89 protein-coding genes and 4 pseudogenes are annotated in these 115,343 nt (G+C 58.9%); 44 read left to right on the forward strand and 49 right to left on the reverse strand.

Going from position 1 to position 115,343, the window contains the following annotated elements:
- Nucleotides 1-1,507: 1,507 nt before the first annotated feature.
- Complete coding sequence (locus tag CI41S_RS15410; protein WP_139481514.1) at nucleotides 1,508-1,726, reverse strand: hypothetical protein; 219 nt, start codon at nucleotides 1,724-1,726, stop codon at nucleotides 1,508-1,510.
- Between the two features lie 395 nt (nucleotides 1,727-2,121).
- Here CI41S_RS15410 and CI41S_RS15415 point away from each other — a divergent pair, with 395 nt between their 5' ends.
- The 10 genes and pseudogenes from CI41S_RS15415 to CI41S_RS44370 all read left to right on the forward strand — a co-directional run bounded on the left by CI41S_RS15415 (nucleotide 2,122) and on the right by CI41S_RS44370 (nucleotide 10,332).
- Nucleotides 2,122-2,421 (forward strand): hypothetical protein, encoded by a 300-nt coding sequence (locus CI41S_RS15415; protein ID WP_244626531.1) that lies wholly within the window; start codon nucleotides 2,122-2,124, stop codon nucleotides 2,419-2,421.
- A 158-nt stretch (nucleotides 2,422-2,579) separates the two neighbouring features.
- Nucleotides 2,580-4,049 carry an acetyl-CoA carboxylase biotin carboxylase subunit gene (locus CI41S_RS15420; protein ID WP_139481515.1) on the forward strand — a complete coding sequence of 490 codons (1,470 nt, stop codon included), beginning with the start codon at nucleotides 2,580-2,582 and terminating at the stop codon, nucleotides 4,047-4,049.
- Nucleotide 4,050: 1 nt separating this feature from the next.
- On the forward strand, nucleotides 4,051-4,554 hold the full coding sequence (locus tag CI41S_RS43500) for an acyl-CoA carboxylase biotin carboxyl carrier protein subunit (protein WP_172626760.1): 504 nt from the start codon (nucleotides 4,051-4,053) through the stop codon (nucleotides 4,552-4,554).
- A 1-nt stretch (nucleotide 4,555) separates the two neighbouring features.
- A complete protein-coding gene (locus tag CI41S_RS15430; RefSeq protein ID WP_172626761.1) occupies nucleotides 4,556-6,163 on the forward strand; it encodes an acyl-CoA carboxylase subunit beta in 1,608 nt (535 codons plus the stop codon).
- 488 nt (nucleotides 6,164-6,651) lie between these two features.
- The gene (gene trpD, locus CI41S_RS15435; RefSeq protein ID WP_139481517.1) at nucleotides 6,652-7,659 is read left to right on the forward strand and encodes an anthranilate phosphoribosyltransferase; all 1,008 of its coding nucleotides are present in this window, start codon (nucleotides 6,652-6,654) and stop codon (nucleotides 7,657-7,659) included.
- Nucleotides 7,660-7,917: 258 nt separating this feature from the next.
- Nucleotides 7,918-8,100 carry a hypothetical protein gene (locus tag CI41S_RS15440; protein WP_139481518.1) on the forward strand — a complete coding sequence of 61 codons (183 nt, stop codon included), beginning with the start codon at nucleotides 7,918-7,920 and terminating at the stop codon, nucleotides 8,098-8,100.
- Between the two features lie 279 nt (nucleotides 8,101-8,379).
- A complete protein-coding gene (locus CI41S_RS15445) occupies nucleotides 8,380-8,904 on the forward strand; it encodes a flavin reductase family protein (RefSeq protein ID WP_244622205.1) in 525 nt (174 codons plus the stop codon).
- A 7-nt stretch (nucleotides 8,905-8,911) separates the two neighbouring features.
- Nucleotides 8,912-9,025: pseudogene (locus CI41S_RS44365) on the forward strand (site-specific integrase); the annotation flags it as partial.
- A gap of 373 nt (nucleotides 9,026-9,398) precedes the next feature.
- A pseudogene (locus CI41S_RS15455) lies at nucleotides 9,399-9,882 on the forward strand (GSU2403 family nucleotidyltransferase fold protein); the annotation flags it as partial.
- A 90-nt stretch (nucleotides 9,883-9,972) separates the two neighbouring features.
- Nucleotides 9,973-10,332: a DUF1488 family protein gene (locus CI41S_RS44370; RefSeq protein WP_244626554.1), complete on the forward strand. Its 360-nt coding sequence runs from the start codon at nucleotides 9,973-9,975 to the stop codon at nucleotides 10,330-10,332.
- Here the strand turns inward: CI41S_RS44370 and CI41S_RS15465 are convergent.
- Complete coding sequence (locus CI41S_RS15465; protein ID WP_139860147.1) at nucleotides 10,280-10,630, reverse strand: DUF3363 domain-containing protein; 351 nt, start codon at nucleotides 10,628-10,630, stop codon at nucleotides 10,280-10,282. The genes CI41S_RS44370 and CI41S_RS15465 overlap by 53 nt on opposite strands.
- Nucleotides 10,631-10,990: 360 nt before the next feature.
- Between CI41S_RS15465 and CI41S_RS15470 the strand changes: the two genes are divergently transcribed.
- From CI41S_RS15470 to CI41S_RS15485, 4 genes are all read left to right on the forward strand, one after another.
- A complete protein-coding gene (locus CI41S_RS15470; RefSeq protein ID WP_244626532.1) occupies nucleotides 10,991-12,145 on the forward strand; it encodes a M20 family metallopeptidase in 1,155 nt (384 codons plus the stop codon).
- A 530-nt stretch (nucleotides 12,146-12,675) separates the two neighbouring features.
- Complete coding sequence (locus CI41S_RS43505) at nucleotides 12,676-13,116, forward strand: hypothetical protein (protein WP_172628060.1); 441 nt, start codon at nucleotides 12,676-12,678, stop codon at nucleotides 13,114-13,116.
- Nucleotides 13,117-13,540: 424 nt separating this feature from the next.
- A complete protein-coding gene (locus CI41S_RS15480) occupies nucleotides 13,541-15,076 on the forward strand; it encodes a class I adenylate-forming enzyme family protein (RefSeq protein ID WP_172628061.1) in 1,536 nt (511 codons plus the stop codon).
- A gap of 185 nt (nucleotides 15,077-15,261) precedes the next feature.
- Entirely contained in the window at nucleotides 15,262-16,563 is a 1,302-nt protein-coding gene (locus CI41S_RS15485) for a preATP grasp domain-containing protein (RefSeq protein ID WP_244626533.1), read from the forward strand.
- A gap of 239 nt (nucleotides 16,564-16,802) precedes the next feature.
- Here the strand turns inward: CI41S_RS15485 and CI41S_RS15490 are convergent, their stop codons facing one another.
- Together CI41S_RS15490 and CI41S_RS15495 are read right to left on the reverse strand one after the other, a co-directional pair.
- Nucleotides 16,803-17,480, reverse strand: coding sequence for a 2OG-Fe(II) oxygenase (locus tag CI41S_RS15490; RefSeq protein WP_139860153.1), 678 nt, complete (start codon nucleotides 17,478-17,480; stop codon nucleotides 16,803-16,805).
- Nucleotides 17,481-17,503: 23 nt separating this feature from the next.
- Nucleotides 17,504-18,631, reverse strand: a complete 1,128-nt coding sequence (locus tag CI41S_RS15495) for a GFA family protein (RefSeq protein ID WP_244626534.1) — start codon at nucleotides 18,629-18,631, stop codon at nucleotides 17,504-17,506.
- Between the two features lie 1,135 nt (nucleotides 18,632-19,766).
- Between CI41S_RS15495 and tcuC the strand changes: the two genes are divergently transcribed.
- On the forward strand, nucleotides 19,767-21,119 hold the full coding sequence (tcuC, locus tag CI41S_RS15500; RefSeq protein ID WP_139860466.1) for an MFS transporter: 1,353 nt from the start codon (nucleotides 19,767-19,769) through the stop codon (nucleotides 21,117-21,119).
- Nucleotides 21,120-21,132: 13 nt separating this feature from the next.
- Here tcuC and CI41S_RS15505 read toward each other — a convergent pair.
- Nucleotides 21,133-21,884, reverse strand: a protein-coding gene (locus CI41S_RS15505; RefSeq protein ID WP_139860155.1) for an IS5 family transposase whose coding sequence is annotated in 2 segments (ribosomal slippage) — nucleotides 21,133-21,554 and nucleotides 21,554-21,884 — 753 coding nt in all. Because the reading frame shifts where the segments join, the coding sequence is not laid out codon by codon here.
- Between the two features lie 1,253 nt (nucleotides 21,885-23,137).
- Between CI41S_RS15505 and CI41S_RS15510 the strand changes: the two genes are divergently transcribed.
- A complete protein-coding gene (locus CI41S_RS15510; protein ID WP_139860157.1) occupies nucleotides 23,138-24,418 on the forward strand; it encodes a DUF3422 domain-containing protein in 1,281 nt (426 codons plus the stop codon).
- Nucleotides 24,419-24,665: 247 nt separating this feature from the next.
- On the opposite strand, the gene CI41S_RS15515 is transcribed toward CI41S_RS15510, so the two are convergent.
- Both CI41S_RS15515 and CI41S_RS15520 read right to left on the reverse strand, forming a co-directional pair.
- Nucleotides 24,666-25,508 (reverse strand): electron transfer flavoprotein subunit beta/FixA family protein, encoded by an 843-nt coding sequence (locus CI41S_RS15515; RefSeq protein WP_139481527.1) that lies wholly within the window; start codon nucleotides 25,506-25,508, stop codon nucleotides 24,666-24,668.
- Between the two features lie 332 nt (nucleotides 25,509-25,840).
- The gene (locus CI41S_RS15520; protein WP_139481528.1) at nucleotides 25,841-26,035 is read right to left on the reverse strand and encodes a hypothetical protein; all 195 of its coding nucleotides are present in this window, start codon (nucleotides 26,033-26,035) and stop codon (nucleotides 25,841-25,843) included.
- A gap of 182 nt (nucleotides 26,036-26,217) precedes the next feature.
- On the opposite strand from CI41S_RS15520, the gene CI41S_RS15525 reads away from it, so the two are divergent.
- Together CI41S_RS15525 and CI41S_RS15530 are read left to right on the forward strand one after the other, a co-directional pair.
- The gene (locus CI41S_RS15525; RefSeq protein WP_139860160.1) at nucleotides 26,218-27,621 is read left to right on the forward strand and encodes a TAXI family TRAP transporter solute-binding subunit; all 1,404 of its coding nucleotides are present in this window, start codon (nucleotides 26,218-26,220) and stop codon (nucleotides 27,619-27,621) included.
- 103 nt (nucleotides 27,622-27,724) lie between these two features.
- Complete coding sequence (locus CI41S_RS15530) at nucleotides 27,725-28,126, forward strand: hypothetical protein (protein WP_172628053.1); 402 nt, start codon at nucleotides 27,725-27,727, stop codon at nucleotides 28,124-28,126.
- 332 nt (nucleotides 28,127-28,458) lie between these two features.
- On the opposite strand, the gene CI41S_RS15535 is transcribed toward CI41S_RS15530, so the two are convergent.
- The 3 genes from CI41S_RS15535 to CI41S_RS15545 all read right to left on the reverse strand — a co-directional run bounded on the left by CI41S_RS15535 (nucleotide 28,459) and on the right by CI41S_RS15545 (nucleotide 31,381).
- Nucleotides 28,459-29,064 carry an SDH family Clp fold serine proteinase gene (locus tag CI41S_RS15535; protein ID WP_210242658.1) on the reverse strand — a complete coding sequence of 202 codons (606 nt, stop codon included), beginning with the start codon at nucleotides 29,062-29,064 and terminating at the stop codon, nucleotides 28,459-28,461.
- A gap of 86 nt (nucleotides 29,065-29,150) precedes the next feature.
- A complete protein-coding gene (locus CI41S_RS15540) occupies nucleotides 29,151-29,486 on the reverse strand; it encodes a ubiquitination-like system serine protease family protein (protein ID WP_139860165.1) in 336 nt (111 codons plus the stop codon).
- Entirely contained in the window at nucleotides 29,483-31,381 is a 1,899-nt protein-coding gene (locus CI41S_RS15545; RefSeq protein WP_347339253.1) for a ThiF family adenylyltransferase, read from the reverse strand. Before CI41S_RS15545 ends, CI41S_RS15540 begins: the two co-directional genes overlap by 4 nt.
- On the opposite strand from CI41S_RS15545, the pseudogene CI41S_RS15550 reads away from it, so the two are divergent.
- Nucleotides 31,329-31,553: pseudogene (locus CI41S_RS15550) on the forward strand (transposase domain-containing protein); the annotation flags it as partial. The gene CI41S_RS15545 and the pseudogene CI41S_RS15550 sit on opposite strands and share 53 nt — an antisense overlap.
- A gap of 531 nt (nucleotides 31,554-32,084) precedes the next feature.
- Here CI41S_RS15550 and CI41S_RS15555 read toward each other — a convergent pair.
- Nucleotides 32,085-34,907: a UvrD-helicase domain-containing protein gene (locus CI41S_RS15555; RefSeq protein ID WP_139860169.1), complete on the reverse strand. Its 2,823-nt coding sequence runs from the start codon at nucleotides 34,905-34,907 to the stop codon at nucleotides 32,085-32,087.
- On the opposite strand from CI41S_RS15555, the gene CI41S_RS15560 reads away from it, so the two are divergent.
- Entirely contained in the window at nucleotides 34,860-35,909 is a 1,050-nt protein-coding gene (locus CI41S_RS15560; RefSeq protein ID WP_244626535.1) for a DUF2130 domain-containing protein, read from the forward strand. The genes CI41S_RS15555 and CI41S_RS15560 overlap by 48 nt on opposite strands.
- A gap of 381 nt (nucleotides 35,910-36,290) precedes the next feature.
- Entirely contained in the window at nucleotides 36,291-37,496 is a 1,206-nt protein-coding gene (locus tag CI41S_RS15565; RefSeq protein ID WP_139860174.1) for a Swt1 family HEPN domain-containing protein, read from the forward strand.
- 207 nt (nucleotides 37,497-37,703) lie between these two features.
- On the opposite strand, the gene CI41S_RS15570 is transcribed toward CI41S_RS15565, so the two are convergent.
- The 3 genes from CI41S_RS15570 to CI41S_RS15580 form a co-directional block, all read right to left on the reverse strand.
- Nucleotides 37,704-37,904: a hypothetical protein gene (locus CI41S_RS15570; RefSeq protein ID WP_139860176.1), complete on the reverse strand. Its 201-nt coding sequence runs from the start codon at nucleotides 37,902-37,904 to the stop codon at nucleotides 37,704-37,706.
- 660 nt (nucleotides 37,905-38,564) lie between these two features.
- Entirely contained in the window at nucleotides 38,565-38,990 is a 426-nt protein-coding gene (locus CI41S_RS15575; RefSeq protein ID WP_139860178.1) for a hypothetical protein, read from the reverse strand.
- Nucleotides 38,991-39,267: 277 nt separating this feature from the next.
- Nucleotides 39,268-41,652 carry an AAA family ATPase gene (locus CI41S_RS15580; protein ID WP_139860180.1) on the reverse strand — a complete coding sequence of 795 codons (2,385 nt, stop codon included), beginning with the start codon at nucleotides 41,650-41,652 and terminating at the stop codon, nucleotides 39,268-39,270.
- 395 nt (nucleotides 41,653-42,047) lie between these two features.
- On the opposite strand from CI41S_RS15580, the gene CI41S_RS15585 reads away from it, so the two are divergent.
- From CI41S_RS15585 to CI41S_RS15595, 3 genes are all read left to right on the forward strand, one after another.
- On the forward strand, nucleotides 42,048-42,623 hold the full coding sequence (locus CI41S_RS15585) for a tyrosine-type recombinase/integrase (RefSeq protein ID WP_139860182.1): 576 nt from the start codon (nucleotides 42,048-42,050) through the stop codon (nucleotides 42,621-42,623).
- Between the two features lie 602 nt (nucleotides 42,624-43,225).
- Nucleotides 43,226-43,591 carry a hypothetical protein gene (locus CI41S_RS15590; protein ID WP_139860185.1) on the forward strand — a complete coding sequence of 122 codons (366 nt, stop codon included), beginning with the start codon at nucleotides 43,226-43,228 and terminating at the stop codon, nucleotides 43,589-43,591.
- Nucleotides 43,592-43,840: 249 nt separating this feature from the next.
- On the forward strand, nucleotides 43,841-44,200 hold the full coding sequence (locus CI41S_RS15595; protein ID WP_139860187.1) for a hypothetical protein: 360 nt from the start codon (nucleotides 43,841-43,843) through the stop codon (nucleotides 44,198-44,200).
- Between the two features lie 52 nt (nucleotides 44,201-44,252).
- Here CI41S_RS15595 and CI41S_RS15600 read toward each other — a convergent pair whose 3' ends face one another.
- From CI41S_RS15600 to CI41S_RS15625, 5 genes are all read right to left on the reverse strand, one after another.
- Nucleotides 44,253-45,452 (reverse strand): Wadjet anti-phage system protein JetD domain-containing protein, encoded by a 1,200-nt coding sequence (locus tag CI41S_RS15600; RefSeq protein WP_139860189.1) that lies wholly within the window; start codon nucleotides 45,450-45,452, stop codon nucleotides 44,253-44,255.
- Complete coding sequence (locus CI41S_RS15605; RefSeq protein ID WP_139860191.1) at nucleotides 45,449-48,949, reverse strand: SbcC/MukB-like Walker B domain-containing protein; 3,501 nt, start codon at nucleotides 48,947-48,949, stop codon at nucleotides 45,449-45,451. Before CI41S_RS15605 ends, CI41S_RS15600 begins: the two co-directional genes overlap by 4 nt.
- The gene (locus CI41S_RS15610; protein WP_139486077.1) at nucleotides 48,946-49,587 is read right to left on the reverse strand and encodes a DUF4194 domain-containing protein; all 642 of its coding nucleotides are present in this window, start codon (nucleotides 49,585-49,587) and stop codon (nucleotides 48,946-48,948) included. The genes CI41S_RS15605 and CI41S_RS15610 overlap by 4 nt, the downstream gene beginning before the upstream one ends.
- Complete coding sequence (locus CI41S_RS43510) at nucleotides 49,577-50,992, reverse strand: Wadjet anti-phage system protein JetA family protein (protein WP_172627101.1); 1,416 nt, start codon at nucleotides 50,990-50,992, stop codon at nucleotides 49,577-49,579. The genes CI41S_RS15610 and CI41S_RS43510 overlap by 11 nt, the downstream gene beginning before the upstream one ends.
- Nucleotides 50,993-51,060: 68 nt before the next feature.
- Entirely contained in the window at nucleotides 51,061-51,252 is a 192-nt protein-coding gene (locus CI41S_RS15625; RefSeq protein WP_139860194.1) for a hypothetical protein, read from the reverse strand.
- Nucleotides 51,253-51,380: 128 nt separating this feature from the next.
- On the opposite strand from CI41S_RS15625, the gene CI41S_RS44375 reads away from it, so the two are divergent.
- On the forward strand, nucleotides 51,381-52,040 hold the full coding sequence (locus CI41S_RS44375; RefSeq protein WP_244626536.1) for a hypothetical protein: 660 nt from the start codon (nucleotides 51,381-51,383) through the stop codon (nucleotides 52,038-52,040).
- A gap of 121 nt (nucleotides 52,041-52,161) precedes the next feature.
- Here CI41S_RS44375 and CI41S_RS15635 read toward each other — a convergent pair whose 3' ends face one another.
- The 5 genes from CI41S_RS15635 to CI41S_RS15655 all read right to left on the reverse strand — a co-directional run bounded on the left by CI41S_RS15635 (nucleotide 52,162) and on the right by CI41S_RS15655 (nucleotide 57,876).
- Nucleotides 52,162-54,015 carry a TRAP transporter large permease gene (locus tag CI41S_RS15635; protein ID WP_244626556.1) on the reverse strand — a complete coding sequence of 618 codons (1,854 nt, stop codon included), beginning with the start codon at nucleotides 54,013-54,015 and terminating at the stop codon, nucleotides 52,162-52,164.
- A 35-nt stretch (nucleotides 54,016-54,050) separates the two neighbouring features.
- Complete coding sequence (locus CI41S_RS15640; RefSeq protein WP_139486080.1) at nucleotides 54,051-55,076, reverse strand: TRAP transporter substrate-binding protein; 1,026 nt, start codon at nucleotides 55,074-55,076, stop codon at nucleotides 54,051-54,053.
- A gap of 179 nt (nucleotides 55,077-55,255) precedes the next feature.
- On the reverse strand, nucleotides 55,256-56,266 hold the full coding sequence (locus tag CI41S_RS15645) for a transketolase family protein (protein WP_172628064.1): 1,011 nt from the start codon (nucleotides 56,264-56,266) through the stop codon (nucleotides 55,256-55,258).
- Complete coding sequence (locus CI41S_RS15650) at nucleotides 56,263-57,102, reverse strand: transketolase (protein ID WP_139486082.1); 840 nt, start codon at nucleotides 57,100-57,102, stop codon at nucleotides 56,263-56,265. The genes CI41S_RS15645 and CI41S_RS15650 overlap by 4 nt, the downstream gene beginning before the upstream one ends.
- A 24-nt stretch (nucleotides 57,103-57,126) precedes the next feature.
- Nucleotides 57,127-57,876 (reverse strand): SDR family NAD(P)-dependent oxidoreductase, encoded by a 750-nt coding sequence (locus CI41S_RS15655; RefSeq protein ID WP_139860468.1) that lies wholly within the window; start codon nucleotides 57,874-57,876, stop codon nucleotides 57,127-57,129.
- Nucleotides 57,877-57,986: 110 nt separating this feature from the next.
- Here CI41S_RS15655 and CI41S_RS15660 point away from each other — a divergent pair, with 110 nt between their 5' ends.
- On the forward strand, nucleotides 57,987-58,883 hold the full coding sequence (locus CI41S_RS15660; RefSeq protein ID WP_139860200.1) for a LysR substrate-binding domain-containing protein: 897 nt from the start codon (nucleotides 57,987-57,989) through the stop codon (nucleotides 58,881-58,883).
- Between the two features lie 1,003 nt (nucleotides 58,884-59,886).
- Here CI41S_RS15660 and CI41S_RS15675 read toward each other — a convergent pair.
- From CI41S_RS15675 to CI41S_RS15695, 6 genes are all read right to left on the reverse strand, one after another.
- On the reverse strand, nucleotides 59,887-60,384 hold the full coding sequence (locus tag CI41S_RS15675; RefSeq protein WP_139486086.1) for a hypothetical protein: 498 nt from the start codon (nucleotides 60,382-60,384) through the stop codon (nucleotides 59,887-59,889).
- A 205-nt stretch (nucleotides 60,385-60,589) separates the two neighbouring features.
- Nucleotides 60,590-61,219, reverse strand: coding sequence for a DUF5677 domain-containing protein (locus CI41S_RS15680; RefSeq protein WP_139860204.1), 630 nt, complete (start codon nucleotides 61,217-61,219; stop codon nucleotides 60,590-60,592).
- 84 nt (nucleotides 61,220-61,303) lie between these two features.
- Complete coding sequence (locus tag CI41S_RS43515; protein WP_172627103.1) at nucleotides 61,304-61,447, reverse strand: hypothetical protein; 144 nt, start codon at nucleotides 61,445-61,447, stop codon at nucleotides 61,304-61,306.
- Between the two features lie 4 nt (nucleotides 61,448-61,451).
- Nucleotides 61,452-62,336: a nucleotidyl transferase AbiEii/AbiGii toxin family protein gene (locus CI41S_RS15685; RefSeq protein WP_139860206.1), complete on the reverse strand. Its 885-nt coding sequence runs from the start codon at nucleotides 62,334-62,336 to the stop codon at nucleotides 61,452-61,454.
- Nucleotides 62,329-62,973, reverse strand: coding sequence for a type IV toxin-antitoxin system AbiEi family antitoxin domain-containing protein (locus tag CI41S_RS15690; protein WP_139486089.1), 645 nt, complete (start codon nucleotides 62,971-62,973; stop codon nucleotides 62,329-62,331). Before CI41S_RS15690 ends, CI41S_RS15685 begins: the two co-directional genes overlap by 8 nt.
- A gap of 193 nt (nucleotides 62,974-63,166) precedes the next feature.
- Nucleotides 63,167-63,835 carry a hypothetical protein gene (locus CI41S_RS15695; RefSeq protein ID WP_139860208.1) on the reverse strand — a complete coding sequence of 223 codons (669 nt, stop codon included), beginning with the start codon at nucleotides 63,833-63,835 and terminating at the stop codon, nucleotides 63,167-63,169.
- Between the two features lie 468 nt (nucleotides 63,836-64,303).
- Between CI41S_RS15695 and CI41S_RS15700 the strand changes: the two genes are divergently transcribed.
- Nucleotides 64,304-65,476 (forward strand): hypothetical protein, encoded by a 1,173-nt coding sequence (locus CI41S_RS15700; protein ID WP_139860210.1) that lies wholly within the window; start codon nucleotides 64,304-64,306, stop codon nucleotides 65,474-65,476.
- Nucleotides 65,477-65,906: 430 nt separating this feature from the next.
- Here the strand turns inward: CI41S_RS15700 and CI41S_RS15705 are convergent, their stop codons facing one another.
- The gene (locus CI41S_RS15705; RefSeq protein WP_139860212.1) at nucleotides 65,907-66,254 is read right to left on the reverse strand and encodes a hypothetical protein; all 348 of its coding nucleotides are present in this window, start codon (nucleotides 66,252-66,254) and stop codon (nucleotides 65,907-65,909) included.
- 175 nt (nucleotides 66,255-66,429) lie between these two features.
- Nucleotides 66,430-67,254: a pPIWI-associating nuclease domain-containing protein gene (locus tag CI41S_RS15710; protein WP_139860215.1), complete on the reverse strand. Its 825-nt coding sequence runs from the start codon at nucleotides 67,252-67,254 to the stop codon at nucleotides 66,430-66,432.
- A 244-nt stretch (nucleotides 67,255-67,498) separates the two neighbouring features.
- Between CI41S_RS15710 and CI41S_RS45340 the strand changes: the two genes are divergently transcribed.
- The gene (locus tag CI41S_RS45340; RefSeq protein ID WP_488230469.1) at nucleotides 67,499-67,615 is read left to right on the forward strand and encodes a hypothetical protein; all 117 of its coding nucleotides are present in this window, start codon (nucleotides 67,499-67,501) and stop codon (nucleotides 67,613-67,615) included.
- A 545-nt stretch (nucleotides 67,616-68,160) separates the two neighbouring features.
- On the opposite strand, the gene nifA is transcribed toward CI41S_RS45340, so the two are convergent.
- From nifA to CI41S_RS15770, 11 genes are all read right to left on the reverse strand, one after another.
- On the reverse strand, nucleotides 68,161-69,984 hold the full coding sequence (gene nifA, locus CI41S_RS15720; protein ID WP_139860217.1) for a nif-specific transcriptional activator NifA: 1,824 nt from the start codon (nucleotides 69,982-69,984) through the stop codon (nucleotides 68,161-68,163).
- A gap of 185 nt (nucleotides 69,985-70,169) precedes the next feature.
- On the reverse strand, nucleotides 70,170-71,006 hold the full coding sequence (locus CI41S_RS15725) for an SDR family NAD(P)-dependent oxidoreductase (RefSeq protein ID WP_139860219.1): 837 nt from the start codon (nucleotides 71,004-71,006) through the stop codon (nucleotides 70,170-70,172).
- 483 nt (nucleotides 71,007-71,489) lie between these two features.
- Nucleotides 71,490-72,602 (reverse strand): nodulation protein NodZ, encoded by a 1,113-nt coding sequence (locus tag CI41S_RS15730; RefSeq protein WP_139860221.1) that lies wholly within the window; start codon nucleotides 72,600-72,602, stop codon nucleotides 71,490-71,492.
- A 160-nt stretch (nucleotides 72,603-72,762) separates the two neighbouring features.
- Nucleotides 72,763-74,790, reverse strand: coding sequence for a carbamoyltransferase family protein (locus CI41S_RS15735; RefSeq protein WP_139486097.1), 2,028 nt, complete (start codon nucleotides 74,788-74,790; stop codon nucleotides 72,763-72,765).
- A gap of 286 nt (nucleotides 74,791-75,076) precedes the next feature.
- The gene (locus CI41S_RS15740; RefSeq protein WP_139860224.1) at nucleotides 75,077-75,868 is read right to left on the reverse strand and encodes an ABC transporter permease; all 792 of its coding nucleotides are present in this window, start codon (nucleotides 75,866-75,868) and stop codon (nucleotides 75,077-75,079) included.
- Nucleotides 75,869-75,871: 3 nt separating this feature from the next.
- Nucleotides 75,872-76,792: a nodulation factor ABC transporter ATP-binding protein NodI gene (nodI, locus tag CI41S_RS15745; RefSeq protein ID WP_139860226.1), complete on the reverse strand. Its 921-nt coding sequence runs from the start codon at nucleotides 76,790-76,792 to the stop codon at nucleotides 75,872-75,874.
- Between the two features lies 1 nt (nucleotide 76,793).
- Nucleotides 76,794-78,503, reverse strand: a complete 1,710-nt coding sequence (gene nodU, locus CI41S_RS15750) for a nodulation protein NodU (RefSeq protein ID WP_139860228.1) — start codon at nucleotides 78,501-78,503, stop codon at nucleotides 76,794-76,796.
- Between the two features lie 13 nt (nucleotides 78,504-78,516).
- Entirely contained in the window at nucleotides 78,517-79,146 is a 630-nt protein-coding gene (nodS, locus tag CI41S_RS15755; protein WP_139860230.1) for a nodulation methyltransferase NodS, read from the reverse strand.
- A 30-nt stretch (nucleotides 79,147-79,176) separates the two neighbouring features.
- Nucleotides 79,177-80,532 (reverse strand): chitooligosaccharide synthase NodC, encoded by a 1,356-nt coding sequence (nodC, locus tag CI41S_RS15760; RefSeq protein ID WP_139860232.1) that lies wholly within the window; start codon nucleotides 80,530-80,532, stop codon nucleotides 79,177-79,179.
- Nucleotides 80,533-80,548: 16 nt separating this feature from the next.
- Complete coding sequence (gene nodB / locus CI41S_RS15765) at nucleotides 80,549-81,208, reverse strand: chitooligosaccharide deacetylase NodB (protein ID WP_172627106.1); 660 nt, start codon at nucleotides 81,206-81,208, stop codon at nucleotides 80,549-80,551.
- On the reverse strand, nucleotides 81,205-81,837 hold the full coding sequence (locus CI41S_RS15770) for a NodA family N-acyltransferase (RefSeq protein WP_139486103.1): 633 nt from the start codon (nucleotides 81,835-81,837) through the stop codon (nucleotides 81,205-81,207). The genes nodB and CI41S_RS15770 overlap by 4 nt, the downstream gene beginning before the upstream one ends.
- Before the next feature lie 793 nt (nucleotides 81,838-82,630).
- Here CI41S_RS15770 and nodD1 point away from each other — a divergent pair.
- From nodD1 to CI41S_RS15825, 10 genes and pseudogenes are all read left to right on the forward strand, one after another.
- A complete protein-coding gene (nodD1, locus tag CI41S_RS15775) occupies nucleotides 82,631-83,575 on the forward strand; it encodes a transcriptional regulator NodD1 (protein WP_139486104.1) in 945 nt (314 codons plus the stop codon).
- Between the two features lie 638 nt (nucleotides 83,576-84,213).
- Nucleotides 84,214-85,209, forward strand: a complete 996-nt coding sequence (gene nodD2, locus CI41S_RS15780; RefSeq protein WP_139486105.1) for a transcriptional regulator NodD2 — start codon at nucleotides 84,214-84,216, stop codon at nucleotides 85,207-85,209.
- Between the two features lie 599 nt (nucleotides 85,210-85,808).
- Nucleotides 85,809-86,018, forward strand: a complete 210-nt coding sequence (locus CI41S_RS15785) for a hypothetical protein (RefSeq protein ID WP_139486106.1) — start codon at nucleotides 85,809-85,811, stop codon at nucleotides 86,016-86,018.
- A gap of 122 nt (nucleotides 86,019-86,140) precedes the next feature.
- On the forward strand, nucleotides 86,141-86,854 hold the full coding sequence (locus CI41S_RS15790) for a MerR family transcriptional regulator (protein ID WP_172627121.1): 714 nt from the start codon (nucleotides 86,141-86,143) through the stop codon (nucleotides 86,852-86,854).
- A 345-nt stretch (nucleotides 86,855-87,199) separates the two neighbouring features.
- Nucleotides 87,200-88,207, forward strand: coding sequence for a branched-chain amino acid ABC transporter substrate-binding protein (locus CI41S_RS15795; protein WP_347339250.1), 1,008 nt, complete (start codon nucleotides 87,200-87,202; stop codon nucleotides 88,205-88,207).
- Nucleotides 88,208-88,608: 401 nt separating this feature from the next.
- Nucleotides 88,609-88,871: pseudogene (locus CI41S_RS15800) on the forward strand (transposase); the annotation flags it as partial.
- A 169-nt stretch (nucleotides 88,872-89,040) separates the two neighbouring features.
- Entirely contained in the window at nucleotides 89,041-90,069 is a 1,029-nt protein-coding gene (locus CI41S_RS15805) for an LLM class flavin-dependent oxidoreductase (protein WP_139486109.1), read from the forward strand.
- 1,136 nt (nucleotides 90,070-91,205) lie between these two features.
- On the forward strand, nucleotides 91,206-91,580 hold the full coding sequence (locus tag CI41S_RS15815; protein ID WP_139486111.1) for a NolY: 375 nt from the start codon (nucleotides 91,206-91,208) through the stop codon (nucleotides 91,578-91,580).
- A gap of 1,051 nt (nucleotides 91,581-92,631) precedes the next feature.
- Nucleotides 92,632-92,889, forward strand: a complete 258-nt coding sequence (locus tag CI41S_RS15820; protein WP_139486112.1) for a hypothetical protein — start codon at nucleotides 92,632-92,634, stop codon at nucleotides 92,887-92,889.
- 636 nt (nucleotides 92,890-93,525) lie between these two features.
- On the forward strand, nucleotides 93,526-94,251 hold the full coding sequence (locus CI41S_RS15825) for an outer membrane protein (RefSeq protein WP_139860238.1): 726 nt from the start codon (nucleotides 93,526-93,528) through the stop codon (nucleotides 94,249-94,251).
- A 328-nt stretch (nucleotides 94,252-94,579) separates the two neighbouring features.
- Here the strand turns inward: CI41S_RS15825 and CI41S_RS15830 are convergent, their stop codons facing one another.
- Entirely contained in the window at nucleotides 94,580-95,305 is a 726-nt protein-coding gene (locus tag CI41S_RS15830) for a helix-turn-helix transcriptional regulator (RefSeq protein ID WP_139486276.1), read from the reverse strand.
- Between the two features lie 1,613 nt (nucleotides 95,306-96,918).
- Here CI41S_RS15830 and CI41S_RS15840 point away from each other — a divergent pair.
- Nucleotides 96,919-97,635, forward strand: a complete 717-nt coding sequence (locus tag CI41S_RS15840; RefSeq protein ID WP_139860240.1) for a sulfite exporter TauE/SafE family protein — start codon at nucleotides 96,919-96,921, stop codon at nucleotides 97,633-97,635.
- A 988-nt stretch (nucleotides 97,636-98,623) separates the two neighbouring features.
- Nucleotides 98,624-99,958 (forward strand): oxygen-independent coproporphyrinogen III oxidase, encoded by a 1,335-nt coding sequence (gene hemN, locus CI41S_RS15845; protein ID WP_139860243.1) that lies wholly within the window; start codon nucleotides 98,624-98,626, stop codon nucleotides 99,956-99,958.
- Nucleotides 99,959-100,200: 242 nt separating this feature from the next.
- Here the strand turns inward: hemN and CI41S_RS15850 are convergent, their stop codons facing one another.
- Nucleotides 100,201-100,737, reverse strand: coding sequence for a hypothetical protein (locus tag CI41S_RS15850; RefSeq protein WP_244622469.1), 537 nt, complete (start codon nucleotides 100,735-100,737; stop codon nucleotides 100,201-100,203).
- A 1,090-nt stretch (nucleotides 100,738-101,827) separates the two neighbouring features.
- Between CI41S_RS15850 and CI41S_RS15855 the strand changes: the two genes are divergently transcribed.
- Nucleotides 101,828-103,501: a carbohydrate porin gene (locus CI41S_RS15855; protein ID WP_244626537.1), complete on the forward strand. Its 1,674-nt coding sequence runs from the start codon at nucleotides 101,828-101,830 to the stop codon at nucleotides 103,499-103,501.
- A gap of 123 nt (nucleotides 103,502-103,624) precedes the next feature.
- On the opposite strand, the gene nolL is transcribed toward CI41S_RS15855, so the two are convergent.
- From nolL to CI41S_RS15875, 4 genes are all read right to left on the reverse strand, one after another.
- A complete protein-coding gene (gene nolL, locus CI41S_RS15860) occupies nucleotides 103,625-104,743 on the reverse strand; it encodes a nodulation factor fucose acetyltransferase NolL (protein WP_172628066.1) in 1,119 nt (372 codons plus the stop codon).
- A 1,075-nt stretch (nucleotides 104,744-105,818) separates the two neighbouring features.
- A complete protein-coding gene (locus CI41S_RS15865; protein ID WP_139860245.1) occupies nucleotides 105,819-108,098 on the reverse strand; it encodes a hypothetical protein in 2,280 nt (759 codons plus the stop codon).
- Between the two features lie 325 nt (nucleotides 108,099-108,423).
- Complete coding sequence (locus CI41S_RS15870) at nucleotides 108,424-109,410, reverse strand: pectinesterase family protein (RefSeq protein ID WP_139860247.1); 987 nt, start codon at nucleotides 109,408-109,410, stop codon at nucleotides 108,424-108,426.
- Between the two features lie 250 nt (nucleotides 109,411-109,660).
- Entirely contained in the window at nucleotides 109,661-110,959 is a 1,299-nt protein-coding gene (locus CI41S_RS15875; protein WP_139860250.1) for a glycoside hydrolase family 28 protein, read from the reverse strand.
- A gap of 723 nt (nucleotides 110,960-111,682) precedes the next feature.
- Here CI41S_RS15875 and CI41S_RS45345 point away from each other — a divergent pair.
- The 3 genes from CI41S_RS45345 to CI41S_RS15890 all read left to right on the forward strand — a co-directional run bounded on the left by CI41S_RS45345 (nucleotide 111,683) and on the right by CI41S_RS15890 (nucleotide 115,029).
- On the forward strand, nucleotides 111,683-111,943 hold the full coding sequence (locus CI41S_RS45345) for a DUF1488 family protein (protein WP_430650026.1): 261 nt from the start codon (nucleotides 111,683-111,685) through the stop codon (nucleotides 111,941-111,943).
- Nucleotides 111,944-112,945: 1,002 nt separating this feature from the next.
- The gene (locus CI41S_RS15885) at nucleotides 112,946-113,710 is read left to right on the forward strand and encodes an amidohydrolase family protein (RefSeq protein WP_139860255.1); all 765 of its coding nucleotides are present in this window, start codon (nucleotides 112,946-112,948) and stop codon (nucleotides 113,708-113,710) included.
- A 443-nt stretch (nucleotides 113,711-114,153) separates the two neighbouring features.
- Nucleotides 114,154-115,029 (forward strand): NAD(P)-binding domain-containing protein, encoded by an 876-nt coding sequence (locus tag CI41S_RS15890; RefSeq protein WP_139860258.1) that lies wholly within the window; start codon nucleotides 114,154-114,156, stop codon nucleotides 115,027-115,029.
- Nucleotides 115,030-115,343 lie beyond the last annotated feature (314 nt).

Raw genomic sequence — 115,343 nt, forward strand, 5'->3', positions numbered from 1 at the left:
GCCGCCACTATGATTCGAAAGGGACGGCGCCTCGGTCCGTGCTGCCATGCGGGCACTCGATAGGTCGCAGCACTCGCTTCTCGTGGTTTGAAACAGTGCCAATGCGTCATCTATGTGACCATGGTCAGGCTGTAAGAGCGCAAACTCGAACCAGCTCGCATCGGAGCTGCAGACGGCTCAGCCGAACATGTCATTGAGTGAGCTGCCAACATCTCACCCTTCTTCCATCTCAGCGGCTCTTCGTCAGCTAGCGGTCAGGGAAGGAGACTAGCCTGGCTTATTGCCTCAGACTCAACTGCGATCAACAGCGATCTTTCAGAGCGCATTGTCGCCGTATGTGGCTGGCGACGCACCTACTGGCGTTGGCTTTCAGACATCGGTGTCGCGAGTTCGACCATGGGCAGCTAGTCCATGGCGCTGAACGCGACAAATACCATCTTTCTTTTGTCAAAGCGGCGCCGGTTAGTTCTCCGTTCGTGGCATGCTGATTGCTGTGGTGAAGAAAACGAAGCGAACAAGACGCGCCACATGCGATCGTCAATTCACGACGGGCTATTTGTGCGGTCCGGAGCGCTGCAACGCTAAGTAGGGCCGCGATTCGCAAGGTGTTCCGTCTGAGCGACGATACGAACAGAATTCTGACACTCGAGCCTTGAAGGAAGACTGGGAAACTCATGAGTGATACGAGACATCCAAACACGAGCCTATTTCCGTGGGCCAGCGCGTCGTGTGATGAGTGATGCACTGGCGTACACCAAAGCACCCCATGATCACGCACTATGGCGCTGATTGCGGATCTTGGCCGGCGCAAACGAAATGGAACCTGTGGCTACTGGCCGCCTTGCTCCTAAACGCGCTGCTCTGGGCCGGTATTTGGTGGATCATCGCAGCGCTCCTGTGAGCGAAATAGGCTTGACGGCGGTGCTCTCGACAATGGTGCGGCACACGAGGGCTTCGCGACCCCTCGTATGCCGCGACTGTTCCGATCCAATCGTGCGGAGGATGGAGCAGGCGCACCTCCAGTTTGGCAGTGGAGACCTCTTTCCTTGACTTGTTTCAAGTCCACACTTGGCTCGACTACCTCGACACGACATGCGGCCCTCTCGCGACGCAAACGAAATAGGCGAGATAAGAGGACGGCGCCTCGAATCGGCGGACTGATATGACCCGCCAGGATATCGGCTGACGTCGGCTATTACCCGCGCCCAGATGCGCAACTAAAGCCGGAAACGTACTTTGCGAAGCCCGCGCAAGAATGGCGACAGGGGATCGCATCGCCGGCCTCGCCAGCGTCGCGATCCCATCGCGACAGGAGCAAGCTGTCATATCGACATATTGCACGCGCCCCCCTCCCCCGTGATCCGACGCCCCGCCATACGGCTCGGCTCACCCCGCGTACAGAATGCAACAGACTTGGCCGCGCCAAGCGCGAAGCGACCTTTGCTCCACCAATGAAATTGCGAGCCAATATATGCGCTTGACGCGGCTGCCCGAGCGCAGCGAGCCCTTACAACTCATAGTCGGACAACGTATCGTTCTCGTTTTTGCCGGCCTGCCAGTCTTGGGCACGCCGCGCTAGCTTATCGTATTCCATGGCAATCTTCAGAAGCCGATCTCTGGATTTGCCGTAAGCGAGTGCTTCGGCCTTTTTTCGTGTTGCTTGCGCACGGCTTCGCCAGTGATCTGGCTCGTAGAGCTTACTTTTCGGATTCATGGTGGTGAGCATGCAATTCTCAGATCAAAGAAATGCGACAACGGCGCTACGTACAATTACGTAACAGCGATGCTTATCTCGTTGGTTACACTGCCGCGCGCCATACATGGCCGCTTGTAGCAATACTATGTGGGCTCTTCCACCCGAGGCGGCTAGCGCACGCGTTCGTGTCAGAGAAAACATGCACATTCCAAACATCTTCGGACGATTGAGCCCACGAAGGGGCTTGAATCGCTCGTTGCGTCAGATTGTACGATCCTGGACAAGTAGGGACCACCTTCGACAATCTAGACGCCTCCTGACAAATAACGAGAACCGCGCACCCGGGCCCAATTTCCGGTCGTCAGGTCATCTTGCGTTTGGCGCAGGGAGCAACAACCGCTGTCCCACCGGCTTGAAAGGATATCATGACCCAAAACCCACGGCTCCGTTCGGCTTCGCTTCTCAATGCCAACTACCGCGCGATCGCTCTTGCTATCGCAATGTTCGCCGTAATCCCCGAACAGGTGAATGCGCGCGACCAAGCGCCGACCGCGGAAGAGAAAGAGGCTTGCATGGAGGACGTGTTCCGACTGTGCAGCAGCCACATACCTGATCGTGTCGCCATTACCTCTTGTCTCCGATCAAAGCAAGCGAGCCTCAGCCAGCAGTGTCGCTACGTGATCTCCGTTCGAGATACTGGCAAGAAGAACGGCGACTCAAAGTGAGGGACCGCCAGCCGTGAGCGTGCCGATCAGCTCACACTCAGAAATGGATCCAGCCTGATTCTTCCACCGAGGCAAGCGATCAAGCGCGGGCCGTCGAGAGTGGCACCAATTGCACAACTGACAGAAGCTCTGGCCACAGCGCTTGTCCGGGTAGGCGAATGCACACATTACCCTTCGATACGGTTCTAATCGCCAATAGGGGCGAGATAGCTGCACGAATCATCAAAACGTTACGGAAGCTTGGACTTCGTTCTGCAATTGCCTACCACGAGGTAGACGCCCTGACCCCGGCCGTCTCCATGGCCGACTTGGCGATTCCGATCAGCGGCCGCACGCCGGTGGCGAGCTATCTGGACATTGCACAGATCATCGCTGCCGCTCGCGAGGCGAACGCTGGGGCTCTGCATCCGGGTTATGGATTGCTTTCCGAGAGTGCGGAGTTCGCCAGAGCTGTGATCGAGGCTGGCATTACCTTCATCGGGCCTGCTCCGGTAGCCATTGAACTCATGGGGGACAAGATCCGGGCCCGCAACTTCGTTCAGCGCAACGGCTTTCCAGTCCTTCCCTGCGCCATCGAAGAAGATGATCCGACGACATTTGTTGCGAGAGCGCATGCTGTTGGATTTCCTTTGCTCGTGAAGCCGACACTGGGCGGTGGGGGCAAGGGCATGCGGATTGTCCGCGACCCAAATTCATTGGAAGCAGCCATCGAGCAGGCGCGCAGTGAAGTGCGTCGCTACTTTGGAGATGGCCGACTTTATGTCGAACGATATCTCGAAATCCCGCGACACATCGAAGTGCAGGTGTTGGGCGACGCCTTCGGTAACTTGGTCCATCTCTTCGAGCGCGAATGTTCGGTGCAGCGCCGTTTCCAGAAGATCATAGAGGAGACACCCTCGCCCGCGTTATCACCAGAATTGCGGACACGGATTTGCGAAGCCGCGGTCGGCATCGCCCGTGCAGCGCAATATCAAAATGCTGGAACGGTTGAGTTCATTCTCAGCGAAGGCGACTTCTACTTTCTCGAAATGAATACCCGCCTTCAGGTCGAGCATCCAGTGACCGAGATGGTCACTGACGTCGACCTGATCGCCGAACAGATTTATGCCGCAGCGGGCTGCAAACTTGCTTTTTCGCAATCCGATATTGCCTCGAACGGGCATGCGATCGAGCTCAGGCTGTACGCAGAGGCTCCCGAACGCGGATACGTCCCAACCACTGGCAAAGTGCTTCTTCTCGAGTATCCGGACGGCGTACGGATCGACAGCGGCATCATGCGAGGCCAGGACATCACGCCGGCGTTCGATCCGATGCTTGCAAAGATTATCGCGCATGCACCAAGCCGCATAGAGGCTGCTCTGCAGGCCCATCGCGCGGTTCGAGAACTTGTTCTACTTGGGTGTGAGACCAATGCAAGCCTACTCGCCCGGGTCCTAGCTGACGAGGCATTTCTCAGCGGTCAGTTCCACACGGGATACCTTGAAGAAAACCCGCATCTGGCAGCGGACAATTTTGCTACCGGATTGTCTGCGTTCCTGGCATCGGCCGCTCTGCTGACGAGACCGGTGCGTGCTTCCGCTGACGCCGTGCCTGAGCTTCACGCAGCACTCGGCAGCTGGAGGAATTGACGTGTATCACTCATTCGAGGTCGACCGCGTAGAGCATAGGCTATGGCTTTCGACCAGCCAGCAGGGCTATCGGCTCCATTTGCGCGACCAAGTGATTGCCCCCGTCGCGTTCACACATCACAGTGAGAGCAGCGGCATCCTGACCATTGCGGGGGAGAGCGAACCGGTCAGGTTCGCCATCGATGGCGACCTGATTCACCTGCATATACGCGGCAGAACCCGCATTGTGCGCTACAATGACCCGTTGCGAGCGCTCACTTCCTCGAATGACGAAACACGCCCTCTAATCGCCCGTGCGCCGATGCCTGGCACAGTTGTTGCGACTACCGTTTCGCCTGGCCAATCAGTCTCGGCGGGAATGGCGCTGATGATGATTGAGAGCATGAAGCTGGAAACGATCATACGCTCACCACAGGACGGCATCGTCGATCGGATTCACGTCAAGGAAGGCGAAAGCTTCGAGCGTGACGCTGTGCTGGTCACGCTCTCCGAGGAAGGGCGCTGAAATGCAGCGGATCGGTTCCGTAGCGGACGTTAACTCGCAAGCGTTTCGCCGCAACGATTTCCACAACAGACAGCTAGCGGCCGAATTGAAGGAACGGCAACGCGCTGCCCGCTTCCACCGGCCTGAACGGGACTTCGAGCGACTGCGTCGACAGAACAAACTGTTTGTTCGCGAGCGACTCGCAGCCTTGCTCGATCCGGAAACTCCGTTCCTAGAGCTTTCCACGCTGGCCGCTAACAAGGCATATGATGGCGAGGTGCCCGGCGCCGCGCAGGTCGTCGGCATCGGCATTGTGGCGGGCCGGGAGGTGATTGTTCATGCCGACGATGCCAGCGTGAAAAGCGGCGCATGGTATCCGCTCTCGGTCAAGAAGATTGTGCGGGCCCTGGATATCGCCATGGAAAACCGTCTGCCGGTGGTTCATCTGTGCGACTGCGCCGGGGGGTTCCTGCCTTTGCAGGCGGAGTTCTTTGCGGATCGCTACCACGCCGGTCGAATACTCCGCAATCAATCCATTCTCTCGAAGATGGGAGTGCCGCAGGTCGCCATCGTCATGGGCCACTGCACCGCGGCAGGGGCCTACGTCCCCGCGCTTAGTGAATACAACATTATGGTCGAGGGTACGGGAGCGATTTTTCTCGGTGGCCCCCCGGTCGTAAAGGCTGCCACCGGCGAACACGTGTCCGCCGAAGATCTGGGCGGCGCCCTCATGCATACCAACGTGTCGGGCACCAGTGATTACGTCGCAAGCTCCGAGATGCATGCAATTGCGATTGCCCGCGACGTCGTCGCTCGGCTCGGCCAACCGGCGAACACCTGGATCGATCGAGTGGCTTCTGAGCCGCCCGCTTACGATGCTTCCGAGCTCTACGGTATCATTCCAAAGGACACGCGAGCGCAGTTCGACATGCGAGAGATCATTGCTCGTCTGGTCGATGGCAGCCGATTTCATGAGTACCAGCCGCGTTATGGGACATCCCTCGTCTGTGGCTTTGCGCGGCTTCATGGATATCAGATCGGGATCCTTGCCAATAATGGCGTGCTGTTCAGCGATAGCTCGCTGAAGGGCGCTCATTTCATCCAATTATGCGACAAGAATCGGACGCCCCTGCTCTTCCTCCAGAACGTCACGGGCTTCATGGTTGGCCGCGAATATGAGCGGCGTGGGATCACCAAGGACGGCGCTAAGCTGATCATGGCTGTGTCCGGAGCGTCCGTGCCAAAGTTTACGATCGTTTGCAATAGCTCGCACGGAGCGGGCGCCTACGCTATGTCGGGACGCGCGTTCGATCCTCGATTTGTGTTCAGCTGGCCTAACTCTCAGATATCTGCAATGGGCGCCGAGCAGGCCGCAGGCGTCCTCACCCACGTCAAGGCGCGACAGTTGGCTCGCGCGGGCGGACGCCTCTCCGCGCAGGAACTGGCAGCCATTCGAGAGCCAATTCTTGAAGAATATCACGAACGATCGAGCGCCTATTATGCAACCTCCGAAATTTGGGACGACGGCATCCTGGATCCTGTCGACACCAGAACCGCCCTCGCAATTGCATTGAGCGCCTCGCTCAATGCGCCGATCGAGGCGCCGCAGTACGGCGTGTTCCGGCTGTAAAGCAGGACCGCACGCGGGATGCAGCTTGAGATATCCCACCTTCCGCAATCGTCAGCAGGAAGAGTTCGATGATGGCCGATCCGTGAAAAGCCGTAGAGCACAGTGTTCGTGACGTTCTATGCACCTTCACCTGCAATCTGGCCGGCTACTTTCTGGTAGCCATGAGGTCGGGCCTCGACCCGAAGCAGGTAATGGAAGCTCGCTTCAACGCTCGACGACGCGGCGCCCGCAGGCCGCAGGCTTCCGAGGACCAGATCGGATGAGCTGTCCTGACAGCATCATAAAATGGAGAGCTTGACCCTCACGTAGCGTCAGGTTGTAGCCTCAACCTAGGGCCCCGCGCCCCACCAACCGATACGCAAGGTCAATAAAGTATCAGCCGCCCGGGATGGGGCCGGCAGCTGCTTCGATGCACCAATGCCATGTCTCTTCAACGCCCCCGTTGAACGGACGAGCCTCAGCTTTGGACAGGGATCGTGGAAAGTTCGATGGAAGCGCTTAAATCAATCATCGGCAAAGTTGCCAGCGGCGCCACTCTGACGCGTGAGGAAACCGCGTTAGCCTTCGACAGCATGATGTCGGGACGCGCGACCCCTTCGCAGATCGGCGGCTTGTTGATGGGAATGCGGGTCCGCGGCGAAACGGTCGAAGAAGTTACCGGTGCAGCCTCGGCGATTCGAGATAGAATGCCCCGGGTCAAGGCGGCATGCGATCCCATTGATATCACGGGCACGAGCGACGGCCCCATGTGGTCGGTCAACGTGTCGACATGCGCCTCCTTTATCGTCGCCGGGGCCGGCGTTCCTGTTGCTAAGCATGCGAACCGCACTGCGTCCTCAGGTTCGGGCGCCGCAGAGGTGTTGGCTCGCCTCGGCGTGAAGATCGACCTTGAGCCTGAGGCAGTTGCGCGTTGCGTGCACGAAGCTGGCATCGGCTTCATGTTTGCGGCGCCCCATTATCCGGCGATGCAGCGCGTTGGCCAGATTCGGAGCGCACTTGGGACCCACACGATTTTCAATCTAATCGGACCTTTGTCCAACCCGACCAGGGTCAAGCGGCAGATCGTCGGGGTATTTTCTCGCGAATGGGTCCAGCCTCTGGCGTATGTGCTGAAGAACCTTGGTGCGGAATCGGCATGGGTGGTTCATGGCTCCGACGGACTCGACCAAATAACCCTTACCGGCCAGACCTTTGTCGCAGCGCTTGAGGCGGGTACAGTCCGCACGTTCGAAGTGACGCCGGAAGAAGCCGGTTTCCGCCGCTGCCGCAAGGAGGCGCTGGAAGGCGGCGATGCCGACGCCGCCGCGCTCCAAAGCATGCTCTATGGTGCGCCAAGTCGATTTCGCGACGCCGCGCTTTTGAATGCAGCGGCGGCTTTGATTATAGCCGGTCGGGCCTCGACGCTGCAGGAGGGCGTTGCACTTGGGAAAGATTCACTTGATCGCGGCGCCGCGGCCGCTCGACTGAAGCGCCTGATCACGGTTTCCAACGCGTGACAGCCGAGTTGGCCAACGTTCTGACCACGACCAACGCTCATGAGGGCGAAGGGATCGCGGCCTGCGAACACGCGCTGCTTCTGCGAGCTTTCGAACACGATGTTGCCGCCCGTCCGCGCCTTGATCAAACAATTCGCCTTAAGCAGGCGGCACGAGAGCCACCCTTCTTTAGCGACAAGAGCCTGTTGCGGCACACCGTTGAAGTCAGAGCCCGCGACGAAGTGGTCGTGCGCCGCGCTCCAAGGGAGACAATCTGGAATGTCCTCACAGGATATGGAAACACTCGGATCCATTGCAACGATAGAACACATCATTCGAAAGTTTCGGGAATTGATCGACACGGACGGCTCGATCCCGCCGGAGCTACGAGGTGCGCTGCACGCGACGCTGGATGAGCATCTTCTCGATGCGAAAAAGCGTGTTCTCTTGAGAGTAAATTAGCGTGCCTATGCATGCTACATGCGGAAAAAATCCGGCCGGACTGTCCATGGATTCGGCGTCGCGATCGATGCAGCGGGCAGAATTGCCTGTCGCCGCTGCCACGTGCATCAACAGGGCACTCCCAAGCGGGAAACCTCCTCGCGCTGAACTGCCCGGCGAGAGGAGCAACCATTGGTTGCGCGATATGATACCGTGCGACCAACAGCAGGCGCAAATGGATCAAGGTCATCCGCGCGTAACGGTGACACCAGAATTGGAATAAAACTCCAGAGGCAGGTCATGAGCCACCAGTCCCCTCCTAGAATTCGGGATATTCCATCTGTCCAAGCGACCGAGTTCCGTCAGGCCATGCGAAATCTGGCGAGCGGTGTCGCCATCGTGGCGACCGGAAAGGACGCCGAACGACGTGGACTGACGGTTAGTTCGGTGACCTCCATTTGCATGGAGCCACCGTGCCTGCTCGTTGGCATAAAAGGCGGCTCGGAGACGCATGACGGGATACTCGCCAGTCGCAGCTTTGGAGTCAGCCTTCTGAGCAGTGACCAGCAGGACCTTGCGCTACGTTTTGGCGGTCAGGAGGGGGCGAAAGGTGTTCACCGCTTCGATACCGCGCCCTGGAAACAGGGCGTCCTCGATGTGCCGCTATTGCCGAACGCATTTTGTGCGCTCGAATGCGTCTTGTACGATCACAAGGTGATTGGCACACATACCATCTTTATCGGACGAATTATCGCGACCCGCGTAGGCCGCGGTGATCCATTGATCAACTTCCGGGGCGCGCTTCGAACCTTGCTGCTTGATTGAGTGCAATTTCCCTTACAAGCACCGTTCGGTGAGTACGGCGTTCACGCGAGCCTGCGACGAGTTAAAGATCGATGACCTGCATTTTCATGATCTGCGTCACGAAGGCACATATCGTATTTTCCCGCGAGCCGCGTCCCCGCGCCAGTACAAAAGGTGAGCTACCCGCTCAAGCTGGACAACTCTTGATGCGAACAAGAGCGCGCCCGAGGCAGGCATGGACCACAAGAGGTCGGAATCGGGCGCGCTGATTCGACGCCCCGAACCAAGGTTAACCAGACCGGCACCGGCGCCGAGCGATCGCAGCGCTATGTCAGGCCGGATACGCCAGAACTCCTGGAGCGCATCGCCTACCACCGGGAAGTTCGCGAAGGCGAACCGAGCGCCGGGCGCTTGTCTCCACGCTGGTCCGTTCATTCAGTTTTCCTCGCCCCATTCCCGAGATCGGCGATCTGGTCGCGGCACTTGCCGAGGCGGCAGTCTTTCGCCTTCGCGGCGTGCTCGTCGGGACGATCGCCTACCAAGCCTATGCTGCGATGCTTGGCGCTCGCCTCTCCGCCGGCTCGCTGCAGACCGAGCAGTTCAAGAATGTCTCGGTCGCGGTCGAGGACTCCACGCCGCCCGTTCTGGAGGTGTTAAAGGAAGTCGACAAATCTTTTCGTGCCGTTCCTCACGCATCTGATGGCCGCCGCGCGACCAGCTATGTCGCCAAAGGCGGCTTGCGCGTCGACTTTCTCACGCTCCCATCAGGGCAGAGAGACCGCCCGCCCCCAAAAGCTGTCTGCCCTAAACGCAGACGCCGAGCCGTTGCGTTTCCTGGATTTTCTGATCCGCGATCCCGAGCCCACGGTCATCCTGCATGGCGCCGGCATCTACGTGCACGTGCCGGCTCCGTCGCGTTACGCCGTCCACAAGCTCATCATCTTCCCCAGGCGCCAGACGGTTTTGCAAAGCGCGAAGGACCTGCAGCAGGCCGAGGCCTTGCTTGCGGCCCTGGCCGAAATGCGCCCCCGTGAGCTGAAATCTGCCTGGGAGGACGCTCACGCTCGCGGTCCCAAATGGCGCCGATTGATGCTCGAAGGGCTTGCGTTGCTTGCGGCCCCTGTTCGGGACGCGGTGCTCAGGACCATTGGCGCGCCTCGTCCGATCGTTCCGGGCATCGATCTTTCCTTCGACAATCCCCCTGCTCGCTACGGCTTCAGCCGCGACGTCGTGACGTTCCAGGGAAAGGAACTCGGCGGGACGGTCAGCTGCGCAGCCAGTCGCGAAGCGCTGGACGATCATTTCGGTGCCGATGGTCTGGGGCAAGACGGGCGGGTGGAAGCATTCCTCAAGAACAGGTCGAGGATCGAGGAGATCGCTCGCGCCAAGTCTCTTCTCACCAGGAGACGCCCCCGGTTCCGTCCTGGTCAAGACATCCGACGTCGGTAGTTTTTTTGCCGCGACGAGCGCCAAACGGAAGTGAGTCCTTCATTATCATCCATGCCGCGCTTGATGTCGATCGACAGGATATTCCCTCTCTGCCGACCTGACCGCGACCATTGTCCTCGCGCTCGCTCCAGCACCGGCCGTCAGGCACCAGAACGCACTCACGAGATTGCTCGATTAGGGCGAACCGACCGCTGTTTAGCGTCGGCATGCGCCGGTAGACACCACTGATCTTGTCGCCGACGTTGGCATCGAGGTCTTCAAGGTCGGTGCGCGTGGACATCCTCATCGCGTCTTTCATTTCCGACCTCTTGCGGATGCCGGGTCGCTCGAAGAATCGCAGAAACGCATGAAGACAAAATAATGGCAAGCGGCCATGAGGCCGATGAAAAGATGGCAGGGGAATGCAAGCTGCGCAGCTATCGGAGGAATTGACCAGAAGAGCTACAGTTCACGAGAACAGCCAACGGCTCTCGAGCTTGCATAATTGTATCCTACCAAACTTGGTAGCTCCGTTTATTTCAACCGGCGTGGCATCCTCGCCTGCGGCAAGACCTAGACTTCAGAGGCCTACCTGACCCATAACAGTTGGCGACTCTGAAGGTGTTCGCGCTAGATCATGATGCGATCAAATGGATTTTATCACGATCTTCTGCGAACGATGAAAGTCGAATTCAAGGACGTCAGATCTATGTCCAGCAACCCATTCGAAGCCGCGGTGATTCTCGACGGCATCCGCCGCTGGGTCGAGATCGAGTCTCCAACGGACCGGCCGGATCAGGTCAACAAACTGGCTAATCTCGTCGCGTCGGGCTATCGTGACTTGTCGGCCAGCGTCGAGTGCGTTGCAGGACGTGACGGCTACGGCGATCATTTGGTCACACGCTCGTCTTGGGGGCAAGGCGTACCGGGCATTCTCGTGCTGAGCCATCTCGACACAGTTCATCCGATGGGGTTCATCGAGCGCCTGCCGTTCAAAGTCGAGGGCAACAGGGCATTCGGCCCCGGCATTTATGACATGAAGGGTGGTGCCTATCTCGCGTATCACGCGTTCCGGCAGATTTGCACCGATGATGTCCGCCCTCCGCTCGGCATCACCCAGCTTTACGTATCGGACGAAGAGATCGGTAGCCCGACCTCGCGGGCGTTGATCGAGGCCGAGGGCCGCAAGGCCAAGTATGTGCTGGTGACCGAACCCGCGCGCGACGGCGGCAAGATCGTCACCGGACGCAAAGGCGTCGCGCGCTTCGAGGTCTTCGTCAAGGGCACGCCGGCCCACGCCGGTGCGCGCCCCGAAGATGGCTGCAGCGCGATCCGGGAACTTGGCAATGTGATCCAGACACTGGAGGCGATGAACGATCTCAAGCGTGGCGTCACCGTCAATGTGGGCGTCGTCCGTGGCGGCACCAAGCCCAACGTGATCGCCGAAGAAGCCTATGCGGAAGTCGACATGCGAGTGCCGACCATGGCTGACGCCGACGAGTTGGCACCGAAGATCCTCGGCATCACCTCGCGCACCCCTGGTGTCGGCGTGAAGGTTATCGGCGGATTGAACCGTCCGCCGTATGAAAAGAGCAACGCCGGCGCCGCACTTTACGAACACGCCAGGAGCCTTGCCGCCGAGCTCGGCTTCAGGCTGTTCGATGTCTTCAGCGGTGGCGGCTCGGACGGCAATTTCACCGCGCCGCATACCGCGACCCTCGACGGTCTCGGCGTCGACGGCAAGGGCGCCCATACCCATTACGAGCAACTCTACATTTCGTCGATTGAGCCGCGCGCCCGGCTCCTCTATCGCCTCTATCAGACCCTGCAATGATCTTCGCACCGGAGGAGCCCGCGACCGCGACGTGCACTGGATAACGGCACGCTCGCACATTCGGGCGGCTCGCTCGAACGGCGCAAATGATAAGCTGCCATCAGGCCGACTTGTCGAACACGACCGCCGGATCTCGCCCTGCGCATTGCCGCGTCAGCGCCCGACAGATGCGCAGTGAAGTATTCAATAACGGCGCGGCCGACGTTACATCCGCTATCGGCTGCGAAGACGACGGCCGATCGCGGAAGCGTAGGCTTTTCGACAACGGCCTCGTTGCTTGCGAACCTCCTTTCAAGCGACTTTCTGACGCAGACCCTGGCGCAGGACTGTTGTAGACACGACGCCGATCTGCAGCGCTTACCAGCAAACCTGAGAGCTTTGGCGTGTTCCCGCGAGTTGCCGAAAAGGCTTGAATCGGACGTAACGTTAAGTTGTACGATCCCTAAAACGACGCGCGTCTTCGTCTGCCGTCGGAATTGTGAAGGATTACGAATGTCTCACCTCGTCAGAACCTGCGCTGAGTCTTGGTCATGATCCTCATTCCCGACAGCAAATCGGTCGAGATGCTCGTGCAGCGAGTCTTGATCGCAGCACCACGGCTCGCAGGTAGTGATGAACGCCCCGGCATTCCAGAACCGATACTATGCGGCTGTGCCAAAGCGCGGCGCCAGCGAGACGGTGATACCGGAAGGGATCGGCGCACACCTCGATCCCGAGCCCTCGCAGGGCGCCGCCGTCTCCCGATTTTGCAACCGAACGGCGAGACCACCGTACCGAACTCCGTTCGGAGAACCAGCCTTTCGTTCGATCCACACCACCTTCCCGACGCTGGCAGGGGCTTTTTCTCGCGCATGTGTGCGACGGCCCATGCGACTGCGGAGGATTTCAAGACACTTGAGCTGCAAGTGTCGCTCGGCGTGACTGGCGCGGCATCGGAAGAGATGGCGCCGCATCCTGGAGCAGCAAGTTGAAAGAGCCGGACGGCGTCAAGAAGGTCCTGCTGATCGACCACATTGAAGGCCAATGCCGGGCCATTGTCGGCTTCAAAGATGGAGATCCAAGATCGGCATATATGTGCGGCGAGCCTGTATGTCAAAGACCGGGCAAGAAACAGTCGTCATGGTGTACCTATCACTACGGACAGATGCACACGACTGCTTCCGAGCAAAACAGAGCAAGTGGATCAAGTGCCTGAGATACCTCGAACAGTGTCGATCGTTCGCTCCCCATGACAACCATCAAGAACCGCTTCGTCCTGCTCGGGCCGCGTGATCGTGGCCTGTGCAATGGGTACACGAAGCTCTCAATCGAGGCTTGGCGAAGTAATTCCGAACTCCGACTGAACGACATCGGAACCAAGGTCCCTTGCGAAGCTCAATCACACGGAGAATGAGTTTGGATCTCTGCACATTGATCGAGCGCAACGCTGCGCATGCTCCCGACAAAGCCGCGATCCGTTTCGAGGGGCACACTCTGAGCTACGCGGGCTTCAATCGGCGGATCGGGTGGGTCGCTCACGCCCTCAAGAGCCAACTCGGCATCGAAAGAGGTGACCGGATCGCGATCCTCAGCCTCAACCGGCCTGACTATCTGACCTTGCTGTATGCCTGCGCGCGGCTTGGCGCAATCCTCGTTCCATTGAATTGGCGGCTTGCGGCCGCCGAGCAGCTTTTCATTCTGTCCGACTCCGGGGCAAAAGTGCTTGTGCTTGAGCAGGCATTTAATGCCGTCTTGCCGGCTCTGACGCGGCAACTTCCCGATATCTGCCTCATCGGCCTGGACTTTGCGCCGCCCGGCGGAAGCAAGTTGGACGACCTTCTGGACGCAGGCCGTGGTGACGAACGCAATCCACCTGCGGACCTGTCCTGCCCGCTTCTGATCGTCTATACTTCGGGCACCACAGGGCGACCTAAAGGCGCTGTGCTGCGTCAGGACGCGTTGCTGTGGAACGGGGTTATGAGTCAGCACATGCATGACCTAACCTCGACTGATCACGCCCTGACTGTTTTGCCGCTCTTCCACGTCGGCGGCCTAAATATCCAGACGACCCCGGGTTTGCATCACGGCGCGACGGTAACTATCCAAAGCCGCTTTTCGCCAGAGGCAACGTTTGATGCATTTGAGCATGACCGGCCCACGCTAGCAGCCTTGGTGCCTGCCATGATGCAAGCGCTAACAGACCATCCGCGATGGGCAAGCACAGACCTATCCGCGCTCAAAGCAATTTGTACCGGATCGACGATGGTACCTCAGCGCCTTGTCGAGCGCTTTGTCAGGCGCGGAGTGCCAATCTTACAAGTTTATGGTTCGACGGAAACCTCTCCTATCGCGGTCTATACCAAGCTCGGCGCAGATCTCGCACCTGACGGCGCAAGCGGCCTGCCTGGCCTTTGCTGCGAAGCAGCCATCATCGATGATGTCGGCACAAAGTTGCCACCCGGGACCCCAGGCGAGATCGCAGTACGCGGGCCCAACGTCTTCTGCGGATACTGGGGCGATCAGCGGGCAACCCGTGAGGCCTTTAGTGATGGTTGGTATCGCACTGGTGACATCGGCCGCTGCGATGCCGATGGATATTTTTGGGTCCGTGACCGCAAGAAGAACCTGATCATCTCCGGCGGAGAGAATATCTATCCGGCAGAAGTGGAACGTGTGCTCATGGGCCATCCGGATGTCGCCGAATGCGCCGTCGTCGGTCGACCGGACCCGCGCTGGGAAGAAGTCCCGATCGCCTATGTGATCAGGCGACCGGGGACCCGGATCGAAGCCGAAGCGCTGTTGGCGCACGTCCAATCGCAGCTCGCCCGTTTTAAGGTGCCGCGCGAAATCATATTCACGCAAGAAGTGCCGAAAACGGCGTTGGGCAAGGTCCAGCATTTCATATTGAAGGAGCTCGACGCGCAGTCAAGCCCGCAAGGAGACAGCAATTGAGATCGGCGGATTGGCTGGCCGTAGTTCCCTACTACGCCACAGGAGATATCGAGACGGCGCAATACCGCCTTTTTGGTCCAGACCCCCATACGATGCGCCGCCGCGAGCTCATCGTTGCTGGCATCGCGGCCTGTGTTTAATCGCGCCAGGCGCTTGGGAGACTGTCGTTGCCTCGGATCTTAATCATGAACGCCGGGACGGCTCAAATGTCGGGTGGCGATCTAACAGCAACTCAACTGTCCCTTTCCGCCAACTCCGCATGGCGCTCTGCCTGGTTTGCACAGGAGGGTGACCTAATAGTCTCTCCGGTAGTAATCCCGCAAGACCTGTTATCCTTCATCGGCGCGACGCTCAATTTCGATGCCTCGAGTCTCTCGACGCTTGTGCCTGACGGCGCCCGTGACTCGCTGATTCTCAATGATTGCACCCTGCTGTCTAATGCTTTTGTCGAGCGTCTCAACAGCCATATTCGCCAGAAATCAACTTGGAGAATGTCTGCCTGCTACTCTAGTGAAGGCGTAGCGCGCTTGGCGGCGCTGCTTGGCATCCCGCAAAGCGGGGACGAATTCGCTTTGCAGCGAGGGCCGGATCTCTTGAACCGCAAGAGCCACTTCCGTCAATTGGCGACAAGTGTCGCGCTCCCACTGCCCAGTGGATGCGCGACCACGAACCCAAACGAACTTTTCAGAGCGCTCACCTGCTTGAGGTCAGAGACCGGAAACGTGATCGTCAAGTTGGACAATGGAGCGGGCGGAGTCGGCAATATCATCCTGACCGGCAACGAAAGTGGAGCACTTCCGGGGGCGAGAGATACCCGAATGGTTGCTTGGCCGTCGTTGGATCCTCAAGCACTTTGGTCAGAGATGACCACGGCATCCTGCAACACATTGGTCATTGAATCGTACCACTTGGCTCGCGCTCTGTTCTATCTCGAGTATGAGATAGAGGAGGATGGTTCCATCGTTTTCATCAACAGTGGAAGCATCCGTCTACGTCGCAGCGAAGACCCATCCGAACGGGCGCTCATCTGGACAGGGCTCGAGCTTCCAAGCGACCAGACGAACGAGCAATGGTTGGCTGCCCAGACGCACGCCTACCGATTTGTCGAGTTGGCACGAACCTTGGGATATCGCGGAATGATCAACATTGACGGCATTTTCGCGAGCGACGGCCGGCTCTTCTTTAACGAAGCGAACGGCCGGTGGGGCGGGGGGTCAGTGTTACACAGTATTGCCGTCCGGCTGCTGGGCATCGATTATTCCAGTCGCCACGTCATTGCTTCCGTGAGAAACGTTCCATCATATTCTCTCCGGGCCGCGCTTGATCGTTTCGTCAGGTATGGATTTCTATTCGATCACACACGCAAGGAGGGCGTGATCCCGCTTGCCATCGATCAAGAGGCAGGCACCGTAGAGTGCCTGGTGATCGCGCGCGATAGGCCAACTGCCCGCGATCTGCAGCACCGGCTATTGGCAATGGCCAACTGAGATCACAGATCTATTCAACTCCTCCATTCATTCGAAGCGATCCCCGTATCCGAACGTCTGCTTGAAACCCGCAGTGGGAACATCAGGTGAGTATCTGCTTCGTTTCGCTCGAAGTAGACCAGCCGTGAACCTAGGATACACCGCAAGATCCAAAGCACGCTCTTCCGAAGCAGGCGGCGTCTGCCAGAAGTTGGCCCCGCATTCTCAACCCGTTCGAAAGCCACTTCCGCTAGCGCTCCCTATAGGCCGTCAGCAGTGCTTTCGATGATCCGGCGATTCACGCCGCTGCGTTTTGAACAGAAGTATACCAGCGATCGGCGCTCCCCAGCGTGCACAGGCTTCACCTCATGTCGGATCCTACATGTGGTGACAACCACGGCCCCAAACGGCGGCCGAAATACCTGCTGTTCGTACGCGTTTGGATAGACCACGAACTCACCCCCCTCAAAGTCCCTCGCGAGTTGCACAATCACGGAGTACTCGAAGTCAGGGTCGCTCTCAGCGTCTAAATGGATGCCAACGAACGAACCGGGAGGCAGTCGATGCATCTGGCATCGGCGAATCACGTAATCTGACGATGCTCCCAAGATCTTTTTCAGCGCAAGGCTGCGGTCTTTCCTCTGGAGCAGTTCGATGATCTGCCCTGGAGCTTTGCCATCCACATTGCTAGGAGGGCGGCCGGGCGGATCTACCCTCACCCGCTTCACGAAGACATTGTGCGAGTCGCCGGCATCTCCCATCCGCACCTCTTCTTCAGGAATTTCCATCTGGAGCTGATCGATCCTGGCCAAATCGTCTTGGGTGAACAACGTCTGGGGGGCGATCACGACCGTACCCTTCACCAATAGCTCTATACGGTATTTGGTGAGAGCCTCTTCTGAAAGCAGACGAGATCTATCGTTCATTGCGCGCGCCATGCGGCTTCACTCCAAGTTTGATCTTAACGGGTGGCTTCCCAATCCTCGTGCGTCGGGCGGATCGCTTGCTCCCAATGCTCGCCATCAAAATCTTCTATTTTTATGTTTTCGATCGTTCTCTTATCCAAGCACCGAATGTTTATGCTAAAGCCCGTGGGGTTCGATCGCGGCCGATAGAATGGCTTTACACCGCAAATCCGGCAAAACGTGTGACGAGCGATATTCTTGTTGAATTGATACGTATTGAGAGACTCTTCTCCACACTGAATCCTGAGCTTATCTCCGGGCACAAGCAGATGCAGAAACCCCGACATTCGGCAGATCGAGCAGTTGCATCGAACCGCGGCGAGCTCTCGCGGCGCGCGGACGCAGAACTTAACGGAACCACAATGACAACGGCCATGATGTTCGATCTCCGCAAAGCCATCTCCCTCAATTGAGACAGTTTGCAGCAGGTCGCGACACCACTGTAAGCTGAGCCGATAGGCTCGATCGAATTCATCCAAAAAACGACGATTGCAGTCAGCAGGCACAAGTTCGCGAATGAGCCGGGTCGTCATTTCTCCATGATATTTCTCGGCGGGATCTTCGCCGCCGACATGACTGCGGAAGTACTCAAGATCGTCAGACCGCGCATCAAACGTTTTGACCAGGGTGGTCCACAGCGACTGGATCATTTCCGCAGCATGCAGCTCAAAGGCGACCATGTAGGCACAGCGCACGACCGGGTCTTTCGATGACAATCCGGCATAGAGGGAATGCAGGTACCGCTTCGTTGTAGCGCTATAATTCGGGCGTATTGTTCTACCGAGTAGTCGCGATGCGTCCTTTCTAAGCAGGTTTGAGTGGAAGTTTTCGGTCGCCAGAATATCGGGTAGCGCCGCCTTGCCGCCTCGGAGAACTCGGCCATAACCACCCGTCTCATCCCAACAGATGAAATTTGCGACCACGCTGGTTAGTTCGACATCCCTCGGAAGGTCTCGGTTGCGACGCATCGCATCAAATATGAGATCCTTTTGCGAGCCTGCCTGCAGGTAAGGGAACGCCTGTGACATCGCCAAATATTCAGGCAGCAAGCTCGCAACTTGGCGCTTAGACATCTCCGCAGCGAACGGATGCAGGCCAAACAGATTTCGCGCTTGCTCAGTCAAGTACTCGCAGAATATCTGCGAAGGTCGATCCAGTTGAACTTGCGACGCTTGAGAAGATCTCATTTGAACCCTAACCGTGAGGAGAGAATGATGTTTGAGGATCACTTTCGAAGGCCGCCAACTTGGGCCGACGGGTTTGCGGTCGCGTTCGCCATACAGGGGCACTTCCCCACGACCATCTTCGCAGTACCAACCAGGGCAATCAGGGGATCAGTCCTGTTCATGAGCGCGTCGATAGGAACATGCCCATAGATTGTAGCGACGACCCTCGCGCGTTCGATTTCGATCCACGAGCAATCCGATTCCGCGAATAGCCAAACGCGCCATCCATCATTTGCTGAATCATGCTGAATATCGGCGTCCGCGCAGGCCAAGGGAGGCTCACGTGACATGCGCAGGCGATACATCCGGCCACCCCGACGCTTTCATCTGCGACCTGTCGTGGACAGATCAAGCCTTCTCGGTTGCTGTTCACTCCTGCTCATCGCATCCCCCTGCGGACTTGATTCGGCATTGCCGAGACGAACCACATCCAGCGGGCTCTTCTAGGCTTGCAAGCCGCAATCTACGCGACATTGCGTCTGCCGGCCGGCGCGATTGTCTCAAGGCAAAGGGACCGCCGCTGCCATTTGCGCGTGCTGCGCGCACTCGTCCAATATCCTGTATTCCTGCACGCTTGTAGCAAATGCTATGCCAACCTTGCACTAAGCGGGCAAATGTCTGAGTACGAACCGGCTATTCAATGCTGGTGTTTTGAGTCTGGCGGGAATTTACGCGCAGTTAGAAGCCGAACAGTGTCGACGCGTTATCGAATCAGCCGACACCATCCGCGGTGGACACAGAGCTAATGAAACGCCAAAGATTGCTCGAAAGCTACCTCGTACCGAGCGGAACCCCATCTCTTGATTTCGTCTCGAGTAGGTGAGCTTCTGGCGATTGATGTTGGGAGCGCTTGCGCCTCCGGGAGCAAATTCAAATTTGTGCACCAATGGAGCTATCGTCGAAAATGAGCCGAAAAGATCAGGCGCCTTCCGGTTGGTCGGTAATGTCTGTAAGAGAAAATCACGGCCTGATTGCAATTGGGCTGGCGCGAGGTTTTCCGCAACGGCCATTTCAGACGGGAAGGAAACTCGCTTTGTCACAAGCGCTCCTTCAGCATGCGACAGTCAAATCGCGCATCAACGCCATTCTTCGTGCGACCAGCGGTAATTTCCTCGAGCAGTTCGACTTTTTCTTATTTGGCTTTTACGCCAGCGCCATTGGGAAAGCTTTCTTCCCCTCGGACAACGAAACCGCCTCATTACTCAACACCTTTGGCGTGTTCTGGCTGGGTGCCCTAATGCGTCCCGTGGGGGCGATCGTACTGGGAGCCAGTATCGACAGGATCGGCCGTCGCCAAGGCCTGATCATCACGCTATCGATCATGGCGGTCGGCACCGTGATTATCGCCTTCTGTCCCAGTTATGCGACAATCGGCATTGCCGCCCCCATCATTGTTCTAGCCGGACGGCTGCTACAGGGTTTTTCCGCCGGCGTCGAGGCTGGCGGCGTTTCGGTCTATTTGGCGGAGATCGCGACCCCAGGCAATCGCGGTTTCTATACCTCGTTTCAATCTTCCAGCCAGCAGGTCGCGATTTTTGTCGCAGCGATCGTGGGCTACCTACTGAATGAATCGATGCCGCTCGAAGGCGTCGCCTCCTGGGGTTGGCGCATTCCTTTTTTTCTCGGCTGCCTTATCATTCCTCTTATCTTCTTCCTTCGTCGGACGCTGGAGGAAACCCCAGAATTTTTGGCGATGAAGAAGCATCCCACGGCGCGCGAGGTCGTTGCCTCGGCGCTCGTCCATTGGCGCACGGTCGTTCTCGGGATGATGATGGCGATCCTGACCACGACGACCTTCTATTTCGTCACCGTCCACACGCCGACGTTCGGCAAGACCGTCTTGAAGCTGTCTACCCAGGATGCGCTCTTGGTGACGCTCCTGGTCGCCGTGACCAACTTCATCTGGAATCCAATTGGCGGCGCCGTTTCCGACCGTATCGGCCGCAAGCCGGTTCTGCTGGCCATTGCTGGCCTTGCGTTGATCACAGCCTATCCGGCTTTGAGTTGGTTGGTAAGCGCCCCCAGTTTTGGTAAGCTGCTTGCGGTGGCGATGATGTTCTCGTTCTACTTTGGCACCTACAGCGGGACTATGCTGAGTGCCCTCGTCGAGATCGTGCCTGCGCATGTGCGCACAACCTGCTTCTCCCTGGCCTTCGCGTTCGCGGCTGCGCTGTTTGGTACGTTTACGCCGCTCGCCTCTACTTGGCTCATTGGGCGGACTAATGACAAGGCTTCACCCGGATTCTGGCTGATGTTTGCAGCTGCTCTCGGTATCGTCGCGGCACTCACCATCTATAGGGGAACTCCGAAGCCATCGAGGGCGGCGAAGTCTTCGCTTCCGAAATCGCCCGAGAGCGCTTTGGGCGCGCAAGCAGCATCGCGCTAAGGCCTGTTTACAATCAGCGGCTGGCGAGGAAGCTCGCGACGAGATTAACGAAGCCGGCGAAGCAGGCATCGGTCTTTTCGTAGCGGGTTGCGATGCGGCGGAATGCCTTGAGAGAGCAGAAGAAGTTCTCGACCAGATGGCGCCATTTATACATTTCGGCGTCATGAGGGATACGTCCGGCCCGGTCGGCCTTGGACGGGATGACCGCTGCAGCGCTACGTTCATTCAGGTTGGCGCGCAGCCAGTTGTTGTCGAAGGCCTTGTCGCCGATCAGTGCCGCAAAATCGAGACCGGTGATCAAGGGCTCGACGCCGATGCTGTCGTGACGCTGGCCGGGCAACAGGACGAAGCGAACGAGATTGCCGAGGGCGTCGACCAGGGCCATGATTTTCGTGGTCAAGCCACCACGCGAGCGGCCTATGGCCTGATTTTGAGTCCCCCTTTTGCGCCGGTGCCATGCTGGTGGACCCGGACGGGTGTGCCGTCGATGAGAACATATTTGAAATCGGGATCATCGCAGAGGGCCTTGAAAACGCGCTCCCAGACTCCCTTCTGAGCCCATCGCCAGAAGCGCGTATAGACCGTGAACCACTTGCCAAAGGCTTCCGGCAGATCACGCCACGGCGAGCCGGTGCGCGCGATCCAAAGAACGGCTTCGACAAACAGCCGATTGTCACGCCCACTGCTCCCGGGGTCACCGACTTTGCCAGACAGCTCCGGCGCAATCCGTTCCCACTGCGCGTCGCTCAACGCTAATCGAATCAAGGCTGATCTCCAATTTTCAGCCTTGAATCAATTTTCTACTGATTTGGGAATCCTGTCTGTAAACAGGCCATAGCACGCTGATCCTAACCGCTGACGTATCGTGCGGCCTCGATCGAGGCGCGGAGTCAGAGTTCGCTCAGCGCATCGACAAGGGCCGGGAGCCGCATTGCATGTCCGACATTGTCGGAAACCAGACACAATGCGACTGCATATCTGAAGACTTACAAGTAAGCGGTATGAGTTACCACGACCGCGTGATCAGCGTGCGCAGCAAATCGGTATCCAATATTGACGCCAGGCCTCGGCGGCCGTTGGATGTCGGCTGTGAGCGTTAGAAAGTCCGGGTCTGGAGACCGCCTTGTGGCGCTCCGAACAGCGGACGGTTACATCGTCGCGAATGTGCAGCAGGTTGGGCAGCGGCAGGCCGTGATGGACGTTGTCGGCGCCCGGATTCCGTGCCCACGCCGACAGTCGGAGCTGTATCGCGGTATACAACCCTGGCACGTGTGCCGAACAATGCAATGCGTCTTGTAATCGGACGCATGGAAAGTACGACAGCCATGTCAGCATTCCGCAATCAGCAAGTCCTCCTGGTGTCGCGGTTGCCACAGAGGCCGAGCTCAAAGAGCGCAAGCTTCCAGGTTGCGATGAGATTTGGATTCCATCTGATTACGGTTCAGTTCCAAAATCCCTTGCGAGGCACTGCCCGGATGTAAGCGAGTTCTCCGCTGGCAGTTTCAACGATCACATTACGCGAGAAACACGACCTTTCCGCTACTTCCGTGCTGGCCCACATCCTGCATCGCGTCCGAATGTGATGCAAGACGAGCAGCCAAGATGAAAGCCACGTTTGCGCTTTTGCCATCAGTCGACGATGCAGCAGCCGGTGGAGAGCCGGCGACGGAGATTAGCAACCTCATGGAGACGAAAGCGTGGAAATCGTGCGTGCGTTGGTCACGCCGCTCTGCATTCGTTCGGGGAGGCGGGTCTGCGCATCACGCCTTATGTGCGCCAATAGATCGATGTCGAGCGATGTTCGTGCGAGTCCGGCGGCAATCAACCGCGTTTGGCGCTGCTCGCAAATTGAGCGGCATCGGATCAACCCGCGTCACCACTCTATTGCCGGCCCGCGCGAACAGACCTTTACAGTCGACGCCATTGCCGCTCGCGGTGACACAGATGATTGCGCGTCAATTCTGGGACGAGGTGCTTACACGTGCCCGATAAACTGACTCTTCAAAGTTTCAAGCTACATGCGCAAACGCGATGCCGTGCTCAATGAAGTGCATGCGCGCCCGTTTATGCAGCTTGTTCCTCCATTTAAGGTGATTCACTTCGCATTTCTTGCGCAGGGCGATGCGGCCGCAAGCGATCGCCGCGCCTTCGTCACATTTTGTCGAGAACGCGACCTTCCACCTCCGCAGCTCTCAGCGAAACATCACCAAATCGACATCGGACCCGTTGTGCTTCGCTGGGAGCAGCATGCCGAATTTGCAACCTTTACCTGGATAGCGAATAGCCCGTTCGCTCGCCAGAGCGGCGACGCCCAAAGTGCCGTTCACTCCTTGATGCGCGCCTTGCGGCAGGAAGGACAATTACTGGTCGCAATCAAGCTGGATGTCGAGCAGCACGCCTGCCCAGTGAGACGCGCCGAACAACTTTTCGACAAGAGCAGCCTTGCCATGGCCCGCATAAAGGGCGGAGCAAGTGTTATGGCCTCAGATTTTCGCGTCGACGAAAACGGTTTCACCAAGATTCTTGTCTGCGACCTCGGGTTGACCCCGCACAATGTCGGTGCGCTGGTGCAGCGGCTTCTTGAAGTTGAGACTTATCGTCCGCTGGCGCTGCTTGGTCTATCGGCCGCTCTTGAGCTCGGCCCATTCGTCGATCGCATCGATAGACGTCTTGGTGAGGTGCTCGAAGAAATGCAAGGCGCGGAGGGATTGAAACTCAACAACCATCTGCTCGCCGAACTGACCGCGTTGGCCGCCTCTTTCGAACGAGGCGCGACGGGAAGCCTGTTTCGTTTCGGCGCCAGCAGAGCTTATTACGAGCTGGTCCAATCCCGACTCTCCATCATCGAAGGCAGTGAGATCGCGGATTATCCGACATGGTCGTCGTTCCTGGCGCGCCGGATGGCGCCTGCGATGCGAACTTGCGAGACGACTAAGGATCGTGAGGTAACTCTGTCGGCCAAGTTGGCGCGTGCCGCTGATCTGTTGCGAACTCGTGTCGACGTTGAAATCGAACAGCAGAACCGCGACCTATTACAGGCTATCAACGAACGCACCGGACAACAGCTTCGGCTGCAGTGCACGGTGGAGGGATTGTCGGTCGCGGCGATAGGATATTATGTGGTTAGTTTGTTTGGCTACCTTGCCAAGGGCGCGCACGATGTTGGACTCCATGTAGAACCCTCTTATCTAACCGCGGCGTGCGTGCCGGTCGCAGTCGGGGTGATCTGGCTGGTTAGTTACAATACGCGGAAGCGACACCTCAAGCATCGCGACGAGCCGTCCGTAACGGACAAGTAAGCATCGATTGCAGCTGATTGACAACATAGCTTGACGGCAGACATGCCCGACCCACGTGGCAACAGTTTTCACCAGGTCGTCGGCGGCCCAGATAGAGGTGATCGCCGGCGGGAGGATTGCGCTTCAGCTCCACTGAACGGCCAGCGCCAGGCTCTACATGCCTCCGTGCATGTCGGTGTGACCGGATGAGAGCCAAACCTTGACGCGTTCGGGACCGTAACGCTTATTGTCGCCAGGACTCTCCAGGTCAAGCATCGCGGGCTAGTGCCGCAAGATCGGTTTCGAGCTTCGGTTGATGCTTAAAAATAGCATCAATCAACGCCTGCGCTGGTTGCTCGGCGGCCTCAACCAGCGCCGCTTTCTCAGCCCGCGCAGAGGGAGCGAAGACTCGCTTGACGACGGTCGGCGAGCCTTTAAGGCCGCATTTGGAGACGTCCTCGACGCCGGCATCGTGCGCGCTCCATTTCACGATTGGTGCACGCGCAGCACGCAAGGCATCGGCCATCGCGCCGCGCCGAATCTGGCAGGTCCCCTCCAGCATGGTAATGAGACAAGGCAGCCTCGTGTGCAGCACCTGGACACCACCTTCGGAGCGTCGCTCCGCTTCAATTGTACGGGCAGCGAGATCGAGGCTTTTGACCTTGGCGACGTAGGTCAGCTGCAGCACACCCAGCCGTTTGGCGATGCCGGGCCCAACCTGCGCGGTATCGCCGTCGATGGTCTGCTTGCCGGCAAAGATGAGGTCTGGCGGGCCATATTCCTTACCGATTTTTCGGATGGCTGTTGCCAGTGCATACGTTGTGGCCAGGGTGTCAGAGCCCGCAAAGCAGCGATCGGTGAGCAGTACGCCGCGATCGGCGCCAAAGGTCAGCGCTTTCCGCAAGGAATCTTCCGCCGATTGCGGCCCCATTGTCAGCACGGTTATTTCGCCGCCGAACCGGTCGCGCAGCTCGAGCGCGGCCTCGAGCGCGAAGAGGTCATATGGGTTAATGATCGTCGGCACACCCTGACGCATGATCGTGTTGGTCACGGGGTGCACGCGGATCTGCGCAGAGTCCGGAACCTGTTTAATGCAGACGACAATGTGCACTGAGTTGCTCCAAAGGTTGCGGTAGCTGCGAAGAGAACAGCAAGTGTTGTACCACAGCGCCGGATTTTGGAATCTGTTAGCTGCCACAGAGGCTTAGATAGGTAGATACGCCCCTCCAGCCCGGTGTTCTGGACGAACGAATATCGACACCCGTCGGAACTGCGACAGCGCCATTCCGTGCCGCCCGACCACGGCGCGAAGCCGTGAGCTTGCAAGGCCCACACTGCGACCTCCTGCGGAATTCAAGCTGCAGGTCCGGGGCGCGCTTCGGAACAGCGCCAGTGTCGACGAGATCAAGGCGGCCTGCTCCCAGGCCGGCTACTCGGGGTCGACTAGTCTCTCTGCAACTCCTGCTCGAGCAGCGCGTTATCCGCCCCGAAATGCTCGTCGGCCACCGCACGATCGATGTAGCGGTTTGGCGCCCGATCAGCAGATTGCAAGCGGCCGAACGGCTCGATCGAGCAAAGGTGAATGCCGCCGTGGCGAACGACGTGCCTCCCAATGAATACTGAAATGGAGTCCGGCATCGGCTAGACGCATTTGCCGGCAGGACACCCGCCGAACGCTCCGCCGATGACCATCCCCAAAAACCCTCGAACGATGGCAAGGTTCCCGCTCGTCCGCAGAGGTCCTCGCGTGCGGTGGAACATTCAGGTTCGGCGACGGTTCGCCCCAGGTTCTCAGCAGGCGCTTGCTCAGGAGTCCGCTGATGTCACCGTCCGATGCAGTCAGGAGTGCCTCCGATCGACGCCAGCGAAGGCTCCTGATCCTGTTGGCTTTGGGATTCGTCGTCTTCGGCGCCGCTGCGGCCGCCCTGTTCTACGTCCTCCAGCCCGAGACGCTCCGGATCGCTGTCGGCCCTACAGGCAGCGACGACCATCAGGTGGTCCAAGCGATGGCGGAGGCCTTCGAAGAGGAAAGCAGGACGGTTAGACTGTCCCCTATCACTACCGCCGGAGCGGCCGAATCCCTTACCTTCCTGGGTGCCGGCAAAACCGACCTGGCAATCGGTCGCGGCGACCTCGCCTTGCCGGCTGATGCGCAGACGCTGGCCGTCCTGCGTAAGAACTACGTCGTCATATGGTCGCCGTCTGGACGCGCAGGCAAGGACTCCAAGAAGAAGGCCGCCGCGAAGATCGGAGAGATCGCCGATCTTGCGGGGCACAAGGTCGGCATCATCGGAAAGACCGGCGCCAACGTCGCGCTCCTGCGGACAATTCTAGAGGGCTTAGGCGTGCAACCCGACAAGGTTGCCGCGGCTCAATTCGGCACCGAAGAGATCGAAAAGCTTGCGCAGGACACCACGCTGGACGCGTATCTCGCCGTCGGTCCCCTCGACAGCAAGATCACGGCCGCGGCCATCGCCGCGACGTCCCGATCGCGCGGAGTGCCGAAGTTCCTTCCGGTCGAAGCGTCCGAGGCGATCGCCCTGCGGCATCCCCGCTACGAAGCCGAGGAGATCCCCGGGAGCGTCTTCAATGCCAACCCGGCCTGGCCTGAGGACAAGATCGACACCATCAGCGTCAACCATCTCATCCTGGCCAGAAAAGAACTGTCGGAAGCCAAGGCGGCGGCCTTCTATCGGCAGCTTTTCGCCGAACGCGACACGATCACGCAACGGGTCGCCGGCGCGGCGCACATCACGAAGCCGGAGACGGAGAAGGAGGCTGAGCCCTCCGTGCACCGGGGCGCCGCAGCAGTCATCAACGGGACCGAGCGGACGTTTCTGGACAAGTACAGCGACTACTTCTGGTTCGCCCTGCTTCTTCTTTCCGGGATCGGTTCGGCCGCCGCCTGGCTCCGACGTTATCTGAACCGGGACGAACGGGACGATAACACCAATCCTCGCAACCGCATTCTCGCCGCGGTCTCGGAGGTTCGCGATGCCGGCTCCGAACAGGACCTGCTGGCATCGCAGCAGGAGGTCGACGCGATCATCGGCGAGACCCTCAAATGCTACGACGATGGAGCTATCGAACAGGAGAACCTTGTCGCTTTCGGCCTTGTTCTTGAGCTGTTCAATCATGCCGTCGCGGAAAGGCGGGCGGCGCTGCGGAGCGGTCTCCCCGATCAAGCGCGGGCTCAAGGACCGCCCCTCGCCTCTCGCCGATAGTCGTACGCGGCAGGCCAAAACTCATGGCTTCTGCAACACCGTCGAAAGCACCGAACCGTCGTTCAAGATCGAGAAGACCTCCGCAGACCTCTTCGAGATTGGCGTGATCTTCGTTGACGAGCACGAAGATGAGGCAAACCCGCACGGCATCAAAGGAGTCGGTGAGATCGACCTAGTCGGCACCGCGGCTGCGATCGCCAACGCTGTCTATCACGCGACCAGCGTGCGAGTCCGCGATCTCCCCATTCCCGTCGCTTTTGGGGGATGGCTGGCATCACACTGCTCCTCGAAAGGCCGGCTTGGCAGGCTGGATCAATGCGCTCGGAGGGAGCTCGCATTGACTGCGGTTTCAGCGACTTGTGCCGATGACGAGGATCCAAAGGCCCCTTTCCGGCCTAAAAAGAACCTTTCAGCTCCGTTCGCGCAGCCGACTGATACGCTTTGTGTAATTTCCTTATCAGTTCAAAATTCGACCCTGTCGGCAGCAGATGCATTCACGGAATAGCCAACTAACATAGACCGTTCTCGCCATCGCGAGCGGCGGCCGCGCGGCGAGCAGCGAAAAGCCAGCCCGTCCCGAACGATAACCGTTCTCCTCATAACGGCCGTCACGCCCCCATCGGGGATGTCTATCGCGCGCATGCTCTGCGTTAGAGCAGCAGCGACACATAGTTCGATTCAAAAATCCGCTGTTCGGACTCGATCGCGAGTCGCAAATGGCAATAAAGCGCTCAATATTTGCGCCACACAGGATTGATCGACGGCATATACGTGACCGTCAGCCCCATCCCGTCGGCGGTCTCCCACCCGATCATTTGGCCGTGCGACTGATATTTGTTAATATCCATCAGCTCGCTGGCGATCTTCGAGAAATTCTTGCCGCGCCGCTTGAGCAAATTCTCCGCGAACGAGCGCGCCCGGTCTCTGACCGACTGGAACTTGCGCACGATGGTGGGATCGAACTTTTCGAATGTGATACGCGCGGCGAGATCCTCGGGCGCATCGCGCGGCGTCATAGGCGTTGAGATAGGTCAAGACAGAGTAGACCACGTCCGACCCGTTCCCGTCCCGGGACGACACCTGCGGGTCGATCGGACCGAGCTCGGACGAATCGCTCATCACGATCGCATTGGCGCCGAGCGCCATCAGCGTGCCGGCGCTCTTGGCAAAGTCTGGAATGATCACCCTTAGTTGCCCCTCCTCGCCTGTCGCGCTGCGGACCAGCCCGATCAGCTTCTCGGCCGCGTCGACATCGCCGCCCGGCGTGTGCAGCAAGAGATCGATCGGATCCCCAGGGTTGACATTGTGGAGCATGTCGACAAAGCCCAACGTGTCGATACGGTCGACCTGCGCCTTGTTGCCGGCGACATAGCAGAGCAGTTTGGGATGCTCGGTCTCGATGTCCTTGATGAGCGTCTGCCGCTGGTAGCGCGCCGCATTCATTGCGGTGAACATCGGCGTCTTCTCGATGGCCCGCGGCGCCTGCGGCGCGATCGGCTGCCGTTCTTCTGTACCGTCTCCACTGTCCCTCATCGATCACTGTCCTTGGCCCATTCGATCCGGCCGCTGCGAATAAAGTAATGGCAGCGCCGCTCGCTGCCGCGATAGTCAATGCTTGGAGAGATGGTCAGTCGCTGGCCTTGATTCAATGTCCAATGGGGCTGCCGCGCCAGGTCGGCGTTGAGCATGATGCGGTGGCCGGTCCGGCACGGGCAGTCGAAGACGATCCACTTGGTGCGGTCAACGTCGCCGACCAGTGCGACCGCATTGCGCGGCAGCTGATCGGGCACCTCGTCCGCCGAGCCAGCCTGACCGATCACGCGCCAGCGCCAAAAGGGAAGCCATTCCCACCAAGAGATCTTCATTCCGCCCCCCAGAGCTGGCCGAGGAACGGCTCCTCGTCGCCAGCGCCCCATTTTCCTGTGCCCGGATGGCAATAGTGCCCGTCGCGAGGCACTGCCCGGTTGGTCGAGATTTCGCGCTCGTGCAGCCTGAGCAGCGTCTCGGTCGGCCGCTCCGCCGGACCGTAGCCGATCAGGCGATCGAGCAGCTCGTTGACCGCGGCAGCGGCCACGGCCGTGGTGAACGCCACGACCGCGGGCTCCACCTGACGGAGCGCCGGCGCATAGCCTTCGTCGGCCAGCTTCTTGCGCTCCTCGGGTGTACGCATTTCCGCCGCCGCGCGCGCCATGTCGACTCGATTGCGGCAGACCAAGCAGCCGGCGCCCGGCGTCAGCGTCGTGATCCGGCCGTCGATGCCGATCAGAGCGCCGTTACGGTCGCTGCTCAGGAGAATGCCGACGTCGATCACCGGCGTCAGCAGGAAGGTCGACAGACGCGACAGGACGAGACGCCCGGCATTGTCGTCGGTGCAGCCGAAGACCAAGTCGACCGCGCGCAGTGCCTTGGCGATCGACTTGAACGTAGTCATACCCTGGATCGTCGAACCGACGAGGTTGGGTGCGATCCGTGTCAGATGGGAGCGCAACACCTCAACCTTGGCTTTACTGATATCGTCGGGCGTCGAACCATAGACGCGGGTCACGTTACTTTCCGAGAGCGTGTCATTGTCGATCAGCAAAAGATGGCGAACGCCGAGCCGCACCAGCTGCTCGGCGACCGCCGACCCCGTGCCGCCGGATCCGACGATTGCGACACGCAGATCTCCCAGCACGGCCTGAATGTCCGAGCCGAAGGCGCGCACATTGCGGTCGAAGATCACATCCGGCGCCGACGCCTGCCGCGCAAAATTCTGGATCAGTCGCCAGCGTTCGCCGACAATCCAGACGCGGTCGATCAACGTCGTTGGACCGCCCTCGGGCGTCAGTTCGCCGCTGAACGCGAACCTCTCGCCGCGGGGCGAGGCGATCAGCGTCGCGTAGACGCCGGAGCCGCTGCGCAATTGGAAGAGATCAGCGATATCGCGATCAACCTGCCGGTCGTGCTTACTCGGCAGCGGCACGCCGCCCTCGCCCGGATGGGTATGAAACCAGATTGGGATCGCGCCGTCGGCTTCGGCCGCGCCGAGGGCACCGACATAGCCCTCCGAGCGAATCATCATATGATGTGGGCTCTGCTCTTTATATGCCGCCTGAGGCACCCAATGCAGCGACCGCCCGAGGAGACGGTCTTCCCCGCCGACATCGACGCGACGCGCGAGCAGCACGCCAGCGCATTCCAGCGGATTGTGCGCGGCAGTGGCAATTTCGTCGGCGAGCGTACCGGGAAGGACGAGGGTTGTGGTCATGCGGCGCGGGCCCTCGCGGCGGCCTCGAGTTCCTTCCGGACCAGCGCCAGGTAACTCTCGAGCGAATCGATTCCGGACCGCCACTGGCCAGGGTTGAGGTGGCGCGACCAGCGCTGCCAGGTGCGGCCAAAGATACACCTCTCGCGACTCGGTCGCCGCGATGGGCTGCCCGTCCGTGCGCCGGACGGCCGGCGCGAACCACCACATGTCCGGCTGAACGTCGGGATACCCGGGCGCGAGCCGGAGCATGAGGTCCGCGGCCGCGGCCGTGAAGCCGTTCGGCAGCGGAAAGGATGGAATGACGATCGCGATCATACCGCCATCGAGCGAGACGACGTGTCCCGGGGCTCGCGCCTGCAGATGCCCCTGGTCAATGGGCGGTAGCATCTGCCTCCCCCTCAATCGCGGCCAGGGTTGATCTGCGCCGGCGCGGTGAAGAAGCGCAGGCCATTGCGCATCTCGACCCTGGCACTTCGCCGGTAGCCAGCGTGGCGCCGACCGTGCCGCCATCATGCTGACGATGATCACGACCTGTCGCCTCAACGAGGTCGATCCCAAGGCCTGGCTCGCCGACGTCCTCGCCCGTATCGCCGATCTTCCCACATCGCATCTGCACGAACTGCTGCCCTGGGAATGGAAGCTCCTGGGCCAAGCCGGCAAGCCCGCCGGTCAACAGGCCGCCTGACCTTCACGCAACGCCATCATAGAGCTCGCCGGGCCCGCGCGCATGCCTCAATCAGGCGGTCTTCGTCGTATGCGTACCCTTCAGCATGCCCATTGCGCTCTGAGCCATCACGAGTGGCAATGGTGATAAGTTCGTCTTTCTCGGCATCGTAGTGAGCGAATGCGAGTGGACCGCGATCGTCACTAATAAACCACAACCTTCCCGCTTCGCAGTGCTCTTTGATCCAACTCAAAAGCTGTCCTCGAGCCTCTTCAGTTGCAAATTTCGCAAACCCCGTTTCTCTAAATGCTTTGCCGTAAAGGTTAGCCAATAGCGGCGCATCGTCAGGTTTCGCCTGGGTGCGTCGCAGCTCCCCAAATATTTTCTAATACAGCGTCGATAATCATAAACTTGGACAGCTAGCAGTAAAGCGGGCGCTACCGCGGACGGACTGCGTCCGCCATCAAAGCGATAAGCCACACCCAGCAGCCGCGCCCGGGCAAGTCGGTGCTGGAGGCGGAGAGACTGGAAGTCATCGCACATATTTCAGCGTCACAGATCTTTCAATTCCACCCCTTGACCGCGGCAAAAGGCAAGAATTGCTTGTACGTCACCACTACGCAGTTGGGTCTGAGACCATAGATCGTTCTTTGAAAATCGTTTGAGATCGCTTATTCGCTTTACACCCATCCTCCGAAGTACCGTGAGGATGTGCATTGGGAAGTTCGCCACAGACAGATCGATTTCGGTCGGAATTTCGATAGTTCGCCGGCTCTCTATTTTGCGAGCACGATCCCTAAGGGCTGCGATTACAGCCTTGGTCAGATGCTTCGATAGAGACGCGTCGCTAGCTAGCAAGAACTCTTGCGGCGTTTTGATATGCATGGAATGCAAAATCATCATCTCACGCGTGGTGAGATCAAGGCCCTCCAGGCCATCACTCAACGTAGTGTCGCGGTCGGAAAGCGCCTTTTCGAGTGGTTCGATCGACGCTTTGGTCTGAGTTGAGATTGAAGATCTTTTGCGCGCAGGTCTGGAGCGGATGCTGGGTCTCAGGCCCAATGCAGCCTCCTTCAATCGATCTTGTAAAACGCCACGAGCGACCGGTCCCCAGAGCGCTCCACCGACGCCGGTTTGAAGATCGTCGCGCAGGCTACCGATATTCCTCCACTTGAGCCTACGCTGCGTACCGGCTTGGACCATGCCTCTGCCGTCAACCAAGTCCTCGAGTTTTTCCTGAAGATCCGCTTCGAGTCCACGCGCGTACGGAGTAAAGACGAACTCGGTCCCGGTCAAATTGCCCAGGTCCAGATTTTCGGCGTCAGGAAACTCTTGGAGAAAGCCCGGAATGCCTAGCTCTGGTAAAACGTCCGTATCGACAACATCAGACCATTGAGATACTTGCAATCCGAGCGTCGCGAGCCATTTGCAAACGATCCCAGAGAATGAAAGAACTAATTGGCTCTTTGCACGCGTCATGGCAACGTAGAATTCGCTAGCGTTGCGGAAAATCTCCTGCTCTGGAGCTCCACTTGGGGGAAGCTGCCCTTGCGCGCAGTTAACAATGACCATTGTATCGAATTCATAGCCCTTTGTTTGTTCCAGATCGGAGAGAAACCGAGAACCATGAAGGAACTTCGATGCTCCGTCGAGAACCGGAATCCCGATCTCCCTTCCATATTGCTGCACCTCGAATCCGGAGTAGCCCACAATGGCGATACAACCTGAGTGACTAGCTCCACGGCGCTGCGCGATTTCGTCGTTGGCGTCTAGGAGCTCTATTGCTGCAGCAATTTCCATGCTGAGAGAATTCGCCTCAAGCAGTAGAGGTTCGGCGCCCGATCTGTATGAGAGTTCCGGATCCGAAATCTCCAACTCTCCCTGTTCAAAATGGGATTCAGATAGGTTCTGAGTGAGAACTTGATGAGCGATCCGCAATATCTCTCGACTGTTCCGGTAGTTGCGAACTATCCGAGACGATCTTCCTTTGACATCAATGCCAGCCGCCTCAAAAGATTGATGCTTAGGGAGGATATGCTGTGCTGCATCGCCACAAAGAAAGAGATCGTTCTCGTCGGCAGCTACGAGCTTTCGAATGATCGAGAGCTCGACGCTGCCAAAGTCCTGCGCTTCATCGACGATAATGGACCGATAGCGCGGAGCGATTACGTCAATATGCCTGGCCACCGCAGTGACGACGCCCATGTAGTCCACAACGCCGACCGCCGACATCTTCCGCTCCCAGCCAGCCAGACCTTCCAGGATCGCGGGTCGATGATGTTCTGCGATTTTGTAACCACGACCTTGCCGAAGGATCGCGGCGTACTCACCTCGACGCTCTTGTGGGAGCGCGCTTCTGATCCAATCGAACTCCTCGGAAATATACTTTTCCGCGTCGATTGATTGCGAGGTCAGTAGCCGGTGCATCGGACGAAGGACTTCTGCATCCCTTACGTTGCTAAGGCAACGATAGAACTCCCGATAGATTTCATCCTTATGTTCCTCCAAACCCCAAGTCACATCGCTGTAGATTTTCGAATTTTTCGGCTCAAACTCCCGCAGCAGCGTCTGGCAGACCGAGAACAACGAACTAACCTCAATCCGCTCTCTTAAAGCTGCATCCGAGCCGCAGGCATGGTCTACGATTTCTGAGATGAATTCGCACAACGCGCGATTCAGGCTAAGAACAAGTATTTTGTCGGCTGGATACTTGCGTGCAAGGCGGACGGCTCTCTTGACCGCAATACTGGTTTTTCCCGATCCCGTCACGCCTGATAGCTTGGCAGGCCCAGCATAATCAGCAACAACATGTCGCTCCTGCTCTGGGTGCATGAATAGAAACCAGTCGAACGGATGACTGGCCTCCATGAAACGCGATACCCACTCGCTATATTCAGCCGAACCGAGTTGGACTTTTCTCGTTCCGTCGCCCAGGTCTAATTCGAGCACCTCCTCGGCAGACAGCTCAGCGATCGGCTTGAACGCCCCGAGATGGAGAAGAGCGCGGTTCTCCGCTTCTTCGATCGCTCCCCCATTCAGAAGGACAAGGACGTCAAAAAGAGCCGCGCGTAGATTCTCGTCGGTTATCTGCTCTACTGAGCGCCTTATGAGATCGTCGGGACTGCCCGCTCGAACTTGCCTTATCGGCTTAATCTCCCGGAAGGGACGATCACCGAAGAGCCTTTCGGACAGATCATCCGGCAATCTATCGATTAGCTCACCCGCCCAATGGTCGGGCTGGTTATTAATGATTATGCCGCCGTTGGTGTCGGAAATTTTGGTCCTGCCGAGCGACCGTCCCGAAACAGCGCCAATAGTGAGGCCACGATGCTTGTCGAGCCACTCGTCAGCCTCCTCGTGATCGCCAAGGAACATGAGGAATACACAACCATTGCCCACTACGGTGATCAACCTGCAGAAATCGGACAGATCGTATTTCACGCATCCGGCAATAAGCTAGCGGAGGCCCAGCAAGCTCAGGCCGAAGCTCTCCGCAAGCAGCGCGAACTTGACGAAAAGGCGCGCGAGCTGGAGATCACCATCGAGAAGCGTGTGCAGGCGAGCCAGGCAGAGCTCGTCGCAAAAGCACGCCAAGACGTGACTGATGAACTAAAATCTCAGGTCTCGCAAAAGGACGCGCAGATCGACTCGCTAGGGCGGACGGTTGAGGAACTGAAGCGCAAGCTTGAACAGGGCTCGCAACAGACGCAGGGCGAAGCTTTTGAGCTAGAGCTTGAGAACCTCCTGCGCACGAAGTTTCCCCTGGATCTCATCGAGCCGGTCGCCAAGGGCGAAACCGGCGGCGATATCGTCCACACCGTGAACGGCCAGATCGGTGCGACCGCTGGCGTGATCCTGTGGGAACTTAAGAACACCAAGAACTGGTCGGACACCTGGCTTCCCAAGCTGCGCGATAACAAGCGAGCGGCCAAGGCCGATGTGGCGCTGCTGATCTCGGGCGCCCTGCCCAAGGGCGTCGAGACCTTCGATTTGGTGGACGGGGTCTATGTGGCGCATCCGCGCTGCGCAGTTCCCGTGGCGCTGACCCTACGGCAAGGCCTATTGGAGGTTGCCGGCGCGCGGACGTCACAGGCGGGCCAGCAAACGAAGGCCGAGCAGGTCTACCAGTATCTCACTGGTCCACGCTTTAAGCAGCGCATTGAGGCCATCGTGGAACGCTTCAGGGATATGCGCGAGGATATTGATAAGGAAAGGAAGTTCATGGCTAAGGCCTGGGCCAAGCGCGAAGCGCAGGTCAGCACCATGATTGAGTCGACGGTCGGCGTGGTCGGGGATTTACAGGGAATCATGGGCCAAGCGATGCCCGAGATCGAAGCGATCGATGCGCCGCCGATGCTGGAGGGTAAGGCGGCTTAGCGCTCGAACTTGACCGACGATCTCTTAGTTGTTGGCACCCTTGAGTTGGCTCTGGGCGTTCATCTTTCACATCACATAGACTCCGGCCTCTCGCACCTGGCGGCGCAACCTCACCGTCGCCGGGCTTGTTGAACGGCTTCCCGAGCTTAGCGACCAGCATGCCATGTCGTTGCCGTTGCGGCGTTGAATGAGGGTGCAGGCGCGACGAAACCACTCACTCGCCAATAGGACCGTTCTCGACGAGCAGATACCTTCCGCTTTTGGCACCTCTGCAATACGCGCAATGGTGCAACGTCGTTGATGGAAGGCCTCTGTTGAGCTTTTGGCACGACGCCGCGAAGCCCAAATTCTGCTATAGTATTTCGGGAGCGGAACATAGCCATGAAGCTTACGGATCAGATCCTTAGACAGATCGAAAACAGCGAGCGCCTCACCAAGCAGCTCACCATCGTCGAGAAGTTCTCGGCGCCGAACCTGACCGGCGCCGGCGCTGGGATTGAGCGCCTTCAAAGGATGCAGAAGCTCGCGGCAGGCTTGGACCTGTCGAAGTACGCCGAAGCCGCACGGCTTGCGTCAGGAGCTCTTGCGTCCGTGAAGGCAAGCATGGTCGCCGGCTCAGATCTCAGCGAGACCATGCATAAGCTCACAGAGGTCCCCTCTGCCCTGAAGTTCTTGCAGGACCAAGCAGCCCGCTACGAGCAGCTGTTTCGTCCCACTGCCCAGCAGGACTTTCTGAGGCTCTCGGAGGTAGCCGCAAGCCTCACCACTCCCAAATGGCCGAGCCAGATTGCCCTCCTCGGGGACAATATTCAGCGCCAGTTGGAGAGCATCCGTGCCCCGTTGATCCAGATGCAGGACAGCTTGAGATCGCTGCGCGGCTTTGGCGAGCTCTCGGCTATCGGCGCGGCCGTGAGGTCGATTGAGCCGTTCGACCCGAGCCTGGTGGGGGCGCTCCGCCGCGACCTCGGCGACTGGCGCGATGCGGAAGCCGAGCCGGCCGAGCTGATCGACGACCCGGGCGGGCGCGTCGCGTTGTACGAGGAGCGCGGTTTCAACGTCGAGCTGACCGAATTCCCCGCGGAAGGCTTCGAGAGTGCCCTGGTGGCAACCGGCATCGACCTTGGCGCCGTGAATGACGCTCTTGCGCCGCCACCCGCAGAGATGGTGCCGGCGTTCAACGTCCACGCTTACCAATGGCTGTTCGTCTTCGAGGGTGAGCTGCGGGCCTTCATCCTCAAACGCCTCATGGAAGCGGCTGGCGACGACTGGGAGGCCCGCCTTCCGTCCGGTATGCGCGACCGATGGCAGGACAAGAAAGCCAAGGCGCTCTCGGAGGGAGAATGCGAACAGCCGCTCATCCACTACGCCGACTTCGCGGACTATGTTGACATCATCCTTGGCAAGGCCAACTGGCGCGACTGCTTCAAGAGCACCTTCAAGCGGGAGGAAGCCATCCGCGAGGGTTTCAATCGCCTGCGGCCGATCCGCTTGATGACCGCGCACATGCGCTTCATGACGCACGAGGAGTGGCTGATCCTCAATCTGGAGGTGCGGCGCATTCTGCGGGCGATCGGGATCCGGATCTGAGAGCTCAGAAGACCGTGAGACAGTGGACGGCCCTGCGACCGATAGTTTACGTGTCTTTCGAATGGGTATGGCAAGGGATACATCGGCCACGTTGGTGGGCCTGAACGATTTTCCCAAACCAGGGCCAGTCGAACCTGACACGACCTTGATACTGGAAACTCGCCGACACTGGAGTCGCGCTCCTGTTCGTGGGGCCTTCGTTGTCGCCTACGTGCTCATAGGCATATTGTTCGCGAAATCCGCGAGTTCGTAACCGGTTATGGCGCCCAACTTGCCCTCGGGCTTGCGATCTTTCTGGCAACGCTTTGGATTGGGCTCGCCCTGCACCGCTTGAAGCGAAACGCGCTTGGTTTCTATGGCCGCCTCGAATTCTGCTTCGGCGTGGCGTCTGCCAGTTATGACCGCCATGGATACCTGCAACCCAACTCGATGAGCGCGCGCTCCTAAACGCCTGACCGAGATCGTAGCCATCCGGCGTGAAATCGACGACCGCCCTCATCGCCGCCAACGGCGTGATCGATCGACTGTTCTCGGCAACGCCGCAGATGGCCGGGAAGTCTTCACTTGGTGCGCGGCGATCTACGTGATCGTGAGCGCATTGGATAATCGTTGCGAGGGCGTCATACGATGAGCTGTGCAGAAGCTTAAACGAATGACCGGGGCGAGCAGCTTAATGCCCAGCTCGACGTGCAGGAGCGGGAGATGAGCGGGATCCCCCTCGACTGATAAGCAAACTCTCATTTTCTTATCAGTCGGGACCCGCCTCCGCTCGCTTTCTTGCCACGCGTTCCAGATTCACCTGTTCTTGAGGATGGCGTCAATCGGCTTGCGCGGAGGGATTAATATGTCGTAATCGCGGGCGCTGGTAGCCCGCGAATTGCCATTCATTTTACTACTGCTACCTTCAGGCAATCGTCCGGAAGATGCCACCGAATTCCAACGAAACATCGGATGAGATTAGATTCTAGACTGATCATTGGACTGCCCGGAAGAGCTTGTTGGTAACATCCTTATTGAGCGGAAAGAGTCTCGACGCCGAGTTGTGCGCCGAGACAAATTTCTTCTTTGTCAGTCTCTAATGAGGCGACGCTTCTTGTCTTTTTCCGTTCGCTTGCGACGTCCTATCTGCCGCCGACTGTTCGGAGTTTTAGCGACTTGCCGCTTGATCTCGTCAATCGCGAGCAACAAGTGAGTGACGAGTTCATCCGCCTCGAGCAGCGCGGTCATCGTCTCGACATGCCGGGCGGGGTCGATAATTTCGATATCCATCGCGCTCAGCTCCGACAGTTCTTCGGCAACATCGACGGCGAGGGCCGTCTCCAGCGCGGCGAAGGTGTCGGCGCGCTGAGCGCGCAATTCGATTTCGCTCTTTCCGACACTGTCGGCGGCGACGAAGCTTTCCATAAAATTGTCTTCGTCGGATGTCATCTCGTCTCCTTTGGTCGGGAATTTCGCTATAACCCTTCGATGCGTCATGTGTGCTTTTATCGACATTGATCTCTCTCCTGATACATTGCGGTGATGCGCGAATTGCCATCACGGCATCATTTACAAGTTTGATTTTTTGAGCCGTCCGCGTCCCACAATGACTGACAAGCTTTCAGCGAAAACCTTAACAGTCGACCGATCCGCCCCCATTCGCAACCAACCTTCGCTAGTTGGCAGATCAAGTTCCCTTTCACCCATCGGCCCTCGGAAAGATCCTTAGCTCCTCAAGGCGAGCCATTAACGTCCCGCTCCAGCCGCCAACGGCTCCATGCGCTTCGTTAGGTCATCCGGGACTGCCTCGATTTAGCTCGAAAGCATTCTTTAAGGCAGCGAGACGAATTCCAAACTGTTCGTAATCCGGCACAACGGCAGTCAATTCCTCGTCGAGCTTGAAGTCACGATTAAGGCTTCTCAAGGAAGTTCGGATTGCATCGGCTTCAATCGAATCGTCCAACGAATCCTCGACCTGCTCGAGGAAGAAGCGCGCTTGCTCGCGAGTAGCTTGGTTTGGATTGTCAGCGAGGAAAATCTTGCGAAGGCGATCAACCGCGACACTTACCCTTTCGTGCGACGCGTCGCGTTCCGCCTTTCGGCGCATTGTGTTCAATCCCCTAAAAAGGCTTCTCACTCGGTCGACGAATTTATCAATTGAAGCAGACAACGCTGGATTTGAAGTGGAATTGGTACAGATTTCGACAATTGCACGCGCGAAACCAATCTTGTCAATATGCCAGTCATCGCCGACCGCTTGCCCTAGCGCATCGAACAGGGGTTGCGGCTTTGCCTTGAGGATCTCTGAAACACGTTCTTCCGATATCATTGGTGGTGGCGTTTCTCGGTACTTCTGCACCTCAGACAAGTATCTGTTCGTTGCAGCAACAGCGAGAGGAAGCGAAAGCATATCCTCGATTTCCGTTAGAGGCCGCGGTAATCCTGAGGCCGCCTCCTTCACATCTCCGAGCTGGAGCACGTACTCAGGAGCGAGCAGGCGCTTCATCTTTGGGTCGTTTTTGATGATTTTGGTCGAATCGTTTCCGGCCTTATCCGAGTCCAACAATACGATAACGGGCGGTCTAATCGCATCGCGCCCCCGAACGAGATGGATCATGTATGGCACTTGGGTTGCCGAGCCGCAGGGCACAATCACGATACGATTGAGATCGAGGGTATCGCTTTCTGGCACGTCCGGGCCAACGATCAGCCGCGCGATTCCTGCTAGGATGATCTGATCGCCAACTCCTTCAACAAGGAGATTGCAAGCACCGACGAACGCCGTTTCGCCGACAAAGCCACCGAAGGCGGATCGAAGTGGCTCATAGTGGTTCTGTGAAGCATTTCTTATCACCCGCGTTCCATCAAACCCCGCTCCCTTTTGCAGAACTCGGACACGCTCGGCATGATTCTTGTCAATGAGGAATGGGGAGTGCGTTACGTAGACGACTTGCACTGGACGGGCATCAGAGCGCGGATTAGCGAAGTCGTCGAAGATTTTTAGAAGATCTTGCTGCGCCTCAGCGGAGAGATAGGCATCGGGCTCATCCATCAAGAGAAGCTCGAAACGATCAGCAGCTGGTTTATGGCAGCGCGATTGAATGAGATAAGATAGAAAGTATTTCAGACCGCTGCTGCGTTCCGCGAACGTATACTCGGTACCTGTTCGGTCCCTCACAGTGAAAACGAGATCAAACTCGCGAGGCGTAATGCGAAGTGAAAAATCGCGATCTTGGACCCACCATTTTGGGAAGTTTAACTCCTTGGCAAGCTGTTCATTGATGCGGGTCACGAGCGCGTTGGCATAACCGTCAGCACCGTCAGATAGCGCCTTGGCGAGATCTTCGAGTTTCGTCGGTTCAACATTGCCAAGCTCAACTAGGAGATCTTTCGCAAGGGACAATGCTTCTGTTTCTCGCGAGATGTGACGATCACTGGCCGCCAAAGGCGTGAAGATAGGACTCCACTTTTTGTGGAATTGTTCGGCCTGCTGGGCAAAATGAGCATGTCCAGGAGCAAGCGTCTGCCACAACTCCATAGCTCCGCTCATGAGGCTGGCACGGCCTTGCCTAGTCGAAAGAAGGCCGGAGGGAATGCTGGCGTCGATGAGCCAACCTAGCGCAACGGAATTTGGAAGCGCAACATCCGGCTTAATCCGGAAGGATCGGGGCAGCCACCCTTGGCCGAAGACCGCGATTCTATCTGGCTGAATAGCGAACGAGGCCGGTTGCTCGTCGCTCCGGTGCACGAATATTTGAAGTTTATCGGGTCCCTCGCGAAACATCGCGAAGCTATCGATGGTGATCGAGCCGCTGTCGATGTCTCGTCGCAATCCATCCTTTTCCTCTGGCGTGAGGTCGGACCATTCCAAACCAAGATGTGGCCAGAAGGACTTACCCCGCTCGACACTAAAGAAGGGAGAATATCGGCATAAATCGCGCTGCTCAAACCCTTTTCCCGACAAGGCCTTTTCGATCGCGCTGAGGAGGTGGCTTTTTCCAGATTCGTTTGCACCAACAATGGTGGTAATGTTCGGATCGATGTGCACCTCGATATATGGATACCATATCCCGTCGAGCATTTCCCAGGGCTTCGGTTGAGCCTGTGCATGTACCCTTCTAATATGATCATAATTGAAAGACTTGTAGAACCGGGCGAACACTGTCTTCAGTTTCATCCTCTCAATCCCCTAACAATGAGACGAACTTACCAACCCACCATCACGCCCCTTTAGCTGAGGCGCGTTACGAAGAAAGCGCCGCCGACCGGGACCTCGGTTACGTCAGCGAGCATCGGCGCGAAATCAGCCGAGCCTTCTACCAGTACACGAATCTATATTTTTATAGCATTGACCAAAAGTAGATTTCCCCTGCGCGGCCAGGTTCGATTATAAAAAACAGCGTTCTCGCCGGCGCGAGTTTTCGGAATCCAACAATTGAAATGGGGATGAAAAAGGAAACCGCTGCCAATCACCGACATGCGCAGAATTGAACCGCGTCACTGACTGATAAGCTTATATTTTGTTGCGCAGCGCCGCTGATCGCTTAGAATGCTTCGATCGGTCGAAGCGAGATGGCAGGCAAGCAAGCCAAAATTCTTTCTGTTCAAGCGGCGCGAGACTTGTTGCTCTTTGCCGAAACGACCCGACACCCGGATAGAAATCGCGTTATCGTCTTGCTCTCCGTAAAGGCTGGCTTGCGCGCAGCTGAGATCGCAAAACTCACCTGGGATATGGTCGAGACCGCCGACGGCGAGATCGGTGCTACGATTGAATTGCGGGACAGCGCGGCGAAGAAGCGCCACGGCCGCCGCATACCAATCCAGAACGACTTGCGCGACGCGATGATCACGCTCCGCAAGAGCTCTCGCGGCGAAGGACCGGTTGTTCGCTCTGAACGCGGCGGCCCGATGACGCCGTTGAGCATCGTTGTCTGGTTCAATCGGGTCTTTCGCGCGACAGGATTGGACGGCTGCTCCCCTCATTCAGGACGCCGAACCTTCATCACTCGCGCGGCTCGTTTGGTGCACGAGGCTGGCGGATCACTCAGGGACGTCCAACTCCCGGCAAGTCATTCGTCTATCCAAACGACCCAGCGATACATCGACGGTGACAGTGAAGCGCAGAGGAGGCTGGTATCGCTAATCTGAGAAAATTGGCGAAACCAACCTCGGGTGCCATGTCCGTCCCCGGAAACGTCCGCCGATTTCGCGACGGTTTTCGTCGCAGCAATCGTTCGTGAAACCGCCAGATGGCCGAGATCAACCCAGGCGGACGTCGCCTCGCCCCCCACCCAACCTACGGCAGGCCATTCGTTCCGAGGATACACCGGCCCTGTTCGACTGGATGGTCGAGACCTTCAACTTCCAAGGCATCTCCGACGAGGTTGCAGCGTCTTATCTTAAGACCCACGGCGGCATTACCTGGCGTCAAATCAAGGCTGATATTCGCGGCGACCCGGCGTGCTCGCTCCCGGGGAGTTACTGGGCTTATGAAAACTGTCGATATGACAAGACGTGGAGAACGTGCAGTCGCCGCCGCCACTTCAGCAGCTGGCCGGTCCCGTCTCATCCATTGAGAATGGCCGTCTCAACCAAACCGCATTCAGCTTCTTTCTGTTCGTAAGAGACGTTGCCGGATCCGACCTTTTCGGATGGCTTGATGATCAGCTGACGGCCGCGGCCGACCATAATCTAACTGCACAGGAATCCCTGGTGGCCATATCTTCGGCGTATCAGACAAGGTCCTCACCATGACCCTGTCAGCAGTGCTGATGGCCGATCGGAAATCCCGGCCCGACTGGTTTGACGTCGGCAGCCAGATGGTCGTCGTCGACCGGCTCGTCCACAACCTGCTGGCCCGAGCCGGGATCCTGACGAGGTTTGGCGCGCCTCACGCTTACGGCCAGCGCTGCTACGGCGAGAACGGCTGCGCAGACATTTTGCGGCGAGTTTCAGCGAACATCGACGCGCGTCAATTCGATGCTAGCTTTCCCGCGAATTTTCCGCGCTATATTCAGCATGCTGCTTGGCATTACTGCGCCGCTAGCGGCCTAAACGTCTGCAACGCGAACAGTCATCATGTATTGTTTACAGTATTTGCGGCCGAAAACCTCTAAAAAACAAGTAATACCGATACATAAAACAACATCATTTTTCAGTTATAAAGTATTGAAATAATTGAACTATTTGCAAAAATGAGCAAGTATATCTGCGCGAGCAGATCGATATTGCCTCGTAATCTTAGAAAAAGGAAGCATACAAATGGAAAAACCAAGATTATCGGGTTTATCCCGAAGCCAGAATAGATCGATCTTTGCCAGCAGGGGGCCCACATCGGGCCCCTTCCACTTTTCGGGGAGGCCGCAATGACCAAGCCTAAGCCCGCCAAGCCAAAGACGTCCTCAAACCCGGCCATCATCGTCTTCGGGCTCGATCCGGCCGGTAAGCCAAAGGCTGGCCGGTTTCCAGGGAAGGATGCCGCCTTGGTCAGAAAGGCCGCCCTCGCCCTGAAACTGACCGCCTGTAGCGTCACTCGGCCAAGGCTCGTGGAGCTCGTCAGCCGGATCCCGGTTGGCCGGCTCCACGCCCAGGGAAGGGCCTTCCTGCCGTTCATCAAGCCGGACCTGTACCAAGAGCTGGTCACTGCCTCGAACCCCTCTATGGCGGCCGCGGCGAAGCCTGGCTCCGTTTACGCGAGCTTGCAACTTACTGGTCTCATGGGTTGAATCGCAAGACAAGCCCTCGATGCGTCGCATCATGGAAGCTCGCAAATAAAGTTTAAGGCACTCCGCGTGCCGGCGGCGCCGGATCCAGCGCCTCCTGCTCCAGGTGGCGCACATCCGATGCATACGCCAACCACTCCGCCAGCTCACGGATCGCACTGCGGGACCTTGCGATCGAGGCCAAGCTCGGATCCGCATCTGCCGGCTGGCCCGATTTCTCAGCCAGCTCCTTGGTCATCAGGTGCGGTTGCGGCCCCCGCGGCAGGTTTTCCTCCAGGTAGCGGAAAATGCGCACGCCGCCACCATCCACATCGCCCCAGTGAAGAAACGGCACGTCGGCCGGCACAGTCGCCAGAACCTTTGCTAGAAGCTCGATGACCCCCGCCGCCGGGAAGCCGCCGGTGTAGACGACCAGACTGTCGTCCTCGATCTCGCGAACCTGCCGATTGAAGCTCGTATAGTTCTCGATCGTCAGGATCGCCGTCGGACGCTCCAAAACCGAGAGTTGCAGCAACATCTCCGGATGAATGGACGCGAACGGCTTGGCACGGCCATCGACCAGATGACCGCCAGCCCCCTCAACTGCGACCGGCCCCCTCAAGTGAACGGGATGGCTAAATCGCTCGAGTCCGATGTGCGTCCAGATCACGTCGGCCGCAGCGCCCGGCTGGCCGATTTGAACCCCGAGAACGGCAGCGAGCCGCGAAGCGTGCCGATCGAACGCCTTCGTGTCGTTCGTCGCCTGGTGAGAAAAGCTTCGCGCGTCCAATCCTCGGGCCTCCTGCCGCGAGATGGACGCCAACAGCGTGAAGAACTCCTTGGCGGCATCGGCCTGGCCGGCTGTCAGGCGATAGGCAGCCTCGCCGCGCTCCCACCTGGCCGTCATCTCGTCCAAGAGGCTGGCGACCCATGGCTCGCCGGCCTCTGCGACGGGAAGCAACACCTGCCTGACGCGCTGCGCGGTCGCCGGCGCTGTCGGACGCCCGAGCTGTCTGGCGAGTAGTTCAGGGTCGCGAACTCGGACCCGCTCGATCAGGTGGCCCCGGTCTCTCTTGCCCCACTGCACGTCAACCGCACCGAATCTCTCCGCTGCGATCATCAGATCGTGGAAGCGGCTCACCTGCTGCGCGGTCGAGAGCCTGTCGTACTCCGGGGCTGCGGATGCTGGCCGGGAGCGATCCGGATTGCGCTCGCTCCGCTCTAGCAGCCGTTCGAGGAATTCGATACCGACATCCGTCGTGCGAACGTCGGTCATTCTGCGGCCTGATCCTGCGGGACGACCGCAGCCTTTTCGGCCGCGATCAACTCGGATTTGAACACGTCGAAGCCCTTACGGTACGGATCGATCGCGACAATCGCGTCGCGGGCCTTCTCGGTCAAGAATTCGGTGTCGATCATCACCTGATTGCCAAGCCGGTTCACGTTCACGACGGTGTCGACCACTTCCATGAACACATGCCGCTTTTCGTCTGGCGTGGCCAGCATGACCTGGAGCCCCAAGTCACGCATGAATTCCGAGCACTGACCGATCGCCTTCGTGTCCAATCGATTGAAGGCCTCGTCGAAGATCGCGAGGGACAGCCCGCTCTCCCCGGTGCGCCGGTTCTGGTACGTGGCGGCCAACGAGGCACCGATGGCGATGTAGAACGGCAACTGGCCTTCACCACCGGATCCCGTGCCCGCGCGGCTAGTCAGCGACGATCGGATCTTGCCTTCGGCATCCTGGATGTAGAGCTCGAAATTGAAATACTTGCGCGGATCCTCGATTTCCTCGGTCCGAGCCTCCGGATTCGACAGGATCTCCTCGATCTGACGGACCGCGCGCATCATCGGCGTGTTCGCATCCCCGGTGCGATCGCCGAAGAGCGGTAGATTGAACTCCGGCTTCCTGGATTCCTCAACGAGCTCGATCATGTCGACATGGGTCGGGGCCTCCAGCGCCTTGAACGAATAGTAGTCCCGCCCGTGGAACTGACGATCCTTCAGGTGACGGTTGAGCTCGTTCAGAGTGGCCTTGATGCCGGTGAAGGCATCGTCGAGGCGATGAAGGAGATCGTCGCGGAAGGCCGATGTCATCTCGGTTGCGGCGTTCCGGCACTGCTCCTCATACTGGACCAGTTCGTGCCCATCGAGGCGCTCCTTTTCGGCCGCGGCCCACTGCTCGACGGCCGTCGGCGTCGCCTCTTCGGCCGTGAATGGCGGCACGACATGGAATTCCTGGCCATGCTTGTTAATCGCCCCGGTCATTTCGCGCATGAGACTCGAGCGGCGATCCGTCGAGCGGCGATCCCGATCCGCGACGAAGCCAGCTATGAGGTTCTGTATTGATTCGGTGGCGATCGCAGGGACCTGCCCCTGGTACTCACGCATGGCCGGCGATTGCGGAAAGCTTTCCCGCATCTGGCGCGCGCGGTCGCGCCGCGCCGCCGACAAGGCTTCGCGGTTGTTTTTCAAGTAGTCCTCGTACGCGCCATCGGCCTTATCTCGAGCACTTTTCGCAGTATCGAAGGCCTTCTGCGTCTCCGACTTCTTACGGCCGGCCGTCTCGACTTCGCCGGCGAGGCGCTCCAGATCGGCGACGAGCTTGGGATCGCGATTTCGCTTGGCGTCCTCGATGTTTTTCCCGATCTCGGCGAGCTTGCGGTCGAAAGCGGCCAGGTCGGCACCGCATCCGGAGCAGGTCAGACCAGCTTTGATCATCTTCTCGAAGCGGGCGAACATGTCCTCGAACAACCGCGCCTCATCCTCCAGCCGACCAACTTCGCGCGCCCGCTCGGCGAGCTGCCGCTCAAGTTCTTTTCGCTCGGCTTCAAGTTGCTGACGCATTTGGCCCTGTGTGGCGCGCCCCAGCTTGAGGTGCTCAGGCCTGGGTAGCCGTCGGATCGTCCGCCCGCCCTGCATCATCCGGTCGGGGGTGATGGCGTTCTCGGCGGCGACCATCCTGTCCATGGTCTCCACCATCATCAGCCGGCCGAGCCGATAGTTGAGGAAGGCTCGAGCATGCCGGTTTTCCGTGCTGATGATCTGCGCCAACGAGCCCTTCTCGGCGGGTCGTGTACTGTCGGTCTTGGTCGTGTTGATGACCTCGGCATGTTGGAATGAATACTCGCCTCCTTCCCGGTAGATCTCCAGGGCGCGGACGGCCCGACCAGGCTCCACGATCAGCGCCTCACGGGAGCGACCCAGGACGGCCTCGGCCGCCATTCGCCATTTGTCGTCGCGGATTTCCACCAGATCGCACAGCGGCTCGGCCTCGATACCGTGCGAACGAAGCTGATCGATCAGATCCCGGGTGCCGCGCTCGATAGGACTGAGCCCTTGGTCCATCCGCTTCAGATTGCTGTCGATCTGATCGATGCGATCCTGAAGATCCTTTGTCGCGACACGGGCAGTGAAATGGGCATCCGAGAACGTCTTGCGGACCGCCGCAAGCCGCTCCTGGTCAACGGCGACAAGCGCCGCGTCGAGATGCGAGGCGCTATCCTTCCAGTCGTCCGGGAGCGTCTTGTCCCATTCGGAAAGTGGCGCCCTTCCTCGCGCGACGACGACCGCGCTGAGCAGCGCATGCAGCAGGTCGTCACGACGAACCAGCAGATTGAGTTCGACGGCCTTCTTGACCGAAGCGATGAGACCATCGATGTCCTTGACTGGCGCGATGGCGTTGGCGCGCTGGCTCAGCGTTGCGGTCTTGTCCGATTCGTACATCTGGGCAAGCTGCTCGGCGTCGCTGGTCCTGATCGAGAGTTCGATTGTCTTGTGCTCGGCGACAAGCGTGGCGTGTCGGGCCGCGGCCGCGGTCGCTTCGACTTCGGCTTTGCCTGCGGCGCTCCGGAGCTGCGCCAGGGCTTCTTCCTGTCGCCTGGCCTCCCGGCGAAACCTCTCCCATTCCAGGCGGGCGATCTGCCAGCTAGTGGTTGCGATAACACGCTCGTTTTCGACCACGCGGCTGACGATGCGCAAGATCCCCGCCAGGCTCGCGCTTTGCGCCTTCAATTCCTCGATGCGGCGCGTCAGAGAACGCCAATGTTCGATACCGCGCCGAAGCCTATCGACCTGGATGGGCTGAACGTCGAGAACGTAGTTCCGAACGAAATCCGTGGGATTGTCGACCGGCTTCAGCAGGAGGGCATTCCGGAAGGCCTTCTGGAAGCGCCTGGGGTCGAGCGGAAACCCGGCCGGCGACAAGGCCCTGAGTGATTCTGCCACGAAGTCGGTTGCGCTCGAGAACGCGTCGTCGACTTCGATTTTGCGAGCGCGCAGAGCGTTGCGCACGGCATGCCACTGCAGCGTCTCGACCTCATCGTCGCCGACCGCCGCGAGGATGTCCTCCTTTGTCAGCGCGCCCTTGGCAATGAACCGCGCCTCGCAGGACTCGTCGCTTCTCGATGCCGATGCCGAAAAGGCCACGCCCAGGCTCACCGCCGAGCCGTCGTCGAGATCCTCGAAGACCAGGATGATGTACGTGTAGGCGTGCTGGCGCGTCGGCTCCGACCGCTCGCCCTTCTCGTCGAGCGAGACCACGCCGAGGCAGTAGTCGCGCAGCGTCCGCTTGCTCCTGACGTTGCTCTGGGCACTCGGATTGAAGCGGATGCTGGCCATACTCGCACCGGAAAGCACGGTCTGCACTGCGTCGATGATCGCCGATTTCCCCGCGCCGTTCGGGCCGATGATGGCGGTCATGCCGCGCATATCGACCTGCTGCGCTCGGAACAGGTACCAATCGACCAGGATGATGCGACGGAGTTCGATCACGCCTGCACCTCGCTCGCGGCGTCGGTCTTTGCCGTCGCTGCGGTCGAGCGCGAGACGAACTCTTCGAGGGAGCCGAGCGTGTCCTTGGAGACCACAATCGGCAGGGCAGGCCGCAGGAACAGGGTGAAGTTCCTGTCGTCCCGATCCTCGATCTGGACGAGCCCGCGCTGCCTGAAGCCGGCCAGGATTTCCTTCACGCGCCCGAAGTTGGGTCGCTCCCGGTGGGTCCGGTCCTCGTAGATCTGCAGGATCTGCTCGCTCTCGACCTCGACCTCGCCGAATTCCTTGGCCTCGAACCGAGTGAACGCCTCCTCGTAGTGGAGCCGCAGCACCAGCAGGAGCAAGCTCTCGTCGAGTTTCATGCTTTGACGCGGAGGCAGCTCGTTCGCCACCAGGCCGACGTAGCCGTCGTTCGGCCTGCCCACGACGCGGTAACCGAGCGCATCGAACAGGTTTTCGAAGTAGCCCGTGTAGCGGCGGAGCAGCTCGTAGGAGGTCTTCACGCCCCAATCGTTCTCGTAGATGAACTGGGTGCGCCAGAGCGCCTGGGCGGCCTGACGCAGTTCCTTCTGCAACTGGTCGCCGTCCTGCCCTTCGGAGTCCGCGTCGTCGATGATTTTGGAAAGATCACGCAGCATCGGCCGTGGTCCTCGTTCTATCGATCCGGAAGGCGGTCACGTCGATCCAGTCGTTGGCAGTGCGCCCCTCCTCGATCGTGATCGTGAATTCGCCCAGCCGCACAGAGCGACCGACCGCAGCCAGGTTCGGGATAGCCCGATAGGCGAAGAGATCGGGAATGCTCTCGATCTCGATCTCAGATGATGACACGGCGTCGCGGCCTTGCATGTGCCGGCGAGCGAACTCGAGCAGCTTCTGGTCGGACACGCGCACCATCCGGTCGAACTCGGTAGTGGCCTGGACGTAGGCGCGCAGATAGGGATCCTGTTTCGGGACCTTGAAGCGCGTCCGCTCGGGCGGCGCCTTCGGAGGAGGCGGCGTGTACAGCGCGAGCGACGTGATCGGCAGACCCACATCCGGCGACCTCAGGCGGATCTCCACCTCGTCAGTGCCGATTTTCGAGAGTTGCTCGATCAACCGGACGATCCGCTCGGCCGAACCCTCTCCCATGACGTCCATGTAGTGGACGGTGGTGCGGATGCGGCGCTCGAGGCGATCACGGAAGTCCTCGATCTTGTCCATGAAGGGACCGACGTCCTCGAACACGCTCTTGATCTTCTCGAGCTCAGCGATGACGCGTTCTTCGGCCGTCGCGACCGTGGCGCCCGGGGCCATGACGCCCTGCTCGATGTAGGCGCGCGAAATCTTGCCGACGAGCCCGGCATCCGCAAGCATGTCGCCCGCCAGCGAGGCGATCGTGCGACGGTGACGATAGGGATTGTTGGACGTCTTGAGCTGCTTGTAGTCGGCGATCAGCAGCCCATCGACGAAGTCCTGGAAGAACGTGCGGAGGATGGCCGCCGCATTCGGATTGCCAAGAATGCGGTCCTCGATCTCGCGCATGCCGGCGAGGATGCGACGCATGCTGCGGGCGAACCGCAGAGCCGTGTCGTGCGCGTTGGCCAAGCCCTGGGCCATCGTCTCCGGCTCGCGGTTCGCGGCCTCGAGGTTGTTCTTGACGTCGACCACGGCGCCGGCGACGCGAACGCGGCTGTTTCCGAAGTCGGTGATCGCGCCCAAGACCATGAACGCGTCCGGGTTCATGTCGACGTAAGTGCGCCACTTCTCGGTCTCTTCAGTAAGCCAGCCGGTGTCGCGGAGGCGATAATAGGCGAGATAGTGGGCTTGGCTCGTGGTTTGATCCTCATCAGGATCGCCCTCGGAAAGATCGCCCATGGATCCGATGCCGAACTCGGAGAGCCCTATCTCGATCTGCTTGACGACCTCCTCCCTGAGCGGCGTCTCAAGGATGCGTGCCGAGTAGACCCGCTCATAGAGCCGCATCAGCAGGCGCGCATAGACGTGCTTCTTCGGCCCCGACAAGGGCTTGAAAAGGGTCTCCGGAAGGTAACCAAACAGCTTCATCTATCGGTCCCTCAGACGGCGGATTGAACCGCGGCGACTGCGCAACCGCAAGGAAAAACAGAGGAGTTTCAGGATGTTCTCCTTGATTTTCTCCGCTTTAAGAGTTCCTTCGCCGCCTGCTCCATGATGTCCCAGGCAGCCCGCTGCTCGTCGATGGCCACCTGCTTGATGTCCGCGATCACGTCGGGATGCATCATCGTCAGGAACTGAACCCTGTCCCCGATGGGGGTTCGCTTCCCCGGCTTCCTCTTTCCGACCATCCATCCGTCCGCTGCGCGATAAGCCTTCCTTACCCATAAGGCCGCCGCGACGTGCGCGCCAGAGTCGGCGGTGTCCGTCTTATATAAGAGGCCCCCAGCTTCTTATATAAGAAGTGGGCGCTAAGCCCTTGACTCCAGCTGACCTTCTAGCTTTGAATTTTCTTGTTTCTTTCACTGTAGCGTTTAGGTCAGTCATGTCGAGCAGCGTCGAAAACTGGAAGGTCGAGCTTATCGAGGCTCACCGCGACCTCTTCGCTCCGCCGTGCGACGCCGCATTGGCGGCCCAAGGCGCCCCCGAGTGCGGGCCTGGTTGGCACGACCTGCTCGACCGGATGTGCGTCCGGAATCCGGATCGCGGTCCAGGCCGCCGCCGGACCTTCAAGTTCAGCCAGATCAAAGAAAAGTACGGCACCCTGCGCGTCTATTGGGACGGCAGCTTGTCTTCGGAAGCGACCATCCAGGTCGAGGAGGCCATCGCGCTGGCGGAAGCCCGCAGCGCGACCTGCTGCGAGATCTGCGAGATCTATCGCTATGACGTGCTTGGCGAGGCAGCGCCGAAACGCGTCGTCTTCGGCAACGTGCCGCAGCCGGATTCCAATCCGGATTTCAAGGGGCCGGATGGGATGGCCTTCGGAACGGACGGTCGGCTCTATTGCGCGGTCTACAACCAGAAGAACGTCACAGTGCTCGACCGCCCGAGGCGCGGTCGCCGATCGTCTGGTCCTGGACGGACCCCAGCCGACGAATTGTGCCTTTGCGCTGGAAGGCAGGAAGCTGCGCGTCACTGAGGTTGGCAAAGGCCAGGTCGAGGAGATTGACATGGCCTGCGATGGCCTGGCGCTGCATCTGCCGAAATTCGCCTGACGAGATGCCCTCGCGATGTTTCCCGCGAGGGCGCCTCGCCCGTTATCAAAGGAAGCCGATCGATAGCCAGGGCACGGCGGCAACGATCAGCGTGCCGATCAGGAGTGCGATCATGTAGCCCACGATCGGCTTCATGCCCTCGTCCGGATTGATGCGGCTGATGGCGCAGGCCGCGTAATAGCCGACGCCGAATGGCGGCGCGAACAGGCCGATGCCCATGGCAAGAACGACGACCATCGCGTAGTGGACGTCGTGCACTCCGACCTGCCGCGCGATCGGGAACAGCAGAGGACCGAACAGAACGATGGCCGGGATTCCCTCCAGCACGCTGCCGAGGATCACGAAGGTCACGATCGTCACGGCCAGGAAGACGGGGACCCCGCCGGGAAGGCTGGTCATGAATTTGGCCAGAGAGGCAGAAAATCCCGACTGGGTCAGCGCCCATGCCATGCCCGTCGCCGCGCCGATAATGAGCAGGATCGCCCCCGACAGCGACGCCGTCTCGACCAGCATCGGATAGATACGACGCCAATCGAACTGCCTATAGATGAACAGACCCGCGCAGACCGAGTACAGGATGCCGATGGTTGAGACCTCGGTTGCCGTCGCGACGCCTTCGACGACGGCGGTCCGGATCACGAATGGCAAGGCGATAGCGGGTATCGCGATGCCAAAGGCGCGGCCGATCTCCCGCCCTGCTGCCCTTTTGACATGGGACAGGTCCTCGCGGCGGTATCGCCACCACACGACGGCCGCGAGCATGACCGCGAGCACCAAGCCCGGAAGCAACCCGCCGGTGAACAGAGCCGAGATCGACACGCCGGTCACCGATCCGATCGTGATCAGAACCAGTGACGGCGGGATGGTCTCGGTCTGCGCTCCCGTGGCCGCCAGGAGCGCAACGAGATCGCCGGGCTTGGCGCCGCGCTGCCGCATTTCGGGAAACAGCACCGGAGCGACTGCCGCCATGTCCGCCGCCTTGGAGCCCGAGATGCCCGAGACCAGGTACATCGCACCAACCAGCACGTAGTGCAGACCGCCGCGGACGTGCCCCAAGAGGCTCGCCAGGAACCCGACCATGGCCCGCGCCATGCCCGTCATCTCGATCAGAAGGCCGAGGAAGACGAAGAGCGGCACGGCGAGCAGGATCAGGTGGCTCATGCCCTCATCCATTCGGCCGATCATCACCACATCGGGCGTGCTGGTCGTCAGGGCGAGGTAGCCGACGGTGGCGAGGCCGAATGCGAACGCAATGGGGACGGCCGCAAAGACCATCGCACCGACGACGAAGACGAAGAAGATCAGAAGGTTTAGATTGCCGAGCGGCTTCAAGGCCGGCGCCAGAAGAACGAACGTTCCGATGATGCCAGCGACGATCGCGAGCGAAGCCAGCAAGCTGCGCAGGCTCGCAATGCGGATGAGCCGGAGAACTGCGGCGATCAGCATCAGCGCGATCCCGGTCGGCAGCGCCGCCGCACGCCAGCTGTTGACGATCTCGAGCGCCGGCGTCGTGACGAAGGCCTCGTCGGCGGCGAATTCATAGGCCGGCCAGACCACAAGCACGAGGAATGCCAGCGATGCCGCGGCCGCCACAACATCCAGGAATGCGCGAACCTCCGCATTGAGAACACCGATGATGGCGGTCATCCGCATATGCTCGCCGCGCTGGAACGCGATCACGGATCCGAGCATGGCGAGCCAGAGGAAGAGAATGCCAGCGAGTTCGTCGGACCAGATGATCGGCGAACGGAACACGTATCGACCCACGATGCCCGAGGACAGCACTGCGATCTCTGCCAGCACCAGTAGTGCTGCCGGGATAGCGACGACATGACCCAGCACAGTGTTCGCCGTGACCACCCAACTGCGCAAGCCTGCTTGAGACGCGCCGGCCACCATACCGGCATCGACATGCGGCGTATGGCTCATGCTGGTCATGATAGCTGGCCCGCCGCTTTTTCGAGCTGCGACCATGCCTCCTCGCCGAACTTGGCTTTCCAATCGGCGTAGAAGCTGGTTTTAGACAAAGCTTGGCGGAAGGCGGCGCGATCGACTTCGATGAACTTGAGACCTTTGGCCGAGAGATCAGTGCGCAACGACTGGCTGAGTTTTGCGATGTCGGCCCGCTGATCGACTGCGGAGCGGTCGAGCTCGCGTGTCACGATCTGCTGCAGGTCCTTGGGCAGTCGCTCGAAGGCACGCTTGTTGCCGAGGATCCAGTAGCCGTCCCAGACGTGCCCGGTCAGGCTGCAGATGCTCTGCACCTCATAGAGCCGAGCGGTCGCGATGATCGGCAATGGATTCTCCTGCCCGTCGACGACCTTGGTCTGCAACGCGGAATAGACCTCGTTGAAGTTGATCGGGGTCGGCCCGGCGCCGAGCGCCTTGAACAGCGAGGTCAAAAGCGGCGCCGGCGGAACGCGGATCTGGAAATTCTTGAGATCATCCGGCGTGCGCACCTCGCGGCCGGACGAGGTGACCTGGCGAAAGCCGTTGTCCCAGGCCCTCGAGACCGCCATGATCGGTGTCTTGGCGATCTGCGCCCGAATGTAGGTGCCGAGGTCGCCGTCCATCGCCTTCCATACGCTGTCGTAGTCGGTGAATGCGAAGCCGGTGTTCACGATGCCGGCGCTCGGCACCAGGGTGGCAAGGATCGAGGAGGATTGGTTGAAGAACTCGACGCCGCCGCTGCGGACCTGGGTCAGCAGTTCGGTGTCGGAGCCGAGCTGATTGGCCGGGAACAGCCTGATCTCCAGCCGGCCGCTGGTCGCTTCGCGGATGCGGTCGATCGCCTCCTGCGCCCGGATATTCACCGGATGGGTCGGATCCTGCCCGGTGGCGAACTTGTAGACGAACTCGGCGGCTGATGCCGGGCGGGTCAGAATCCCGCAGAATGGCACGGCACTGGCCGCGAGCAACAGCGAACGGCGACTGATGTGTCCGGGCTTCGAGACAGTCATGTTTTCCTCCTGGTCCTGGATTGACGTTGTGCCGGCTGCATGAGCCGGTGCTGGCTTTCAGCTGTCCGGGCTCTTCGACCGCCCGCATTCGGGCAACAGCCATCGCTCGCCCGCCGCAACATGCAGCGGGCGGAACTCTTCACTCTGATTTGGCCTGACTGGCGCTCAGTGCCGGTGCGCTAAAGCCACTGCTTGATCTGCCTTGCGATCTCGGCGGTGGAAATGCCGTAGCGGTCGTGCAATGTCGGTAGTGCGCCGGCGTCAAGAAATTCGTCCGGCAGTGCAATTTGGCGGAAAGGCGGATGGACGCCTGAACGCATCAGGAGTGCGGCGACCGCCTCGCCGAGACCGCCAATCGTCGTGTGGTTTTCGGCAACGACGACCAGGCGGCCTGACTTGCCGGCTTCACGCAGTATCGTCTCGGCATCGAGCGGCTTGATGGTCGGAACGTGGAGCACCGCAGCATCAACGCTGTCGTTTTTCAGGACTTGCACGGCCTCGAGCGCACGCATGGTCATGATGCCGGATGAGATGATCAGAACATCCTTCCCGTCACGGATCAGCTTGGCCTTGCCGAGCTCGAACCTGTAGTCGTATTCGTCCAGCACGACCGGCACCTGGCCACGCAGCAGGCGCATGTAGACAGGCCCCTGATGCGCCGCGATCGCGGGCACCAGCTGCTCGATTTCATGCGCATCGCAGGGGTCGATGACCGTCATGTTCGGCATGGCGCGAAACAGCGCGAGATCCTCTGCGGCCTGATGGCTCGGGCCATAGCCCGAGGTCAAGCCGGGCAATGCGCAAACGATCTTCACGTTGCGGTCTTCCTCCGCGATGGTCTGATGGATGAAGTCGTAGGCACGGCGCGAAGCGAACACCGCGTAGGTGGTTGCGAATGGCATGAAGCCTTCGGCGGCAAGACCGGAGGCCGCGCCGAACAAAAGCTGCTCAGCCATGCCCATCTGGTAATAGCGGTCCGGAAATTCCTTCGCAAAGATATGCAGGTCGGTGTATTTGCCGAGATCGGCCGTCATGCCGACCACATCGGGACGGCTGCGGGCGAGCTCGACGAGCGCGTGTCCAAACGGCGCCGGTTTCGTTTTCTGTCCCTCAGACGCGATCGAGGCGATCATAGCCGAGGTGGTCAGGCGCGGCTTGCGCGGCTGGGGTGCTGATCTGACGGTCTTCATGCCTGCCTCCCGGCTTCCAGCGCGGCCAGCGCGAGCTGCCATTCGTGCTGCTCGACCCGGATGAAATGGTTCTTCTCGCGCTGCTCAAGGAAAGGAACGCCCTTGCCCATCAGCGTGTCGGCGACGATCATCCGCGGTTTTGGCTCGGAATGGGACTTGGCGACATCGAACGCGGCAACCACGGCATCGAGATCATTGCCATCGATCCGCTGCACGAACCAGCCGAAAGCCTGAAGCTTCTCGACCAGCGGCTCGAACGCCATCACCTGCGTCGACGGACCGTCGGCCTGCTGATTGTTGACGTCGACGATGCCGATCAGATTGTCAAGGTTGTAATGGCCCGCCGACTGGATGGCTTCCCAGACCGAGCCTTCATCGAGCTCGCCGTCGGAGAACAACGTGTACACCCGCGCGTCGGATTTCTTGCGCTTGAGCCCGAGGCCCATGCCGACGGCGATGCTGAGCCCAAGCCCGAGCGAGCCGCCCGACATTTCCATTCCCGGCGTGTAGGAGGCCATGCCCGACATCGGCAGGCGGCTCTCGTCGCTGCCATAGGTTTCGAGTTCTTCTTCGGGAACGATGCCTGCTTCGATCAACGCCGCATAGAGCGCGATGGCATAGTGACCATTGGAGAGCAGGAAGCGGTCGCGTGCGTCCCAGGACGGATCTTCCGGCCGGTAGCGCATCGCGTGAAAATAGGCCACGGCAAGGACGTCGGAGATGTCCAGCGCCTGTGCGATATAGCCCTGGCCCTGAACCTCGCCCATGCGCAGGGCGTTGCGGCGAATGTTGTAGGCGCGGTCCGCTAGCTTGGGCGTGTTGGTCAGCGTTTCCATCGATCTGGACCTTGTCTTGCTGGCTCAGTGGATGAGCATGCCGCCGTTGACGTCGATCACGGCACCAGTCACGTAGGCGGAGAGATCCGAGGCCAGGAAGGTGTAGATGCCGGCGACTTCGTCTGCCGTGCCAAGACGATTGAGCGGAATGCCTTCCAGGATCTTCGCCCTCATCTCGTCCGTCAGCTTGCCCGCGGTAATATCGGTGCCGATCAGGCCGGGTGTCACGCAATTGACGCGGATGCCGTCCGGGCCGAACTCACGGGCCATCGCCTTGGCGAGACCGAGCACGCCAGCCTTGGCCGCCGAATAATGCGGGCCGCCAAAAATTCCGCCGCCGCGCTGGGCCGAAACCGAGGACATGCAGGCGATCGATCCGGACTTGCGCGCGCGCATGTGCGGGATCACCGCCTGGGAGAGGAACAGAATGCCCTTCAGATTGACGTCCTGGATGCGATCCCAATCAGCCGGCGAGATATCAAGGAACTTCACCGGCTGGGTGATGCCGGCGTTGTTGATGAGAATATCGATGCTTCCGAAGGATTCGATCGTGCGAGCGACGGCATGCTCGCAGGATGATTTGTCGGCGACGTCGCATCGCAGCCCAATGTGGGACGTGCCAAGCGAAGCCGCGCCGTCCGCCGCCGCGCTCGCGTCAATGTCGAGAATGGCGACCCGAGCGCCCTCGGCGGCGAACCGCCGTGCCGTGGCCAGCCCGATGCCGCGCGGCGATGCCGCGCCCGAAATGATGGCCGTCTTACCGCTGAGCAGCATCAGTTCCTCCCGCAAATTGTTTTTCCTTGGCAAGGCTAGGAATGCCCCGCGGACGCGCAACAGACAAACGCACAGTTGTCACCAATCGATGAATCTGGTTCACTTATGGGATGCTGTCGAATGTCCCGATATCGGCAATTCGCGCCTTTGAAGCCGCTGCTCGCACGGGATCATTCCGCGATGCGGCGAATGAGCTTCACCTGACGCCGAGTGCCGTCAGTCATGCGATCCGCAAGCTGGAGGACACGCTTCGCACCGTTCTGTTCGAGCGCAGCGCGCGATCGGTGCGGCTCACGCCGGCCGGCGAAAATCTGATGCGACACACGGGAGCGGCCTTCGATCAGCTTCGCCGTGGCCTTGAGGAAGTCGCCGCGCGCGGACCTCAATTGGTGCGCGTCCATTCGGCACCCAGTTTTGCTGCGCAGTGGCTTGCACCACGGCTTGCACAGTTTCTCACCGCTTTTCCGAAGCTCGAAGTCCGCCTGGCTGCGAGCACGGACTATGCTCGCTTCAGCAACGATGATTTTGATATCGACATCGTCTACGGTCCGCCGCGCGCAGAGGGCGTTGAGGTTATCCCTTTTCCAGAGGAGACGGTCACGCCGCTCTGTTCCCCCGCTCTGGCAAAATCGATCAGGAAGCCCGCCGACCTCCTCGATCAAACGCTCATCCGTTCAGACGTGAAGCAGGTTCAGTGGCACCAATGGTTCACTGCGAACGGATCGGAAGCGCCTGCGCTCCACGGCATGAGGTTCGATCGCAGCTTTCTAGCAATCGCAACGGCCGCCGAGGGATTGGGAGTAGCGTTGGAATCAACGCTTCTGGCCGAACGCGAACTGGCGAGCGGGCGATTGGTTGCGCCGCTGTCAGGACGCGCCAACGATATCCGCTACGTCGGCCATCGCCTGATCTACCCGCGCGCCAGCCGACAAAGATCTGCGGTACGGGCCTTTGCAGATTGGCTCGTAGCGCAACTCGGTGGCGAGACCGCAGGTTCCTCGCACTAAGATCCAAGTCTGGCCGAGCATCGACTGCCAGGTCCAGCGTACCGGCGCGCGAGAGCACGAACGCCGACCTGCGGAAACTTGCTGATCACCTTCTCGATTTCGAACTGAATGGCCTGAGCCTGGGCCGGCGCTGTGCTCGGCACGCGCGCTTCACCTCCATGACGATGTTCTTTTCATCGAGCGTCGGCGTGAACTCCTGCCCCAGGCGCGAGAACACGACGAGCGAGGCTGCGAAGAGGGCGGCGGCAGACGGCCCGAAATGGCTGGAACGCGAACCCTGCATGGGGTTGGAACAGCAGCAGCCCAAGCAATTTGGAATCCCTGCTCTGTCCTGAGCGGTCGGAACGAGCAACCGAGTGCAAAGATTCGTCCTTGGCGGAAGAGGCCTCGATGCCAATGACGAAGGAGGCGAGCGTCAAACCGCACGCGACGCGGAAACGTGGCTTCGGCACCAAACGAAATGCAGCCCATGAGCGAACGCAAGGGGCACGGGGAGGGACGAGCTGCTCCGCTTACTTTCGATGGCATCGATCTCCCCCTATTCCAATCCGCGGAGATCAGCTCCTCAGAAAGCTTGCTCGCCTTATTGGGCGCCAGATGGCACGCGAGCAGTTTGAATCAAGCCAAAGCGCACGGGCTCGGCTATCTCGCAGAGAAAAATCAATCGTCACTCGCGGGCAGCACTAAGCCGGGCGCGCGACATCTCTTCGCTCTTGTGCGCAACATGTGTGGTTGCAGGGCGATTTGAACCCGTGAGCTAAGTCATTGATATCGTTGGAGGCAATATCGGTCAAAATAGCACCCCCAGCAAACCATTCGGATTGCTGGGTTTTTTGCCCGCTTGGTTGCGGGGATAGGATTTGAACCTATGACCTTCAGGTTATGAGCAACTTCCGAAGCTGGAAAAACCTTAACGAATTCAACGATGGGCACCTCGGTATGTGCCAAATTTGTGCCATGCAGGTTTTCTGGCTGGGGATTACTGGGCGCCGCACGTCCCAGGTTAGGCTTGCGAAGCGAGGTTGCGGCAAGCTTCTTGTTCCTTCCGATTGAGTTCCGCGACGTAGGCCTTCAGTTCCGGATTGTCGTCAACGGCGAAGAAGCGCAGCGGCAGCGGGATCGGCTGGCCGCGCACCACGATCGGATCGGCCGTGTCATCGGGCAGGAATTTGATTTTCTTGCTGTGGTCGAGCGGCGCATGGCGCGGGTCAGGATAAGGCGTCACGTCCACGCGGTCTCCCTCGGGCGACACCCACACGGCATGATGGGTCAGGTAGATGTAGAGCGGGAGGCCTTCGATCTTCTGGGCGAAGCGGTGGTGGAACGTGTAGCCGCACTGCGCGCTGCCGCCGCTCTCGGCAATCTTGCGCGCGACGTTACGAAAGCAATCGGTGGGCTGAGCCCAAGGCTCGGGCCTATGGGCTACCAGCTCGATAGCCTGCTGGCTCACTTCCTTGCCAATCGCTGCAAGAGTCGCATCGGGGAGCGATCTGACAGGCATGGGATCACGCGGCCTTCGGTGGCATATCGGGGAAGGCTCCTGGCAATGTCGCGAAGCGCTGCACCTCTTGCTTGATCCTGGCCGTGATGTCGGAACGGCCGGCGCTGTCCGCAAAGGGATCGGCCGCCCAGAGAAACAGCAGGCAAGCCGCGCTCAGCGTCTCCAGCAGCCCCTCCGGTCCCGGCGCCGACTTGAAAGAGGTGATCTACCCCTTGGCGTCTGCCAGGACGTAGCGGTCTAGGGTATTAAGGGTCGTATGCGTACCGTCGGATGACAGCGAGCGATACATCAACTGGTAGAGGTCGGCGCAGCATTTCAGCGCCACGTCGGCCCAATTGATGTCGCGGAACTTCGCTCCCTTGGTTTTTTCCATGGCATCCACCGACGAGACCACGGCCTTCATCGCGGCCACATCCCCGGCCTTATAAGCAGCAAGATAGGCTGGATCGTCGAGAAGCACGCGGGCAGCCTTGCGCTGGTTGTAGTGGTGGGCCTCGATCAGCCGGTCGATGAAAGTGGCATCGGGATGCAGCGCATAAATGGCGATGGTCCCCTCGACGCCCGATCGAAGAACGGCTCGCGCATCACCGACGAGCCCGCGCTCTGCGAGCAGAAGCGCGGACTGGAATGACTGGTGAACCCGCACAAACAACCCGTGTATGGCGAAGGCTGCGTTTTCTGACCGCGCGGTGGTCGCGTTCCGCAGCAGATCGAACCCGATGCGGTTCAAGTCGAGCGCGTAGTCGAACCATGCCTTGGTCGGCGCGGTGGTGCGTACCGCGCGCTGAAACAGCTCAAGATCGCGCGAGAAAAATCCATCAACTTCAAACGACATTCGAGCCTCCGGCTCACCGATGTAACTCCTCTGGATAGGGCGAAGTGGTCGGCCTTCAAGGTCCCGCCGCCGGGATTTTGACGGTCATGCCGTGATGCTGGTCATGATCCCGATGCCGGTAGTGCTGCTGGTCCGGCAGGCGCTGGTGGTGCCGACGATGATGATCTTGATGCTGATGGTGCTGCTGCTGGTCATCATGATAATCAACGGCGTGATCATCGCGGTCATTCGGCTAAGTCGCCTTCTCCCCGTCCTTCAGGGCGAGGGCTTCTTTCGCGCGCGGCATCAGGAATTCCGCGAGCGTCTTGGCGACTTTCGTCAACGAGCCGGGGTCAACTGCAACCTGCTTGGTGAACGCCGCCCACTGATCCTTCTTACCGGCGTCCTCGGTGAAGGCCAGGGTGAATGCGTCCGGCAGTGCGGTCGGAATCTCGGTCTTGCGGCGTTCGAAAGTCGCCTTGATGGCTCGGGCCAGCGCGTCGCCCTCGAACTTGTAGGAGCGGATCAGCACCCAGACGTCGTAGAAATCCTTCAGACGGCTATTCGCGAGCCCGAGCGCGACCATCGCCTGGAACTTCTCGGCGATAACGGTCTCGCGCGGATAGGAGCGTAGCTTGGGCGCCGGAAAATCCAGCAGCACCGGTAGGTCGGTCTCCTGCACGCCAGGCTCGATGGCATCGCCAAAGGCAATGTCGATCACGACGCGGACGCGGGCGTTCTCGACCGTGGCATTACCCTTGATCCGGACGCCGCCGTATTCGTTTTCGTCGCGGATGCGGTCGACGGTGAAGCTCGCCGGGTCGAAGATGGCGCCGTCGGCGGCGTCGACGGCGGCGATCTCCTTGAAGATCGCCAACAGCGCGTCGGGGTCGGAATTGCCCGAACCGAGAAGGTCGAGGTCGCGGGTCGGCCGGAACTGGTTGTCGACCCAGGTCGCGAGCAGCATCGCGCCCTTGAGAACGAAGCGATTGCGATAGTCCGTCGAGCCGAGACGATAAAGGAGCCGTTCTAGCACGTAGCGGGTGAGGAGGAGGTCGAAGGGCTGATTGCGCTCCTTAGAGAGCGTGAGCAGCCGCACGCGAACTGAGGCCGCGACATTCTTGGGTGGGTTAGCCATTGGCCGTCATCGCTTCCATATAAGGTTGCATGGCCTTCCAAACCCCGGCCTTGCGCGCGAAATCCGCGATCTCCGAAGGCTTGGCCTTACGGGTTCTCAGGGCTTCGCGCAGGCCTTCCAGCGCGAGGTTGAGGCCGGTGCTGTGACGATAGCGTGTCCCGGCGCTCCGCCGGTAGCGGAAAAGATCGACGACGGTCTTGGCGGGGCTGAAGATCTTCACCGGGCAACCTTCGATGGTATGGGTCTCCACGCCCTCCTGAAGCCGCTCGGGGCTGAAGCGAACGAACTGCATGGGTGGGTTTGTCGAAAGCGGTTGCCGGTCTTTGGGGCCGATGGCGAGCCAGACCATCGAGGGGATGGTATCAGTCAGGTCATGGAAGGCGAGCGCCGAGGTCAGCGCGACGACCCCTTTGGGTACACGCTTCGCGGCTTCGGCGAGGGAATGATGCGTGTCGATGGGCGCGTCGGGAAGTTGGTAGAGGCCGCGGCCGAGTTGCACGACGAGGCCCTTTTGTTTCATGCGGGCGATGGTCGCCGCCGTGACGCCCGCCGTGGCAAGCTCAGAAAGGCGCGCGATGCCGCGCTCCTTGAGAAACTCAGTGGCGCGGTCCTGTTGTGTCGAAGATGGCTTGGCCATGGCTTATGATCCGATTCGTCGGATATGATCTATTTATATCCGACATTTAATATCATACGGAACTTCCGCTAACAACACGTAAATCGCCACCGAAGCCATTGATAATATAAGACTTCTATCGCAAGCCGAACAAACCGAAAGAGAGTGGCGACGCTTCGATCAATGGCCGCCGTCCACGGGGCGGGAGCCGTCGCTATAGTTTCTCATAGGGCTCTCCCATCGCCCTGCGGATTTCCAGACAATCGTCGCAGAGGCGCAACGTGCCCGTGGTGCCTGCCGGCCGAAACGGCTTTGCAAGTCGATAGTCATCCGCAGGATCATCGCCGCAGATCGAACAAACATCCTCGCGGCCGGCGTCGTCGACCACGAATTTCGTTTGCGCGGCTTGAACCGGGTCCCATTGATGAAGCGTGGCGAACCATTCGGACGTGTGTGGGACGTGAAAGCGCTCGATTGCAGGGGCGATAAGGCCGTTCGCTTCCAACCATCGGCGAGCCACCGTTACCCGCTGTCGATGCTCCGACGAAAGAAGATCGTAAAGCTCGAAGAACAGTTTGAAGGTGGCAAGGGAAAAACGGTGGTGGAGTCCTTTAAAGGCGCCACGGTTCACGACATACCGATGCGGGCCGTTTGCGTCATCTTCTACGATACCCCTGCAGTACTCTTCGCACTCCTTGCGTGGCACCTCCGCGAGCAACACATCGTCGTACTGCCAAGGATTCCTTTCGATGTTGATTTGCCACAGCGTGAGATAATCCGACGAGGTCAGTAAGTCCGCAATGTATGCATCATCGGCGGGATGCTTAATGAGATGCGAGACAACATCCTCGATGGTTTGGATGCCCTTATTCGAAGCCGCCAATGATCATGATCGCTCCATTCGTTTGAGCGAGGGTGGCACGGCTGAGAGATTTGCTGCGCAGAATGGATAGTAACGCGTGGTAACGTACGGCCCCCGAAGTACCAGCGAGCAGTACCTACGGTATCGTCCGGCTAAGCGCCCTTGCCGAAGCAAAGCGGAGGCGAGAGAGAAGGCACCCGCTGAGGGACAGTGATAGCGACGCCGGCATGAAATGACGGCGGGGTCCGAAAGCGAGTGCAGTCGCGAGACCGGTTAACAAGGCACCCGCGCAATGGGCAGCGATAGCGGCGTCGAAGCGAGCCCGTTGCGCGAGTGCCTCCGGCGAGCGACTCTCTGGGACAGGACCATGCCGACCAGGCAACTGAGGCTCGTTCGCGGATCGTCGTCCGGGTTCTAGGAGACTCTCAAGCGATTGAAAGACCGTTGCGCGTTCCGACCTAAGGTGGCATCCCCATACGGGAGTTTGGTATGATTGAAAGGAATCCGCGATATGACGGGCTCCATGTGTTCAAGCTTGATTTGAACGCGATGCAGCCTGGCGACGTCATCCTGACCCGCAACGCAGAGGCAGCGAGGGCCAAAGGAAAGATGACGTCCGACCTGATCGCATTCGTCTCGCGGGGAAACTACAGCCACGCGTTGATGTGCACCGTGCCACCGACGCTCATCGAGGCGACCGGCGATGGGGTCACGAACCTGAACGCGCAGAATTGCTTCATTCACGACCTCAAGCATATCCGCGTCCTCCGCTATTCCGACCCCGCCATCGCGCGGGCGGCCGCAAGCGCTGCGATGCTATTTTTTGCAAAGGGCTATTCGGTGCCGCACGCAATTGCATCGGTGCTGCCGGATGCGCCACGGTTCCGGCCAAAGGACGGCGGCATCTTCTGTTCCGCACTTGTCGCAGCCGCCTTTCGCACTGCTGGCGCGCCGGAATTCGCGGCGGTCAACCCCATGAGGGTGACACCCGCGTGGCTGCAAAAATCCCCGCATTTCCACGACGTCACCGACGATCTCTGCCAGCGCATCCTGTCTCCCAGTAACATCGAGGAAATGAATGCGCTCGATGGCATCCGGATGCCCTCGCCCATGGCCGGCCAATCGGCGCTGTTTCGGTCTTATTTCGGTAGGCTATCCGTTCCTATTGATGAACTCATGGCCGCGCATCCGACGTTGACCGAACATAGGCCAACCAACTTCTTCGAATGTTTGCAGTTCATCAGCGCGCTTTGCGTGGCCGCTAGCTGGCTGCCGGATGGAGAGGAAGAAAGGGAAGTAAAGCGGAAAGCTAAAGTCATTGATGCACTTGCGCTTGAGCTCCTTTCCGAGGGCAAGCTTCAGGCGATGGAGGATGCAGCCGAAGCCCGCGACGAGGAAAGCATCCAGTACACCTTGAGTGAATCGTTCAAACCCAATCCCGACATCAACTTAGACGATACGGTTGGGATGATCCGCGCGACGCGAGCCCAGATCATCTCGCGCTCGTCGATCCTGAATGATCCCAAGCGGCCGCCCGGCCATTCGATGGTCTGGGACGAGTGGGAGAGACACACACGGCGCTCACTGGCTTACTTCGAGAGGCGACTTAGCGCGCTCACCGAGGCATTGGACCGAGCCTTTCCCGCTGCCCCAAAGGCCTGAAATGTACCTCGAATTGCCTTTGCGGGCGCGGCTAGTACTCTCAAGTCATGTGCAATCTCTATAATTTCGCCAAGGGGCAGGGCTGCGACCATCAATCGGCTGAACCGTTAAATACGCTGTTACTGTTCTACCGTGCCGCAGCGCGCGTCCTCCCGCTCGAAATACAGCGGATCCCAGCTGACCTTCACTGTACAACTGTACTTATACGTGACATGGCCCCACGTATCTTTATGGTTTTCTTCGCCAGAGGTAACTTTTGTCCAGGTACTCAGAGGCCCAACCTGCCGTGATGCGATAAACGAGTTGGCGACTTGGTTACACCACTGGCCCTGATCGTGTCCGCCTCCCATCCAGCCGGAGGAATTGGCGTAGGTCTCATTCTGGTTCCAGCCTTCTTGGCCGAAGTCTTTCAGGCGGCACTTCTTGAAGCTTACTTTTTTCTCGCCAGTATGACTTTGACGAGCTCTGATTTGCACATAGCCACCGTCGGGATGTTGTCTGGCAGCTTGTCGAATGGGATGCCTTTGTAGACCTCGTCCTTACGCTCGGCGCTGACTTCTGCATTACCGCTCACGAGCTTGGCCAGCAGTCCGGCGGTTGCGCCGACCTTCCCCTGTATGGCTGTTTTTGTGTAAGTACCTTCTGGAATGTCACCGCAAATACTTTGGGCAAAGTCAGACAATTCTTTGAGATCTTGTGCGGAAGCCGCGGACGTGAATGCCGCGAGCAAAGCACCGGTGGTCAAAAAAAGTAACTTCACTAAAATCTCCTGAAGCATTCATTGATTTCAAATTTGCTGGGTTGGCCTAACTCCATAATTGGACGAGGCTTTGTCGATCTCCACCAGCATGTTGGTGATTGCGAGATGACGCCACCAGAAATTGCCCTCTTCCGCGGACGGCTGGCCGATCAAAGGCCGTCGTCGTCCGGCGTCATACCGTCTCGCCATGAGCTTATATCGACCGCGTATTCGGTTTCGCTGAAAGGCATGTTGAGCGGATCGTCCAGCGAGACCTGATATCGCAATGAAAGGGAAACGATAGGTCGGCCTCGGCTCCATCGCCGCGCCGCATGTCTGAATTTGACCCCCATTGCAAACCGACCGCGATCGTCCCCGTCGCGCGGTATGTAATAAAGTGCGCGCCGATCGAACGTACCGACGTTGTGTCTACGTAGACTTCCTCGACGGAGTGATGGGTCGCTAGCTCATCCACTTCCAGGATCGTGTCGGTCATCAGCGCGTCCACGGTCGTATCGTCAAGTTCGTCTTGAATAGCATCCAAAATCGTCTTACGGCATTCGTGATAGGTATCGAGGAAATTTCCGAGCGCCTCGATCGCGCCTGAGGCTGCGGCATCCTGCTCGTCGCGTCCCTCAATGATCGTATCTTCGCGGCCGTGCACATGCTTGCTTAGATTATCGACGGCCTTGATGAGCTTTTTCCGGATAGGTGCGATATCGACTTGAAGCGTGTCCTTGACGAACGCGTCGGTCAAGCCGCCTTGAATTGCAAATACGATCCGTTGGCCCCGGGTCGGAACGCTTCCTTCACGCTCGGGCACGAACCATTGTGATTGAATGACTTCTTCGACCGGGGCAAGCGTCCCCATCATGTGCTCGAACAGGATGCGCATGGCCGTGCTGAAGAAATTCCGGCGCAGCGGATTGTCGAAATCGCCGAGCGCATGCTGCGCTCCGGTGATCGTGGTTCGCGAGAAATCATCGAGCGCTTTCGGCTTCAACGCCGCCAGTTGATCATTCAGCCAAGGCAGTGCCATAGAAATTATCCCACTAGATTTCACCACGCCGGACCCGGCGCTCGTGCTTGTAGTCGAAACAGCGGGACATGCGACTCACGAATTTTCCCTTGCGAAGCCGTGATGCAATTTCAGACCGTAACAGATAAGCGGATACCCCAAAACCCGCGCTGGCCGTTCGATCCTCACGTTTTTCTATCGCAAGGACATAAGCACTCTTACGGAAGCGATCACCGATCAAAAGACGGATACGGGCCACTTTAAACTGTCCTCGCCAGAACTCACCGGTCTCGACTTGTTGCGCTACGTGCATGTGGCGGGAACAATCGATAGTATCGCTACCGTGCTTTCCGATCTCGGCGCCAAGATGAAGGTCCGCTGATCCACTTCGGCGGCCAAGTCCTTCGGCTGCCCGATGCGCACCGCCTTTTGCGACGTCTCCACCTTATGTCGCTTCTCCATTCATCCACCCTAGTTTGTCCATTCAATTAGTCTTCCGGGAAAGAAAGGGTGGCTCGGACGCCATGATCAAGCGACGAACTGGCAGGAAGTAAATAGAACCACACGGTTACGATCCATAGGCTTCACAGTGGGGACGGTTGCGTGCCCACCGCATTACCGCATTCACCGCTTCGAGCGGTGAACTTGATCGATGTCGGAGCTGTTGATTGCCGCTGGTCGGCGACGCGGCCGCGTCGGCCAGGGGCGGCACAATGGTATCAACCCATAGCGCGCCGACGGGTTCACCACCGCGCCGCTCAGGCCAGTTCTCGCTACGCTCCAAGCGAACTCGCCTTGCCACGGCGACAGGCGGGCGGCTCCTCGCACGCGTGCTCAATCTGCCGCCGGGGCGGGCCACTTTTTCAGATTTTGGTGGGATTGGGTGCGACCCGAAACCCATCCATTGTCCTCTCATGATCCGCGCGTTCAGAACCGCTTGATCTCGATTCCGTACTTCCTCAGCGCGTAGCCAATCTGGCGCGGCGTTAGTCCGAGCAAGCGCGCCGCTTTTGCCTGTACCCAGCCGGATTTTTCCATGGCTGCGATGACCCGCTCGCGATCGGCCATCTTCGCGCCACTTACGAGGACTGTGCCGGGAGGTGCCAGTGAGGCCAGCTCGCTGCCGACGGGCGGGACCGGTGCGATCGCTTCAGACAGCGAAGTGATCGGCTTGGCGGGCGCTGGGACGGGCGGTGCCGATTTGACTGTCGCCTCCTCCGACGTACTTTTCCACAGCATCGCGGAAAGGCACTGGCCGTGGCAACATGCAAAATCATTTCTCACGATCGATGGTCCGGCCGACAAAGTCGCTGTGCGCTCGATGCAGTTTTCGAGCTCGCGGACATTGCCCGGAAAGCCGCAGCTCATCAGCACATCGATCGCGCTCGCCTCCAAGGTCAGCGTACGGCCGTTCACGCTGTTGAAATTCCTCAGGAATTCGGCGGCAAGCAGCGGAATATCGCTGCGTCTTTCGCGCAGCGGCGGCAGCAGCAAGGGAACAACGCTGATGCGATAGTAAAGGTCTGCGCGAAACTCGCTTCTTGCCACAGCCTCTTCAAGGTTCCTGTTGGTTGCGGCTATGACTCGAACATCGACCTTTATGGTCTGGTTGCTACCGACCCGCTCGAACTCCTGCTCCTGCAGGACTCGCAGCAACTTCGCCTGGAACGGGGCCGAAATCTCGCCGATCTCGTCAAGGAACAGCGTGCCTTTGTCAGCAAGCTCGAAGCGACCCTTGCGCGAGCTGAAGGCGCCGGTAAAGGCACCCTTCTCATGACCGAACAACTCAGACTCCAGCACTGTCTCAGGCAGAGCCGCGCAATTCAGCTTAATGAAGGGCCGCTTGGCACGAGACGATGATTCGTGAATAGCCTTGGCTACAAGTTCCTTTCCGGTACCGGATTCGCCGCGCAGCAGAACCGTGCTGTTCGATTTGGCCACGATCGCGATCTTTTCGAGCAACCCGCGCAGCGCCGGGCTGTCGCCAATGATCCCATGAACAGGTAGCTTCTTACGCTCTCGTACAGGCTGCTTAAACTCGAATAATTGCTTTTGCAGACGGTCCTTCTCCGCCATCAGCCGCTCGCGATCGCAGGCGAACAAGCGATGCAGCCTCACTGTCTGTCCCACCAGGTTGGCGATCATGGTGAGAAGACGCGCATCATAATCGAGCCGGAGATTCGACCTTTCGTCACGGACACGGTCGAGCGTCAGCGTACCCACGACTTTCGGATCGATGCGGATCGGCACTCCGATGAACGACACCGGCATATTATCCGAGGCACCGAGCACCTCAAGGTCAGCTGCGCTGAACGCCGGCTCCGCTGCCACGTTCTCGGCGACAAGAGGCCTGTCGGTCGCAACGATCTGGTCGATTGCCTTCCGTGGCAGGCGCATCCGGAAGCGGTCGTCGCTGCCTTCGCTCCAGCCAGCGCCCACGGTAATGTCCGGCATCCCGTCATCGTCGAACAGTGAGACGATTCCGTGTCGCATCTGCACAAACGATTGCAGAAGGCCCACGACGTTGGCCAGCGTGACCTCGAGTCGGCAGGGAGCGGCGAGTATTTTCGATATTTCGAAGATGCCGGTCAGCGCGCTCTCGCGCAGCGGCTCGCCTGAGAGCTCGCGCTCCGTCTCTGGATGAGAGGCAGGTATTTCGCGTGCGGAAGCGATATGCAGCATGAGGCGGTCTCCGTTATTTTGATCATCCTCCCTAACACCTTGTTCGGGTTTGCGAGCTTCGTTTTGCATGTCATGCTCGATCTAGCGTCACGAGTTAACGAGATGACATAGAAGCGTAACACCTTTTCATGGCACGACAGTAACCTTACAGTGGCTTGATTTCATCTTTTTTCGGAATAGGTGCGCGACGCCAGCGTAGAACACGTGCTCGAGCGTTGAGGCTCAAATCAGCGACGTTGCCAGGCTTGCTCTAGTCACAGATGTTGCCCACCATTGATCGGCACCTCGGCCCCCGTAACATAGCTTGCGGCATCCGAACATAGGAAGAAGATGACCTTGGCCACTTCGTCGGGTGTGCCCACTCTGCGCAGCGGGATGTTTGGCACGAGACGCGCTTCCGTGTCGGGCGACAACATGTCCGTCCTGATCTCACCGGGCGCGATCGCGTTCACGCGAACGCCATGCGGCGCATAATCATGGGCCATTTCGCGTGTGAGACTCGCAAGCGCAGCCTTCGACGTCGCATAGGCGCTGCCGGCGAACGGGTGCACCCGCGAACCAGCGATCGACGTCACGTTGACAATCGATCCTGACGCGGCCCTTAGCTCGTCGAATAAGCCCTTCGCCAGCAGGATCGGGGCCACGAGATTCAGATGAAACACTCTCATCCAGATTTCGGTTGACGTCGTCAACGACGTCAGCCGGTCACCATCGGACGTCTTCGGCGAGATGCCGGCATTGTTCACTAGTGCGTGCAAGGGTGCGCCCGCCAAGCGTTCCTTGACCTGCGCGACCAAGCGCGGCAGCATTTGATGATCGCTAAGGTCGACCTGGACATGATCCTCGCGCCCGGAGTCCCACGGGCACCGCTCGCCATCGAACGGCTGGCGCGCGCAAGAAATGATGCGCCAACCTGCCTCCGAAAACAGCTTGGCAGTGGCATGCCCAATTCCGCGCGATGCCCCAGTCAGCAACATCGCCTTCTGCTCTCCCTGGTGGAGGCGGGCTTTATCGACGCGAAAGGGACAGCCCAAATGTGTCTCGGGCAGCGGACCTGCGACCAGATCGTCATTTGGCAGATCGAGACCCACGCCCGCCTCCTCTGATGTAGCGCCGCTGGCAAACGCGTAGCAGGATTTGGGCCACTACGATGCACGCAAAGACGCTCCGGTTTTGCGTCCTAATGTCGCGCACGCCAAAAACTTGGCCGATTCGAGACATGGTGCGTGTGCTTTGCGACATCGACGGTGCATCACCCACACAATGCCTGAAGCAAACTCGGTCACTGCTAGGACCTGACATCAAGCTGCGCTCTCGTGATCGCGCAATAAGGAGCGAGCGGATAAAGAATCCTACTCGTCGAGGCAACGATTGGTCAGGATGGCGGAGACACCCAGTAGCCGTCTCGATACGAAACGAAACCTGACGTACCAACTTCACACGTTAGGTTTTCTCTCCAGGGCAAGGGCATGTTGGAGCGTCGGTTTGAGCAATCAATTGCCGCCCCGAAACATAGTGGCAGGACAGCTTGATGCAAAAAGCCGCCATCAGATCGATGAGGCGGGTCACAACCTTCATGAAGACACCAGCTCTTGTGAGGCTTCTTCAATCAAGATCAATCGGCTCGGATCGTTCAAATCGAATTCTATAACGCGTGGCGCAAAGAGGCGCGCATAACGCGTGAAAGCGCTGGTCGGCGGGAACCGGATCACAGTGTCGCATCGCGCAAGGAGATACATCTCGATGAGAGCGGAAAATCCGCCCTCGGCTCCGAGCGCCGCGCTGTGCAAAGGTCCGGCCTGAGGCGCATGGAAGCGCTTTGGAATCGTGAAAACGTCGGGAAACATTGCTGACACCTTTTCAAGGACGAGCGCGCTGTCCGTGCACAGGAAAGCCCTAACAGGCTTTTCATGCGATAACGCCTTGGCCGTGTCGATCGCATTACAGACCTGTCGCAAGGCGCGCTCGGGATCAGCCCAGTAGGGCGCATGCCCCATAATATCCTCGCCGTTGCCGTGCCGAACATGAATGCCGATCACGCTGTACGGCTCAAAGTGCTCACGGAAGATGGCATCAATCCGCCCCTGAACTTCAGATCGCGGCTTGATGCTCCGAAAGATCTCTCGTTCAGCCTCTTCATCGCAGCGCCACATCAGGCAGGCGTCACACACAATCGTATTTGCATCGCAATCTTGCTGACTTTGGAACAGCTGATCGAGTTCATCGCGTTCCCGAAAAATCTGCTCGTCCGGCCGATAGGCGCAATCAATAGTTGGCCTATTCCACCATCCCGGGAAGAAAGGTCCCGGAAATGAGCGCTGATTGATCTGGTCGTCGCAGATCACCCGTACGCCAGCAATGTCTTGAACTGGCTCGAAGAAGACCGGAAAGGCGTTAGTGAATGGTTGCTCGAGATAGCAAGACCCCCGCCAATCGATGACCAGGTTCCGTCCGGTCCGCTGCGCAAACCGCCAAGCCGCCGCCAGCGACCACAGGCAGTCGCCCAAGCCCGTACGTCGCCGGGACACAACGAACCGATCATTCTTCGGACCGCCAAGCATCTGCATTGCCTCCTTCCGGGCTCCTGGTTGAACAAGAGACGTCATTGGAGACACCTCACATATGGTCTTGGCCGATGTTATGGCCGCCGCTTGTGCTGCTCGCGAGCTGCGTCGGTAGAACTTCATAGCAGCGCTATCCTCGTGGCGGGTTCTGTCAACGCTTATCCATTCAGAGCTTTTGCGCCGATATACCCGATTTCAACCGGATGCCTATTGTGCCCCTAATCCACCTCGGCCCAGCCGCCTGTACATGGAGGCATAGCCAGTCGATACTCATGATCGCCGGTTATGCTCCGCTTTGCGCTCTACTGCAGACGCAAGCAGCGCGTAGCGGATGCAACCGAACGCCGCGCTGCTCCCACAGGAGTCGCAGTTCCTTCACGAGACCTTCGCGCTTGGGCTGGTCCAACATTGTTGTGTCGAGAAGCCAGCCGAGCGAGGCCTCCCCCTCGATCCGCATCAGCAGGTCGAAGAGCTCATGCGAGATACGCATGCTCTCGCGCCCCGAATGTCCCATACGGATCTCGGAAACCGTTTCCTGACGATCATCGGCTGTGTAGGAGCGAATACGATGAAGGGATGCATACGGAGGCAATGAAACGCTCAGTGTACACCAATCCTGCAGCGTTGCCGGCCGCTTCTTGACGAGGAATGGCCCAACTACAAGTCCGTCCAGGTCGGTCGTCAAGAACGTGACGATGGCGTCTGAAACGGAATCGACGATCGGCTCGGCATTGTTGTTAAAGGACGTGTTTAGAAGAACCGGGATGCCGGTTCGCTTCTTGAATGCGTTAATGACATCCCAATAGGCAGGGTTTGTGTTGCGCGAGACCGTTTGCAGCCGAGCAGTCCCATCAACGTGCGTGACCGCACCGAGCACGCTATGGTGGGCCGCACGCACACGAACCACGAAGTTCATGAAGGGAAACTCCCGCTTGCCGCCTGGGAGCTCAAAGAACTCGCTTGCATCCTCCTCCAGCACTGACGGCGCAAACGGACGATAGCCCTCGCGCTTCTTAACCATGGCATTGATGCGGTTCTTGTTTTCCGCCGGCCGCGGGTCGGCGAGAATGCTGCGGTTGCCAAGCGCACGTGGCCCGAACTCAGATCGGCCCTGAACCCAGCCGATGACTGCGCCATTTGCCATCCAGTCGGCTGCACTGGCTGCGATGTCATCACAACGTTGAAAATCGAGGTGGCCAGGCCATGCATTGAGCTCTTGTTCTATGGCTTGCTCGGTCCCGAGATCGGGTCCCCAATAGACGTCCGACAATCGCTCGCGCGGCGCGGGCCGACCCAGCTCGTTTGACATCATCAATGCAGCGCCGAGTGCGCAACCGGCGTCGTGCGCGGCGGGCTGGACGAAGATGTCGTCGAAAAGCGCCGAATAGAGCAGCTTACCGTTCATCGTGCAATTGTGGGCTACGCCTCCCGCCAGGCACAAGCGCTTCATGCCCGTCGCATCGCGATGATGCCGCAGGATGTGAAAGATGATTCGCTCCAGCGCTTCCTGCAGCGAAGCGCTGACATCTCGATGCTGCTGCGTGAATGCCATTCCCTTTCGCCGGACCTGGATACTGCGGATCAAGGCCGGACCGATTCGGTCCAGATGGACCCGATAGCCACCGTTGTCCAACAATTCGTAGAACTGCGCGAAGAGCTCGCGATAGGGAGCAGGGTCACCATAGGGAGCAAGCCCCATCACTTTATACTCGTCGAACAACCCGTAGCCGAGATAACGGATCGTCTCGAGATAGAACAGCCCCAGAGAGTTATGTTCTGGGAAGCTTACGAGTTGCGACACTTCGGTGCCGGTCCCCACCGCCAGCAGACCTGAGAGAAAATCTCCGCCGCCGTCGACCGCAAAGATGAGACTTTGCTCAAACCCAGACATGGCAAACGCGCTCGCGGCATGTGCTTCATGGTGATTAACGAAGTACACGCGCGACGCATCGACCTCGGTGCCGAACTCCCTTGCCAGCAGCTGACGTAGCAACAGTTTGGCGTCCAACGGCACGGGCTGAGAAACAAACAGCCGCTCGAGCATGGCATTGCAGTAGGCTTCAGTCGCGTAGAACGCGATGCGGTCGATCTCGGCAAGCTCAACTCCTGCAGTTGAAAGGCAGTATCGGATCGAGTTGCTTGGGAACTTGTTGGAGTGCTTGACTCGATTGAGGCGCTCCTCTTCGACAGCAGCAAGCACACGGCCGTCCCGCACGAGCACCGCGGCGCCATCGTGCAGAAATGTGTTGGGCAGTTCGGGCGAGCTTTGATAGATTCTGTCCAGACCGCCACTCACTCCGAGACACAACATCTTTCTCTCCATTTGATCATGACGGGAAAGCGAACCGCCCTCCCCAACTAAATCGTCTGTACTGTCACGCCCTTTCGGCCACGCGGGCCAGGCAGCACAACCAATGCTCTTGCGAAGCCCGACCCGGCGCCGAGCCGGCTCGACCTATTGAGGTGCTCGGCGTTCTCGCACAGCTCGATCGATCCGGCGGCGTGCACCTGGGAATGATCGCGTTCTTCTAAAGCCATTGCAGCTGTTCCTGTGGCAACTCGCGTTGCCGCCAATACAGAGAGCATTGCGAATCTCGTCAACGCAGCAGGCGGCGCCGGAACAATGCCGTCGACACAAAGAAAGGTAATACCGCGTACATGCAGAGCGCACCGACATGGAAGACGGCCCTGCCGCTGTCCGCACTCTCCAGCATCGCCGGGCGAATGAGGTCGACCGAATGCGCCAGCGGCAACAAGCCGGCGACCTGCTGAAAGGAACTCGGCAGTTGGCTCATCGGAAAGATTGCGCCACACAGAAACACCATGGGTGTCAGGATTAGCGTCTGGTAAAACACGAAGTAGTCGTAACTTGGCGCAAGAGATATGACGACCATCGCCAAACTTGCGAAGACAAGGCCGGTCAGGGCGACCATCGGCATCGCATACAAAATGGACGCCCAGGACGCGTAACCCAGCGTCGCAGCGACAATCCCGATTGCTGCTCCTGCCAGAACGGACTTGCTGGCCGCCCACACCAATTCGCCGAGAACGACGTCGCCAAGCGTGAGTTGTGTGGACAGGATTGCTTCCCAGGTTCGCTTGGCATCCATCCGAGCAAAGGTTGCATACATCGTTTCAAAGGTCGCGGACGTCATGGCGCTGGTCGCGACCATGCCGGCTGCCAGAAACGCGATGTACGAAGTCCCTTCAACGCGGCCCACGATTAGCCCAAGACCAAAGCCAAGACCGAACAGGTTGGTTATGGGATCTGCGAGGTTGCCGAGAACCGATGCGAGTGCGACTTTCCTCCATGCCAGGAAGTTTCGACGCCATACCGCGATCCAGTTGTACGCGTTAGCCGGCATCAACGCCGCATAGCTTTCACCCATCGCTCATTTCTCCATCTCGCGCCCGGTCAACCGCAAGAACACGTCTTCAAGATTCGGCGGCCGCTGCAGAATGCGAAGACCCGCTCGGCCGCGCAGTTGCACACGTACCTGCTCCGGATAGGGCGCATAGCAAAACAGCGTCTCTCCACTCACTTCGATGTGCCGAGCATAAGGCTTGAGCAGTTCACCGAACTCATGTGGATCACCGCCATAGATCTCGATCACGTCGCATCCGATATGCTCGTCGATCAAGACGTCCGGCTTTCCTTCGGCGATCTTGCGTCCACTCTCGAGCACGCAAAGACGATCGCATAGGCGTTCGGCTTCTTCCATGAAGTGAGTGGTGAGCAGGATTGTCTTGCCCCGCGCAAGCAGAACGCGCAAACGTTCCCAGATCAGGTGGCGCGCGTGCGGATCCAGGCCGGTCGTGGGCTCGTCCATCACAAGCAGATGCGGATCATTGATCAGGGCACGCGCCAATGTCAGCCGACGCTTCATGCCGCCCGACAGGTGCGCGACGCGCACGTCCGCCTTACTTTCGAGCCGCGCAAACTCGAGCAACGAGGGTACAATCGTCTCGACCTTGCGAGCACTCATGCCGAAGTAGCGGCCAAATACCAGCAGATTCTCGCGTACGGTGAACTCGAGTTCGAGGTTATCGAACTGCGGCACAACGCCAATGCGCACACGTGCTACCCGAGCGCGGGCAGGCACAGGCTCGTTGAGGACTGTAATCTTGCCCGCGTCCGGCGCGATCATCCCGAGCAGCATACGTGCAATCGTGCTCTTGCCGGCTCCATTTGGCCCGAGCAGGCCGAAGCATTCTCCGCGCGCAACCGAGAACGACAACTCATCGACGATGATCTTGTCGCCAAATGATTTTCTTACGCCGGCAAGGTCGATTGCTGCGCTGGACATGTTCATCCTAGGCGGACTGAAGCCGTTCAGCGGACGTTGGCTTGCTTACGACCATCTTGGTCCAGAGCAGACCGTCGCACCACACATGCTCTACGCGCCCCCATTGGCAGGCGGCGGCCGCGTCCGGGAAGAATCCTCGTCCGTGGAGGTTTGCACTCGTATTGCAAAGCAGCGGAATGCCCGTGAGCTGTTCGAACTCGACGAGCAGCTCTGCGATTTTGTGCGGAGAGTTGCGGGCGACTGTCTGCAACCGCGCAGAGCCGTCCAGATGGACGATAGCAGGGACCTTATCGCGCCACTCCGCCCGGGTCAGGTGATCGAACAGCATATAAGGATCTGGCGTCCCGGGGCTGAAGATCTCCGGCGCCCGATCCTCCAGGCAAATCGGCGCCACCGGCCGGAAATGCTCGCGGCGCTTGATGTCGTTGAGATGATCCTTCATTGCCGGCGAGGTCGCCGCTGCGAGAATGCTTCTGCCACCCAACGCCCGCGGCCCAAGCTCGGCGCGTCCCGAAAGGAAGATTATGGGCTTGTTGTCGGCGAGAATGGCCGCTAGCTCACGCAGAGTGCATGGCGTAGCCTCCCATTCTGGCGGGATTTCGCTGGCCCGCAGCGCCGGACCACTGTAGACCGACCATTCCAGCGGCCCGAACCCCTTTTGTGCCGCCATCGCGCTGCAAGCAGCGCCAATTGCCGAGCCGCTGTCATTTGGAAACGGCGGCACCCAGACATCATCGAACAATCCCGTCGCGCGAAGCGCACTGTTCCACTTGATATTGAGCCCGCACCCTCCGGCTACGCATAGGTTTCGCGCGCCCGGAAGCGACGAGTGCCGTAGCAGAACCATCGCGATTTCCCGGACAAGAAGACGTTCCAGGAACACATGAAACGACGCAAGGACGTCTTCGCCTCGCTTGGCCGTCAGGCGCAGCGCGCTCGCCTCGAAAAAGTCGTGCACAGCGGCAAGCGACGCCTCCGCATTGTTGATGTCAGCGCGGTAGCGACGGGCCTGCTCTGTATCCGCAGCGAAGCGCTTTTCGTAAAGCTCCTGAAACACAGCCACGATGGCTTCGTCGACAGAGCCAAGCGCAATATAAGCCATCAACTTGCCGGCGATGCCCAAGTCCCAATTGGTGCGATTCGGCTGCCTGTAAGGCCCGAAATGAAGGCCCGCGGCAGCATAGGCATGACCGATCATCGGAAACAGGCTGGCAATGAGCCGCGCGCCTCGAGGTTCGACATAGTAGAGACGTGGAAAGATGCAGCCATCCCATACCAGACAGAGCGCGGGCTTTCCGGCACTGGCAAACGGGCTGGTGCTGTAGGCCGAGGCGACGTGGCCCGTGACGTGCGGGTAACTCTTGTAGGGAAACACCTTGCCGCCGAGGATCAGGCCATAGCCATCGACCGAATCTAGAAGGCCCTCGGCATGGCGCTCGACATATGGCGCCCCCTTCAACGCGATCGGAACCGCCCCACTGAGAACCTGGAACTGCGACTCGATCTCCCCATCCCAGCCGTCGATGACGAACTGATCAATGTCTCGTGGATCGAGGCCATGCTCGGCCAACGCGAGCACGACTGCATCGAGGTTATCGACGGATTGATACCGCGGATTGTTGCCGCGCTTCTCTTGCTCGGTACAAAAGACAAGTTTCCCGTCCTCGACGACAGCGATTGCCCCGTCATGTGTTAACTTGATGCCGCAGATGCGCATACGACCCCCTGGCCTAATGACCGCGATTTGGTTGTTCTGACGAGTTAGTCGGCTTCCGAAACAGGACGATTAAACAATCTTCGTTGACCGATTCAGTATGGCAATGCAGACGCTCGACTTCAGATAGACTCTGATTGAAGAGAGAAATCACCGTTTCAGCACCGGCGGCATGCCCCCAACGTCGACACGTGGCATCACGCGCAGATCCGAACACCAGGGTGCCGTTTGGTGCAAGCATATCCACCAGATTGCGGATGGCTGCGTGCATCTCGGCGATGTCCTTGAGGTAGTAAAGAACCTCGGCCACCACGATCAGATTGAACTGCTCAGCGGTCGAGAACCGCTGAATGTCGCAGGTAATCCACGTGATATGCGACCACCTTTTGGCCCGTTGGCGAGCACGTTCGATCGCCTGCGGCATGACATCGACCACGGTGACCCGTTCGCAGTGCGGCGCCAGCATTTCGGTGAAGGCGCCGGCTGCACATCCGACTTCGAGGGCATGCACAACGTCACCGTTGTAACGCGACATCCGGAGCATTTGCGCGTATCGCTCCTGCTCGAACGAATTGCTGTCGAGCCGCCATGGATCATCGACGGCCAATTCGCGCTCCAACAGCTGATAGTTCTTGTCCGGTGTCACTGGTCATTCAACCTATTTGTAGACGCTCGATCAATCACGACCGCAAACACCGTCGGTGGCGGCCAAGCCCGATGGACGGTGCGAAAGCCCGGGCTTGCGAATTGCGCTAGAGCTCACCCCACTTCTTGCGGGACCTGTTCCGGCAATCGGATGCGGGATGATGGCCTTCTTTTCTCCCGTGCTTTGCACGGTGACTTTGCGCGACAGCCAATCGCTATTGCTCAATGTACAAAGCGCGTAGGCTTTCAATGGCAGCAAGAGAAAGATATTGATTGGTGTGTGGAGCGAGAAGCCGAGAAACCGCATATCGCGAGCACGGAACGCTGCCACGCTGCACCGAACCATCGTCATCGCCGCAATCGTCAACACCGTCCACCAGGCCACCGACCCGCCGATGATGAACTGTGCGAGCGCAGCCAGTGATGACAAAGCGAGAAGCAAGGGGCCGAGATTTTGTCCGACAACGTCGAGCGTGAGATAGCGATCCAGCTCGGGCAGCAGGCGCAACGCCAGAAACGTGTCCCGAAAGGTACTGCGAGCCCAGCGAAGTTGCTGTCGCAGATATGGCCCAAGGCTGTCCGGCACCACTGTTGCTGCGATCGCGTCGGGGACATACTCGGTTCGAAACCCCGCCTTGAGCATGAGGATCGTTAGATGACGATCCTCGCCGAAATCGCTTGGCTTTCCACGGAAGAATTGTGTTTCGTATTGATCAAGCAGCAAGGCGAGCGCAGAGCGACGATACATGGCACATGGGCCGCAGCAGCACATCACCGCGCCGAAGCGTGCCTGCGCCGCGCGCTCTTCGTTGCAAGCCAACCAGTATTCCATATCGATCAGCTTGGTCAGCCAGGTTTCGTTGCGATTGCTCGCTATCAACTGCCCCATGGCCGCGCCGACGTCAGCGTCCTGCATCTTTAATACAAGCTTCGTGACCACGTCGGCGGCAAGTATCGTGTCCGAGTCGACGTTTAGGACCAGATCGCCGGAAGAGCTGCGTATCGCGGCAATCTGCGCCTTGCGTTTTCCGACGTTCTTGGCCAGCAAGATGATGCGAAACCTCGGATCGCTCGCATAGGTTTTGTGTACAGGCCCCACAAGATCGCGATTTGCGGACCCGTCGTCGATCACAACGACCTGCAGTTTTCCAGCGTAGTCCTGGCTTGCAATCGACGCGAGGCATTCGGAGAGTGTGTGTGGGTCCTCATTGAAACAGGGCACGATGACATCTACGCTGGGCAGAACCGCCTCGGCTTGTCCGAGATCGTTCTGCAGCGAAGAGGGATTGACCGGCTGAGCGTAAAGCGCTTGCGCGCTCTTGTATATCGTCGAGAGCAGCGCATAAGACGAAACGGCGACAGCGCTGGTTGTAGCGAGCAGATCCATGGGGTGCCAGTTTTGTTCAGTGAAGTTGAGGAAGCGGATGGATTTCGAACCCGCGCAGTTGCAGCGCCGGAATCAGATATGTCAGCGCCCTCACCGTCTGATCACGCGAAGTGGCGTCAGTGCACGAACTCTCCTCGCCGGGAGGATACCCGTCGTGCAGGAGCACAATTGCACCCGGGCGAACAGCCGCCAGCACCGAATTCACGATGCCATCAACCCCAGGGCGCGACCAATCTCTCGGATCAACTGACCAGTGCACAGCTGCGAGGCCAGCCTTGGCTGACGTAGCAAGCACGTCTTCGGTCCATATTCCGTAGGGTGCCCGTATGTGCCGCGGCAAAGCTTGCGGGCATGCCAAACGGATTGTCCTGCTCGCCGTTAGCACCTCATCCTGTACCTCCGCTGCTTCGCATCTGGACAGATCGGGATGTGTCATCGTGTGGTTTGCAACCTCGTGCCCTTCGGCGATCATTCGTCGAATGAGTTCAGGTTGGTCGGCCGCATACGTGCCGATAACGAAGAACGTCGCGGGCACCCGATGCTGCGTCAGCACATCGAGTACGTCCGGCGTGCAGAATGGATTGGGCCCATCATCGAAGGTTAAGTAGACCGAGCGACTTCCGCCGACGTCACCGTAGTTGCGCCGCACCGCAGATAGGGGCATGAGTTCGTTCACAGCTCGGGCCCGTTCCGATCGATAATCGTTCCGGCCGGCCACTCGCCCATTGAGCGTCCAACCGGGAACACCACCACGAGCACGTCTTCGACGCGGATCGGCGACAAATTAGGGTAGACATCTGGCTGCGTGGAGCGGACGCGAATGCCAGACATGAGGGTTGCCAAGCCCTGCCTTCCGACAAGTCTTGTGAGATGCTTCTCAAGCGCAGGCCGGACCGTACCAAAGCCGAACGGCACCCCAAACTCCCGCAGCGCAGGATACATCACGCGCATCGAGTGGCCGATTCCGAGCCCCTCAAGATCTGGACGCACGGCATATAAGCCAAGTTCGGCCACGAGGAGATCAACGCCATCAATCTTGATGAAGCGGCGTAGTAGGCCGATATGAGCAGCGACGCCGCGCGCGTCGTAACCGATTACGCGTACTTCAGGCCTTGCACCGGCCCAACTTCGATTACCCTCGAATGGCTGCGCATTGAACGCACCGGTCGGCCCATAGCTCTTACGGAAGAAGTCGGCAAGCTCGGCATGATCGGCGAGCTGCAGCTCGTTTTCCCAGCGAAGGCTCCACTGGACTTGAGTGCGCGCGGAAGGCTCTTCCGCAGACCGGGACACGGCAATATTCATGGCGGACTTCCCTGCGCCAGTGGGGATGAGAGCGGAGATGGTCACGTAAGACACTCGCTATTCGCCGAACCGTTGGTCAATCTGGAATGTGTTGGCGCGCGGCATCCACGCTCGGCTTTCCTCGCCAGACCGCGCGAGAGCAGACCGTCGCGGAATGGCGCCATCGTTAACGGCGAGACGATCGCGCAGCTCGCACGTGTCGTTCCAGCCAATGCCATGGTCGACATATGCCCGGACATCCCAATGAGACGGTTGGGCATGACCGCATCGGAGGGCTGGCCATCGATGCGTGAAAGCTCATCGATGGCACACGCAGCTAGCACCACATCAACTTCGGTCCTATGCATCTTCGACCCGCCTTGCATTGCGATGGACAGGCGCGCCATTTGGCCAGTCGCCGGAAATATTCGGCATCCGCGATCTGCGAACGCCGCTTGGTCGCGACACTAAGGTCAGGCTGAGCAGGCCCTCAAGTGTACGCGGGTAAACCGCCGATATGGAAAGGGATGGAACACGCATACGAAGGTTTATCGGGGCCTGCCTAGCGTCGCAGCGCGTGATGGTCGCACCTAGAAGAGGCGCAACGCGCGCGCGGCACAGATGGCCACTTCCCACACGGATTCGGCAGGTGCACGCACGTCCAGGAGTTTTTCTCGGAGTCCGCGTACGACCAATAGCCATCGTGGCATACCTAATTCATTTTCCAAACTGATGTTTGCTATCCAACATTCCGCAGTTTGGTAAAATCGATTGTTTCGATAGAACACATCCACACGATGGATAGACTCACGACATGCGGTTCAATGGACTTGATCTAAACCTTCTCGTTGCGCTCGATGCTCTGATGACGGAGCGCAACCTCACCGCGGCTGCGCGCAAGATTAACCTGAGCCAGCCCGCTATGAGCGCTGCGATCGCGCGGCTGCGCAGCTATTTTCGCGATGAATTGTTTACGATGAGAGGTCGCGAGCTCGTGCCAACGCCCGGCGCGGAGGCGCTTGCGGGTCCGGTTCGCGAGGCCCTGCTGCACATCCAACTCTCGATCATTTCTCGGGATGCGTTCGACCCGACCAAGTCGAGCCGACGCTTCAGGGTCATTCTCTCCGATTTCATGACGATCGTATTTTTTCGGAGAATCGTCGATCGTATGGCGCAGGAGGCGCCTGCGGTGCGCTTCGAATTGCTGCCATTTTCCGATGAACCCGGTGAGCTGCTTCGCCGCGGGGAAGTCGATTTTCTCATTTTGCCGGAATTGTTCATGTCGAGCGCGCATCCTAAGGCGACGCTATTCGATGAGACCCTCGTATGCGTGGGATGCCGCACGAACAAGCAGCTATTGCGACCACTTACATTCGAGAAATACAATTCTATGGGGCACGTCACTGCCAAGTTCGGACGGGCACTGAGGCCCAACCTCGAGGAGTGGTTCTTGCTCGAGCACGGCTTGAAAAGGCGCATCGAGGTCGTTGTGCAGGGCTTTAGCCTGATTCCGCCCATATTGTTGGACACGGACCGTATAGGAACAATGCCCTTACGTCTCGCCAGACACTTCGAAAAGCGGATGCCCCTGCGGATCGTCGAGCCACCACTCCCACTGCCCACATTCACCGAGGCCGTGCAGTGGCCCGCGTTCCACAATACCGATCCGGCGAGCATTTGGATGCGGCGGATATTGTTGGAGGAGGCATCCAACATGGGATCTGCGCATCGGGAGTCGCCAACGCGCAGGCGCTGCTAGGTCCACCACAAGCAGCCGCCCCGGCAGATGCAAATATCCTGCTCATCATTCGACGTGGCTGCCTTGTCATTTTAACTTCCCGGACGGCCATGCTGCAAAACGCACGCGCGAGCCGGCCCGGGATTGTGAAAGATTGCTTGCCCGTGCGCTTAACGATCCCACAAAGCGTGGTGCAGTGCGCTTGTACCGCAAGCAAGGTCCGACGCCATCGCGGAAGGACGCGAGCTTTCGAGTACGAAGGTATTTGGCGAAGCCAATTAAATCGCTTGAACCCGACACTGCGTCAGGTTGTAGTTTTGCCTCCTGACCAACGCTGCGCTGGCGGACGGGGCACATCGGGCAAACTCATGGCTCTGGCGGGAGAGGCACTTAGGCTGGCTCGCCGATGGCGACTCGACTAAGTCGAGTTGCGAGAGTGCCTGGAATCGACGAGCTCGATCAGGTTCGCGCTCCCGACGGGCTCGAGCCGTAGGTCGTCGTCCGAGCGCACTGCGCGCCAATCTGCGATGATCCGCGAGCTTTCTTGCAATCGCACGAGAGGAACGGAGTTGATTCGGGCGAGCCAATGACACTGCTTCAGATGCAGCCGTTGTCGCTCATTGTATGCACTGTAAAGACGAATGCGTCGGATATAAGATATGCGTTTCAACGGCCTGGATCTGAATCTTCTCGTCGCCCTTGATGCTCTAATGACCGAGCGCAGCCTTACCGCAGCCGCACGCAAGATTAACCTCAGTCAGCCGGCCATGAGCGCAGCCGTTGCCCGGCTGCGTTCCTATTTCCGTGATGAGCTGTTTGCGATGAGAGGCCGGGAACTTGTCCCGACCTCACGCGCAGAGGGACTGGCGGCGCCCGTTCGCGAGGCGCTGACGCACATCCAGATCTCCATTATCACGCGAGACGCGTTCGACCCGGCGCGATCGAAGCGGCGGTTCAGGATCGGCCTGTCTGATTTTATAACGATCGTATTCTTTCGACATGTCGTCGAGCGTGTCGCGCGAGAAGCACCCGCCGTCAGCTTCGAACTGGTGACGCTCGCTCATGAGCACGATGAACTTCTCCGGCGCGGCGAGCTTGATTTTGTTATCCTCCCGGAACTATTCATGTCCAGCGCGCACCCGCGGATAGCCCTGTTCGAGGAGAGGCTTGTGTGCGTAGGCTGCGGCACGAACGGACAGCTACGGCGGCGGCTTACATTTGATCGATACATGTCGATGGGCCATGTTGCGGTTAAGCTCGGAGTTGCGCGCAAGCCTCCCATCGAGGAGTCGTTTCTGCTCGATCGCGGCCTCAACCGACGCATCGATATTCTCGTGCAGAGCTACGGCATGATCCCGCCCATGCTGGTAGGCACGAGCCGGATAGGGACCATGCCATTAAGGCTCGTTAAGCATTTCGAAAGGACGATGCCCCTTCGGATTGCCGAGCTTCCGCAGCCGTTCCCCACCTTTACCGAAGCGGTCCAATGGCCTGTCCTTCACAACAGCGATCCGGAAAGCATCTGGATGCGAGAGATATTGTTGCAGGAAGCGGCTCGCATGACATCTGCGAGTGATGATTGCTCCATGATCTGCGCTTCAGAACAAGTGGATACTGAAGGAAGCTTGACGAGAGTCGCCTCGCGGCTATCTTGAGGACTCCTGAAACGTGTGTGCGAACCTTGTATCCGGCTGCATGTCTGGACAGCCGCACTTTAGACTTCTCCCGCTTTAACTCACTCTCGGTTTATGAACGTCCCCGGCTTCGCCGCCCAGGCGGCCATCATGACGTTATTGCGAGGCTCGCACATTGGTATCACGCCCGACGTGCGGGCGGCGGTTCAAGTCCGCCTGTTGCTTGTTTTAGAAGGCTACACGCCAAAAAACGAGCACCACGCACTCGAGGCCTCGCTCAAGCCAAGCCCTCGCCTTTGTAGCGCTGTAAACTAACATCAGCTCGGGGCGCGCCGTCCACGCCCAGAACCAGTAGTGCTCCTAATGCACGGAGCCGATTCGCTTTTGCCGAGCCGCACATGACGCGCAACCCGCGTGCCTACCGATTGTACAGATGACGGGAATCGCTCGTGCGATTTTTGCAAAACACCGCGCACCTGTGTTGCCTTGTCGCATCACCTTAAAGGGCACGGCATCTTCATCGCTCCGCGCCGCCGGTCTGACTTCTTTTGGCCCTACCGCGGCCAAACGTCTTGACGACGTGCGCTGCCTTGGCGCAATGACAAGCAAGGAGCCGAACGTTGGAACAATACAGCGGCGTATTCGATCCGGAAGAACTCTCTGTCTTAGGAAACCTCTTTGATGTCGCAATCAACGCGTTACCGCCGTCGATGCGAACGCCTGAAAATCAAACGGCCGTCGCCAAACTCATCTTGGATCGTACAGAGATCGGCGCGTCTAGGCTGGCATGCCTGATGAACTTGTTGATCACCATTTCACCTAAGGGTTGATCGCCAACCATTCTGAGGATAGTCACCATCTCTTCCGCTGGAATGGAAGACGATCCAGCTAGAGCTTTGAAATAGCTTGAATCATACGTGACGTCAGGTTGTAGGCTTTGAAATTGAACAACATGAGCAAAGCTACACCACGACGGCGTCGATGGCGCATTGGCGAACTTGCAGAGGCGACCGGAGTGACGGTACGCACGCTGCATCATTATGAACATACGGGACTCTTAGCCGCGTCAGAGCGTACAGACGGCGGTCACCGAATGTACGATCGGGAAAGCGTTCAACGGGTTCATCAGATTCGCGCGCTACGTGAGCTTGGCTTCTCCCTTCACGAGATCCGCAAGGCTATGGAGGGCACGACATCCCTCATTGATCTGCTGCGCAAACATTTGGAACGGATCGAACTTCAAGTCGCTCGAGCGACCCTGTTGCGAGATCGTTTACGCGACATGACGACGGGCAGTGAGATCCAGGTAAGTGTAGATGAACTGCCTGCCACCTTGGATGCGATGTCTCGGGTCGAGACACGTGGTCAGACGTCCCGATGTACGTGCAAATTAGCTGCAGAGCGCGAGGAGCGGTGGCGGCGGATCCGCGACGAACTGCGTGATTGCATGGATCGGGGCGAACACCCTTGTGGTGAGCGAGCAAAAGCTGTCGCGGTTGCAGCGCGATTGCTAATCGGCGAAATCGCCGGAGCCGATTCACGCGTTTCGACGATCCTGAAGGTCCTTGCGCGGTTGAGTGCTCCCCGCAGTCTGGCTGGTTGGGATCCTACTCTCATGCAGTATCTCGACCTAGCCCTTGCCGGACTTGAGGATCAGCCATACTGACGGCTTAGGCGCAGGGACGCGCGCAGCATCTCGCCGATCTTTGCGCCGAGGCCATGGCCGGATAGTTTCACAAAGGGGCTTGAACCGCACGTAACGTCAAATTGTAGGCTCTACCGTGGTCGCGGTGTGGCCAGCTGACGCGCATGACTTCGCTTGGCAGAAGAAATCCCACCGAGGCCTGGAAGCAAGTCGAGCCGCGAGCGCTGGCGGTTCACTTCAGCTGAGCATTGGAGCTCTACAATGTTGGGTCGGTGTTACGCTTTGGCTGCCAGTGCAGCCCTACTCTTCTGCGCCGTCGGCTCGACTACACGTGCCTCGGACGTCAATATCGCCGTGGCTGGTCCCATGAGCGGAAGCAGCGCCGCGTTTGGCGCACAAATGCGCGATGGAACGGCGGCCGCCGTCGATGCCTTGAACGCCTCGGGCCTATTTCCCGATACCAAGCTCATATTGACCGTCGTCGATGACGCCTGCGACCCCAAGCAAGCCGTCGCAGTTGCGAATAAGCTTACAACCGAGCGCGTCCGGCTGGTCGTTGGTCATTTTTGCTCTTCTTCGTCGATCCCGGCTTCCGACGTCTACGACGAAGCAGGCATCATTCAAATGTCACCCGGCTCGACAAATCCTCAGCTGACAGAACGTGGCCTTAAGACGCTGTTTCGGATCTGCGGTCGTGACGACCAACAGGGTCTCGTTGCAGCTAAGTACATTCACGCAAATCACCATAACGATACGATCGCAGTGCTCGATGACAAGAGCACGGCCGGTAAGGGCGTTGCCGACGTGGTTGCGGCACAGCTTGAGAGAGCCGGTGAGCACGTCATTCGAAAAAGCTATGTAGCCGGCGAAAAGGACTACGCGGCGCTGGTCTCAAGAATGAAGAAGGATGGGGTGCGGGTCGCCTATATCGGCGGCTATCATACCGAAATTGGACTGATCGTACGCCAGGCGTCAGAGGCAGGTGCTGGCCTCATCGTCATGGCAAACGATCCACTGATGACGTCTGAATTCTGGGCCATTACCAGCAGTGCGGGAAATGGCACATTGTTCAGCTTCATGCCCGACCCCGTCAAGAATGCCAACGCGGCCGGCATCGCCGCCAAACTCAACGCTGCCAACCTGTCAACCGAGGGTTACACGCTTTACGCCTATGCAGCCGTCCAAGCATGGGCAGAGGCGGTCAAGCGGGCCAGATCTTTCGATGCTCGACGAGTGGCCGACGCACTTCGTTCGCGGCCGATCGATACCGTGATCGGCCCAGTCCTGTTTGATTCCAAGGGTGACAACGCGGCTCCTGGATTTCTCGTTTACCGCTGGCGCGACGGGCATGTTGAAGCCGTCGAGCAGAACTGATCGGGCCGACGCGTAACCTTCCATAATTCAACCAGTGACACAGATGATTAAGCACCCTCACGACCTTGGTGAAGCGATACTCGCGAGCACTCTTGTGCTTGCGGCTTTCGGGGCATTTCTCGCGCTCGCTGCGGCGCTCGCGGAGCTGCCTGATGTCGATGCAACGGGGGATGAGCTACGTCCGATGATCGACAAATAGTATCCGTGCCAACCCTGTTGCAAATCGGCCTTGGCAAGCCTCTTTTCGGGCTTGAAAGGCAGGAAGTTGCAGCAGACTCCGCTGAACTTGAACTTTCAGAACACCCTCCGACCCACGCTTCGTGCTGGCGCGCGGCAGATGACCTCTTATTGGCCATTTGCTCCAGCTGGAGCGCAAGTCCTGCCCCAAGAAGGGCGGACAGATGAAGCGATCGCGATCGAGATTCACGGAAGAGAACATTATCGCGATATTGAGGGAGCATGAGGTTGGCGCGACAGCGGCCGATCTAGCTCGCAGGCACAGGACCTCTGAAGCGGCGATCTACAATTGGAAAGCCAAGTGTGGCGGCATGGATGTTCCTGCGGCCAAGCGATTGAGGGCCTGGAAGAGGAGAACGTGAGGCGAAAGATGCTTCTGGTGGAGCACATGCTCGGTGTGGCGGCGCTTCGCGAGCTCCTGTCAAAGTAGTGATCAGACCGCCATTTGCAGATTCTCATGACCCAATCGCATCGTGCAAGCTCATGGCTTGCACCCAACGAGAAGAGTCAAAGGCAGTCAAATTAGCGAACGAGCCGTCTTTGAGACCGACGGCATCAGGCAACCGGGACTCCTATTCCACAAACGGAGATGATCAGTGAAAAACAGCCCTCCTTCAAGACTAACGTGCGGCATTTTCGACCATTTGGACGACGACGGCCGCGATGTCGCGCGACAATACGAAGATCGCCTCAAGTTGGCGGAGGTGTGTGATTCCCTGGGATTTTACGCTTATCACCTAGCCGAGCACCACTGCACACCACATGGCAGAGGGCCGTCGCCGAATCTGTTTTTATCAAGCGTAGCGCAGCGTACCCAGAGACTGCGCGTTGGTCCGCTGGTCCTGTTGCTCAACCTCTATCATCCTTTGCGCGCATTCGAAGAGATCTGCATGCTTGACCAATTGAGCGGCGGCAGGCTCGAGCTCGGTATCGGACGTGGCTCCCTGCCAACCGAATGGGGCTATTTCGGCGTCAGCGCGGACGCGGCGCCAGAGCGTTATGAGGAAGCCAGCGAAATCCTAAATGCCGCGCTGAAGGGGCATACGCTATCCTATCACGGACGATTTTTTGAGCTGAGCGAGATACCTTTGACCATGAAGCCTCATCAGCATCCATATCCGCCGACCTGGATCACGAGCAGTCGGACCGAATCAGCGGAGTGGGCCGCTGCAAATGGCGCCAATCTGGCGTGCCAAGGCCGCTCCTCTGCTGTTCGAAACATTACGAATGCGTTCCGCTCGCATCGGGCGCGCATGACAGACGCGGACGATCGAGAGCCGTTTCTTGGTCTGCTCCGCATGGTCGTGATTGCGCAGTCTGACCGAGACGCCCATGTAGCAGCGGAAACCGCTTATCAGCGATGGCTCGAAAGCTTTAGATTCGCTTACGAGCTGAACGCCATTCCGACACCACCTAACCTGCCGTTGACCTTCGATGCAGCGCTCGAGAACGAATTGTGCGTCGTCGGAACGCCAGCTTCCGTCCGACAGCTCCTTCTTAACCAGATGGAGGAAGCAGGGGCCAACTACCTACTTTGCCAGCTTGCGTTCGGGAATCTCCCGCTGGAAACTTCTCTATACACCGCAACCACAATCAGATCCGAAATCATCGCTGGTTTTGGCTGACAATGACTATCCGATTTTTGCACCTCAGAGAGGCTGCGCATCGCGACCTCCATCTATGATCGGCCGTCCTGCCGAAGGCGCATATTCAGGGCCTCCTGCCTTACTCAGCAGGGGGTCCACAGACCGATGAGGACTGAATCGCCTCGATCACCATCGTGGCGGCCTCTCGGCCGATGTCGTCGGGTGACGCGAACTGATTTGGAGAGCTGCGAGCATGTCAAGCCAACTATGTTCATATGCCGCTGACCTCGTGCGTCTTGCAGAGCGGATCGACCTCGATCGCGCGCGCTATCCGCGCGCTGGATGCATCCCATCAAAACTTTCGATTTTACCGTTCTTAACCAAATACCCCATAGTCAATCGCCGATTTTCGGAAAGCACCCTTCACGAACCACGTGTGACAATGAACCCAATTTGCTTTGAGCATAGTCGCAGAGCATCCCCCGCCGCGCGTGCCTGCATCCCTAATGAGACTTCCCCATCCTGCAAATCGCGGCACGTGCCGCCCACATATAGTCGGACGGCGCATCGCAGCGTCCCACGCGCTACCTACCGCGTAGTCGCCGACCTAATCGTCATCATGTTAAAGGCGCTCCAGGAGCTTGGCTCTCACGTAGTCTTATTGGCTGGGGTCCATGCGTGCGCCGGCTAGACTTCGGACAAGCGAACTGCGCCCTCGGCCAAGGCGAACCGGACCTGTCGCCCCGAATCGCCTGCCCACACCGTCAAGCCGGTGCTGCGACGGCCTCCAGGAGATACCTGGCTGTCAGCTATCTGACCACCCCATCTGTAAGACATATTTCTCCGGTCACGAGGAGACACTGCTGTCGACTTGCGTGACCAGACGGGCTTCGCAGTATTACTGCGCGCGCCTGCGCCCCTACGTCATCGTGGTCAGGGATTCTCACTCCGCTCGCGCCCTCAGTGCTACTCGGCGCCGGCCGCCTCCACCCGCTTTCTGCAAACTTGCACCGTGGTCATCTCATTCTATGCGCTGTGCGCGACTGACTGCACGCGTGCACAGCTTTCTGCAGCGGCAATTCGTTCTCGTCACGCGCCTGCAGCGCCGCGAGCGGGACAAAGGACGCACCTCTTTACTTAACCTACCCTGCTTTTAATTACTCTGGAGCAACACTGTGGAACTCGACCCTTCCAATTCACGCATACAGGACCTGAAGCACCGCATCGACCTGCAACTGGACATCGTTGCCGCCCTCATTGGCGAAGACGGCAACGAGCTCGAAGCGGTCCGGCTGCTTAACGCACTCACAAACGAAATGATAAATGCGGAGCTTGCGCTCGGTCAGCTCGACGATGCAAGGACCAGTGGGCGCACTGGCGACGGGCAAACAGCGCGAATGTCGGCGGACCGCGGCATCTATCATCCAGAGGACCTTCAGGTTTTGGGCCAGCTTTTCGATCAAGTAGTGGCAGCTTTACCTGAGGCTCTGCGCACGCCTGCCAACCGAATTAAGATCGCCACGCTAATTCTGTCGCGTGCAGCGGAGTGACGTTCGATTCCGTGTTCTCCGGCCGTTGACGACGCGCTGAAAAGCCATTCATAGCTGGGCCGCCGGCGCGCTGAGGTTTTGCGCGCCGAGTACGCAGCAAGGCTCAAGATTGAATGGGCCTATCGTCTCGCGAACGAGTCGTTGCCCCGTCATATTGCAACTGTCCCGCATCGCCGCGGGTCCGAAGAGGTGCTATCGCGCCGGAGAGACGCGATTGCCTCTCATCTCAGCCGGACTTTCTTGTATCAAGTACTTCGTATTTATAGTGCCTTATATGCCGCAGCTAACTCCACCACCATAGCGAATGAACGCGAAGCTGACGTATGTGGCGAAGCACAGGCACGGTTGTCTCGTCCGGTCTAGTGTTTGACATTGGCCTCGATGGTCCCGCGCTTGTGTTGCGGCAACACTCTTTCATCCCGCAACGCACTACAGTCCACAATGCCTTGCGGGATGACACCAACCAAGATCATCGAAATTGCCCGCATCACGTCGCCGTCTTCTCTGCCGCACACCACTTGAAGCAAAACGTCACGCCACGCAGCCATGCGCACGGGTCGAACAACAGAAAGACGGCCGTGCCGTCGACACGTGTCAGAACGCCAACAAACACTGTCCGGAACGTGTCACGCGCCTAGAAGACGAATCGCACAAAACGGACAATACTGGGATTCAAGCGCTTCGTATTTCGAGGTTTCGGATGTGGTGAACGGTCAGCACGTCCGCAACGACCGTAGCGTCGACCAATCTGGACCGCTCTTCTGATTTCTTGGATTGGCCACCACCGATTGCAAGCAATTCGGGCAATTTAGCAAAGCGCGCAACAACGCTCGCACGCCTCAAGTGATACAGAATCATTCGAATTGAGTTTGCACTACGACGTTCGGTCATCCCCGCTTCAATAAGCGTCTATATAAACCTCATTGTAGCCCCGAGAGTAGCTCGATACGCGAACGCGCCTGCGGACCCGATCTCTTGCTTGATAGGCCACCGGCACTCGGTGCTTCGAAAACGCCACTTTTTCGTGTTTAGAATTCGATTGGAGTTTGAGATGGATCAGATCTCATCAAATCAGATGCAGGTGCCAGAGGTTCTCGTGAGCGTCGCATTTGACAAGGCGTGGCGCTTTGTCGAGAAGGATCCGCTGCTGGCACATAATCACAAGACAGTGCTTCATAGCCGATTGCGAGCTTCCCTGGAGTGTTCGATCAGGAACGGAGAACGGAATACCTTGCAGTTGGCGAACGAGGCGATTCGCAAATTGCGCGCAGAACTGACAGCCTCGAGCAAGCAGCAAGATCGCTCATAACTTCCGCGGCAAGAACGATCAGCTATGTCACGGCTCTCCGCGATCTTAGGTCGCAGATGAGCATGCTCCATACATCGTTGTCGAATTATTCCTCCACGACTATTCTGCGCCCAACCGCTTATCAACCAATGCAGCTGGTGCAAAGCTCCAAGCGCTGGGCCAGTCAGCTAGAAGCCAGGGTAAGCGACGACGCGACCGGACAAGCTCGCTGTTCCTTGGCGCGACACTGTGCATATGAAGATTCTACTCATGCCCTAAACTCGGCACGAGTTTGTACAACTTCAGCGTAATGGCTCGTTAAGCGCTGCCGCATCCGCAACGGCGCAGTAAAATAGCTACTAGAAGTAGGCCAGCCGCGCCGAGCTTTTTTGGCTCCTCCTCTGGCGCACAGAACCGTTGAGGATCGTGCAGGAGTTACGATCGGCGCGGTATTGATCTTCGCTCACTGCGCGTGCCTCTCGGAGAAGGGCATCTTGGTCTGGCTGTGCATGGCGATGGATGCGCGCTCAACAATCTGACGCAGCGTTCGATTCAACCCATTTCTTCCAAAACAATGTTGTGCTGCAGTTACAGCAATTCGCGACGATGTTGTTAAGACGCACAGCGCCGGGGGGCATCGAAAGGAACAACACTCGAATGAAGAATTTGCTGATTCTGACTGCATGCATCGGCGCAATCGGTGCGGCCGCTCCCGCATTTGGCGCGGACTTCGCCGCGCAGCCCCTCAACGTCAAGGCGCCCCCGCAGCCGGTTGCAGCCCCAATTACCGACTGGACCGGCTACTATATCGGTATCAATGGGGGCTGGGGATCGAGCCACAATTGCTGGGATTTCAATGGCGTCACCCCCGAGGGCTGCCACAATGCGGCTGGAGCCACCGTCGGTGGCCAGATTGGCTATCGTTGGCAGATCTTCAATACAGTCTATGGCATCGAGGGTCAGGGCAACTGGGCCGATTTCAGCGGCTCCAATGTCAGCACCGCCTTCCCCGCAGATGTCATTGGCACCAAGACGGATGCATTCGGCTTGCTCACCGGTCACATCGGCTACGCGATCAATGCCGTTCTGATCTACGCCAAGGGCGGTGCTGCGGTGACCAGCAACACCTACCACATCAATTCAGTGACTACTGGAGCCGGGATTACCAGGAACGACGATGTGCGTTGGGGTGGTGCGCTAGGCGCTGGAGTCGAAGTCAGCCTCACGCCGAGCTGGTCGGCCGGCGTTGAGTATGACCACTTGTTCATGCAGGGCAGCAGCGTGCTCTTCCCAACATCCGGTGTCGGCGATCGCGTCCACCAGGACGTCGATCTCATCACGGCACGGCTCAATTACAAGTTCAGCCCGGCGTTTGGCAGATAGTGATATCCACACGCTTGCGGCGTCGAATCGAGAACCCCGACAGTCGGTCGGGGTTCTTTCGTCAAGTCCCTTTAGCCAGCAGGCACTCCTGCCGGATTTTTCGAAGCACCAGTCGTCCAAGCTGAAGCATAGGCCAGATGAAACGCAGCGCCGTGCTCTAACACCCGTTGAGGGCTCCGCCCCGACGCGACGATAAGTTGCAATCGCTTGCCTCAACAGAAGTGCGCGCTCTGCAACTTCAGTAAACATGGGCCGCGCAAAGACTTGCCGGAACCCGGGAGCAACAATGAACCGTTGGCGTCGCTTGCTCCCCATTCGAGTGAGCAATTCAAAGAACATTGAGACGAATCGCCATAACGATTGCCTGGATCCGGCTGGTCGCACCCAACTTTCGCATCGCATTCTTGATATGAAAATTGACGGTATTCTCGCTGATTTCCAGGATCATCCCAATTTCCCATGACGATTTTCCCTCCGCCACCCACCGCATGCAACTGATCTCCCGCTGCGACAGTGCCACCTTCTTCTCACCGCCATTATTGCAGGGGCGTGCGATCTCGCCATAGGCAGTATGAAAGAGCGAAGCCAATGCGTTGAGATGCCCGATGCGGTCCTGAGGATCAACATCGTCGGATGGAGATGCAAACGACACCACCGATACTCGGCCGAGCGGCCCAAACAACGGCACGCTCATGCCATGCTTCAAGCCCGCCTCTCTGGCCTCATCCAGCACCCGTCTCTCATCGGGTAGAAGTTGATAGTGGTCGGCGAGTTGATCCCACAAAAACGGCCGCGAGAGCGTCGGCGTGCGCCGTACCACCGGATCGATAGTGTGATACTTGCGTTTGAAGTATCGGTCGCACCAATCTGGTGGCCACTTCACTGCCACGGTTGGGGGTGGATATTCCGCCAGCCGAAGCGGCTCGACGAAGTTGAGGGCGCCATAAGCAACTTCACTGAAACCCTCCTCGGTGGCGCAGCTTACAAGGAGCTCGAACAGCGCTCTGAGCGAATGCGTCTGGTTTGCGCATTCCGTGAAGCTAAAACGATCCATGATGGGCGGCTCAGGACGCCGATCAAGGTCGGTGCCGCTGCGTTCGATTGCGCTTGTTTCAGGCGGAGCCAAGTTGCATTCCATGGCCTGAACTCCTGGGTTTGCTCTTCGTGAGGTCTGGAGCGCTCGCATGCTGCCCTGACGCCATTTCCAAATTCGGTGCCCTGCCGCCCACTGCGGCGGCGTGATCGTCTCCGTCAAACAGCCGAGGCGCCGCCGCTATCCCGTGTCTGAAACCGAGCAACGCGACGCAACCGCAGCGCCTATACCCATTCAATTTGATCCACCCGGCTCGCCGGCGACGCGCTGGCAATCTAGGAATCGCCGCAGGGTCGGCCACTTTGATTGGCCTGCGCTCTCGATTCCTGACGCATACTCGCCCAGAACGTCTGAGGGCTGGTTTGGCCGGCGTGCGCGGCTCGCGGATTTGAGGAAATCCGGCTGCGCTAACGGTTCAGCCGGCGATGCGAACCAACCGGTTGCGGCGTCAGCATAGGTCAGATTGGATCGTGCGAAACCAAGGTCCGGCGCGAATGAAGCTTCGCTGCATGTCAAGGCCGAGCACGAGCAGACTATAGGCACTGAGCGTCCTGAACGAGGTGAGCTAGGGTACGCCGACCCGCTCGCCGGCGCCGGCTTCCGACTGCGTAATGTCACCGTCGATGCTCTGCTTGCCGGCGAAGGTGATAGGGGCGTCATCTTTCTTCTTTCTTCCCCCTCTTGCGAATTCGCATCGCCAGCTCTTGGCCGATCCTGCGCCCCTCCGCGGCGTCGGGGACGCGATCGATAAGCAGCATGCAGCAGAAACCGCAAAAGGTAACGACCTAGCATCAATGCGCGGTCTCGGAGGGGCTCGCAGGTCGGGCGCGAACAAATCGACGGGGCGAATAGAAGCGATGCGACGAGAGATACGCGATGTCGCAAGAGCTCCTTGACGCAGAGGACACGTTGCATGTGCATCTCCAGAAGGGAGAGGACTTGGGACCGGACCAGCAAGTGTCATACCAATTTTTGTGTTTGCACAATCAGCCGTGGAAACAAGGGTTTGGCAGAGGGGCGGTTCCCGTACATGGCGCATTGAAGCAATCGTGACATCGGGAGGAAACGCGACAGCACCATTTGCGCGAGCCGCGGCACTAATTGATCCAGATCAAAAAGAATGCCGTTCTCGCGACGGCAGCCCTCCAACGCGTCGGTGTGCCAAGCGCTGCGAACTTCTGGCCTGAAAGCACGGAGAGCGGTCGATCAGAGATCGACGACAAACGCGGGTCCGATCACCGGCAACCGACCTTGCATGTGTAACGGCTCGGAATGCAACCGTGGGCGTCAGGCGAGGCCGGGAGTACTGCCTACTCGACATGCATTGTCCATCCACCGGCAGCTGCAAGAGTCTTGAGCAGTCCAGTCAACTACCAACCTTGACAATTGATGGAGACGATCGACACATGGCAATCGTCATGCAAGTTCGACTGACTATCGGTCCGGCCGCGCGAGTTCCGGCTAAACTCGGAATTCAAAGCAACAGCCCGACGGGAAAGACAATTGCACCTCGCCTCGGCAGGGCATCCTTGATGCGCAACCAAGGCGAAGAGCGTCGCCAAGACCGGTGAAGTATGTTTTCTCTGGTGCTGGCGATCATCTCACTGCTCTATACGACCGTTGGCCAGGCGGGTGGCACTGCATTCCTCGCGCTAATGGCTTTTGCTGCTCTGCCATCGACAGAGATGCGCCCGACGGCGCTTGGTCTCAACATTGTTGTCGCGACTTACTCTACATGGGTCTTCAACCGCAACAAAGTCGTCGACTGGATAATGCTGCGTCCCCTTCTGCTTTCATCGATGCCGGCGGCGTTTGCCGGCGGCCTTATGGTGCTCGGAGAAGAGATTTATAAGACGCTGACCGGGGTCGTCCTTCTACTGGCAGGAGCCGTGATGATCATGCGGCGCGGCGGCGCCGCCGATCGCATTTACGAGAATCCGCTCTGGGGAACAGTGAGCATTGGAGCGGCCATCGGCCTGGTTTCCGGCCTGACCGGCGTCGGCGGCGGAGTGTTCCTCGCCCCGACGCTCATCGCCCTGAATTGGGCGTCGCCGAAGCAGACCGCCGCGCTGTCGCCCCCTTTTATTCTGGCTAATTCCGAAATCGGCTTCGTCGGAGCTCTTCTCGCTGGTCAATTTCCGTCTTCGTGTTTCGGGCTTTACGCAGTCGCCGCGCTGGGCGGCGCCGTTGCAGGCACGATGATCGGTCTGAAATGGATGAGCCAGATAACTGTCAGGTTCATCCTCGTGGCGGTTCTATTCGTTGCCGGCATCCAATTGGTCTGCGCTTGATTGCGCAGCAGCGCGACCAATGAAGACCTGAACCACATAATATTACGAAGATTGATAACTGCAAAAGCGAGCGCAAAAAACACGCGACATGAAGCGCTGAGGCGGAACAGAAACGCATCGTCAGATAGTGACTGCGTGTGAGAAGCTGGTCTAGCTCGCATCCGGGACTAGCAAAGCCTGACACTTGGTCGTGAATTGGTGAGCTGCTTGTATTCGGCCATGGGACGCCGCCGAGCCAAGGCGCCCCGACGCACTTTGCCGGGGTTGGAAGTGCGCCGGGTCCGCCCCGACATCATCAGTACATCCTTGACGATGCTTGTGGCAATGAGACAAGCAGCGTGGCGGAATTGAGGCCCATGCATTTTTTTTGCAACGCGGCGTCCAAATGCTTCCGTACGCGGCTCCAAGGGACTTGAATCTCACGTCGCGTCAAGTTGTATGATCTCGCACTCGTCGGCCTCATCTAGTGAGCAACTTCTTGTTCATGGTATCGCAAGCCAGACGCGTCCTGCTCATGGCGTTTATCTAAGAGGTGCCGCCTATAGCGAAGGTGAGCGGCGAGAAGCCACTCGCCTCACCGGACCTGCACGGGATGCTGGTTGCCTCGCGGTGATGTGTCGAGATGGTGGATCACATCCACGATCGCAGCGCAGCCTTAAAGCCGTCGCAACCTGTGGATTTATAGCCTAGGGAACGCAGAAACGTGCTCAGATGAACGATTCCTTCGCGCAGGTTGATCGGAGGACGTCTAGCGGCTTCGAAGCTCATAAGAGAAGTTCATTCTTCGCACGACATGCCAATGATGCGCCACCTGTTCCTGTGTCGCGCGCTCGTCCCTGGATACCTCACGCCCCACGTCAGTCCCTAGGCAGTGATATCGAGAACGGAATCTCGATTTCGACCAGGTTCGGACCAGTTGACGTAACTCAAAGACACAGGGGGGCGCATCGGTCAGCTTTGCGGCTGTATGAGCATGGGAAGCAAAGCCTTGCAGACCGCACTCCTGAACAAATATTGCGATGCTCGCCTGCCTTGGTACACCATCTACCCAACCGTACCGGATTTCTCCACGACGATCGGCGCCAAGACTGGTCAGACCTGGTTGAAGCGGCTGCCGCCCGACGAACCCGTATCGCTCTATCTCCACGTTCCGTTCTGCCGGTCGATCTGCTGGTACTGCGGCTTTCCCACAAGCCTCACTCGCAGCGAACGGCCGATTCGCAACTACTTGACGTCGCTGCGGGAGGAGATTCGTTTGGTTGCAGAGCAACTGCCGCGCGCCTTGCCCGTCAACGACGTGCATTTCGGCGGCGGAACGCCGACCAGCATTGCGGCGGTCGATTTCCTAGCTCTGATGGAGCTCTTACGCCGCTATTTTGCCTTCAGCACGTCCGCAAGCGTCGCCATCGAGATCGACCCGCGTGCGTTCACGACCGAGATGGCGGAAAGCTTAGGGGCGGCCGGGGTCAGCCGCGCGAGCATCGGCGTGCAAAGCTTCGACTCCAAGGTTCAAAGGGCGGTCAACCGCCTTCAGAGCGAAACGCAGACGGCTTCTGCTGTCGAAAGTCTTCGCGAGCAGGGAATAAGCCGCATCAACTTTGACCTGCTCTTTGGACTGCCGCACCAGACGGTGCAGTCCTGTGTCAACTCGGCAAGGACGGCAGTGGCCATGCGACCCGACCGGCTTGCGGTTTTCGGTTACGCCCATGTGCCCTCCTATATGAAACGTCAGCGCCAGATCGATGAGACGGCACTGCCGGACAATGTTGCCCGCGTCGAGCAAGCTGCGGCCGTGGCGGAAACGCTGGTGTCTGCCGGCTACTGCCAAATCGGGCTCGACCATTTCGCCTTGCCGGACGACGAACTCACGCTGGCACAAAAAGCTGGGCGGCTGCGCCGCAACTCGCTGGGTTATTCGGCTGACACCTGCAAGACCGTGATCGGCCTTGGTCCGTCAGCCATCGGCCGTCTCCGTGACGGGTACGTCCAGAACGAGGCCGAAACCGCTACTTATAGCCGGCATATCAGAGCTGGCCGTCTGGCAACGTCGAAGGGCTGCTGTCTTACTGAGGAGGATCGGCTGCGGGCTGCAATTATCGAGCGCCTGATGTGCGATCTGCAGGCCGACGTGCCGGCACTCTGTGCTGCCCACGGATTTGATCCGATCGCGTTTCTCGATTCAGCCGACCGCTTGGAAATGCTCACCGAGGACGGGATAGTGGAGATCCAGTCCGGCTTCATCCGCGTCAAGCACGAGTACCGTTTTGTCGTACGCGCCGTCGCTGCCGCGTTCGACGCCCATCTCGACCGCACACCCTACTAAGCCAGGCATTCGAGCACGGCTTCGATGCACCAACGCTCCTTGCGGACGAATGATCGAAACAAGCGCCGCCGGATGGTGTCGGCTGCATTGATGCGGATCACCTCGGCAAGTGTGACCTTGGGGACGACGCTGCGTTCGTAGGCTTTGGCTATCTATCGCAACAAGCCACTTTTGCGAAACGTCGGCAGACCTCCGTGAGCGCGGCTAAAGGACTCTGCCAAGCCTGTAACAGCCTTAACATGTCAAGGCCCGCTCCTCTTCTGTCCTGCGCTCACTGGCGCACCTCCGACAGAAACGGGCCCTTGTGGTTTGGACCGCTCGATGCGCTTGTCGGTGCGCTTCTTGATGTGCTTCTTGGCCGGGCTCGAAGCAGCTTGTGGGGGCGACGAAGAAATAACGGAGGGAGCAGAAGGGACAGCTGCTGGATCCTGCAAGGAATCAATCCGCGAAGACAGCACCGTGATCCGATCTAACATCCCTTTGAGGTCCTTCCGCTGAGCATCGATGTGCCGGTTGAGCTCTGCAATATCCTCGCTCGCCTTCTCCTGCGCCCAACGTATCTCGGTCAGGGATATCCTGTCCTCCGCTGACAGGCCCACCGCCGAATCTGCGAGCCCGGCTGCCGGTGTCTCGACAAACCCCGCGAGGCTGCCGCCAAAATGGGCTGCTGCCGCACACAAGCCGACGAGGACAAGAAACAACACCAAACCCCAGCGAATTCGCCTTGACGAGCCATATAAGAGCGGCCGCAAGTCTGAAGCGGCCGCCTGATCAACCATCTCCATCGTTCCTTGCCCGACTTCCCCGTTTCGATAGGCTTGTTTCGTTGAGCGAGAGCCCGCGACGCTCACGCTTCCCAGCAAGCCGCAGCCGCCCCGACAACATTCAGCTTGCCGACCATTGCCCCCTTGGCTCCGATGAAGCGGCCCGTCTTGACCAAGGCAAAGCGAACACCCTACGCAGGAACTCCTGCATCATAGGGGTAACGGTAGACAATTGTTCTCCCCTTCCTCGGCAATGGTGCAGCATTTTCGCATCATCCACGAGAACCTTGCAGATTTTCTATGCTGCCGGCGCCTGACGCGAACCGGCTGCTATTTTCTTCAAGGTCGAACTCTCGGCTTTCCGCACTGCCAGGCACCACGTAAAAGGCGCCACAGCGGCGCCCGACCCACCATGCCATTGGAGCGGCAAGTGTTGAGCATGGCCAACTACCAATCCTGGCAGGTTGATCGAGACGACGGACACAGGCAAGCGTGACCCACGAACGGTACGGGGTCACAGCTAGGAACTTGGAATGCACCACAGATTTGGCTGTGCCAATGGAGCGGATGGAGCTAGCAATTGCTCGCCCACAGCCCCCAGAGCAGCTCGAGATCTGATTCCTCCGGTCTCCTGGGCCACCATCATGGACGTTATAACGCGAACACCGCGCGTACAGATTCCACGGCTCTCTGGAGATCTCGGTCGTCGATCGTTTCGTCCTTGGCGGACCACGATATCAAGACAGCTTCATGGAGCCAGGGCTCCGGCCTGGCTAGCTTTCCATTCCGGTGACCGCCATATCGTCGAGATCGGCGTCTTCGAGCAAGATGCTCGGCACGGCTCCCATAGTGGAGCAAGACCGAGGTTTGCGACGTCTTGGCGGCGAGGACAGCTGATGCTCCGCGCGCTTGCCGCCGGCGCTTCTCGCCCAGCCAGCAGGCGCTGTTCACTGTCGGCAAATCCGGCCTGATGCGCACACAAGGTGCAGACGAGATCGTGCTCGCGCTTACGAGCGACCAAGTTTGGCAGGTTTAGCGGATCTCGCAGGGATAGACGAGCCTCCTGCCCTTGAAGCGCCGCCCTCTCGTCCTCAGACGCCAGGGCTTGGGAAGCCCGCTCTGGGCCATTGAGGCCGGTTATCAATCCATTCATGGCTCGAAAAACAAGGAAGCGAAGTGCACTGTGGGTGATTGCTTTGTTGCGGCGACGACGCCTCGGATATGTTCGGCTACGGCAGCACCTACCTGCAGCTTGCAATCGAGCGAACCGCAACGGCGGCTTGCCGTCGCACTTTCGCTCGCAGCTTGTTTGGTCAGCCCCCCTGTTTTGGCACAAACTGCTGACGAGCCGGCTCCCAAGCGCATCGCTGCCGAGCAAGCCACCAAGAGAAGAATGCCAACGCCCCCCGATATGGCCCCAAAGGTTCGGATCGGCGTGGTCAATCAGCCAATTCGACTTCATGCCTCGGCGCTGGCATCAACTCGCACTCTACCTATCATAAAGCGCGGCAGCGCTGATCGGCTTGCCCAGACGCAAACGCGAAAGACGTTCGACCCCTTTGCACGCTTTGATGCTTTCCGAGAAAAAGGGATCTGGCTCAACGTACCCGCCCCCGCTGATACGGTTGATCAGGACAAGGATGGCATTAGATCCACACTGGCAGACGTCGGCATCGGCTATATCGGCTGGACGCACAACACCTTTGCAAACAACCAGCTGCCGAATGCAGCCAGAAGCAGCATCGCCAACCAGCTCTATATGGGGCAGAATCCGACGTTTGCTACGGCGAACTTCGTGATCGTCACATATGATCTCAGCCGGTTTGGCATTCTCGATGGACAGATTGTCGTTGGAGCCGAGCAGCAATACTGGACATGGAAGCGACCTGGACCGGATCGAGTAGGATTGAATACGCTCGCCTACTATCAAACTTTCCTCGACAGGAAATTCGAACTCAAACTTGGCTATCTCAGAAATGCGAATGAGTTCACCGGCACATTGTTTGGAGGAATTTCAGGATCAAACATGTTTGCCCTATTCCAAGCAGGGATGAGCACCAACGCCGCGCCAACGCCCGCCGCCAACCTAAAGTACAGTTTTGATGATCACTTGTACAACAAAGTTTCCGTGCAGCGCTCCATCAGTCCAGATGGTCCCTATGCGCAGATAACCGAAAATCCTTCGGGTTTGAAGTGGGGCACAGCCAATGCTGGCATTCTGTTCATTGATGAACTTGGCTACAAGAGCAAGGCCGCTCCCGGCGTACCCGACACGTGGCTGCGGGCCGGCATTGGTTTGAACGGCAGCCGCTACAAGAATTTGGCGGATCCGGATCAACAAAGGGAGAGCGGGAATAACTTTCACTACATCGCTGCTGACAGGCAGCTCTGGCAGAGTGATGTTGAGGGGACGCCATCTCGCGGCATCTATGGCGGATTCTCTATCATGGGAGCTCCGCCAGACCTAAACAGGATCAGCCGGTACTACGAGCTTCGTCTTTATGCGAAGGGACTATTTGAAAGTCGGACCAGTGATTTGATTGCTCTGGTTGCCAACAACACGACCTGGAGCAGGTTTGCAGTGGATGCTGCCTTGGCTAAAGGGCAGCTTGCGCATCACGATACCACAGCCATCACGGGAACATATACGGCGCATCTCGCTCCAGGGATATATGCAAGCCTCGGACTGTCATACATTCATAACCCGATAAGCGTCACACACACTCCCCAAACGGAACACGCGCTCAATCTGTTGGTGTCTACGCTGATATTTTTCTAGATCAGTGAGAATGCCACCAATTCGGCTACCAAACTCTCGGTTCGAAAAAATTGCGCGCAAAGTTCTGCCAGCGCGGCGGCGAGACGCTGTGAGGAGACGAACCGGGGGGAATTTCGGCTACAGCTACTTATCCGCAGGCTGCCCCGCTTGACACAGGGGGCGGGGTGAAGTTCCAAGAATGAGCTGAGACAGATAGGGAATGTCGCGCACGGTTCGGCGCACCATTAGCGCGACGAGAACAATCGCTGCCCCTAGAATTCCCGCCAAGGCCAACTTGGATGTGAGATCCGAAGGTTCTGCGTACTGTATCGAATCCAGGAGACGAAATGCCATGCCCTGAATCAGGTACAGCACCAGAGTGCTCTGTCCCATTTCCACGGCGATAAAGCGGACCACTCGATTTGAGCGGCCAACTCTCCAGCATTTCTGGAAGAGCTCACTCATGATCGCTGAGGCCGCTGCTGAGCCAAAAAGCATCAGAAGCACGTCTTTTGCCGACTGCATATCTTTGACCAGGACGAGATTGTTGTAGACGTAAGTGTCTTTGCGCCAGGCCAGAAAGCACACCAGTGTGGCTATTGAGGCAGACATGATCAAGAGCGGCTTGTAAGCGCGCGTTATGCTCGTCCACCAGTCTCTTGACTGCGCAAATGAGAATCCCAAGCAGAAAAACGGGTAAGTGTACTTTATGAGAGGAAATATGGAGAATGTCAGAGGTGCAAGTGCGATCAGGATGACTGATAAGAATAGGATCCAGGGCGACCAACGTTTGAAGATCGAAAGAATTTTGACGAGAAGAAAACAAACGAGCGCGGCCCAGATGAACCAATATGTGCCGGCGACATCGTTTAGAAGCTGTAAAATGTTGCCTGATGCGTCAGGGGCGCGGGGAAGCATGGCTAACTTTGCTGTCTCCAGGAGAGCGCACCAAAACAGCATGGGCACCAAGAGCTGCATCGCCCGATCACCGACGGCTTGCATCAACGACTTTCGCAACAGCGCTCGGCAAGAAATATATCCGCTTATCGCCATGAAGAGAGGCATGTGGAACATGTAGATCCATTTGAAAAATGGCGAATCCCAGAATCCTTCATCTCGGTAGAGAATATATTGGATCAGGTGACCGACGATCACCAAAATGATGAGCACTCCTTTGTCGAAATCCAAAGCTAGATCGCGATCGTTTTCCTCTGGCGTACCAGGCACAGTCGCCCCAGTTACATTTCGCAATGTATCAATCATCTCGTCTCGACATCCCTTCATCCAACGAGCTGGAGATCCGTCTGACGTTGGGTAGCTGGAAGCTGCATCATCAGGTCGTCGGTCCATCATGCTCATCAATTTGGAATTCCGAGCCAGCATCAAAGACATTCCTGCCGGATGTCGCAGGTCCACTCTCCGGAACGCTGCTTTGAAGCTAGCCGTTCAGGTCAGCTGGAATATCGGGTGCTGGTGAACCAGGCGTGCGAAGGTTGGCCGCGGCCTGGCGGCGTCCGAGAAGACACCACACCGTGACGACTGTTCTTAGGGTCAAGTTTCATGAGATGCCGCGTTATACCGGAGCACGGGATGCCCGGTCCAAGAGAGAAATAGGCTGAGCAGCCGAACATCGGCATCCGGCGGCCAACCACTTAGTATAGAAAGCAGCTGCGGCAGCTTTTGCTCCATGGAAATCGATCCGACCGATGATCGTGGAGGCAATTGCCATCGCAACTCTACGCTCCGATAGCTGGTTGGGCGCCAATGTTCAATTATATGGATGTGGGCGATCGTTATAAAGAAAGAGGGAACGAGCTATACGAGGGTTTACCGATTTAAAGTGGTACCTCACTTCGATCGGCTGCCAGATCGAGCGGTCACCTTGCTGGGTGTCCCGTCCGAAAAAAACGCACTACGAGAATTTTGAATAGCGGCAATACCCAACTCGAGCATGAAGGCAGGGCCTCATCCGAAAGCATTCGACCTTGCCATCACGAGTACCCAGCGTCAGTAAACCGACGTTTTTGGCGAGCGTTCCCACATCCAGCTGACGCTCGCGTCGTCTGCAGTCCGGGCTGTGGGCGGTCGAAGTGGTTCGAACAGTTGCGCCTACCGAGCAACGGCTTCCAAGGCAAGATGCTCGGCGGAAGATTTGTGAAAGCCTGAGGGATAGAGAAGGCCGCGTTCAAGCTGCGCCAACAAACGGGAGCTGGACTGCTCAGGCGGTGCCCGTGTCACCTACTTCGAATGGATACATCGGCTGTCAAGGGCCGGGCTGTAGAACGCCTCGCGCGAGCTGCCCCGCCGAGCGCCTGAGATTGCCGTCCACCTGCGCTCTTCAGCCACGTTCAGGATAGATGCGAACGCGCCGGCGGCCCTCGCTTTCATCCAACTCGCCCCTGTAAAGCACGCCGCGGATCGCGAAATAGGTTGGACGTCCAGCTTCCGGCATGATGCGCTCCCCCTCCAGGACGCGGACAAGGTAAAGCGGAAGGAACCGCTCGCGGTGCTCCCATCCGCCGTGGATCAGGTACCCAAGGTCCCGTAGACCCTCACGGGGTTGTTCGGCTTGGACGATCTGCGGTGGAAGATGAAGCGGCCGGGATGGCCCAGCTTCATCAAGGTAGCTCGGGCGCGGATGATGGATCAGGCGGACATCCGTGCGCCCTCCCGGTCCGAATGTGGCCGAGTAGCGCTCACCATTGATCATAAACTGGCTTGGGCCGAACTGGTTTGGCAGCAGATTGATATTGCCGAGGACGTCAACCAACACGTCCGAGGCGGCTTGAGAGCCGTGGCGCCAGTCAGAGCCAACGACGGCGCCTATATCCCGCGGTTCCAGAGCGGCCCGGGACGGTCCAGCGAACGACGGCGCTCTGCCAAATTCAGGTGCGGGCGCGGAGCGTGCATCGTCGTGCAAGTCGTGCGGTGTGGACGGATCCAAATCAACCAAGGGATCCAGACCGCTGTAGATGTTTGATGAGCGAGGCCTCACCGACGATGGTGAGGCGGTTTCTTGCATCTGTTGCCCGAACCAATCCCAGGCTCCTTGGCTTAGGCTGGCTGGAGTCGCAGGAAGTCCGTGCGGCAGATTGGGCTGCGGGACCCAGTAGGGCGCTTGCACAGGTGCGGCGGGTTGGAGGATCTGCTCGCTGGACCGATCCCAAGCCCCGCCGCTCGGGCTGGCCGATGTTGCAGGAAGCTGCTGTGACGAGCTCGCCTGCCAACCTTGATGCGGCACTGGCAGTGATGAGGTGGGTCCGTGGATCTGCTCGCCGAGCCAACCCCGGGCTCCCGCGCTCGGCGTGGATGGCGTTGCCGGGACCTCCTGCGGCGAGTGCGCCTGTCGAAGGCCTTCCCCAACGGGCTGACCCGCATCCTCGGAAGGTTGCAAACCGAGCGCGCTGTTCGCCTCCAGGATTTGCTGGTAGCGCCCAAGCCTGAGCAAATCAGCGTTGATTTTGCTGTCTTTGGTTTCTTGCTTGTACTCCGCGACATCCTGGTCCAGCCCGGAGGTGAAGAGGCGGCCGGCGATGGCCTGCTTATGGTGCGTTTGCAGCCACTCACTCAGCCTCGACATTCGGCGGGCCTGCCTGTCGATCGTCTCCGGCTCAATCCTGTGTGTCGCCTTTTCCGCCGCGGCCCACATGCCGATAAGGGTCGCGTCAGCGCCATGGGGAGCCAGGCGACGGAGATCGGCTGACAAGGTGTTTCCGGCGCCGACCTCACGGAGCTTTTTCAAGGCTGCTTTGATACGCCTTGCGCGGTCCGCTGCATAGGTGTCGACATCGTGGTCGAGCTCAGCTTCCAGCTGGTGGTTTTCCACCTCCGGGTCTTCCAATTGCGCATTATCCACCTCGCGGCGAATTCGATCCGCGATTGATGGCCTGTTGTTTTCATTCAGGCGCGCGCTCAAAATGCGCAGGTCGGCTGCCGCATTTCTGATGGTGCCGTCGGTGAGGTTGCCGCCTGCGGTGCCATCGGTGCGGTTGCGGACTGCTCTGTGTCTAAACTCTTTGATGAGCGCCTCGTCGTCCGGATCGACCCCGCGCGTCCGGCCCGGCTGCCTGGCGTAATCGACGCGAAAACTCGTCGAGGAAGCATTCGGCTGCGCGGCCTCCCGCGAGGACTTGCTACTCCCTCCAAAGGCTTTGCCGACCCCCGACTTGAAGCGCGACCACAGTCCGCGGCTTTTACCGCTCCTGGCCTGGACCGCAGGCTCTGCGTCCGGCAAGCTGTAGTGCGCGCTGCTGAACACATCATCGCGCAAACTGGACTGCGGCACTTGGGCCGGAGCATCAAGCTCGAAGCGCGGAATGTCTACGCTCCGCCGCGCATCGCCCCGCGCGCTGCCCCTAAAATCTGAGCGTGGCGGCCCCCGCATCGAACCGCCGAAATCGTCCCGTCGAACTGCTCGCCCCGCTCCTGCGGGAGCCTGGTCCGGCGAACTCGACTTTGCGGAACTCTCATCAGACGAATCGAGCTGCAAATCTTCCATCCGCCGCTCAAAATCGCCTTGCTGGCTTGCGTTGCCCCCTGGCTGCCACGCCCGCCCCTGTCGGGCGGCGTACGCCTCCATCCAAGCGCCTGAATCGAAGAATGGGTCGACTGGATCCATCCTGCCCTCCTTGTGATGGTCGAGGCCCTGCGCAATCCGTACGCTTGCACGGCCGCAAAGTGGCAGCTGTGAAGCGAAGTCGGATTCTGGATTTTTATGGGACCTAGCTTTCGAAAAGCTGACGAGAACAAGAATTCACAGCGAGCAATGCGATTGCGTTGACCTCTTCTGAAAGGGCAGCAAGAAGCTGGCGTGTCGCGACGGCCGGACCCTGCCCCAATTTCAGTTGCTGTCGACGGGAGGCCGCAGCGCAAGGACGATCTCGTCCCCGCTATCGGCCCGAGCCGCGCAATAATGACAAACACGCGTAAACGCTCCTCTATTCCTATCTGGAAGGTTCGCCGGGCAGCCAATCTGTGGCACCTGCGAAGAACGCTTTCAGCGACCACTTCGCGGCTTGGCCATCGGTCAATTGGTGCGAATAAGGCTCGCGACCTGCGGGATTGGCCCCGACACCGGTGGATTTGTATTCAGCATAGTAGGCCGTACCAAGCGTATTGGTCTTGCCCGGAGTCCATTCGCGCCACCCCTCGGCGAGGACCGGTGCATCCATCTTCGTCGACAGGAAGATCACCGTGGCATAGGGGCGCCAAGCGCGGCCAAGCGCAACATAGCGGGCGGAGGGGTCGGCAGTCAGCCTGCAATGATCGAACACATAGGCGCTATCCTCGTCCGGCGCGGCTTTGCTCTGCGCGGTATAGACGACGGCTTGATTGGCGATGCCATGCAACTCACAATGCTGGAAATAAGCCTTGGCATTGCCAAATATGAAATCGACGTGCCCTTCGATATAGCAATCCGAGAAATATTGTCGCGACATTCGGCCGTTCTGCCCCTTACCGGCGAACAATGTGTCCTGGGCGCCGAGCAGGCGGACGCGGCTGATAATGTCTTTGTCTCCGGTAACGGACAGTGCCACAGCCTGCGAAGCTGCATTGGCCGCGTTGAGGGCATAGTCGTTTTGAATCGTCAGATTATCGAGCCGGAAGTCATCACCCGACGCGTCGAGCGTCGCAGAACGGACGGTCCCACCGACATTGATCGCACCATCGCCGTACACAATGACCGTATCATCCGGCTTCCTGCCTGATCCTTTGATATGAACACCGGATTTGAAGACTTTGACCTTCTCGCGATAAATGCCCGGTGCGATCTGGATATCCCCGCCTTGCGCCGGTAATGCGTCAATGGCTGCCTGCACGGAATGATAGGCTGCTCTATCGCCGTGCGAGACAAGAAGTGGCTGAGCATGGGCTGCAAAGCTGCAGAAACAACCGGCCAGAACGGTAGCGGGAAACACGAACATTCGCATCTGATCTCACTCTTACCGGGCTTGCTGCACACCGAGTGCGATCGGTACAAGAGATCCCGTCTCGATATAGAGCTGAGGATGGTCGATCCATTTGGTCACCGAAGTGGAACCGGCGCGCAATGGCCGCAACGTTAGATTACGGCAATACCTGTCAGAACGGCTGCAACCCAGCGCCACCGCACTCTGGTGGTGCCCGTAATTGCAAGCATCACGGCAGACCTGACTAAGCTGAGGTCCCTGGTTGTGGTGCTTACCGGTTACCGTCGCGGAACACCCTGGCGCACCCCTCCCAATCGCGCGGCACCAGTTTTCTAGCTCGCCCGGGCAGCGGCGGCGACACGTCCGAATGATCGGCGGTCACATTGACATGCTCGAGCTGCCAGGTCGCGGAATCGGCAAAGCGAACATCTTCGAGGGTCACGTCAAGCGTATGGCTCTCGTCTGTCCCACGCATCAGCAGCGCACCATTGTCGCCGCGCACATGGCGTAGAACGATTTTTCGATACACCGGAATCTTCGTACCTTGTGCGCGTGGGTCGTACTTTGTATCGAACGCGACGGGCCATCGATTTCCTCGCAGACAGACGTTCTCGTAAGTCACTCGCTCGACCAATCCGCCTCGACTGGCATCGCTCTTGATGCGCAAGCCAGACGTCGTGCCGTCCAGGGTCAGGTTGAGCACCAGTATGTCGCTGGCACCGGAATTCACCTCACTGCCTATCGACATGCCGTGGCCCCAGCCGAAATAATTATCGATGACGGAAATATGGCGGGTTGCGCCGTTGTCGCCGGCCTTGATGGCGACGTTGTCATCTCCGGTGCGGATCGAGCTGTGGGTGATGGTCACATCCTGGCTGGCGGCAGGGTCGATGCCGTCGGTGTTGCGGGCGTCAGCCGGCGCCTCGATCGTGAGGCCCCAAAACGTGGCGCCTTCGACCCGGTTCATCGCGATATGGAAATTGGGCGCGTTGCGCAAGGTGACGCCAGAGACCGTGATGTCCTGCGCATGCTCGATCTGGATCAAACGCGGGGCGTTCTGGTGGCCACCCTCGACTTGCGCGCGGCGGGCCAACTGCCACCAGGTTTCGGCACTGCCGACCATTGGCGTACCGCCCTGACCATCGATGATGCCGTCGCCGTAGATGCCGCCGCCGTGCGTTTTGCTGAAGCTGATGAACGGACGGCAGCCATCGCCTTTCCCCGCGATGCGGCCACACTGCCCGCGGCCCTTGTCGTATGCAGCTGGCTCGGCGATGGCGAACAACGTTGCACCGCGTCCGATCCATAAGGTTACGCCGGATTTCATCTCGAGTGGCCCCGACCGGAACTCACCACGCCCGAGATAAACCGCAGCACCGGCGGGGCAGTGGTCGATGGCATCTTGCAGCCTGGCCGTATCGTTCGTGCCAGAGGCCACCGGGCGATCGCAGACCGTACCAGGTGCAACAGGTTCTGCGACAATGCGGCGATCTTGCGCTTTTGCGGCGGGGCAAAGAACCATGGCAGCAACGATAAACAATAGAGTCCATCCGCGAAAAAGCTCTGTCATCGACCTCGTCTCTTTGCCGCGTGCATCCTGCCGCGTGTCTGCAACCGATCGCTGGCTACCCCGGCGCTTGCCTCACTGACTCGCGCAAGATGACATTTGTAAGACACAGGTGAGAGTGGACCTTATCAGCCGACTTGCCAGCTGATCTCCGGTGCTCAGAGCGTGTGCACTAATCTTCATTCTGCAACCGGCGGTCCGTCGCTCCTATCCTGCGCGCGCGGGCCATCATCCAGCCGTCGAATTCTTGATAGGTCACTGATACACTTGGGGCGGGTTGCCGCCGAGGCGAAAACGCGTCCGTCAATAAGCTGGAGCGCCTGTCAAGGGCTCAGCGGCGCAACGATGAGAACGGCTGAATAGCTTGGTACGGTACGAACGAACTAACGTGCATAAATCAACTAGCCACGGCTCAAACGGTGCGTTTCGTGCGCTTCACATTCGGCATGCTTCTGCCCCCATGCGCACGAACGGTATGAAGTGAAATGGGCTGGCTGCGGGATTGCATCGAAAAAGTTGTTCTTACGGAGGGCTCCATAATGACGCTCAGGAATTCTCGCTCAAAGCACTTTCAGAAAATCCATCGAGAAGATGGTATCTGATCGAGTTTGAGGCGCTACTGCGATCGCAGCTGCGCAGGTCTCAGCGCGAGAAGGCGGAACGATGCGCCTTAGGACCGGAAAGTCGATCGGTTACGACCCGGAATGGCTGGTTTACAGATTCACCATGTTCGATGGCAACAGACGAGTTGATTGTCAGATCAGCAACGCGGCGTTGTCCGCCTTGAGGGACATGCGGACAAATCCCGGACTTACCCGCGAGGGTGTATTCGAGCGCCATCGCAGGCTGATCGAGAGAGTGGCGTCGAACCAATATCAGGGCGATGCAGAACCAATCAGGATTTTCGCGAAGCATCTTCCTTCAACGAAATCGCGAGCAAACCGATCAGCCAAGCGTCCCACTGGCCTTCCTCTTTCGGGTTCTTGATTGCTTGAAGGACACTTGTTGATTTAGATTGGCACGGCCATGAGGGTTTACGTTGCCGCGTTGATGCAAGACCATGAGATGGCGAATGGCAAGTCTACCACCAACAGTGCCGGTAAGGCCTCGCTTGATGATCTGGCTCGCGACTTGCTCCTGTTTGCCAAGGCCATCCACCGGCGACCAGCGCTGTGCACGTGTCGCGCGGCTCATGGTCTTCCAGGCCTCATAACCGCGCAGTGAATGATGCCGAGATAGCTCAAGTAGCCTCAAGCCATGGACGGCGCCGCGGCCCTGCCCATAGGCATAAACTGCGCTGGGCGTTCAGGGGAGTTAAAGCCCTGTGGCATCGGTCGCGAGAGAAGCTGCTTCCTCTCCGAAGCTCTGGCGGCGAACGCGCGCCTCATTCGCAAAGCTTAAGCTATCGCTTGAGCTTTGGCGCGGCCATTGGCAGCAAGGCGAAGCGTAGCTGGGTCGTTTTAGCAGCTCCGGGCAAATCACTCATCAAGCCGGTTCTGCCATGCTTCACCCATCGATAAAGCGAGGATTTGACGCGCTTATGCAAGTACTTTTGGATCGGGATCGGGGCGCGTGCATGCGTGTCCGATGCATCTCATTCCCAAGCTTTAAGAAGAACCACTCTGTACATAACGTACAGAGACTCTCACGTCATGTTCACCTGAAACGTACGAGTGATTTCGGTCTGCTCTGCGGTGGCATTTGTCCCTCTCGCTAGTTCGCGCTAAGGGAAGCAGGCTAGGATGGAAGCAATGAGCAAATAATCAAATGACCACCCACAAAGAGCCCTTATCGAGATGGCACACAAGCATTTCCATCTTGGGGCTCGGTAGTATCGGCGCGATCTCCGAGTTCGAGCGTCACAGGCTGGACACGCTGTGAGACGCCGCCTGCGACGGGCATGAGCAGAAGCTGGAGAGTGTCTACGGACAGCCTGCGGTTACAAGGGAACTACAGCGTGACGGTTACATTCCACGGCAAGGACGCACCATGAGGATCGATTGCGAGGTCCACGCCTTCCGCCGAGAGGCCCGGCGGACGGCGCCCGTCATCGACGGCTCCATGGAACTGTTGGATGGCGCGGCTCGCGCGTGCGCGATCACCGGGCTGGTACTGGTCCAACCCACCTTCCTGCACGCCGATGCGACGGAGCTCTTCACCCAGGCGAGCCGTGCTCGAATGCCAGTCAGGCTCGTTCCGCCGCTTGTGCAACCGCTGGCGCCTGAAATCCTGGAGCAATGGGGTCGATCAGGCGCCGTCGGTTTGGCGCTGAGCCTCGACGCTCCTGATCGGCTGGCCGAGTCGCTCGAGGCAGCCCTTCAGCTCGGCTTCCACTTGGAGGTGTCCAGCGGGGTCGAAGAACGAGAGCGCCTCATAGAGCAGCTCCTGGCCGACGGCCATCGTCTGGTGTTCCGCGACTTCGGACTTGCAGACACCATCCGCGACCCCACCTGGGATCCACGCTTGGAGCGGCTCCTGGCACTCGCTGAAGCTGCCGAAGTGTGGGTGAAGCTGTCGGGGATCGGCCGTGTCCCAGATGACTGGGCCAAGGCGGCGGCGGCTCGGCTGCTGAAGGAGCTCGGACCGGAACAGCTGCTCTGGGGTTCGGAGTGGCCGCATGTGACGGCCGCCCACGCTTATGCACCATCCTATGCACAGGCGTTCGGGTGGCTCGAGGAGCTCGTCCCAGACGCGGACGCGAGAGGACGGATTCTTTGCGAGACCCCAGCCGCCTTATACAGCTTCCGCAACTAAGCCCACTTGGCCAAAGCATCGCGGGGACATTCGTGTCTACAGAGCAAGTCCGTGTTTATGGCTAGGCGCGAACAGAGCTTTATGCCCGCCGGCGCTGTGTCCCAAATCCCCGGATGTGCTCCTAGTCTGCAATCCCGCCTATATTGGAGCGACTGATGCAGCTAATGCAGCGAGGGTGCGTCCTCGATTCGCGTGCGAATCTCGGCGCTCCCTTCCTTGCACGACCTGCACACCGACGACATTGAGATGGCGAGCGGTTTGTCAAGCCGATTCCAGATTTATTATTCCCTTTTTCCTCTAGACGGAGGCTGCCCGCTGGAACGGACGCGAAAGTTCAGGTGTGGCACGCATTGTGATTGGAGCGCCTGGTCCGCAATTGATGGCTGGGCACGCGAAAAAGTTGGCGCGGCACAAACACACTAATCGCGATCAGGCGGGAACAGATGACACAAGGTTCACAAGTGACGATCATTGGAGCCGGACGCGTCGGGCTGAAGCTGGCTGAACTTCTCATAACGTCTGGCGGACGAATACGCTTCGTGGATCACCGGCCCGTGGCTGGAATAGATAAGAACCTGATCATGAGCGATGCGATCCACCTGACGCTGGAGGCAGAATCCGCTATTGCGGGGTCTGATATTGTCGTCCTTGCCTTGCCGTTCACGGTAGCAGGAGCTGCGTTCAGATCTGCCTGTCGGCAGTTCAAAGGCGACGCATTGTTGATCGAGACGCTTTCGGTCAAGACGAAACCCGCCTCCTGGGCGACCAACTTACCTCGCGGGGTGGAGTATCTTGGCCTCAATCCACTGTTTAGCCCGGAGCTCGGGTGGGCAAATCGTCCAATCGCGGTGGTCGCGTATCGATCAGGGCCGAGGCTCGAAGCCTTTCTGCAGCTTTTACGGCGCACGACTGCGAGCCTTGTCGCGCTTGATGCCGCAGCTCACGACCAGCTTCTTGCGCAGCGTCAGCTGGCTACGCATGCGCTGCTCCTGTCGCTCGCGAGCATCCTTCGCGACGAGAACACTGAATTTCCACTTGAGGTCGGTCCGCCCCCCTATCACCTTCTCCTGGCGGGACTCGGGCGCATGTTGACTGGTAGCCCCGAGACGTTTGCTGAGATCCAGACGGAGAATCCTTTTGCGCCGACAGTCCGCTTGCGCCTGATCGCGGCACTCGAGAAGCTAAGCGGGAACGGCCAGGAAGTCCTCGACCATCTTCGCAGTGAGTGGAGTGATCTCGCGCCACGTCTCAAACCGGCCGCCGAGACTTGCGAGCACCTATTTGCGGACCCGATTTTTCCTCTGGAGAGGCGCGAATAGAGATTGAAGACATAGACGTATGACTGACGTTAGCTCAGGCGGCGGTACGCAACCGTGCGCAGGCCGACGATTTCGACAACTAACATTCTCCTAAACGTCGCATGGACATTAGGCTAACATTGCACCGAGCTCCAGCCGCCCAAGCGAAAGGCGAAGGGCATCGGGTGTATAGCTCAGCGGTAGAGCCGGCCGCTTGCTTGAAGACCTGGTCGTCAGCTCGACACATCAGCTCTACAAAACGGGCTTGAGTAGTCGCACCGTCGCCCCGACACCGTACTTCTTGATTACAGTGGCACTCGGATAACATTCCGCCT

The organism is Bradyrhizobium ivorense (genome assembly GCF_900696085.1).
In the GTDB taxonomy this organism is placed as follows: Bacteria; Pseudomonadota; Alphaproteobacteria; order Rhizobiales; family Xanthobacteraceae; genus Bradyrhizobium; species Bradyrhizobium ivorense.

Bases quoted from the DNA above. Each gene is read 5' to 3' on its own strand.
- CI41S_RS43505 (WP_172628060.1), top strand. From the start codon at position 12,676: ATGATCCTCATTCCCGACAGCAAATCGGTCGAGATGCTCGTGCAGCGA.
- CI41S_RS15510 (WP_139860157.1), top strand. From the start codon at position 23,138: ATGCGCAAACGCGATGCCGTGCTCAATGAAGTGCATGCGCGCCCGTTT.
- CI41S_RS15870 (WP_139860247.1), bottom strand. From the start codon at position 109,410: ATGCGAATGTTCGTGTTTCCCGCTACCGTTCTGGCCGGTTGTTTCTGC.
- nifA (WP_139860217.1), bottom strand. From the start codon at position 69,984: ATGCAAAACGAAGCTCGCAAACCCGAACAAGGTGTTAGGGAGGATGAT.
- CI41S_RS15660 (WP_139860200.1), top strand. From the start codon at position 57,987: ATGCTGTCGAATGTCCCGATATCGGCAATTCGCGCCTTTGAAGCCGCT.
- CI41S_RS15525 (WP_139860160.1), top strand. From the start codon at position 26,218: ATGTCACCGTCCGATGCAGTCAGGAGTGCCTCCGATCGACGCCAGCGA.
- CI41S_RS15655 (WP_139860468.1), bottom strand. From the start codon at position 57,876: ATGCTGCTCAGCGGTAAGACGGCCATCATTTCGGGCGCGGCATCGCCG.
- CI41S_RS15490 (WP_139860153.1), bottom strand. From the start codon at position 17,480: ATGGCGCGCGCAATGAACGATAGATCTCGTCTGCTTTCAGAAGAGGCT.
- CI41S_RS15710 (WP_139860215.1), bottom strand. From the start codon at position 67,254: ATGGCACTGCCTTGGCTGAATGATCAACTGGCGGCGTTGAAGCCGAAA.
- CI41S_RS15825 (WP_139860238.1), top strand. From the start codon at position 93,526: ATGAAGAATTTGCTGATTCTGACTGCATGCATCGGCGCAATCGGTGCG.
- CI41S_RS15885 (WP_139860255.1), top strand. From the start codon at position 112,946: ATGAGGATCGATTGCGAGGTCCACGCCTTCCGCCGAGAGGCCCGGCGG.
- CI41S_RS15520 (WP_139481528.1), bottom strand. From the start codon at position 26,035: ATGCCGGACTCCATTTCAGTATTCATTGGGAGGCACGTCGTTCGCCAC.
- CI41S_RS15850 (WP_244622469.1), bottom strand. From the start codon at position 100,737: ATGGTTGATCAGGCGGCCGCTTCAGACTTGCGGCCGCTCTTATATGGC.
- CI41S_RS15485 (WP_244626533.1), top strand. From the start codon at position 15,262: ATGAACGCCGGGACGGCTCAAATGTCGGGTGGCGATCTAACAGCAACT.
- CI41S_RS43510 (WP_172627101.1), bottom strand. From the start codon at position 50,992: ATGAAGCTGTTTGGTTACCTTCCGGAGACCCTTTTCAAGCCCTTGTCG.
- CI41S_RS15700 (WP_139860210.1), top strand. From the start codon at position 64,304: ATGATTGAAAGGAATCCGCGATATGACGGGCTCCATGTGTTCAAGCTT.
- CI41S_RS43515 (WP_172627103.1), bottom strand. From the start codon at position 61,447: ATGACCGCGATGATCACGCCGTTGATTATCATGATGACCAGCAGCAGC.
- CI41S_RS15730 (WP_139860221.1), bottom strand. From the start codon at position 72,602: ATGAAGTTCTACCGACGCAGCTCGCGAGCAGCACAAGCGGCGGCCATA.
- CI41S_RS15545 (WP_347339253.1), bottom strand. From the start codon at position 31,381: ATGATGGCGGCACGGTCGGCGCCACGCTGGCTACCGGCGAAGTGCCAG.
- CI41S_RS15685 (WP_139860206.1), bottom strand. From the start codon at position 62,336: ATGGCTAACCCACCCAAGAATGTCGCGGCCTCAGTTCGCGTGCGGCTG.
- nodU (WP_139860228.1), bottom strand. From the start codon at position 78,503: ATGCGCATCTGCGGCATCAAGTTAACACATGACGGGGCAATCGCTGTC.
- CI41S_RS15740 (WP_139860224.1), bottom strand. From the start codon at position 75,868: ATGGGTGAAAGCTATGCGGCGTTGATGCCGGCTAACGCGTACAACTGG.
- CI41S_RS15430 (WP_172626761.1), top strand. From the start codon at position 4,556: ATGCAGCGGATCGGTTCCGTAGCGGACGTTAACTCGCAAGCGTTTCGC.
- CI41S_RS15555 (WP_139860169.1), bottom strand. From the start codon at position 34,907: ATGTTCCTTGGCGATCACGAGGAGGCTGACGAGTGGCTCGACAAGCAT.
- CI41S_RS15790 (WP_172627121.1), top strand. From the start codon at position 86,141: ATGAGCAAAGCTACACCACGACGGCGTCGATGGCGCATTGGCGAACTT.
- CI41S_RS15680 (WP_139860204.1), bottom strand. From the start codon at position 61,219: ATGTCGTTTGAAGTTGATGGATTTTTCTCGCGCGATCTTGAGCTGTTT.
- CI41S_RS15645 (WP_172628064.1), bottom strand. From the start codon at position 56,266: ATGAAGACCGTCAGATCAGCACCCCAGCCGCGCAAGCCGCGCCTGACC.
- CI41S_RS15600 (WP_139860189.1), bottom strand. From the start codon at position 45,452: ATGACCGACGTTCGCACGACGGATGTCGGTATCGAATTCCTCGAACGG.
- CI41S_RS15440 (WP_139481518.1), top strand. From the start codon at position 7,918: ATGTCCTCACAGGATATGGAAACACTCGGATCCATTGCAACGATAGAA.
- nodC (WP_139860232.1), bottom strand. From the start codon at position 80,532: ATGGATCTGCTCGCTACAACCAGCGCTGTCGCCGTTTCGTCTTATGCG.
- CI41S_RS45345 (WP_430650026.1), top strand. From the start codon at position 111,683: ATGTTCGATGGCAACAGACGAGTTGATTGTCAGATCAGCAACGCGGCG.
- CI41S_RS15830 (WP_139486276.1), bottom strand. From the start codon at position 95,305: ATGGATCGTTTTAGCTTCACGGAATGCGCAAACCAGACGCATTCGCTC.
- CI41S_RS15690 (WP_139486089.1), bottom strand. From the start codon at position 62,973: ATGGCCAAGCCATCTTCGACACAACAGGACCGCGCCACTGAGTTTCTC.
- CI41S_RS15540 (WP_139860165.1), bottom strand. From the start codon at position 29,486: ATGAAGATCTCTTGGTGGGAATGGCTTCCCTTTTGGCGCTGGCGCGTG.
- nodD2 (WP_139486105.1), top strand. From the start codon at position 84,214: ATGCGTTTCAACGGCCTGGATCTGAATCTTCTCGTCGCCCTTGATGCT.
- CI41S_RS15585 (WP_139860182.1), top strand. From the start codon at position 42,048: ATGGCAGGCAAGCAAGCCAAAATTCTTTCTGTTCAAGCGGCGCGAGAC.
- CI41S_RS15650 (WP_139486082.1), bottom strand. From the start codon at position 57,102: ATGGAAACGCTGACCAACACGCCCAAGCTAGCGGACCGCGCCTACAAC.
- nodI (WP_139860226.1), bottom strand. From the start codon at position 76,792: ATGAACATGTCCAGCGCAGCAATCGACCTTGCCGGCGTAAGAAAATCA.
- CI41S_RS15420 (WP_139481515.1), top strand. From the start codon at position 2,580: ATGCACACATTACCCTTCGATACGGTTCTAATCGCCAATAGGGGCGAG.
- CI41S_RS15565 (WP_139860174.1), top strand. From the start codon at position 36,291: ATGAAGCTTACGGATCAGATCCTTAGACAGATCGAAAACAGCGAGCGC.
- CI41S_RS15770 (WP_139486103.1), bottom strand. From the start codon at position 81,837: ATGAATATTGCCGTGTCCCGGTCTGCGGAAGAGCCTTCCGCGCGCACT.
- CI41S_RS15635 (WP_244626556.1), bottom strand. From the start codon at position 54,015: ATGGTGGCCGGCGCGTCTCAAGCAGGCTTGCGCAGTTGGGTGGTCACG.
- CI41S_RS15560 (WP_244626535.1), top strand. From the start codon at position 34,860: ATGCTTGTCGAGCCACTCGTCAGCCTCCTCGTGATCGCCAAGGAACAT.
- CI41S_RS15640 (WP_139486080.1), bottom strand. From the start codon at position 55,076: ATGACTGTCTCGAAGCCCGGACACATCAGTCGCCGTTCGCTGTTGCTC.
- CI41S_RS15590 (WP_139860185.1), top strand. From the start codon at position 43,226: ATGACCCTGTCAGCAGTGCTGATGGCCGATCGGAAATCCCGGCCCGAC.
- CI41S_RS15675 (WP_139486086.1), bottom strand. From the start codon at position 60,384: ATGCCTGTCAGATCGCTCCCCGATGCGACTCTTGCAGCGATTGGCAAG.
- CI41S_RS15610 (WP_139486077.1), bottom strand. From the start codon at position 49,587: ATGCTGCGTGATCTTTCCAAAATCATCGACGACGCGGACTCCGAAGGG.
- CI41S_RS15865 (WP_139860245.1), bottom strand. From the start codon at position 108,098: ATGGATCCAGTCGACCCATTCTTCGATTCAGGCGCTTGGATGGAGGCG.
- CI41S_RS15410 (WP_139481514.1), bottom strand. From the start codon at position 1,726: ATGCTCACCACCATGAATCCGAAAAGTAAGCTCTACGAGCCAGATCAC.
- CI41S_RS15890 (WP_139860258.1), top strand. From the start codon at position 114,154: ATGACACAAGGTTCACAAGTGACGATCATTGGAGCCGGACGCGTCGGG.
- CI41S_RS15625 (WP_139860194.1), bottom strand. From the start codon at position 51,252: ATGGTCGGAAAGAGGAAGCCGGGGAAGCGAACCCCCATCGGGGACAGG.
- CI41S_RS15580 (WP_139860180.1), bottom strand. From the start codon at position 41,652: ATGAAACTGAAGACAGTGTTCGCCCGGTTCTACAAGTCTTTCAATTAT.
- CI41S_RS15535 (WP_210242658.1), bottom strand. From the start codon at position 29,064: ATGAATGCGGCGCGCTACCAGCGGCAGACGCTCATCAAGGACATCGAG.
- trpD (WP_139481517.1), top strand. From the start codon at position 6,652: ATGGAAGCGCTTAAATCAATCATCGGCAAAGTTGCCAGCGGCGCCACT.
- nolL (WP_172628066.1), bottom strand. From the start codon at position 104,743: ATGATTGATACATTGCGAAATGTAACTGGGGCGACTGTGCCTGGTACG.
- CI41S_RS15875 (WP_139860250.1), bottom strand. From the start codon at position 110,959: ATGACAGAGCTTTTTCGCGGATGGACTCTATTGTTTATCGTTGCTGCC.
- CI41S_RS15795 (WP_347339250.1), top strand. From the start codon at position 87,200: ATGAGCGGAAGCAGCGCCGCGTTTGGCGCACAAATGCGCGATGGAACG.
- CI41S_RS15820 (WP_139486112.1), top strand. From the start codon at position 92,632: ATGGATCAGATCTCATCAAATCAGATGCAGGTGCCAGAGGTTCTCGTG.
- CI41S_RS44370 (WP_244626554.1), top strand. From the start codon at position 9,973: ATGCTCGAAGGGCTTGCGTTGCTTGCGGCCCCTGTTCGGGACGCGGTG.
- nodD1 (WP_139486104.1), top strand. From the start codon at position 82,631: ATGCGGTTCAATGGACTTGATCTAAACCTTCTCGTTGCGCTCGATGCT.
- CI41S_RS15570 (WP_139860176.1), bottom strand. From the start codon at position 37,904: ATGGCGGTCATAACTGGCAGACGCCACGCCGAAGCAGAATTCGAGGCG.
- CI41S_RS15595 (WP_139860187.1), top strand. From the start codon at position 43,841: ATGACCAAGCCTAAGCCCGCCAAGCCAAAGACGTCCTCAAACCCGGCC.
- CI41S_RS15415 (WP_244626531.1), top strand. From the start codon at position 2,122: ATGACCCAAAACCCACGGCTCCGTTCGGCTTCGCTTCTCAATGCCAAC.
- CI41S_RS15445 (WP_244622205.1), top strand. From the start codon at position 8,380: ATGAGCCACCAGTCCCCTCCTAGAATTCGGGATATTCCATCTGTCCAA.
- CI41S_RS15470 (WP_244626532.1), top strand. From the start codon at position 10,991: ATGAAAGTCGAATTCAAGGACGTCAGATCTATGTCCAGCAACCCATTC.
- CI41S_RS15465 (WP_139860147.1), bottom strand. From the start codon at position 10,630: ATGAAAGACGCGATGAGGATGTCCACGCGCACCGACCTTGAAGACCTC.
- CI41S_RS15840 (WP_139860240.1), top strand. From the start codon at position 96,919: ATGTTTTCTCTGGTGCTGGCGATCATCTCACTGCTCTATACGACCGTT.
- CI41S_RS15575 (WP_139860178.1), bottom strand. From the start codon at position 38,990: ATGTCGATAAAAGCACACATGACGCATCGAAGGGTTATAGCGAAATTC.
- CI41S_RS15705 (WP_139860212.1), bottom strand. From the start codon at position 66,254: ATGCTTCAGGAGATTTTAGTGAAGTTACTTTTTTTGACCACCGGTGCT.
- CI41S_RS15735 (WP_139486097.1), bottom strand. From the start codon at position 74,790: ATGTTGTGTCTCGGAGTGAGTGGCGGTCTGGACAGAATCTATCAAAGC.